Raw genomic sequence first — 115,343 nt, 5'->3', positions numbered from 1 at the left:
TCGGGCGCTGGGCGAGGAGGGCGTGGTTGCTCCTGCGTTGCTCAAGGCTGACCGCAGTCAACCGCTGCCGTTGTCCTATGCCCAGGAGCGCCAATGGTTTCTCTGGCAACTGGACCCGCAAAGCACGGCGTATCACATCCCCAGCGCATTACGTTTGAAAGGGCTGCTCGACCTGCCTGCTCTGCAATGCAGTTTTGACACCTTGCTGGCACGCCATGAAAGTCTGCGCACCCATGTGCACCAGGACGCTGGCGGCGCGGTGCAGGTGATTGAAGACTCGGGCCTGATTGAGATCAGCCTGCTCGGCACCGAGGAAGATGGCCTCAAGGCGCGGGTCGCAGAAGTGGTTGCGCAGCCATTCGACCTGCTGCGCGGGCCACTACTGCGGGCCAAGTTGCTGCGTCTGGCTGTTGATGACCACGTACTGGTGCTGGTGCAGCACCATATCGTCTCCGATGGCTGGTCGATGCAATTGATGGTCGAGGAACTGGTCCATTTGTACGCTACCTTCAACCAGGGGCGGATGCCCGACTTGCCCGCCTTGCCGATCCAATACGTCGATTACGCCCTGTGGCAGCGCAACTGGATGGAGGCCGGTGAGAAGGCTCGTCAACTGGCGTACTGGCAGGCCCAGCTGGGTGGCGTACAGCCGGTGCTGGAGCTGCCTTTCGACTACTTGCGCCCGGCGGTACAGAGCCAGCGTGGCGCACGCCTGGGCATCGAGCTGCACCCTGAGCTTCTGAGCGGCCTGCGTCAGTTGGCGCAGAACGCCGAGATCACCTTGCCGATGGTATTGCTGGCATCCTACCAGGCGTTGTTGCACCGCTACAGCGGCCAGGAAGACGTGCGCGTGGGCGTGCCGATAGCCAACCGCAATCGCCTGGAAACCGAAGGGCTGATCGGCTTTTTCGTCAACACCCAGGTGCTCAAGGCCGATATCCATGGGCAGATGAGCGTTGTGCAACTGTTGCAGCAAGTGCGCCAGCGTTCCCTGGAGGCCCAGGCCCATCAGGACTTGCCGTTCGAGCAATTGGTGGAAGCCTTGCAGCCTGAGCGCAGCATGAGCCTGAGCCCGCTGTTCCAGGTGCTGTTCAACCATCGTGTGACGTCAGCCAATAACCACCTGCAGCGCCTCACCGAACTGGATGTCGAGGTGCTGAGCTGGGATGAAGGCGTGGCGCAATTCGACCTGGCGCTGGATGTGGAGGAAAGCCAGGCGACGCTGCGTGCCTCCCTGAGCTACGCCACAGACCTGTTTGCCCCTGCCACGATTGAACGCATGGCCGGCCACTGGCAGAACCTCTTGCAGGCAATGGTTGCCGATCAACAGCAACCCATCAGCCAACTCAACCTGCTGGGCGAGGATGAGCAACAACACATCCTTCGGTTGTGGAACCAGACTGACGCCGGCTTCTCGGCCGAGCGGCTGGTGCACGAATTGGTAGCCGACCGCGCCCGGGAAACCCCGGATGCAGTCGCGGTGAAATTCGACACGCAAACCCTGAGCTACGGTGAATTGGACCGCCAGGCTAACCGCCTGGCCCATGCGCTGATCGCCCGTGGTGTCGGCCCGGAAGTGCGCGTGGCAATTGCCATGCCGCGCAGTGCCGAGATCATGGTGGCGTTCCTCGCGGTGATGAAAGCCGGTGGCGTGTACGTGCCGCTGGATATCGAATACCCGCGTGACCGCCTGCTGTACATGATGCAGGACAGCCGTGCCCGGTTGCTGCTGACCCACACCAGCGCCTTGCAGCAACTGCCGATTCCCGAGGGGCTGGACAGCCTGGCGATTGATCGCACCGAGGAGTGGGCGGGGTTCAGCGACACTGACCCTCAAGTGAAGCTGGATGGCGACAACCTGGCCTATGTGATCTACACCTCCGGCTCCACCGGCATGCCCAAGGGCGTGGCGGTGTCCCACGGTCCACTGGTAGCCCATATCATTGCCACCGGCGAGCGCTATGAAACCTCGCCCGCCGATTGCGAACTGCACTTCATGTCGTTCGCCTTCGACGGCTCCCACGAAGGCTGGATGCACCCGCTGATCAACGGCGCCAGTGTGTTGATCCGCGATGACAGCCTGTGGCTGCCGGAATACACCTACCAGCAAATGCACCGTCACAACGTGACCATGGCGGTGTTCCCGCCGGTGTACCTGCAACAGTTGGCCGAGCATGCCGAGCGTGACGGCAACCCACCGAAGGTGCGCGTGTACTGCTTCGGGGGTGATGCCGTTGCCCAAGCCAGCTACGACCTGGCCTGGCGCGCGCTCAAACCCTCTTACCTGTTCAACGGCTACGGCCCGACGGAAACCGTGGTCACGCCCTTGCTGTGGAAAGCCCGCCGTGATGACCCATGCGGTGCCGTCTACGCACCGATCGGTACATTGCTGGGTAACCGCAGCGGCTATGTGCTGGACGCACACCTCAACCTGCAACCTATCGGCGTGGCCGGCGAGCTGTACCTGGGCGGCGAGGGCGTAGCGCGGGGTTATCTGGAGCGACCGGCGTTAACGGCTGAGCGCTTCGTGCCGGACCCATTCGGCAAGCCGGGCAGCCGTGTGTACCGCAGCGGTGACCTGACCCGTGGGCGTCCGGATGGCGTGGTGGACTACCTCGGCCGCGTCGACCATCAGGTGAAAATCCGTGGCTTCCGTATTGAACTGGGCGAAATCGAAGCGCGCCTGCGTGAGCAGGACAATGTCGGTGAAACGGTAGTGGTCGCCCAGGACGGCCCGACCGGCAAACACCTGGTGGCTTATGTGGTGCCGGCAGACGGCAACCTGGCCAACGAAACCGAGTTGCGCGACGTCCTGCGCCGCGCCCTGAAAACCCGTCTGCCGGACTACATGGTGCCGACGCATTTCATGTTCCTGGTGCAAATGCCGTTGACCCCCAACGGCAAGCTCGACCGCAAGGGCCTGCCCGAGCCGGATGCGAGCCTGTTGCAACAGGCCTATGTGGCCCCCGAAACCGAGCTGGAACAACAGATCGCCGCGATCTGGGCCGATGTCCTGCGCCTGCCGCAAGTGGGCCTGAACGACAACTTCTTCGAGGTGGGCGGCCATTCCCTGCTGGCGATTCAGATCACCTCGCGGGTCCAGGCCGAACTGGGCCTGGAAGTGCCCCTGGTAGAAGTGTTCCAGACCGAAACCCTGCGTGCCTACGTGCAGGCCGCTGCCACCTTCCGTGCCGGCAGCGCGGAAGACTTTGATGATCTTCGTGACTTTTTGAGCGAACTAGAGGCGATTTGACCCATGCTTTCCAACCCTAACATCGATCTGGTTTCGCGCTTTCTTCGCCTGCCTCTGGAACAGCGCCAGCAGTTTTACCAGCGCCTGCAAAGCCGCGGCATGAGCTTCGCCCAACTGCCGATTGCCTCGATCCGCGAGGACGGCCAACACCTGCCGCTGTCCTACGCCCAGGAACGCCAGTGGTTTCTCTGGCAACTGGACCCGGACAGCGCCACTTATCATATTCCCGGCGCACTACGTCTGCAGGGCCGACTGGACCTGGCGGCCCTGCACCGCGCGTTCGACAGCCTGCTGGCCCGCCATGAAAGCCTGCGCACACGCCTGGTACAGGACGGCGAGCGCCTGCTGCAAAACGTAGTGCCCGAGGCGCGCATCGAGATACAGCAGGACGTTGCCGACGAACACCAATTGATGGCGCGCATCGAAGCCGAGATAGCCCGGCCTTTCGATTTGCAGGCGGGGCCGTTGTTGCGCGTGACCTTGCTGCAACTGGCCGAAGACGAGCATGTGCTGGTGATGGTGCAGCACCACATTATTTCCGATGGCTGGTCGATGCAGGTCATGGTCGAGGAACTGGTGCAGTTCTACGCCGCGCACAGCCAAGGCCAGGATGTGCAATTGCCGGGCTTGCCGATCCACTACGCCGACTACGCGCTGTGGCAGCGCAGCTGGATGGAAGCCGGGGAGAAGGCCCGTCAATTGGCCTACTGGCAGGACCTGCTGGGCGGTGAGCAACCGGTGCTGGAATTACCCCTCGACCATCCGCGCCCGGCGCAGCAAAGCCATCGCGGCGCCAGCTTGCAGGTGCATCTGCCGGCGGACCTGGTGTCCGGTATCAAGCGCCTGGCCCAGCAAGAAGGCGTGACCCCGTTCATGCTGTTGCTGGCCTCGTTCCAGACCCTGCTGTTTCGCTACAGCAGCCAGTCGGACATCCGCATCGGCGTGCCGAATGCCAACCGCAACCGCGTGGAAACCGAGCGGCTGATCGGCTTTTTCGTCAACACCCAAGTGCTCAAGGCCGACCTTGACGGGCAGATGAGCTTCGCCGAACTGCTGCAACAGGCCAAGCGCCGCGCCCTGGAAGCCCAGGCGCACCAGGACTTGCCGTTTGAACAATTGGTGGTGGCGCTGCAACCTGAACGCAGCCTGAGCCGTAACCCGCTGTTCCAAGTGATGTTCAACCACCAGACCGACGCCCAGGGCGGGCGCGATGGCCAGCAATTGCCTGGCCTGCGGGTGGCGGAACTGGATTGGGAGAGCCAGACCACGCATTTCGACCTGAGCCTGGACACCCATGAGTCCGCCGAAGGCCTCTGGGCGGCGCTGACCTACGCCACCGACCTGTTCGAAAGCGCAACCATCGAACGCTTGGCGCAGCATTGGCAGAACCTGCTCCAGGCGGCAGTGAGTGCACCACGCAGCCGTCTTTGCGCGCTGTCGATGCTCGATGCACCCGAACAACAGCGGATGCTCAAGGACTGGAATGCCCCCGCCACCGTCGCCGCACCGCATGCCGTGCACCAGTTGTTCGAGGCGCAGGCCCGCGAACATCCGGCGCGCCAGGCACTGGCCTTGGATGAGCAAACGCTCAGCTACGGTGAACTGAACCGCCAGGCCAATCGCCTGGCGCACTACCTGATCGCCCAGGGCGTAGGCCCGGAAGTTCTGGTGGGGATCGCGGTCGAGCGCTCCTTTGCCATGGTGGTCAGCCTGTTGGCCGTGCTCAAGGCGGGTGGCGCCTACGTGCCGCTTGACCCTGAATACCCGCGTGAACGCCTGGTGCATATGCTCGATGACAGTGGTGTGCGACTGGTGTTGACCCAATCCCACCTGCGCGACCGCTTGCCATTGCTGCCCGATCTGACGGCGCTGGACATCGACCTGGCCGACGCGCAGTTGGCGCAGTGTGCCGAGCACAACCCGCCTGCCGTGTTCGAGCCCCGCAGCCTGGCGTATGTCATCTACACCTCCGGCTCCACCGGCAAGCCAAAAGGCGTTGCCATCAGCCATGCGGCATTGAGCGAATTCGCCGGTATCGCGGCCGAGTATTCGCGCCTGGTCGCGGACGACCGCGTACTGCAGTTCGCGACCCTGAACTTCGATGGTTTTGTCGAGCAGCTGTACCCGGCCCTGACCCTGGGCGCGACGGTCGTGTTGCGCGGGCCGCAGTTGTGGGACGGCGCTGACCTGTACCGGCAGATTATCGACCAAGGCATCACCCTGGCCGACTTGCCCACCGCCTATTGGAAACTGTTCCTGCAGGATTGCCTGGCAGCGGGGCCACGGCCCTATGGCGCATTGCGCCAGGTGCATATCGGCGGCGAAGCGATGCCGCTGGATGGCCCGGTGCTGTGGCGGCGCGCGGGGCTGGGGCATGTACGGCTGCTCAATACGTACGGGCCGACCGAGGCCACGGTGGTGTCCAGCGTGCTCGATTGCAGCGATGACAACGCCGTGATTGGCGCCACTGCCAGCCCGATTGGCCGCGCGTTGCCGGGGCGTGGCCTGTATGTGTTGGACCGTGACCTTAACCTGTTGCCGGTTGGCGCCGTGGGTGAGCTGTACATTGCCAGTGCCAGTGGCTTGGCCCGTGATTACCTGCAACGCCCGAGCCTGACCGCCGAGCGTTTTGTCGCCGACCCGTTCAGCACCCTGGGCGAGCGTCTTTACCGCACCGGTGACCTGGCGCGTTATCGTGCCGACGGGGTGATCGAATACGTCGGTCGCGTCGACCATCAGGTCAAAATCCGCGGTTTCCGAATCGAGTTGGGTGAGATCGAAGCGCTGCTGTTGGCCCAGGAGGCCGTGCGCGAAGCCTTCCTGCTGGCGGCCGACAACCAGTTGGTGGCTTACCTTGTGCCAGCCCAGCCGTTGTCCGCCGCCGAGCATGCGGCGGCGGGCGAAACGCTCAAGGCCACCTTGCGTGAGCAACTGCCCGATTATATGGTGCCTGCGCACCTAATCTTCCTCGACCGCATGCCGTTGAACCCCAACGGCAAGCTTGACCGCCAGGCGCTGCCCAAACCCGATGGCAGTGCGGTGCAACAGGCCTGGCAGGCACCGATTACGCCACTGCAACAGCAGGTTGCGGCGATCTGGGCCGATATTCTTGGCGTCGAGCGTGTGGGCCTGACCCACCACTTCTTCGAACTGGGCGGGCATTCGCTGCTGGCCATGCAGGTGGTCTCGCGCATTCGCCAGGCATTGCAGCGCGAAGTGCCGCTCAAATTGCTGTTCGAGCAGCCGCGCCTGGAGGGGTTTGTCGCCGCACTGACCACCCAGGCCCCAGGCGCGCCGACCGCGCCCGCGCTGTTGCCGGTAGGACGGGACCAGCCGTTACCGCTGTCCTACGCCCAGGAGCGCCAGTGGTTTTTATGGCAACTGGAGCCGCAAAGCGCCGCGTACCACATCCCCAGCGCCTTGCGTTTGAAAGGGCAGCTTGACCTGGGTGCACTGCAACGCAGTTTCGATACCTTGCTGGCCCGGCATGAAAGCCTGCGCACTCATTTGCGCCAGGAGCGCGACCGCGCGGTTCAAATCATTTCACCGCAGCTGTCGTTGCAGATAGCGCACGCCGAGGTGCAGGAAGCACAGCTCAAGGCGCGGGTCGAGGCCGAAATAGCCCAACCCTTCAATCTGGAACAAGGGCCTTTGCTGCGGGTTTCGTTGCTGCGCATCGCCGCTGATGAACATGTATTGGTATTGGTGCAGCATCACATCGTGTCCGATGGCTGGTCGATGCAGCTGATGGTTGAAGAACTGGTGCAACTGTATGCGGCCTACAGCCAGGGACAGGTGTTGCAATGGCCGGCGCTGCCGATTCAGTACGCCGACTACGCCGTATGGCAGCGCAACTGGATGGAGGCGGGCGAGAAGGCCCGTCAACTGGCGTATTGGCGCGACATGCTAGGCGCTGAGCAGAGCGTGTTGGCGTTGCCGTTCGACCACCCACGTCCGGCTGTGCAAAGCCATCGTGGCGCGCGCCTGGCATTCGAACTGCCCGGTGCGTTGACCCAAAGCCTCAAGGCCCTGGCCAAGCAGCAGGACGTGACCTTGTTCATGCTGCTATTGGCCTCGTTCCAGACGTTGCTGCATCGCTACAGTGGCCAGGAAGAGATCCGTGTCGGGGTGCCGATCGCCAACCGCAATCGCAGCGAGACCGAGCGTCTGATCGGCTTCTTCGTCAACACCCAGGTGCTCAAGGCCGATCTCCACGGCCAGATGAGCGTCGAGCAACTGTTGCAACAGGCCCGGCAACGGGCACTGGACGCCCAGGCCCACCAGGACCTGCCCTTCGAGCAACTGGTGGAAGCGCTGCAACCCGAGCGCAGCCTGAGCCACAACCCGTTGTTCCAAGTGATGTTCAACCACCAGACCGACGTGCGCCAGGCTCAGGTTCAGCAGCAACTGCCGAATCTTTCGGTAGAAGGGCTGGAATGGGAAAGCAAGACGGCGCATTTCGACTTGGACCTGGATATCCAGGAATCCACCGAAGGTATCTGGGCGACGCTCGGCTATGCCCAGGACCTGTTTGAGGCCAGTACCGTGCAACGCATGGCGCGACACTGGCAGAACCTGTTGCAAGGCATGGTTGCCGATCCACGGCAGAATATCAGCCAATTAAACCTGCTGGACAACGCCGAACGGCAACAGATTCTTCAACTGTGGAACCAGAGCGACGCCGGCTTCTCGGCCAAGCGCCTGGTCCACGAGTTGGTGGCCGACCGTGCCGGGGAAACCCCTGAGGCGGTGGCGGTGAAATTTGGCGAGCAACAGCTGACTTACGGCGAGCTGGACCGCCAGGCCAACCGCCTGGCCCATGCGCTGATCGCCCGTGGTGTCGGCCCGGAAGTGCGCGTGGCGATTGCCATGCCGCGCAGCGCCGAGATCATGGTGGCGTTCCTCGCGGTGATGAAAGCCGGTGGTGTCTACGTGCCACTGGACATCGAATACCCGCGTGATCGCCTGTTGTACATGATGCAGGACAGTCGCGCCCGATTGCTGTTGACCCATTCGGCAGTGCAACAGCGCTTACCGACTCCAGACGGCCTGGAAGCCCTTGCCGTGGACCAGACGCAAGCCTGGTCCACTGACGACGACACCGCACCCGAGGTGGCGCTGGATGGCGACAACCTGGCCTACGTGATCTACACCTCCGGCTCCACCGGTATGCCCAAAGGCGTGGCGGTGTCCCACGGTCCACTGGTAGCCCATATCATTGCCACCGGCGAGCGCTATGAAACCTCGCCCGCCGATTGCGAACTGCACTTCATGTCGTTCGCCTTCGACGGCTCCCACGAAGGCTGGATGCACCCGCTGATCAACGGCGCCAGTGTGTTGATCCGCGATGACAGCCTGTGGCTGCCGGAATACACCTACCAGCAAATGCACCGTCACAACGTGACCATGGCGGTGTTCCCGCCGGTGTACCTGCAACAGTTGGCCGAGCATGCCGAGCGTGACGGCAACCCACCGAAGGTGCGCGTGTACTGCTTTGGCGGTGATGCCGTGGCCCAGGCCAGCTACGACCTGGCCTGGCGCGCGCTCAAGCCGACTTACCTGTTCAACGGCTACGGCCCGACCGAAACCGTGGTCACGCCGTTGCTGTGGAAAGCGCGCAAGGGCGATCCCTGCGGTGCCGTCTACGCACCGATCGGTACAATGCTGGGCAATCGCAGCGGCTACGTGCTGGACGCACACCTCAACCTGCAACCCATCGGCGTAGCCGGTGAGTTGTACCTGGGCGGCGAGGGCGTAGCCCGGGGTTACCTGGAGCGTCCGGCCCTGACCGCCGAGCGCTTCGTACCGGACCCGTTCGGCAAGCCCGGCAGCCGTGTGTATCGCAGCGGCGACCTGACCCGTGGCCGCCCGGATGGCGTGGTGGATTACCTCGGCCGCGTCGACCATCAGGTGAAAATCCGTGGCTTCCGTATTGAACTGGGCGAGATCGAAGCGCGCCTGCGCGAGCAGGACAGTGTCGGCGAAACCGTGGTGGTGGCCCAGGAAGGGCCGAGCGGCAAGCAACTGGTCGCCTATGTGGTGCCGCTGGCCCCCTTGCTCGTCAACGACGCAGTGGCGCAGTCGACCTGCCGCGAAGCCTTGCGTCGCGCCCTGAAAACCCGTTTGCCGGACTATATGGTGCCCACGCACCTGATGTTCCTTGAGCGCATGCCGCTGACGCCGAACGGCAAGCTCGACCGCAAGGGGCTGCCGCGCCCGGATGTCAGCCAGATGCAGCAGGTGTACGTGGCGCCACAGAGTGAGCTGGAGCAGAAGATCGCGGCGATCTGGTCCGACGTGCTGCGTCTGCCACGTGTCGGTTTGCACGATAACTTTTTCGAATTGGGTGGTGACTCGATCATCTCTATCCAGGTGGTCAGCCGTGCCCGCCAGGCCGGTGTGCGCTTCACGCCCAAGGATCTGTTCCAGCACCAGACGGTCCAGAGCCTGGCGGCCGTGGCCCAGGAAGGCGAGGGCGAGGTGGTGATGGATCAGTCGGCATTGACCGGCGAGTTGTTGTTGCTACCCGTCCAGCAGGCGTTTTTTGGCGATGACGTCCCCCAGCGTCACCACTGGAACCAGTCGGTGGTGCTAAAGCCACACCAGGCGTTGCAGGCGCCGCTGCTGGTGACGGCGCTGCAGGCCTTGATCGTGCATCACGACGCCCTGCGCATCGGATTCGTCCAGGGCGCGGCAGGCTGGAGCGCGGCGTATCGCGGGCCGCAGCAGCATCAGGCCGAGCAGGTCCTGTGGCAGACCACCTTGAATGCGGTCGAAGAGTTGGAGGCCCTGGGTGAGGAAGCCCAGCGCAGCCTCGACCTGAGCGAAGGGCCGCTGCTGCGTGCAGTGCTCGTCGACCTGGCCGACGGCTCCCAGCGCTTGCTGCTGGTGATTCATCACTTGGTGGTGGACGGTGTGTCCTGGCGCATCCTGCTGGAAGACCTGCAAACGGCTTACCGTCAGCTTGCCCAAGGTGCCACGGTCGTGTTGCCCGCCAAGACCAGCGCGACCCGTGCCTGGGCCGAGCGTCTGCAAACCTATGCACGCAGCGCCGCACTGGCGCAGGAACTGGCCTGGTGGCAGACGCAGTTGCAAGGCAGCCCCACCGGCCTGCCGGGGGCCGATCCAAAGGCCAGCTTGAGCAACCGGCATGCGCTGAGTGTGACCACCCATCTGGATCAGGCCTTCACGCGGCGTCTGTTGCAGGACGCCCCCAGTGCTTACCGCACCCAGATCAATGACCTGTTGCTGACCGCGCTGGCGCGCGTCGTTGTGCGCTGGACCGGTGACGCGTCGATGTTGATTCGCCTGGAAGGCCATGGCCGTGAAGACCTGTTCGGCGAGATCGACCTGACCCGTACCGTCGGCTGGTTCACCAGCCTCTACCCGGTGAAGCTGATGCCGACCGATTCGTTGGCCGGCTCCCTCAAGCAGATCAAGGAGCAACTGCGCGCGATTCCCGACAAGGGCCTGGGCTTTGGTGCCCTGCGTTACCTGGGGAATGCCGAGGCTCAACAGGCCCTGAGTGAACTGCCGCGCCCACGCATCACCTTCAACTACCTGGGGCAATTCGACGGCAGTTTTGACGGCGGCGAACAAGAAGGCTTGTTCGTCCCCTCCGGTGATGGCAGTGGTTCCGAGCAGAGTGCCGGGGCACCGCTGGGTAACTGGTTGGAAATCAACGGCCAGGTCTACGCCGGCGAATTGAAGTTGAACTGGAGCTTCAGCCAGCAGATGTTCGATGAAGCGACCGTACAGCGCCTGGCGGATGACTACGCGGCGGAACTCAAGGCGTTGATCGAGCACTGTGGTGTCAACCGGGGTGTCACGCCCTCGGACTTCCCGTTGGCGCGCGTGTCCCAGGCGCAACTGGACAGCTTGCCGGTGACGGTGGCTGATATCGAAGACGTCTACCCGCTGTCGCCGATGCAGCAAGGCATGTTGTTCCAATCGCTTTACGGCGAAGGCTCGGGTGACTACATCAACCAGATGCGCATCGATGTCGAGGGCCTGGATGTACCGCGCTTCCGCCAGGCCTGGCAGGCGGCGGTCGACCGCCATGAGATCCTGCGCAGCGGTTTTCTCTGGCAGACCGAGCTTGAGCAGCCTTTGCAGGTGGTCTACAAGCAGATGCACATGCCGTTCGCCGAGCAGGACTGGCAAGGTCGTCCTGACAGCAGTGTGGCACTCGATAGCCTGGCCGAGTCGGCGCGGGCCCAGGGGTTTGTGCTGGAACAGGCGCCGTTGCTGAGCCTGACGGTGGTCCGTACGGGGGCGTCCCGTTATCACTTGATCTACACCAACCACCACATCTTGATGGACGGCTGGAGTGGTTCGCAGTTGTTTGGCGAGGTGTTGCAACATTATGCCGGTGAACCGCTGCGTGTGCCCATCGGGCGTTACCGCGATTACATCGCCTGGCTGCAGGCACAGGACAAGTCGGTCAGCGAGGCATTCTGGAAAGAGCAACTGCTTAACCTGCAAGAGCCAACCCGCCTGGCCCGTGGCCTACAAGCTGCGCAAAGCGAGGCGCTGGCGGTCAACGGCGAGCATCGTCTGAACCTGGACGCCAGCCAGACCGCTCAGCTCAAGGCCTTCGCCCAGCGCAGTAAAGTCACCCTCAATACGTTGGTGCAAAGCGCCTGGCTGCTGCTTTTGCAGCATCACACCGGGCAGTCCACCGTGGCGTTCGGCGCCACTATGGCAGGCCGTCCGGCGCAATTGCGCGGTATCGAACAACAAGTCGGTCTGTTCATCAACACCTTGCCCGTGGTGGCCACGCCGGATGCACAGATGACGGTCAGCCAGTGGCTGCAGCAGATCCAGGCGCAGAACGTGCGCTTGCGTGAGCAGGAGCATACGCCGCTGTTCGAGATCCAGCGTTGGGCCGGGCTAGGTGGCGAGGCGCTGTTCGACAGCATTCTGGTGTTTGAGAACTACCCAGTGTCCGAAGCGCTGGAGCAGGGCGCACCTTCGGGGCTCACGTTTGGCGCCGTCCACAGCCTGGAGCAAACTCATTACCCGTTGACCGTCCTGCTGGGCATCGGTGAAACCCTTGGCCTGGAGTTCAATTACGACCGCCAGGCATTCAGCGCGGCGCATATCCAACGGTTGGCCGAGCACTTCCAGCAGGTGTTGCAGGCATTGGCATTGGCAGTGGACGGTGACCAGCGTCTGGCAACGTTGCCTTCGCTGGCCAGTTCCGAGCGCGAAACGGTCCTGTATGCCTGGAACGACACGTCCACGGACTACCCGCTGCACCTCGCGGTGCATCAGTTGATCGAAGCCCAGGTGGTGCGCACGCCGGACGCACCGGCGCTGGTATTTGCCGGGCAGGTGTTGAGTTACTCCGCGCTTAACCGCCGGGCAAACCGCCTGGCGCATCGCCTGATGGCGGCCGGCGTGGGGCCGGATGTCCTCGTGGGGCTGGCGGTTGAGCGTTCGATTGAAATGGTCGTTGGCCTGCTGGCTGTACTCAAGGCAGGTGGCGCTTATGTGCCGCTGGACCCGGAATACCCCCGCGATCGATTGGCCTACATGCTGCAAGACAGCGACGTGAAGCTCTTGTTGACCCAGGCGCATTTGCTGGAGCAACTGCCGATTCCAACGGGCTTGCACAGCCTGGTGCTGGAGCAGGGCGATGAGGGGTTGCAGGCCTACGCCGAGCGGAATCCGCAGGTCGTCGTCGATGGCGAAAACCTCGCCTATGTGATCTACACCTCGGGCTCCACCGGCCAACCCAAGGGTGCGGGTAACCGCCATTCGGCGCTGACCAACCGGCTGTGCTGGATGCAGCAGGCGTATGGCCTGGACGGCAGTGATACGGTCTTGCAGAAGACGCCGTTCAGTTTCGATGTGTCGGTGTGGGAGTTCTTCTGGCCGCTGATGACCGGTGCGCGCCTGGTGGTGGCAGCGCCGGGCGACCATCGTGACCCGGCCAGGCTGGTGAGTCTGATCAACGCCGAGCAAGTCACTACGTTGCACTTTGTGCCGTCCATGCTCCAGGCCTTCTTGCAGGATGCTGGCGTCGGCGCGTGTCAAAGCCTGCAGCGCATTGTGTGCAGCGGTGAAGCGTTGCCGGTGGATGCCCAGCAACAGGTGTTCGCCAAGCTGCCACGTGCCGGTTTGTACAACCTGTATGGGCCGACCGAAGCGGCAATCGACGTGACCCACTGGACCTGCGTCGACGAAGGGGGTGACGCCGTGCCGATTGGTCGGCCGATTGCCAACCTGGGCTGCTACGTGTTGGACGGCAACCTGGAACCGGCACCCGTTGGCGTGTTGGGTGAACTCTATCTCGGCGGCGTCGGCCTGGCGCGTGGTTATCACCGTCGGCCGGGGCTGACCGCCGAACGCTTTGTGACCGATCCGTTCGGCAGTGGCACCCGTTTGTATCGCACCGGGGACCTGGCGCGTTATCGCGACGATGGGGTGATCGAGTACGCCGGGCGCATCGATCACCAGGTCAAGCTGCGTGGCTTGCGCATCGAGTTGGGTGAAATCGAGGCCCGCCTGCTGGAGCATGCGTGTGTGCGTGAAGCGGCGGTGCTCGCCGTGGACGGCACGCACCTGGTGGGCTACCTGGTGCTGCAGGCGCCGAGCGAGGATTGGAAAGCACAGGTGGCGATGCACCTGGCTGCGCAGTTGCCGGATTACATGGTGCCGGCGCAGTGGGTGGTGTTGACACAGATGCCGCTGAGCCCCAATGGCAAGCTGGATCGCAAGGCGTTGCCTAAACCGGAGGCGCAAGGCGCGGACGCTTATCAGGCCCCGCAAAGCGCCATCGAGCAGCAAGTCGCGGCGATCTGGCGTGATGTCCTCGGTGTCGAGCGCGTAGGGCTGAACGACAACTTCTTCGAGTTGGGCGGTCACTCCTTGCTGGTGCTGATGCTCAAGGAGCGTATCCGTAAAGTCAGCGGTGTCGGCTTGTCCGTCAGCCAGTTGATGCTTAACCCGACCGTACGCGGCCAGGTCAACTGCCTGCAGGGCGACGCGCGCAGCTCGTTGATAGTCAAGCTCAACAGCCAGACAGAAGGCACACCGTTGTTCATGTTCCACCCAAGCTTCGGTTCGGTGCATTGCTACACCGCGATTGCCCTCGCGCTCCGGGAGCAGCGTCCGGTGTTCGGGGTGATTTGCCGTGCATTGGCCGAAGACGGTGCAGCAGTACCCGAATGGCAAGCCATGGTCGAGGATTATGCCGAGCAACTCCTGTTGGCCCAGCCCCAAGGCGCCTTCCGCCTGGCAGGCTGGTCGTTGGGTGGCAACCTGGCGATGGAAGTCGCCTATGTGCTGGAGCAAGCGGGACGCGACGTCGAATTTGTCGGCTGGATCGACTCCGCGCCGCCGCAGTGGCTCACGCCTTATTGGCAGGCGGTCGTCACCGAGGATGACCGTGAAGTCTCGGCGAACGAGCGGCGTGCGGCCTTGTTAGGCGTGATGTTCCCGGCGTTTGCCGAGCGGATTCAGGCGGCCTGGCAGCAATGTCAGCGCGATGCCCAAGACGAAGCCGGGCAATGGCAAGGGTTTATCGCCTGGGCCGAGCAGGCCCTGGGCGAGGCCTTTACCGGTATCAAGGACGAGTTGCTGCGTGGCAATGAGGCGCAGATTTCCTGGGAGGTCGACCGCGCGCTCAGTGAGCGTCTGTCGGCGGCGGACTTCAAGCCGATCAAGGCCCCGGTCAGTTGCTGGTGGGCGTCCATGAGCCGCGCCGGGCAGTTCAAGGAACTGATCGAGCAGCACATGGCAAGCACCCTTGTTCAGGGGCGGGTCGAGCGTTCAGTGGTGATCGAGACTGATCACGATGGGATCATCGACAGTGCCGAGTTCATCCGTAGCCTGGTGGCCGCCATGGAATAACACCTCAAGTGATGAACACTGAACCTGTGGCGAGGGGCTAGCTCACTCGCCACAGGGGAGGGCGGGATACAAAAAAGCCCGATGAAAGCAGCGCTTCCATCGGGCTTTTGGTTGATCGCCGCCAGGGCGATCAAGGCATCACATCAGAAGTCCCAGCGGGTGCTGAACATCACGTTGCGCGGCTCGCCGTAAGCGGCCGAGTTATAGAAGCCCACGTTGGTGTAGTAGGACTTGTCGAAGATGTTGTTGAAGTTGACAGTCGCCGAGAGGTTCTTGGTGACCTGGTAGCGGGTCATCAAGTCCACCAGCCAATAGGACTCCTGGGTGATGTCCTGGTTGGTGTTGAGCTGCGAGTTGTAGATTTCATTCCAACCCTTGCTCTGCCAGCGCAGGCCGCCACCGATGGTGAACTTGTCGAGATCGCCCTTGAGTTTGTAAGTGGTGTTCAGGTTGACCTGGTGCTCAGGTTCGAAGGTGGAGATCTTCTTGTCGTCTGCGTCCCGCACGATCTTGTGGGTGTAACCGCCTTGTACTTGCCAGCCGGGCGCCAGCTCACCTGAGATTTCTGCTTCGTAACCCTTGGTGACGGCCTTGGAGCTCTTGAACGCATAGTTTTGCGGGGAAGGAGTCTGGTTGTTATAGGCATCGTCCGGGATGGCACGGTTGTCTTCATGCACTTCGAAGTAGGCAATGCTGGTGTTCAAGCGACCGTCGAGAAACTCGCCCTTCAGGCCCAGCTCGTAGTTTTGGCCTTCGTCCGGTTCCAGCAACGTCTGGTTGCGGTCTTTGTACGTGCTTTCCTGGGGTTGGAAGATATCGGTGTAGCTGGTGTAGACCGAGAGATTGTCGTTCAGGTCGTAGATCACGCCGGCATACGGCACGAACCGGCCGGTTTCCTTGTAGGAAGGGTTGATACCGGTGACGTGGTAGTTGGCGACGCGACCACCGAGGATCACGTGCAGGTCATCCATCACGTTCAAGCGTGTGGTCATGTAGTAGCCGGTCTGGCGGATGGTATCGTCAATGTATTGCTGGACAGGGCCGTAGATCGGCTTGGCGATATGGCCATTCCAGTTGTAGAAATCGACTTTGTTGCCGCCTGGCCATTCCGGCGACCAGTACCCCTTGCCTTGCCAGCGCGACGTGCCGATCGAGCCGCCCACCACCAGTTCATGTTCGCGGCCAAACAGGCTGAAAGGCCCGGTGGCGTAGAGGTCGGCGGAGGTGCTTTTGGTTTCGCCGGTGTATTTCTGACCGTTGACCTCGGCGGTGCCATCGGCTGCCGGCTGGACAAACTGGATCGAACCAAGGTCAGCATGGTAGCTGTTGATCTTGTGGTCGAGCTGGAATTTGGTGACCCAGCCGTCACCCATATCATGCTCAAGCATGGCAAAGGCGGTGCGGGTGTTCTGTTCCCAGGAGCTCCAGGTGGCGCCGTTGTTGTAGGAGCGTGGCATCTTGTTGATGCTGCCGTTGGAGTTGACCAACGGGAACGAACCGGACCAGCTGGAGCCTTTCGGAATGTTGTCCTGATAGTCGAAGCCGACGGTCAACATGGTGTCGGGGGACAGGTCAAACTCGGTAATGCCGTAGTAGGTTTCGGTCTTGCGCGAGTAATGGTCCATGAAGGATTTTTTGTCCTGGTACGCCGCCACTGCACGGCCCCGGACATTGCCGCTATCGGTCAACGGACCGCTCACATCCACTTCGCTGCGATAGTTGTCCCAGGAGCCGGCGCCCAATTGCACATGGCCCTTGAATTCCGACGTCGGCTTCTTGCGGATCAAGTTGATGGTCGCGCCCAGGGAGCCGGCGCCGTTGAGCAGGCCTGTGGCACCCTTGAGCACTTCGACGCGGTCGTAGATCGCCATGTCGCTGAGGGTGTTCCCCGCCGAGTAGCCGACGTTGCGCACGGTGGACGGAATACCGTCGTACTGGAAACTGTTGACCGGGAACCCACGCGAGTAATAGTTGGTACGGTCGGTGTCATAGGCCGATACGGTGATGCCAGGCGTGTGGCGCATGACGTCATCGACGTTGTTGAGACCGAAGTCCTCGATATGTTGGCGGGTAATCACCGTGATCGACTGCGGGGTTTCCCGCGGGGTCAGGGTCAGCCGCGTGGCCGTGGCAATGGTGCCCGGCGTGTAGGAGCCGGAGCCCTCGGTGATGTTGCCCAGCACGTTGCCGGTCACTTGGGTCGGACTCAATTCCAGCCCGGCGGACGCGCCGGCGGCGGTAACGGTCAGCGCGTTGCCACTGAGGCTATGGGTGGTCGAAGTGCCTGCCAGCATGGTGTTGATCGCCTGCTGCGGATCCAATTTGCCTTTGATCGCCGTGCTGTTTTTTCCCGCCACGTCGGTCGGGCTGTACAGCACCTGCAGGTTGGCCTGGCGACCGAATTCCTGCAGTGCACTCCCCAGTGCCTGTGCTGGAATATCCAACTCGATCTCCTGTGCCTGCACATAGCCGGCAACCGGCAGCGATACCGCTAGGGCAAGCGCGCTCGGCAGGAGGTTGATGTTCAGGGCCCTGGTTAGCGCTTTGCTCAGTGGGCTGAGACCGAGTCGTGCTGACATGGATGGTTTCTCTTCTATATTTTAAGTGGGCAGATTTTAATGTTTGTTGAGGTTAGTTCTCATTACCACTAGTGAGACGTTCCTACTTCGGAAAACCGGAAAAGAAAATTTCATGCAGGCTCCATTTCATGCACTACCTGGCCGGCGCGCAGCCGTACCAGCTGATCGGCGATGTCGAAATAGCGGTCGTCATGGCTGATCACAATGATGGTTTTGCCCAGGCGCTTGAGGTCCGGCAGCAGCTCGGTATAGAAAATCCGGCGGAAGGCCGGGTCCTGGTCGGCGGCCCATTCGTCGAACACCAGCACTGGGCGTTCTTCCAGCCAGGCGTTGACCAGTGCCAGACGCTTGCGCTGGCCGGTGGACAGGTCGGTGGTGCTGAACACGCCATCCTTGACGCTGACCTTGTGCGCGATCTCCAGGCGTTCCAGATATTTAGTGGCGCTGTCCAGTGACTGGGTGGCACTGCCCTGGACCAGGTCGTCGAACAGGTAGTAGTCGGCGAATACCGTGGTGAACAATTGGCGATAGTCATCGCGCTCGGGGTCGGTCACGGCCTTGCCGTTGAGCAGGATTTCGCCGGACTGCGGCGGGTAGAGCCCCAGCAGCAATTTGATCAGCGTGGTCTTGCCGCTGCCGTTTTCGCCGACGATAAATACGATGTCGCCTTGGGCAATGCTCAGGTTGATCGGCCCCAGGTGAAACGGTTCGCTGCCTTCCACGGCCGGAGGGCTGTAGCTCACGTTTCGCAGTTCAAGGCTGTTGACGATCGGTGTCGGCGCCTCGCTGTCATCCATCAGCAGGTGCGGTTCAGGAGAGGAGAAGCGCTCCGACAACTCGCTGATACGCCCGAAGGCAATCTTCGCCTTGCCCACCACGGGCAGGTAACCCAGCAGGTGTTCCAGCGGGCCTTTCATGTACAACAGCACCAGCACGAAGCCGGTGATCACGGCCGGGTCCGGGTTCGGGTTATAGGCCTGCATCGCCAGGGCCAGGCCGATGACCACGAAGAACAGCATCGAGCCGAAGGTCTTGGCGAGGATGTAGATGTTGACCGAACGCACCTGGATATCGCTGATGCGATCCGCCGTTTCCTGGATACGGTGGGTGTTCATGCGAAAGCGCCGTGGCCGATGCATGCGCAGTTCCTTGGCGCCGGACGCGATGGCGTTGTAATAACGCTGCAATTCGTCTTCATGGCGGCGTGCAAGGTCGAAGCCTTGGATACCCTTGCCGCCGGCGATGAACTGCACGGCGCTGCCAATCACGATGGCAACGACCATCATCAGGAACATCGGCACCGACAGGTACGCCAGGTAGCCCAGGCAGCCCAGCGTCACCGTGGCGGCAATGGCCAAGGGCGTGAACGCGAAGGAGAAGTCGCTGATGGTGTCGACATCGTGGGTCAGCACCGGGATCAGACGGTGGGAGCGATACTGTTCGATCTGCTCGATGGGCGCCGACAGCACCTTTTCACCCAGGTCCTTGCGCAGGGCGGCGATGATCCGCTGGCCCACATAGTTGGTACCGATATCGGAGACGATCGAACTGGTGAGCGCCAGCACACACAACGCCGCAAACGTCAGAATCACCCCCTGCGTCATCCCGGTGGACGAGTGCAGTGCATTATTGATAGTCGCCAGCAACAGCGTGATGGCCAGGCCGCCGGCCATGCCCAGGGCGACGGAGACGCTGACGATGGTGCGAAAGGGCCTGAGCAATGCGAGCAAACCGTTGAAGGCGCCGCGCTTGGGGTCGGTCATAAATACTTCCCGGAAAGTGAACAAGAGGGGGCTGGGCACACAGACCCTTACCCATGACAAACGAAGGATTGGCGCGACTATTTAGCTCGGTGCGCTCAGTGGTGGCGGTGGCGGATAAATTGCGCGGCGGCTGGTTCGTTCTTGTGGTGTAGGCGCACGCGCATTGGCGCGTGCCTGATCTATCCAGCGAGAGCGAAGCAATGACGAAAAAGAATCTGGTGTACGTGTGGTCCCTGCGCAATGCCGCGGCTGACAAGGCCGGGCAGCCGGTGGCCTACAAAGACCACGAACGCTACATGATGTCGGTGTTGGAATCCCTGGTGGGGGCGCTGAACGACACGCCGCTGGGTGAGGCTTACCATTTGGTGGGGGTGGTGTACGACGATGACGAGCAGAACCCGCGTGACCAGCAACTGGTCAGCGACTACGGCTTTGCCTACCAGCCGGGCCGCCAATGGCTGTACCCGGCCGACCTGCGCGTGCAGGGCCGGCTGGTCAATGACTTGCTGCTGAGCGTGCCGTCCACCTACCGGCGCCTGCCACGCGGCAGCGCAGAACACATCGCCGGCAAGCAGGATTTCGAACGCCGCCTGCACGACACGCTGGTGGAATTGAAAGCGGACATCGTGGTGCTCGACGGCCTGCTGGTGATTCTCGATGAACTGGTGCGTCCGGGCGCGCCGTTTGCCCGTCGCATCATGAACATCCACCCCGGCATTACCCGCATCGAATCGCCGTACGAGCGCCGTGGCGCCTATGCCACCTGGAACGCACTGTACGGTGCGCGGGGGCAAACGGTGGTGGATTGGGCGACCAAGGAAACCCGGCCCTCGGAGCCGCTGTACCTCACCGGCGCTTCGTTCCACTACGTGGACAATGGCATTGACTCGGGCGAAGTGTTCCACGACGTGCTCAAGACTGAGATCGCGCCGGATGACACCATCCTTGAGTTGCGCTGGAACAACTTCAACAACAGCCTGTTCCCGGCGCTGCATGAAGGGTTGGCGTTGTTGGCGCAGAAGGGCTGACCGCAATTTTCCTGAGGCATGCGGTCCAAATGTGGGAGCAGGCAAGCCAGCTCCCACATTGAAGGGTGTCCGTGTTACAGGTCGCGCACTACCCGAAACCCGATCCAATCTCCGCGCGTCTGCGGGTAGATGGTGTTGCGGTTTCCCGAGCGCGAAAACACTGGCGCTTCGCCCCAGTCATTGCCTCGAATCATGTAACCCTCGCAGTTCGGCTCCACCCACGCACTGCCATCGGTAGGCGCGCCGATGTAGTTGGGATGTTCGCAGTCAGCCACGCGCTCGTAGACGTTGCCATGCATGTCGTACATGCCGAAGGCATTCGGCGGGTAGCTGCCCACGGGTGAGGAATAGCTGTAGCCATCGGCCGGGCCATAGGTGTTGGCGTGCTGGGCGATGCTGTAGCCCTTGCCCTCATCGAACGGGAAGGGGAACGGCCCGGTGGAGCCGGCGCGCGCGGCGTATTCGCGTTGGGCTTCACTGACCATGTGGTACTGCTGGCCGGTTTTCTTCGACAGCCAGGCCACGTACTGCTTGATGTCGTCCATGTCCATGCACACCGCCGGCTGGCGTGGGCCCTGGGGGTAGCGCGGCTTGCTGGCGATGCATTCGCGGCCGGGGCGGGTGTCGCCATCGGCGATGTTCACGCCGGCCTGGCGGACATAGCTGTCCCATTCTCCGGCGGTGATGTGAAAGCGGCTCATGGCGAACGGCTTGGCGAAGGTCACTTCATGCAACGGGCCTTCGTCCGGCTCGCGGCCGACTTCGCCCTCGGGGGTGCCCATGGTGAAGGTGCCGGCGGGGAGTACCACCATCTCCGGGCAGTCCTTGCAGTCCTTGAACACTTTGCCGGGTTGCGGCGTGGCGGCCTGGGCCAGGTTGGGCAGCAAGGCGCCGCACAGGGCGGTGAGTGCCAATGCCGTGAGGGGTTTGAGTCGGGATGGATTCATATGGGCATCTCGTTCAAAGAAAAAAGGGTGAGCGTCACACCTGCTGGCGAAGCAAGGTCATGAAACGCTGGATTTCATCGGAGGAATTGAGCAGGCCAGGGGCGGTGCGGATTACCGGGCCGACATCACGGTTCACCGCGTCGATCACCACACGGCGTTTCATCATGTTGGCCGCGACGGCATCACAGTCCCTTCCCTTGACGCGGAAGAAGGTGAAGCCGGCCGACAGTTCGGGGCTGCACGGCGTGACCAGTTCGATCTGCGGCTGTGCCAACAGCTGCTCCTTGAGTTCGGTATTCAACTCACGAATGCGTGCCTGCACCTGCGCCTTGCCCAGTTGCAAGTGCAGCTTGAACGCCTCATCCGCCGCCCAGCGATGCTCGAAGGCGTGGTAGCCGCCCGGCGTCATGCGGGTGGCGAAGTCTTTGTCTTCGGAGAAGGTTGGCACCATCGGTGTCACGTATCGGTTGTCCGCCTTGCGGGCGCAGACCAGCCCGGTGCCGCGTGGGCCGAACATCCACTTGTGGGTGCCGGCGATAAAGAAGTCGCAATGCATGTCCGGGAAGTCGAGGTTTTCCACGCCGAAACCATGCACGCCATCCACCACATAGAGGATGCGGTCCTGGTCATCGCGGTTGCGGTTGTGTTCGTCCACCAGCTTGCCGATTTCGCCAATGGGCAGTTTCACGCCACTGCCGGACTGCACCCAGGTCATGCCGAGCACGCGGGTGTTGGGGCGGATATGGCGCTGGATGTTGCCCAGCACCTCGTCGGCGGACACGCGGTGGGCGCTTTCGAATAACGTGATCCGGCGCACCTGGGTGCCTTCTTTGAGTGCGCGATAGTCCAGCACATGTTGAGTGGCGTAGTGCTCGTGGACGGTCGTAAGGATTTCCTGATCGGGCCGTACCTTGATCCCGCCGTAGATCATCGCCAACCCTTCCGAAGTGCTGCCGGTGAGGGCGATCTGTGCAGGGGTGGCCTGCAAATAGCGGCCGGCCCACTCACGTACCTGGCCTTCGCGCTTCCAGGTTTCCTGCAGGTCCCAGTCCATCGCCAGCCCTGGGTTGCGGTCGATCTGCGCCCGGTAACGCTCGATGGCCTCGCGTACTGGCTTGGGGTGCGAAGCCACCAGGAAGTTGGAGAAGTGCAGGTAATCCGGATCCTGGTTGAACAGTTGCTTGAGGCCCGTCCATGGGGCATCTGTGGTGTTGGCGGCGATTGCTTGCGGGAGCAGCGCGGCGCCCAGTGGCAGGCTGGCGGCAAATACACCCGCCTGCTTGAGGAACGTACGGCGGTCGGTCATGGACGTGCTTCTAAGTGATTAGCGGTTGGCCAATGGCTTGGCGGCTTTTTGTACCTGGTCCCACACGCGCAGGAAGTTGCCTCCCCACAGTTTGGCGATATCGGCTTCGGAGTAGCCGCGCTGGATCAGTTCGGCGGTCACGTTGCGTATCTCGCCGACGTTGTCCCAGCCCTGGATGCCGCCGCCGTCGTTGAAGTCCGAGGCGATGCCGACATGATCAATCCCGATCTTGCGCACCGTGTAGTCGACGGCGTCGCCCCAATCCTTGAGCGTGGCCTTGGGCTCCTCTTCAAGAATGCCGTACAGGCCTTGGGCATATTGGCCGAACTTCTGCTCGGGCCAGGCGGCAATGATCGCGTCGCCCGGCATCAAGGCCATGGCCAGGTTGGGCAGGGGAGGCAGGTCGAAACGTGCGCGCAGGGCATTGAGTTTGTCCTGGGTCGGCTGGCTCAAGGGGCGTAGATACGCGGGGAACCCCACGACCTGAACCACGCCGCCGCTGTTCTTGATCAGTTGCAGTTCCTTGTCACTGAGGTTGCGCGGGATATCCACCGACGCGCGTGGCGCTGAATGGGAGGCCACCATCGGCGTGCGGCTCAGCTGCGCCACTTGCTCGAGGGCCTTGGTCGACATCTGCGACACATCGATGATCACGCCCAGGTCGTTGAGGCGGTGCACGGCTTGCTGGCCAATCGGCGACAAACCTTCGAGTGCGTCGGCGGAGTCATTGAAAAATGGCAGTGGGCGCGAAGAATCGGACCAGGCGTTATTGCCGATATAGCTGAACCCGAACATGCGCATGCCGCGTGCGGCCCACAGGTCCAACTGGTTCAAGTCGTTGCCCAAGGGGTAGGCATTGAGCATGCTGATAAAGATCGCGAACTTGCCTTCGCCATGCAGGCGCCGGAAGTCGTCCGGGGTGTAGGCAATGCCCACTTGGTTGGGAAAGTCGCGGACCATGCCGGAGATGATCTTGAAACGCACCTCTTGCTCATGGCGGGCCTCTTCGACAAAACCTTCGGTGGGCTTGTGCGGGGCGTTGGGGCCGTTCCAGATTTCAGGCCAGCCGAAAATCGTCAGGGCCGCGCCGGACAAGCGCCCGCGCGCCGCCTTGGCCAGGTCGAACTGGCCGTTGCCATCTTTGTCGGCCTCGTTATCGATGCCGCCGAAATCCAGGGGCACGGTGATATGGCTGTCGAATGACAACAGGCGATCCTGCATTTCATTGGCCTGCTTGATCACCTCCAGCGGGTAGCCGGCATTGCCCCTGAACCAGTGATCCCAGGCCAGGAAGCCGGCCCCGGCGCCAATGGCGAGTGCCAGCGGCAAGCCGATATACAACGCCTTTTTCGAACGTGGTTTTGTCATTGCCATCTCAGTCAGTTGAGGCCTTTGCTATCAGGGAAGAACGAGTGATGGGCGGGGAAATTTAGGCGGCGAGGGCGCGCCGGTAAATTTCCCCGGCGTGCAAACGTTCTAGCTCTGATAAAGCCGTTTCCTAAGGTAGACAATGACCATCTCTCGACGTGGGTTCATCGCAGGCCTGGCGCTGACAGGCGCTGCGGTGCCAGCAGCCTTCTATGCCCATCGCGAGCTGACGCGCGAAGAAGAATTCCCCATCACCCCCGGCGAAGCCACGGTGGACCTGGCCGACACCGCCGGCCAGCACCTGGCGAACACCCTGCGAGGGGTCTGGAACCTACGACTGGAAGGTCGCGACGCGGGCCTCAAGCGCTTACCGTTGCAAGGCCTGATGTTGCTGCTCGACATTGCCCCCCGTGGGCGCGGCCTGCGCGGCTACCTGGACACTGCCGCCAACCTGCGCGCCGAGGGTGAGCCTCGTTACCGGGTGCTCGGGGACCTGCTGACGGGGGAGGGTGCCGTGCTGTATTGGCGGTTGATCGACCGCGACTCGGCCGACGGCATACCCGCCTACGAATTCAAGATGACCCTTGATGAAGTCTGGGCCAACTTCGCCAATGCCGGCAGCGGCACCCTCAGCGGGCAGATTCTTGAGCTGGACCGGCCGCTCGCGCTGGTTGAGCGCGACAATCATTTTATCGCCCACAAGCAAGCGTTTCCTGAAGCGCGCGAACGCATCGGCCTCAACCCGGCCCTGTTGGCCTGGCTGATTGCTCCCGAGCACCGCTTGTTCCACCAACTGTGGCACGCCACCCGCGACCAATGGCACAAACTCTCCGAAGAAAAACGCGACGCTCTGCGCGGCATCGGCTGGCAACCCGGCCCGCGAGGCCAGGAGCGCGACGCCCGGGGCAAGCGCAAAGACCGCAACGGCTCGGGCATCGACTTCTTCTTCATGCACCGGCACATGCTCGGCACCGCGCGCGCCCTGCAGGATTTGCCCTCGTGGCCGCAATTACCCGAACCGCAGCCGGCGCTGGAGCGTGATCGACTGGGCTTCCTGCGTTACTTCGACAACCACGACGGCTTCGCGCTGCCGCCCACGTGGTCGGCGCCGGATGACAGCGCCTACACCCAGTGGGTCAGCGACATCAAGGCCGCCGAGACCTATCACAGCAACTTTCAGGTGTGGGAGTCGCAGTACCGCGACCCCCGTTATTTGTCCAAACTGACACTCGGGCAGTTGGGTTCAGAGATGGAACTGGGCCTGCACGACTGGCTGCACATGCGCTGGGCCTCGGTGCCGCGTGACCCCTCCAACGGTGCGCCGGTGCCGTTCGCCCGTGACCCGTCCGACTTCGCCCCACGCTGGTACACGGCGCAGAACGACTTTCTCGGCGACCCATTTTCCTCCCACGTGAACCCGGTGTTCTGGCACTTTCACGGCTGGATCGACGACCGTATCGAAGACTGGTTTCGCGCCCATGAGCGCTTCAATCCGGGTGAAGTCCGCCGCATGCAAGTCAACGGCGTGGCCTGGTTCGCGCCGGGCCGCTGGGTCGAGGTGGGAGACCCGTGGCTGGGCCCGGACACGCATGGCTGCAGTACGACGCCGGGGTTGCAGAGGGGGCGGTCGATGGAAATGGACCCGGAGACCATGAAGCTGGCGCTGCGGATCACCTTTGGCGAAGACGACGGCATGTTGCAGGGGCTATTCAAGCGAGTGCCAAAGCGGCCCTGGTATGCGCGGCACCTGAAGCTGAAGCCGCGCGAGGTTTGAGTGCCCGGCTGCGCCCCGACAAGCCAGCGTCCTAGGGGCAGCGGTGCTTCATGGATGTGCAGCCGCGTCATCCGCCGTCGAATACAGCCACCGCAACAACGAATGCCGCCCACTGATCCCCAGCTTGATCGCTGCGCGTTTCAAGTAACTCTCAATGGTATTGACCTTCAATGCCAACTGCTCTGCCAGCTCCGGCGCCGTGCGCCCGGCCAGCAGCCCCAGGCACACCTCAAGCTCACGGTTGGACAACGTTAACCCCGACTGTACCAACCGCTCTTCAATGCGCCGGCGCAGGATTTCGATACCCTGGTTTTGCGGCATCACCGGGTCGCGGTCCTGACGGCACGGGTGGATTGCCGCGATGTGCTTTTCCACCAAGGGCAACAGCAGCGTGGAGAAGTCCTGCAGCAGGCTGCGTTCCTGCGGCGAGAAACTGTCTGACGGGTGTGAGCGATACACCGACAGCACGTAGCGTACGTCGTCCTTCTGGCGGGTGAGGTGCAATTGCGCGGCGTGCGGTTTCCCGTTCAGGGTTGCCACCGAGTCGGTATAGACCGGGCTGATCTTGCGGCGGGGGTGCCCGTCGGTGCTGACCTGCAATTGGGTGATATGGGTGGCGTCCACTGCCAGTTGGGTGAGGATGAGGTCATGCAGCATGCGTGGGAAATGGCGACTGCCGGTGCTGGCGATGACCTTGCCAATATGAGGGAACAAGTGTGCGTTCATCAATTCGTCCATGAGGCGTGCAGGTACTCGGCTTTATAGCGGCGGGGATTGAGAGGCTAGCCAATGCGAACAACCTGCCGTGATAGTCCTTCCCGCCGGGACCTATGCTAGTACAGCGTGGCGGCGGGAAGGGGATCCAATCTGAAAAGATCGGCTCAAGCACTCACAAATTGAGTACGACGCGGCGCGGCGCGCGCGCACTTGGCCAGTGCCTGCTGCACATCCGCCAGCAAGTCCGCAACGTCCTCAAGCCCCACCGACAGACGCACCAGCCCTTCGCTGATCCCGTGCCGGGCGCGTTCCTCCGGGGTGTAGGTGGAATGGGTCATGCTCGCCGGGTGCTGCGCGAGTGACTCTGCGTCGCCCAGGCTGACCGCGCGGGTAAACAGCTTGAGTGCATTCATGAAACGACGTCCCGTCTCGAGGCCGCCCTTGAGTTCAAAGGCAATCATGCCCCCGGGCATTTTCATCTGGCGCGTCGCCAGTTCGTATTGTGGGAAGGCGCGCAGCCCTGGATACGTCACCCGCTCCACGGCCGGGTGCGCCTGCAGGGCTTCGGCCACCGCCTGAGCGTTGCTGCAATGGCGCTCCATGCGCAGGGCCAGGGTCTTGAGGCCGCGCATCAACAGCGAGGCGTCCTGGGGCGACATCACTGCGCCGGTCAGATCCTTGAGACCTTGCAGGCGAATACGCTGAGCCAGGGTCTGGTTGCTCACCGCAATGCCCGCGGTGATATCGCCGTGGCCGCTGAGGTATTTGGTCGCCGAATGCACCACTACATCGGCACCCAGGTCGAGGGGGCGCTGCAGGTAGGGCGTGCAGTAGGTGTTGTCGACCACTACGGTCACGTTGGGCTGCTGGTGGGCGAGAGCCGCCACGGCGGCGATATCCACCAGTTGCAGGTTGGGGTTGGCCGGGGTTTCGCAGTAGATCATGCGGGTGGCGGGGCAGAGTGCGGCTTGCAGGGCGGCCAGGTCAGTCAGGTCGACGTGCCGCACCTTGATCCCGAATTCGCCGATGCCATGGTGCAGCAGGGCGAAGGTGCAGCCGTAGAGGGTCTGGCTGACGATCACTTCATCGCCGGGCCGCAGCAGGGTCCAGAACGTCGCCGCAATCGCGCCCATGCCGGAGCTGAATGCCACCGCCGCCTCACCGTTTTCCAGGGTCGCCATGCGCGATTCCAACAACGCCAGGGTCGGGTTGGAAATGCGTGTGTAGAAGTGGCCACTGGCTTCACCGGCAAAACAGGCGGCGCCATATTCGGCGGTAGGGAAAGCGAAGGTGGCTGACAGGTAAATCGGTGGCACGAGCGCGCCGTGGTGGTCCTTGGGGTCATAGCCATGGTGGATGGCGCGGGTAGAAAAGCCGAGTGCATTGTGTTTATTGTTCATGTCGGGCGCTCCCTATTTCCTACAATGCTATGCTCATAACCAGAGATGAACGTTGCATTATTTGCTGCTAATTCCTGCATTTTGGGATGAAATTCCTATAAAAATAACGAACAGAGGCACATTATGCCCGTCAGTCTGGATCGTACCGACAAGGCTCTTTTAAACGCGTTGCAAGGCAATGCCCGGCTCACAGTGGCCGAATTGGCCGAACGCGTATCCCTGACCACCTCGCCGTGCTGGCGGCGGGTGCGAAACCTGGAAGAGAGCGGGGTGATCAGCGGGTATCAGGCGATTCTTTCGCCCAAGGCGCTGGGGTATGGGGTGACGGCATTTGTCAGCATCATGATGGAGAGTCATACCCAGGAAATTGCCCGGGCGTTTGAGCAAAGGTTGTTGGAGATTCCGGAGATTGTGGCGTGTCACAACGTGTCGGGGCGGTATGATTTTTTGCTTGAAGTGGTGGCGAAGGATCTGGAGTCGTTTGGCGAGTTTGCGCGTGAGGTGTTGCAGACGTTGCCTTGTGTTAAGGAGATTTACTCCAGTTTTTCTTATAAGTCGGTGCGGGCGTTGCGGGTGATTCCGTTGCCGGGGTGATGGGGGTATATCCGTTATTTAGGTCACGGCCACCTACGGTTCCGCTCTTACAGCGGGTCACTTTTTGAAGAGCGCAAAAAGTAACCAAAAACGCTTGGCCCCAACACTCGGCACCTCGCTTAGGCTCGGTGTGCCCGAACGCAGGCTTGAATCCGTGGGCCGCCGCGCTGGGCCATCCTTGGCCCAGCGCGGCTAACCCGGCGTCCTGCCGGGTTACCCACGTATTCAAGCCTGCGTTCGGCCAGCGTGTTTAACGGGGCGCCCCAGATCAAAAACAAAGCGCGGCGGCCTTAGCGCCGACCGGTTTTTTGAAGCCGATCTCGGTCAACTGTGGGAGCTGACTTGCCTGCGATGGCATCACCCTGGTTTATCTGATGTACCGAGTTGCCTGCATCGCAGGCAAGCCAGCTCACACAATTTGGATCCCCATTCATCAGGCAGATATCAACCTGCTCTTGATCTGGCTTGTGATCTTGATCTTAGGCGGCCCCCCAAATCCATGTCGGATTACGGGCACTCCGAGCCTAAGCGAGGTGCCGAGTGTTGGGGCAAGAGCGCTTTGGTTACTTTCGCGCTTTTCGAAAGTGACCCGCCGTAAGGGCGGAACCCATATCAGCCGTTACCCAAATAATGGATATGTACCCCACCCAACCCAATCCCCCCCAAACAGCACGTACATCCAATTTTCCCCACCCCACCCCCTGCAAACTAGCCTCATCGCTGAAACATCAAGGCAGAGGGGCACCCCATGGACCCAGCACCAAAACCAGGCTCCGACGAAGTCGTCACCCTGGTGGTCAAACACCTGATCAAACAAGGCCGTGAAGCCGATTACGAAGCCTGGCTGCGCCGCATCGTGCGCATCGCCGGCGACCGTCCTGGCCATTTGGGCGTCGATGTGGTGCGCGGCAAGCAAGGCAAGCTGGCGATGTTCACCTGCATATTGCGCTACCGCTCCACCGACGACCTGGAAACCTGGCTCCACTCGTCCGAGCGCAATACCCTGATTGCCGAAGCCGCCCCGATGCTCGCCGACGGCGACAAAACCGAAATCGGCGCGGTCAACGAATTCTGGTTCAACCCCGAAACTGAAAACATCCCCAAGCCGCCACGCTGGAAGCAAGCCGTGGTCACGCTGTTTGTAATCCTGCCGCTGACCCTGCTGGTGCCGATCATCTGGGGACCGGTACTGCGCCTGCACCCGTTCCTCTCCAATTATGTAGTCGCCACCTTCCTGGTCACCGTGACGATCGTTGTGCTGGTGGTGTACCTGCTGATGCCGGCGGCTACCCGCCTGTTCGCTCCCTGGCTTGAAACCTCTGTTAAGGAAACCCTATGAACGCCGATCTGATTCTGTTCAATGGCCAGTTCCACACCGTGGACCGTGAAAACCCACGTGCAACCGCCGTCGCCATCAGCCAGGGGCGATTTGTTGCCGTAGGCACCGACGGTGAAGCCATGGCGCTACGCGGCAGCGGCACGAAAGTCATCGACCTCAAGGGCCGCACCGTCATCCCTGGCCTCAACGACTCGCACCTGCACCTTATCCGTGGGGGCCTGAACTACAACCTTGAACTGCGCTGGGAAGGTGTGCCGTCCCTGGCCGATGCCTTGCGCATGCTCAAAGACCAGGCTGATCGAACCCCTACGCCGCAATGGGTGCGTGTGGTCGGTGGCTGGAACGAATTCCAGTTCGCTGAAAAGCGCATGCCAACCCTGGAAGAACTCAACCAGGCCGCGCCGGATACTCCGGTGTTCGTGCTGCACCTCTACGACCGCGCCTTGCTCAACCGTGCCGCGCTGCGCGTGGCCGGCTACACCAAGGACACGCCAAACCCGCCGGGTGGCGAGATCGTGCGTGACAGCAACGGCAACCCCACCGGCATGCTGGTAGCGCGGCCTAACGCGATGATCCTGTATTCGACCCTGGCCAAGGGCCCGAAACTGCCGCTGGAATACCAGGTCAACTCGACCCGCCAGTTCATGCGCGAGCTCAATCGCCTGGGGCTCACCAGCGCCATTGATGCCGGCGGTGGTTTCCAGAACTATCCCGATGACTACGCGGTGATCGAGCAACTGGCCAAGGACGAACAGTTGACGGTGCGCATCGCCTACAACCTGTTCACCCAAAAGCCCAAGGAAGAACTCAGCGACTTCAAAAACTGGACTGGCAGCGTCACCCTGCACCAGGGCGATGACTACCTGCGCCACAACGGCGCGGGCGAGATGCTGGTGTTCTCGGCGGCGGACTTCGAAGACTTCCTTGAGCCGCGCCCCGACTTGCCGCTGACCATGGAACAGGAGCTGGAGCCGGTGGTGCGCCATCTGGTGGAGCAGCGCTGGCCGTTCCGTCTGCACGCAACTTATGACGAATCCATCTCGCGCATGCTCGACGTGTTCGAGAAGGTCAACCGCGATATCCCGTTCAACGGTTTGCCGTGGTTCTTCGATCACGCCGAAACCATCACCCCGAAAAACATCGAGCGCGTGCGTGCCCTCGGCGGCGGGATTGCGATCCAGGACCGCATGGCGTTCCAGGGCGAGTACTTCGTCGAGCGTTATGGGGCCAAAGCTGCCGAAGCCACGCCGCCGATAAAGCGCATGTTGGCCGAAGGCGTACCGGTAGGGGCCGGCACTGACGCCACGCGGGTGTCGAGCTACAACCCATGGACCTCGTTGTACTGGATGGTCAGCGGCCGCACCGTCGGCGGCCTGGAGCTGCACGCCGAAGGCCTGCCGCGCCTCACCGCGCTGGAACTGTTCACCCATGGCAGCGCCTGGTTCTCGTCTGAACAGGGCAAGAAGGGCCAGATCAAGGTTGGGCAATTGGCGGATGTGGCGGCACTGTCGGCGGACTTTTTCAGTGTCGATGAAGAAGCCATCAAGTGGATCGAATCGGTACTGACCGTGGTCGGCGGCAAGGTGGTCTACGGCGCCGGCGATTTCGAAGATTACGCACCGCCACGGGTTCCGGTGCTGCCGGACTGGTCGCCGGTGGTCAAGGTGCCGGGTCACTGGCGTCCAAGCTCGACTTTGCAAGCTCAAGTTCACCAATGCAGCGGCCCGTGCGGCGTGCATGCCCACAGCCATGAAAAGGCGCGTCTTTCCAGCGTGCCGGTCAGCGACTTCCAGGGTTTCTGGGGTGCGTTTGGCTGCTCGTGCTTTGCTTTCTGAATCCCCTACATCCCACAGGAGTTACCCCATGACTTACAAGCGCTTGAACAAAGATGACGCCGTTGTCCTGTTGGTCGATCACCAGACCGGCCTGATCTCGCTGGTACAGGACTTCTCTCCGAACGAATTCAAGAACAACGTACTGGCCCTGGCCGACGTCGCTAAGTTCTTCAATCTGCCGACCATCCTCACCACCAGTTTTGAAAGCGGCCCTAACGGTCCACTGGTCCCAGAGCTCAAAGCCCTGTTCCCGGACGCGCCTTACATCCCGCGCCCTGGCCAGATCAACGCCTGGGACAACGAAGATTTCGTCAAGGCCGTCAAGGCGACCGGCCGCAAGCAGATCATCATCGCCGGCGTAGTGACTGACGTCTGCGTGGCGTTCCCAACCCTGTGCGCCCTGGATGAAGGCTTCGAAGTGTTCGTGGTCACCGACGCTTCCGGCACCTTCAACGAAACCGTGCAACAAGCGGCCTGGGCGCGCATGACCGCCGCCGGTGCCCAACTGGTGAACTGGTTCTCCGTGGCTTGCGAGCTGCAAGTTGACTGGCGCAACGACATGGAAGGCCTGGCCAACCTGCTGTCGCCGCGCATCCCTAACTACCGCAACCTGATGAACAGCTACTCGGCGTTTACGGCCAAGTAAGCTGCGCCACAGAACACCGCTGAACCCTGTGGGAGCCGGGCTTGCCCGCGATGGCGGTGTGTCAGCTGACAGCAATGTTGGCTGACACACCGCTATCGCAGGCAAGCCAGCTCCCACACTTGATTTGTGGTGTGGCGACATACCCGCTATAAAAACCACAAATGTCCACCGAGAAGCGACAATGAACCCCTTTGAAGACATGCGCCTGTTCTGCCAGGTCATGGAGTCCGGCAGTTTTACCGCCGCCGCCGAACAGCTGGGCCTGTCCAAGCAGTTCGTCAGCCGCCGCCTGATCCAGCTGGAAGATCGCCTGGGCGTGCGCCTGCTCAACCGTTCCACACGCCGCCTGGATGTCACGCCACTCGGCCAGACTTATTACGAATCCGCATTGCGCCTGCTCAGTGACGTCGAGCAAGTGGAGCAGGGCATTGCCGGGCAGAACAGCGAGCCACGCGGCACCCTTCGCCTCAGCGCGCCGTTGTCGTTTGCCATGGCCCATTTGGGCTGCCTGTTGCCGCAGTTTTTGCAGCGCCATCCGCAGGTGTCGGTGGAAGTCGACTTAAGCGATCGCCCCGTGGACCTGATCGGCGAGGGCTACGATCTGGTGCTGCGCATTGGCACCCTGGAAGATTCCACCCTGATCGCCCGCCGTATTGCCAGCATCCCACGGGTGTACTGCGCCAGCCCCGGGTACCTGGCCCTGCGCGGTACGCCGTTGCAGCCCGAGGACCTGGCCCTACACGATTGCCTGCCTTATGGCCATGGCCGCCAGGTGCAATGGCGCTTCAAGGGCAAGGTGCAGGCGCTGAATGTCAGCGGGCGCATGCGCGTCAATAACGGCGATCTGCTGCGCGATACCGCCATCGCCGGGCTGGGCGTGACGTACCTGCCGACGTTTATCGTCGGCGATGCGTTAAAGGACGGCCGCCTGGTCAGCGTATTGGATGACTTTGCCCCCGAAGCCCTGACGCTTTCGGCCGTTTACCCGCAACACCGGCAGAGTTCGCGACCGGTGCAGGCGCTGGTGGAGTTTCTGCGTGAATGCCTGGCTAGCGGCTGTTGAACAACTGCCGGATCAAGTTTGGCGTACTGCCGGTCCAGCGCTTGAATGAGCGGCGGAAGTTCGCCGCATCGTTGAAGTTCAGGTACGCCGCCACTTCGTCATTGCTGTAGCCCTTGACCTGGTACAGGTGCAGCGCCACCTGCTTGCGCACGCGGTCCACCTGCTGCTGAAATCCGGTGTCGTGTTTGTACAGCTTGCGCTTGAGGGTCGCCGGGCTCATGGCGAAGGCGTGCGCGGCCTGTTCCAGGCTGGGAGGCTGGCGCACCTGCTCGCGCAGGTAGTCGTTGAGGCAGTCGAGAAAGCTGCCGGCAAAGCCCAACTGTTCGATCTGCTCGCGGGCTTGTCGGCGCGCCACCTGGCCGGCCGTGGCCGAGGCGCCGGGCCACGTGCGGGTGAGGTATTCGCGGGGGATGCTCATCATGTCCAGCGGCCGTTCGAAGCGCGTTTCTTCGCCCAGATGCACCCAGTACTGCTCAACATAACGCGGCTCGGCATGGCTGAAACTGCACGCCCACGGCAGACGCTCGCCGCTCAGCCATTGGCTCATGGCAACCAGCGAGGTCGTGCTGGCTTCGAGCAAAAAGCGCCAGTGCTCGCCGGCGCCGCAACTGTCCAGCCAGTAAAGGTAGGCATGGTGCTCATCCAGTTCCAGTTGCAGCGTGACCAACGGGCTGAGCAGCACCTGTTGCTGGATCAGGATTTCCAGGGCCTGATGCAAGTTCTGCGCATGGCCCAGGGCATGGCTGGCCGCGCCGTAATAGCCGGGCAGCAAGCGTTGGCCGAACAGGAAGCTGCTGTCGTCGGCGTCCAGCAACTTGCGGCTGTTGCCGATCAACCCGAGAAACTGTTGTGGGCTCAGTCGCGCGTTGCCGGCCAGGATATCCTCGTGGAACAGCCCGGTGCCGCGCAGCAGGCGATGGCTGTCGATGTCCCGGGACAACGCCAGGTCGATCAGCGTGGCGGGTTGATAGTGCCCGGGTATGAAGCGGCTGTCGGCTTCATACCAGTTGGTCTTAACGGCCATCTCAGGCACTTTTCGCCAGGGGCTGCTTGGCATGGGCCAGCGCCAGGTTAAGGCGCTTGAGCAAGTCGTGGGGCGGCTCGTTCAGTGCCATCACCACCGCGGTGGTCGCCGCCAGTTGCAGGCGTTCGCCTTGTTGCCGGGTCTTGTGCGCCAGGCCGCGCACTGCTTGCTGCAACTCCAGCGCAAGCTCCTTGGCCTGGCGCTCGCCGGTATTGGGCAGCAGTACCACAAAACGATCGCCGGCCAGGCGGCACAGCAGGTCCTGGCGACGCAGGTTGAGCAACAGCAAATGGCTGAGGGCCTGCAACACTGCATCACCCTCGGCATGCCCGTAGGCCTGGTTGATCGCGGCAAAGTTGTCCAGGTCCAGGGCCAGCAAGGACAGCGGTTGTTGCTGGTCGAGGCTATCTTGCAGGCTGTCGGCCAGCTGGCGCTTGAGATAGTCGGCGCCGGCCAGCGGCGTGAGTTTGTCGAACAACCGATGCTCGCGGAACAGCCGCTCGCGCTTTTCCATCTGCGCGCTGATCGCCAGTTGTTCGCGATGCCAGTGGTAGATACCGATGGTCAGCAGGATCATGCCCACCGGCATCGGCCCGGATTCGAGCCAGTGGTCCCAGGTGATGCTGTCAGGCAGGCGGATGAATTCGTCGAGGCTGTCGATCCACCACGAGAAGAAGATGCACGACAGGCCCAGCGCCAGGTAGTTGGTGACGCGCCCGGCCGGGCGGCTTTTCAACACCAGGCCCAGCCAGACCAATGCCAACAGCGCGGATCCGCCTTCGCCGAAGATGTCCAGCCACACCCACTCGCTGAAGCTTTTCAACTCGCCGCAGGCCAGGTGCAGGATCAGCCCGAGGTTGGCGGCGATCAGCAGCAGCGAGAGTTTCCAGCGGTGGGGTTTGAGCACGGAAAACATGGCCGCGAGTCCTCTGATGATTCAGTCGTGGGCGCCAGCACAGCAGATGGATGTGACGGTTGCGTGACGGTGGGGAGGGGTCGAATCAGCTCACGGCATAAACACAATCCACAGGCAAACACCGTTCAAATGTGGGAGCGAGCAAGCCCGCACAGTTTGACCGAGGTCATTTCAGCTCATTTGTATGCTCGAACTCGCGCTAAACCCCGGTTTACGGGCCTTCGCGCCAACCCCTGTCACAGAACCGTCATCCCCCACCCCTAGCGTGCCCTCCCAGTTGCCGGGCCTCTTGCCTGGCGCCAACGGATTCTTGGGGAGGATTGCATGTACAAGCGCACCGGGCTCGTCAGCTTCACGCTTACTGCCTTGACCCTGGCGATGGCCAGCGAGCGGCTGAACGCAGCCGAGGCCACCACCACCGAGCACGTCGAAGTGATCGGCCAGGCTGCTGCCATTGACCAGGCGCTCAAGGAACAGCGCAGTGCCGACAGCATCAAGAGCGTGGTGCATGCTGACGGCGTGGCACAGTTGCCTGATGAAAACGTCGCCGAAGCGGCGCAGCGTCTGCCCGGTATCAGCGTCGAGCGCGACCAGGGCGAAGGGCGCTTCGTCAGCGTGCGTGGCCTGGGCCCGGACCTCAATAGCGTCACCATCAACGGCACCCTGGTGCCCGCCCCGGAAAGTGCTCGCCGTGCCGTGGCCCTGGATGTGTTGCCGTCGGAGTTGGTGCAGTCGCTGTCGGTGATCAAGACCCTCACCCCGGACATGGACGCCAACTCCCTTGGCGGAACCGTTGACGTGCAAAGCCTCTCGGCCTTTGATCACAAAGGCCTGTTCTACACCGGCAGCACCGAAGCCAGCTACGACAAGAATACAAGCCAGACCAGCCCGAAATTCTCTGGCGCCGCCAGCAACCGTTTCAGCCTCGGCGACGGCATCGACAACTTCGGCGTGGCCGCAGCGCTGAGCTGGCAGAAGCGTGACTTCGGCTCGGACAACGTCGAAACCGGCGGCGCCTGGGACTTCACCAACGGCGCCAAGCTCAATGAATTCGAACAACGCGACTACGACATCAGCCGCGAACGCGCGGGCGGCGGCCTGAACTTCGACTACAAACCCGATGACCTCAGCAGCTACTACCTGCGCACTCTGTACAGCCGCTACAAAGACACCGAGACCCGCAACTCCACCAGCCTCGAATTTTCCGCCCCCCAAGCGCCCGGCGAGCTGGGCGATGCCGAGGCCAAGCGCAAGCTGAAAAACCGTGAAGAAACCCAGGAAATCCAGTCCTACGTGTTCGGCGGCGAACGCATGCTTGGCCTGTGGACCCTGAGCGGCCAGGCCGGCTACAGCCAGTCCAGCGAAGACAGCCCGGCGCACATCGCCGGCGCCACGTTCGACGGCGGCGACGTTGCCAACAGCGGCTTCTACGACAAGGACAAGCCACGCCCGATCATCGGCAGCGGCTTCTACGACGCCAGTAACTTCACCCTCGACAAAGTCGATTGGGAAAAACAGAACACCAAGGACACCGAGAAAAACCTGCGCCTGGACCTGGCCCGCGACTACGACCTGAGCAGCTATGCGTCCCAGGTCAAATTCGGCGGCAAGGTCAGCCGCCGCAATAAGGACAACGACCTGGAGGCCTGGGTCTACGAAGACTTCGACACCCTCGGCTTTACGGCCGACTCGCTCAACCTCTCCCAGTTCCAGAAGGGCAACGTCGACTACCGCCTCGGCAACTACGGCCCCGGCATCAGCGCCAGCGGCATCAAGCAACTGATCGGCAGCCTCAACGCTGCGGATTTCTATGACGAGACCGAATCGCGGGTCAACGACTACACCATCAGCGAAGACATCAACGCCGGCTACCTGATGAACACCGTCGACATTGATGACTGGCGCTTCATCGCCGGCCTGCGCTACGAGGGTACCGAGTTCGAAGCCAAGGGCACCGGTGCCACCGACGGCGTGTTCACTGCCACCGAAACCAAGCGGCGCTATCACCACTGGCTGCCGGGCCTGCATGCGCGTTACCGGATCGACAAGAACACGCAAGTACGTGCGGCCTGGACCAAATCCGTGGTGCGCCCAACCTTTGGCCAATTGGCTCCGGGTTTTGTGATCGACGATGACGAAGCCACCTTTGGCAACCCGGACCTCAAGCCCCTGGAGTCGAGCAACCTGGACCTTGGCATTGAGCACTTCATGGGGCGCGCGGGCACCGTCTCGGCGTTCGTGTTCTACAAAGACATCAAGAATTTCGTCTATAACACCGACGTAGCGGGTACCGGCGGCTGGACCAACTTCGCCGAGGCGCACACCTACGCCAATGGCGACAGCGCCAAGCTGTACGGCCTGGAACTGGCCTACTCACAGAAGTTCGACTGGCTGCCCGCGCCCTGGAATGGCCTGCTGATCGGCGCCAACAGCACCTTCAGCCGCTCCAGTGCGGATATCGAAGGCTTTGATGCCGCCAGCGGTTCTAACCGCAAACGCAACATCAGCCTGCCCAACCAGTCCGACACCGTGGGCAACCTGATGCTCGGCTGGGAGGACGACACGCTCAGCCTGCGCCTGTCGGCCAACTACAAATCGGCTTACCTCTACGAGCTGGCCTCGATCAACGACAAGGCCCATGACTTGCACGTTGATGCGCAGACCTTTGTCGACTTCAGCGCGCGCTACTCGCTGACCAAGAACCTGCAAGTCAGCTTCGAGGCCCAGAACCTCACCGATGAGTCGTACTTCGTCTACACGGGCCACCGCAGCTACAACGGCCAGTACGAGGAGTACGGCCCCACCTACAAAGTGGGCCTGACCTTTACCCATTTCTAATAAGTACTGCATTTCAAAATGTGGGCGCTGGCTTGCCTGCGATTTCATCGACGGGGTCTGCCTGACACAACAAGGTGTCTGCATCGCAGGCAAGCCAGCTCCCACCGTTGATCTTCACTGTATTCGAAGGATTTGTTTGTTCATGAGAATTTCCAAGCTGTATTTGCTGATGGCCCTGGCCTCCTGCGGCCACGTAGTCGCCGCCGATCTGGCCCTGGCCCCTTGGGCACCAAGCCTCAACGCCGAAGCGATTGCCTTCCTGCCCAAAGCCACCGAACGCCTCGCTGCCAGCACCCGCGACGGCCTGCAATTGCTCGATAGCAAAGGCGTGGAACTGGCTCGCTTCAAAGGCAATTTCACCGGCCTCGACACCCGCGCCGCCGGCGCCCAGGTGCTGGTCGCCAGCCTCGACAACGACCGCCAGCAAGCGCTGCTGGTCAGCCTTGATCCTTCCCGCAAAAGCTTTGGTAAACCGCTGTACCTGCCCACCCGCGACTACGCGGTGAACGGCCTGTGCCTGTACCGCGACGCGGCGGCCAACCTGTTTGTGTTTCTGGTAGGCGAGGAGGGCAAGGGCGAGCAATGGCTGGTGGGTAACGGTTCGACGCTGATGAGCGAGCCACAACGCGTACGCGGTGTGCCGCTGCCGCCCTCGGCGCAGTTCTGCCAGGTGGATGATGCCACCCAACAATTGGTCGTCAATGAAGAAAACGTCGGCTGGTGGGCTTACCCGGCGCACCCTGAGGCTGAGGTAAAACGCACGCCCGTGGCGCTGTTCGACAATCCCAAGCGCGAAGCCGGCGCTATGGCGTTGGTGCCGGGCGCAGTGGTCGCGCTTGATCCGAAGACCGCCCAACTGCACCTGTTCCAACACAACGGTGAGCGTTGGATCGAACACGCCAGCCTGACGCTGCCGGGCCTCAAAGAACCGGAGCAACTGACCATCAATGGCCAGCAAGTGCTGGTGCGTGATGACGACACTGGCAAGCTTTACCAAGGCACAGTCAACTGGCAGGCCAAGCCGGTGACGGTGGAGCCAGTGCTGCCTGAAGTCGCTGCTGTGCGCCAAACCGATCCGGTCGGCCGCCAGGGCGATGCGGCGGATGACCCGGCAATCTGGATTCACCCCGAGCAACCCGAGAGAAGCCGCGTGCTCGGCACCAACAAGAAGCAGGGCCTGCTGGCCTATGACCTCGACGGCAAGCTGTTGCAGGAACTGGCGGTCGGTCGGCTGAACAACGTCGATGTCCGTCCCAACTTCAAGCTCGGCGCTCAAACGGTCGACCTCGCCGTGGCGAGCAACCGCGATCACAACAGCCTGAGCCTGTTCAGCATCGACCGCACAACCGGAGAGCTGCGCGAAGCCGGTGAAGTGCCCACGCCGCTCAAGGAAATCTACGGCATCTGCCTGTTCCAGCCCGCCAGCGGTGAGATCTACGCGATCGCCAACGGCAAGGACGGCACCTTCCTGCAATACCGCCTGAGCGCTCCGGACGGTCGGGTGCAGGGCAAGCTGGTGCGCCAGTTCAAAGTCGACAGTCAACCCGAAGGCTGCGTGGCTGACGACCAGCGCCAGCGTCTTTTCCTGGGAGAGGAAGACGTGGGTGTGTGGGCGGTGGATGCCCGCGGCGACCAACCCGCCACGCTCACCAGCGTGATCAAGGTCGGCCCGCAACTGCATGCGGATGTCGAGGGGCTGGCGCTGTACCAGAGTAATGAGCGTGACTACCTGGTGATTTCCAGTCAGGGCAATGACAGCTACCTGGTGGTGGATGCCGAACCGCCGTTTGCCATGCACGGTGCATTCCGCGTCGGCCTGAATGCGGCTGCCGGGATCGACGGCGCCTCGGAAACCGATGGCCTGGAAGTCACCGCCATCAACCTCGGCGGGCCGTGGAGCAAAGGCATGCTGGTGGTGCAGGACGGGCGCAAGCGCATGCCCGAGCAGACCCAGAACTTCAAGTTTGTGCCGTGGGCCGATGTCACTCGCGCGCTGAAATTGCCGTGAAGCGTCATCCACCCGTCATCACTTTTTAATCGAATAGGAGTTCACCAATGCACGCGACGATGGAACATATGACGATATGGGGTTTGATCAGCGACGCCAGCCTGCTGGTCAAGGCGGTGATGGTCACTTTGCTGCTGGCGTCCTTACTCAGTTGGTACTTGATTATTCAGCGCGCCAGTGTGCTGCGGCGCCTGGAGCGCCAGTTGAAAGGCTTTGTGCCGCGCTTTCGTGCTGCGCCTGACCTGCAACCGCTGTACCGCGAAACTGTGCAGGCGGGCGAGGGTGGTATTGCGCCGATTTTCATCGCTGGGGTACAGGAATACCAGCATCTGCACGCTCATGATCCGGCCGTGCTGGAAGGTGTCGAACGCGCCTTGCAGGTGGCGATCACCGAGCAGGAAATCGAGCTTGAAAAAGGCCTGCAATTCCTGGCGACCGTGGGCTCGGTGAGCCCCTACATCGGCTTGTTCGGCACCGTGTGGGGCATCATGAACTCCTTTATCGGCTTGTCCCAGGTGCAGCAGGCCACATTGTCGACGGTGGCGCCGGGTATCGCCGAGGCGCTGATTGCCACGGCCATTGGTCTGTTTACGGCCATCCCGGCGGTGATCGCCTACAACCGCTTCGCGGCGCGTGGCCAGACCTTGCTCACCCGCTACTACGCCTTCGGCAATGAACTGCAAGTGCGCCTGCACCGCACCTTGCGCGGTACGCCGATCAACCTGGCCGTGGCCGCCTGAACAAGGAGCAAGCCGATGTTAACCAGGCCGCAACGCAAGCACGGGCCCAAGGCCGAGATGAACGTGGTGCCCTATATCGACGTGATGCTGGTGCTGCTAGTCATCTTCATGGTCACCGCGCCGATGCTCACCCAGGGCGTAAAGATTGAACTGCCCAAGGTCGCCGCCGAGGCACTGGCCACCGACACCCGCCAGCAAATCCTCACGCTGTCGGTCAAGGCCGATGGCAGCTACTACTGGAACCTTGGGGGCGAACTCGACACCCAGCACCAGACCGACAGTGCCGTGAGCCTGGATGAAATGGGCGCCAAGATCTCGCAGGTGGTGGCGGCGCGCAGCGACACTCAGGTGTACATCCGCGCTGACGATAACGCCGGCTACGGACGTGTGGTATCGGCCATGGCGGTGTTGCAGAAGGGTGGTGTCAGCAACCTGGGGCTGGTGACCGAGGCCCCGCAATGACGGCGATGATCATGCACAGTCCAACATTGACGGTGGCACCCCGGGAGGCTTCCGGGTTCTGGAGAAACAGCTTCGCGGCAGGCCTGGCGGTGGCCCTGCATGTTGGCGTGGTGGCGGCGCTGATGCTGGGTTGGTCGGCCGAGAAGCCGGTGGCGGAGGCGCCGAGGGTGATGCATACGCAATTGGTGATGATGCCGCCGGCACCGGCTCCCGTGCCTGAACCGGTGGTCGTTGCAGCTCCACCAACGCCGGAGCCCGTCGTCGTGCCTGTGCCGGTGAAGCCTGCGGTTGACCCTCAGATCCAGGCGCAGACACTTGAGAAAGCCGCTTTGGCGCGCAAACGGGTCGAGGAAAAGAAGGTCGCGCAGCAACAGGAACGTTTAGCCACCGAGCAGCGCAACCGCGAGCAGGAACAACAACGCCTGACCCAGGAGCGCCTCGCCGCTGAACGCGCACGCCCCGCACCCCCGGCGCCCGCGCCCGCGTTTGACAGCCGCCAATACCAGCCCTTGAGCAAGGAAGCGCCGGACTACCCCGAGCGTGCCCTGGACAAGAACATCGAAGGCGACTGCTCGGTGGAATACACCGTCAACATTCAGGGCCGTGTGGAAAACCCCAAGGTGTTGCAGGGCTGCCACCCTCTGTTCATGCGACCGTCATTGGCGGCGGCAAATACCTTCCGCTACCAGCCAAGGATTGTCGATGGAAAACCCGTGCCCGTGCCGGCAGTGCGCAACACCTTCCACTACCGCATCAAATGATTGCTCAGAGACACCTCAATCAATGTGGGAGCTTCCTCACCGGCAACGCCATCACGGTGGTGCTCGGTGTGCTGTTCTCGGTGGTGTTTATTGCTGTGATGTTCTACTACAGCGCGTGGCTGACCTTGATTGTCCTGTTGTCGCTGCCCTTGTATTTCTTGGTATCGCTGATAGTTACACCCGTCCTGCGTGCGCGTTTGCAGGATAGCTTTGCACGCGGTGCGGAAAACCAGGCATTTCTGGTCGAGACCGTGAATGGCATCGATACGGTGAAATCCATGGCGGTTGAACCTCAGGTCGTCCGCAAATGGGAAGACCAGATTGCAGGCTACGTCGCCGCAGGTTTCAAGACCCAAAACCTTTCGGCGATTGCCAACGAGAGCGTGTCCTTTATTGGGAAACTGGTCACGGTGGCGACGCTTTGGATGGGCGCACGACTGGTGATTGACGGTCAATTGACGGTGGGCGCACTGATAGCGTTCAACATGATGGCCGGCAGGGTCTCCCAACCGATTATGCGTCTGGCGCAGCTCTGGACCAGCTTTCAGCAGACCGGCGTTTCTGTGCAGCGCCTGGGGGATATTCTGAACTCGCGCACGGAAATGGCTCAGGCGGCGCGCAGTGCGCTACCACCGTTGAAAGGTCATATTGAATTTGACCAAGTGCATTTCCGGTATCGGGTGGATGGCTCTGAAGTCTTGCGCGGTATCAGCGTGCAGATCGAGGCTGGGCAAGTCATTGGCGTGGTGGGGCGTTCGGGCTCTGGAAAGAGCACGCTGACGCGTTTACTCCCGCGCTTGTATGTTCCGGAACGTGGGCGAGTACTGGTCGACGGCATGGATTTGGCGTTGGCCGATGTGTCGTCGTTGCGCAGGCAGATTGGTGTGGTGCTCCAGGACAACATGCTGTTCAACCGCAGCATTCGCGAAAATATTGCACTCACAGACCCCGGTATCGCGTTGGAGTCGGTCATGCAGGCCGCACAAATGAGCCGGCTCAATGCTCATGGTCTGTCCTTGTCGAGTAGGGATCAACACCTCCGCCGGGTAGGGGTCGGTCATGCTCGTCCAAGGTAGGGGCAGTGGCAGCCGGTGTAAAATGCCGTCTGGTTCTATCCTAATTATTAAAATAAAGAATCATATTTTGTATTTTTGATTAGTAAATTGCATTTTATGCAGGGTGCGCAGTGTAAGGCTGACCGTTGATAACGTTGTATTTCCCCTTGGGCTGAGGTCTGATGGGCGCCGAATAGGGCACGTCAACGGTAGGAGATTTATGCGGGCAGAACTTGCGCAATATGGCGGCATCACCGTCATGGTTCCGGCCGCGATAATCATTGCTGTATGGCTCTGGTATTCCAATCCTCGGGCACTTCGGACCTGGGTACTGACAGTCGGTGCCACTTACTTACTGGTTGCACTCAGCAAGGTGTTGTTCAAGGGGTGGGGCTTATCGTTTCAACACTTGGACATCGCCGTATTAAGCGGCCATGCAATGAACACGTGCCTGATGGTCACGGCGGGCGCGAGTCTGGTGGCGCGTCAGTTCAACCCGGCTTTGCGCTGGCCGGCGGCGCTGGTGGGGTTATTGGCAAGTCTGTGGTTCAGTGCCTATTGCGTCGCGCCTTATATCCATCCGTTGAATGAAGCCTTGGCTGGCGCGGTGCTGGGTGTGGGCGCGGCGCTCGTGTTTCTTTGGCGGATTGAAGCCACCCCTGTCAAGGTCTCCCCCTCGTTTATCGGTGGCGGGTTGGTGGTCTTGTTGGCCTGTGCCCTGTTGCCCAAGTACAACGCCGAGTTGCTGCTCAATCGTGTCGCAATCACGCTGTCGGGGGCCGAGCAAGCCCATCAAGAACCTTCATGGCGCTCGGATGCTGCGCACAGGAAGGCCGAGTAAGTCACCAGGTCCAAGGCCCGGTTGCTTTCCACCATCAGCTCCAGCAACACCGTCTGTGCGTTGAAGCGCCGCACATCGCCGCGCCGCCGCGCCTCTTTCATCTGCTTGAACAGCGTATGGGTGACTTCCTGCGGGGAACTGCCGTGCAGTTGTTCAAGCCAGCGCCCGATGGCCTGGGTATTGCGCCGATACTGCGCGCCCACCGCCGGCTCGGCAAAGCCTTCGAACATCCCCGTGAGTTTCCTCAGCGCATAGCGGCGGATCACATCATCTAGCAGGCTCATGGCCGTTCCTCGGTGCCGGAGATGTTCGCCAGCAGCTCGGCGGTCTTGACCTGCATGAGCTGGCTGTCGCCGCGGCTTTCCACGCACAAGCATACCGACAATGCGTCACTGACCTGCAACTTGAAGCGCCAATCGGCAAAGACCATGGACAACCCGGTACAGGACTCATCGCTGTCCAGCGAGTTGTCGCCATATAACAGCTGCATGCGCTCGACGACGCGCGTTGAGTTATTCACGTCAACATGAATATTTCCCGAAGAAGGAAATAGGCCAATGCGCTCTACCAATAACTTTGAAGTGTTCATGGCCGTCCCTTCGCTGTTGCAGTCAGGCGGCACTTTATTATGTAGAGGGGGAAAAGTACTGGAATGTTATTTTTCGTCGGTTAATACAACTGTTGTTATTTTTTGTCTTGCGCGATAGATGGTCGCCCTTTATCAGCTGTGGTCATAATTACTCGGAAATTAGTTGTTGGTTGTTTAATAAGGTCGTCCCTTTTGCCGAAAAATAAGCATGCGGTGCGTGGGAGGTTGCCTTGTTCAAAAAGATATTAATCGTGTGCATCGGCAACATCTGCCGAAGCCCCACAGCGGAACACTTGCTGGGCGTCGCGCTTGCACCTTCCGGCATCCGGGTGAGCTCGGCCGGCCTGGCGGCACTGCGTGATCACCCACTGGAGCCGCTGGCGGGGCAAGTGTTGCAGGAGCATGGGCATGTGCCCCTGGTGCACAAGGCGCGGCAACTCAGTGTGGAAGCGGTGAGCGAAGCCGACCTGATCCTTGTGATGGAGCAACGGCACATCGACGGTGTGCTCAACCTGGCCCCTGAAGCACGGGGCAAGGTGTTCCTGCTGGGCAAATGGCAGCACGACCGCGAGATCACCGACCCCTATCGCCAGGGCAAGCCTGCCTTTGTGCAGGCCTATGCATTGATCGAACAGGCTGCGCAGGCCTGGGCCCAGCGCTTGGCGCGCTGATGCTCCCTCTTTAAATGATTGCAAGGACGAAGACGCGATTTATGTACTCACCCCAGAACGCCTCCCCGGACACCCCCCACCGTGACGAGATCGATGTGCTCGGCATGCTTGGCACCCTGATCGATCATAAGTGGCTGATCGCGGGGATTACTGGCACGTGCATGCTGATCGGCGCGGCCTACGCCATCTTGGCGGCGCCGGTGTTCCAGGCGAATGCGTTGATCCAGGTGGAACCGAAGAAAAACGACATGCTCGGTTTCTCCGATGTCAGCAGCCTGCTGGGGAAAGAGTCGCCGGCGGTGACTGAGATCGAGCTGATCAAGTCGCGCACCATCATCGGTAAGACCGTGGACACCTTGGCGCTGGATATCACCATCAACGCGCAGTATTTTCCGTTGATTGGCGGCTTCCTGGCACGACGTTACGCACCGGAGCATAAAGGCGATATTGCTCCGCCGCTGTTTGGGTTCAGCCGCTACTCGGCCGGTGGCGAGCAACTGTTGCTGACCACGTTGAAGCTGCCTGCCGGGCTGCTGGGCACCCAGTTGATACTGGTCGCCGGCGCTGACCAGGCCTACACGCTGTTTGATGAGGACGGCAATCAGATCGCCGCAGGCCGCGCCGGTGTGCCATTTGCAGCCGACGGTGTTGAGGTCCTGATCAAGGAGCTACGCGCCAACCCCGGTACGCACTTCAAAATTGTGCGCAAGCCACGGCTGGATACCGTGGCCGACTACCAAGACCTGCTCACAGTGGTCGAGCGCGGCAAGGAGTCTGGGATCATCAGCCTGTCCCTGGAGAGTAGGCGTCCGGCGTTGGCGATTCGTACGTTGAATGAAATCTCTAATCTCTATGTGAAGCAAAACGTCGACCGCACCTCGGCCGAAGCGGCGCAAAGCTTATCATTCCTCAACGACCAACTGCCCCAGGTGCGCCGCGACTTGGAAAAGGCTGAAAACGCCTTGAACCGCTTTCAGACCCGGAGCAAATCCATCGACATCAGTCTCGAAGCCAAAGCCGTGCTGGACCAAGTGGTGGCCCTGGACACTGGCATCTCCGAACTCAAGCTGCAACAGGCCGAGATGGACCGCAAGTTCACTCCGCATCATCCGGCTTATCGCGCGTTGATCGCCAAGCTCGCTGAACTCAACGCCAAGCAAGCGCAGATGACCAAGCGTGTCGAAGGCTTGCCCAGCACCCAGCAAGAACTGCTCAGCCTGACCCGAGATGTGCAGGTGGGTACCGAGATCTACACCCAGTTGCTCAACCGGTCCCAAGAGCTGGACGTGATGCGTGCCGGGACTGTGGGCAACGTGCGTTTGATCGACAGCGCCGACGCTAACCTTGCCAAGCCCGTAGAACCGCGAAAAGCCATCGTGGTGCTGCTCACCATGGTGTTGGGCGGCATGTTGTCGGTCGGGCTGGTACTGGTGCGCAGCCTGCTCAACCGACGCCTGGAAAGCCCGGATGACATCGAGAAACTCGGGCTACCGGTGTACGCCTCGATTCCTTTCAGCCTGTTGCAGAAGGCCGAGGAAACCAACGCAGCCAAGGGCCGCTCGGCCGCACCGTCGTTGCTGGCGCTCAATCACCCTCACGACTTGGTGATGGAGGCCATGCGCAGCCTTCGCACCAGCCTGCACTTCGCCATGCTCGAGGCCAAGAACAACCGATTGATGATCACCAGTCCCAGCCCCGAAGTGGGCAAGACATTTGTCTCGGCCAACTTGGCGGCGATTGTCGCGCAGTCGGGCCAGCGCGTACTGCTGATCGACGCCGATATGCGCAAGGGTTACTTGCATAAGATGCTTGGCAAGAAAGTGGAAGAGGGTTTGTCCGACCTGCTGGCCAAACGTTGCGATTTGCAGCAGGCGATTCATCCGACGGCTGTCGAGCGTTTTGATTTTATCGGACGTGGGCAGATTCCGCCGAACCCGTCCGAGCTACTGATGCACCCCAATTTTGCCGCTCTGCTGGCTGAGGTCAGCGAACACTATGACTTGGTGATCATCGACACGCCGCCACTGCTGGCCGTAACCGACGCCGCGATTGTCGGACGCCTGGCGGGCACCAGCCTGTTGGTGACCCGATTTGGAGTGAGCTCGGCGAAGGAAATTGAGCTAACCCTGCGGCGCTTCCACCAGAACGGCATTGAGCTCAAAGGGGCGATCTTCAATGGCGTGGAAAAACGTCGTTCCGCCAGCTATGGCTACGGCGACTACGGCTATTACAGCTATGCCTATCAGTCCGACAAGGTCTGATGAGCCATGAACAAAGTGCTTGAAATGCCCCGTTCGTTGTCGCGTCGTTTTCGCCTCAACGTGCTGAGTTATGGCTACACCCAATTGGTGACGTTGGCGGCGCAACTGGTGCTGGTACCGTTTTTCTTGCATGCCTGGGGCACGGGGCGCTATGCCGACTGGCTGGTGCTCACCGGTATCCCGTCGATGCTCAGCCTGCTCGACTTGGGGGTGGCACAGGCCTCGGCCACAAGCGCCACCTTGCGCGCCAGCCAAGGCGATGTGCCCGGTGCGCGGCGCAGTGTGCAGACCGCATTGGCGTTTACCCTGGTGGTGGTCGCGTGGGTGCTGATGTTCGCCCTGACCGTGGGGCAGTGGGTCGACTGGGTGGGGCTGCTCAAGCTTAAGACCCTGGCCCCCGAACAGGCCAGTCTGGTGGTGCTGTTCATGTCCGGCTACCTGTGCACGCGTCTGCTGGGTGGGCCGATTGACGCCTGGTTCCGGACCATCGACAAGACTGTCGGCGGGGTCTTTATCATGGCCAACCGTAGGACCTTGGATATTGTGCTGTCCATCGTTGTACTGCTGCTCGGCGGCTCGGAGCTGCAACTGGCACAGGGCATGTTTTTCAGCCAAGTGCTGTTCCTAGTGTTGGTGACCCTGTTTGTTCGGCGTATTTCACCTTGGCCGCTATTGGGCCTGGCGTCGGCATCCTGGGCCGAGTTTCGGGGAATCTGGAAACCGGCGCTGGGTAGCGCGGCGATCCCGCTGGCCCAGGCGATCACCCTGCAAGGCGGTCTGCAAGTGCTCAACCAGATCGCCGGCCCGGCCGTGGTTGTGGGTTACACCATGGCACGCACCCTGATGCGCCTGATCATTCAGCTCGGCATCACCTGCAGCAATGCCCTTACACCGGAAATCTCGCGGCTGGCCGGGCGCGGTCAGTTTGAGCAGGCGCGGCGTTTCACCCAGCGCGCCAGTTCATTGGTGCTGGGTCTGTGCATGCTGGTGTATGCCGCTGGTATATGGGCCGGGCCGCAGATCATCCTGCTGTGGAGCCATGGCCTGGTGCAGGTCGACCGCGTGTCCCTGGCGCTGATCGGCTCCCACACGATCTTGAATGTGGCGTGGTTCATCCTCGCGGCCATGCTCATTTCGACCAATCGTCACACCCGCACTTCGCTGATCTATGCGGTGAGCAGCGCGGTGGCCTTGCTGCTGTGGCTGGCGTGCAAGGAGCGCATTGAGCCGCTGCTGGGCGCCTCTTTGCTGCTCTCTCTGCCGGAACTGGTGGTGCTGGTTTACCTGCGGGTGCTGCGTGCTGGGGAGGTAGGGACATGATGCTATCCCAGGCGCGCCTGACCCTCTACCTACCGCTGACGTTTTTCGCTTTGCCGTTGGCGCTCAGTAACAACCTGTCGCAGCCCTTGGCGCTGCTGCTGTTACTGCCGTTCGTAGTGTATGCGGCGCGTGGTTTTACCCGTGCGTTGCCGTTAATGGCACTGGTGATTGGTTCAAGCGTGTTGCAGGTATTGGTCAGCAGCGGCGCGAAAATTTCCCTGTATCAGTTCCTGCGTTCGGGCATTCCGTTTTTCTATTTTGTACTGCTATTGGCCGGTTACAGCTATGTGTTGGCCAATGTGGAAAAAATTGCCCGGGCTCATCGTTCCAACTACCGCCAGATCATCGAGCGGGTCATCTATATCTTTGCTCTCGGCCAGTTGCTGCAGGTCAGCCTGTACGGGGTTGGCATTGACCTGACCAACGCCGCCTCTAAGTCCAGCGATGAGGTGGGCCGCATCATGCTGTTCCCCACCAGCTCGGCGGTGTTGCTGTTTTTCTATGCCTGCTGCCAGCGCAAGATCGGCTTGATGCTGATCCTTGCCGTCACGCTGCTGGCCGCTGGATCCAAGACAATCCTCGCGGCGATGGCGGTGATGATCCTGCTGTCGGCCATTACCCAACGCAAGCTCAAATCCCTCGCGGTGCTGGTGGTCGCCATCGGCGCTCTGGGCACCTTGACGTTCTATGCCAGCCCCCTGGCGGTGTCACGCTTTGCCACTTACCTGTTTGAAGAAAAGGGTGAGGACGTGACCCGCGCGTTCGAGATCGCCCATGCCAAGGAGTCGTTCCTGGAAAACCCGGCCACGGTGTTTCTCGGTAATGGCCTGGCCAAGCAGTTGACGCCAGGGGTGCCCACCAACGATGAACGCTGGTTCGAGAACTCCAAGTTCGACATCGAGAACGGTTATTGGGGGTTGATCGCCAAGCTCGGGGTGGTCGGTGTGGCGTTGTTCTGCCTGCTGTTCCGCACCCTGCCGCGCAACCCAGTGTCGCTGGCGGTGGTCGCGATCCTGCTGATTTTTTCGTTCAAGACCAGCTACCAGTTCTTCACCACCTTTGATGGCAGCTATTTGCTGGTGTGGTCGATGTTCATCGGTTTGCTCAACAAAGCCACGCCTGCGCGCCAGGCCTTTGTCCCGCCGGGACCCCCTACACATTCCTTATTAAGACAGGCTGGATTATGAGCGCATCTGCACGCCCCATTAGGGCCGGGATACTGACCTACCATTTCAGCGAGAACTTCGGCGCCGTGCTGCAAGCCTATGCCTTGCAGCGCTGGCTGCAGCAACAGGGCCTGCAGGTGAGCCTGATCAACTACCACCCGGCCTATGTCGAGGATGGCAGCGAGATTCGGCAGCTGTTCAACCCGCGCCAGCTCAAAGCCAATCTCAAGGCGGTTTACCTCAAGGCCCTGGCCTTGAAAGCCCAGGTGCTGGGGCCGAATGCCCAGTCCCGCCAATTCCAGGCATTCAAAGCGCGTTTCCTGAATATCCATGAGCCGCGCTACGCCCACGCCGACCAGCTCAACCAGGCCGTCGCCGGTCAGCAGTTGCTGGTGGCGGGCAGTGACCAGATCTGGAACCCCTCGGGCCAGACTGGTCTGGATCCGGCGTACTTCCTGGCGTTCGATTGCGACAAGACGATTCGGCGCATCTCCTACGCCGCCAGTTTCGGTAAGGAATACCTGGAGCCCGAGTACCACGCCCGGGCCGAAGGCCTGCTCAAACAACTGTCGGCGATCAGCGTGCGCGAAGAGAGCGGGGTGGGCATTGTGCAACAGGTCAGCGGGCTCACCGCCCAATGCGTACCCGACCCGACGTTGCTGCACCGTGATTATTCAGCGCTGCTCGCCACAGCCACTCAGACCCGTACTGGCCACGTGTTCTGCTACGCCCTGCGCACGGGCGTGGGCGTGCGCGAAGTGGCCCTGTCGCTGTCCCAGCATGTAGCCGGGCCGATCGTTTCGCCGTACAACGCACACCGCCGTTGGCGGCAGATCGGCGAGACAGTGCAGGTCGGCCCCCAGGACTGGCTCAAGTTGCTCAAGGAGTCGGCCTACGTGGTGACCAATTCCTTTCATGCGACGGTGTTCTCGATCATTTTCGAGAAGCCCTTTATCGCTGTGGGGTTGCCGGGTAACAAAGCCTCGCTGAATGCCCGGGTGCGTAACTTGCTGGAGAAGCTGGAACTGTCGCAACGCTTTCTAGCGGCGGACAACGTCGACCAGGTTCAGGCCCTGATCACGGTGCCGATTGATTGGATGGCGGTGCGTGCACGGCGCCAGGCCTTACAGCAAGTGGGCGAGCGCTACCTGTTGGAACAACTGGCGGCGCTGCGCTCATGAGCGATTTTGCCCAACTCAAGTATGTCGACACCTTGCCCCGTAGCAACAAGGCCCGACGCCTGTTGTGGGGCATCGTCTACCAACTGCTGTTTCGGCCGACACCGCGCTGGATGCTGCACGGCTGGCGCAGTTGGTTGCTGCGTCGCTTTGGCGCCAAGGTCGGCGTGGGTTGCCGGATTGCGCCTACGTGCAGCATCTGGGCCCCGTGGAATCTGGAGATCGGCGATTACACCGCCATTGCTGACGGCGTGGATGTGTACGCCATGGCCAGGATCACCCTGGGTTCGAAGGTCGCCATCAGCCAGCGCAGCTTCCTGTGCACAGGCACCCACGATACGCGCAGCCTGCTGCGGCCCTTGCTGACGCGAGAAATCCTGATCAAGGACCACGTGTGGGTGGCTGCCGAATCCTTTATCCATCCCGGCTGCGTGCTGGAGGAGGGCTGCGTGGTGGGCGCGCGATCAGTAGTCATCGCCAACCTGCCGGCCTGGATGATTTGCGTCGGTGCGCCGTGCCGACCCATCAAACCGAGAGACATCACACTATGAAACAGTTGAAACGCATGATGGATAAGGCGTGGAAGTTGATGTTTTTCATCAGCGAATTCTATCGCGACATGCTCATGTTTATTCGCTACAACGGTTATTCGCCGCTGGAGGGCAGCAACAAGAAGCTGTTCTACAAGATCTTGATCGAAACCCACACAGTGGAAAAAGGCTTGTCCCTCAAGGAGCCCAAACCGCTGTTCGGTAAGGACAAGATCAACGGCATCATCCATATGCTCAACGATTACGATCGCACCTATTCGGCGTTGCCATTGGAGATGGCCCTGGGCGCTTTCCAGGGCTACCTCGACTTGCACCGCACGCTAGGCGTGAGCGACGAATTCTTGTTTTACCTGGACGCCTATGTAGAGCACCTCAAGCGCGACGGTACCCCCGGTACGGGCGGCATCAAGCGCGCCGCGCCGTGGCCGGGCAGTGGTGGGCTTGATGCCAAGGCATTCCTGCAATCACGCTCCAGTTGTCGCATGTTCCAGGCCGGCAAGATCGACAGCCACTTGCTGACTTCGCTGGTGGAGCTGGCGCAGTCATCACCCTCGCAGTGCAATCGCCAATCATCGCGAGTTCATGTGTACCAAGACCGTGAAGTGATCGCGCAATTGCTTGAGCTGCAAGGTGGATCGCGCGGCTTTGCCCAGTCGGTGGACAACCTGTTTGTGGTCACTTCGGAAGTCACCGCCTGGGGCGGTGCCGGCCAACGCAACCAGCTTTACGTCGACGGAGCCTTATTTTCTATGGGGCTTTTGTTGGCGTGCCACGCCAACGGTCTGGGTGCGTGTCCGCTGAACCTGGCGATCCTCAATTCGGTGGAAAAGAAAATCCGCAGCATCGGCGCCATTCCTGCCAGCGAGCGGCTGATCATGATGATCGCCGTGGGCCTACCCCTGGAGAGCCATTTCCGCGCTGCGCGTTCACCACGCAGGCTGACCACCGAAGTCCTGCAACTGCACGGAGGTTGATATGAAGCGCGAAACCGTCAGCGTGATCATCCTCACCTATAACGAAAGCCTGCACATTGCCCGGGCCATCGATTCGGTGCGGGCCTTCAGTGATGAAGTGCTGGTGGTGGATTCGTTCTCCACCGACGACACCTGTGACATTGCGCGTCGCCACGGCGCGCGGGTGGTGCAGCACCCTTTCGTCAACCAGGCCAAGCAGTTCCAGTGGGCGCTGGACCATTTGCCCATAACCGGTAATTGGACCCTGCGCCTGGACGCCGATGAAATCATTGAGGCTGACCTTGCCGCCGAGATCAATACGCGGCTGCCGACGTTGGCCAGTGATATCACCGGCATCAACTTCAAGCGCAAGCATATTTTCATGGGCCGCTGGGTGCGCCATGGCGGGCGTTACCCGTTGAAGATGCTGCGGTTGTGGCGCACCGGGCTCGGGCGCATGGAAGACCGCTGGATGGACGAGCACATGTCGGTGGCCGAGGGCCGCACGATCACCCTGGAGGGTGGGTTTGCCGACCATAACCTGCATGACTTGACGTTCTTCACCCACAAGCACAACGGCTATGCCACCCGTGAAGCGATTGAAGTGCTTAACGCACGGCTCGGGTTGTTCGCGATCCGCGATGAGCTGCATACGGGGCAGAGTTCGTTCCAGGCCAAGGCCAAGCGCCTGGTCAAGAACCGTGTGTATAACCGCGTGCCGTTCACCCTGAGTTCGACGGCGTATTTCTTGTGGCGCTACATCATCCAACTGGGGTTTCTCGATGGTCGCAGCGGCTTGGTCTATCACTTGCTGCAGGGCTATTGGTACCGCTTCCTGGTGGGCGCCAAGGTGCTCGAACTGGAAACCGCGATTGCTCATTTAAACGATAAGGACGCCATTGTCCGGGAACTTTCAAAGTTGACCGGACATAACTTGAACCTGCCCACACCGAAGTAACTGACCGTTTTTAACAAACACCCAAGTTTGGGTGTCGGCCTTCGCTCGCCTATCAATTGGGAGACAGACATGAATAAAGTCGCGCTTATTACCGGAATTACCGGTCAGGATGGCTCGTACCTGGCGGAACTGCTGCTGGAAAAAGGCTATACCGTGCACGGCCTCAAGCGACGTTCTTCGTCGTTCAATACTCAGCGTATCGATCACATTTACCAGGACCCTCAGGCCCTGCATAAAAACCTCATCCTGCACTATGGCGACCTGGCGGATTCGTCGAACCTGACGCGCATCATCCAGCAGATCCAGCCCGATGAGATCTATAACCTCGGCGCGCAATCCCACGTAGCGGTGAGCTTTGATTCGCCGGAATACACCGCCGATGTGGATGCCCTGGGCACCTTGCGCATTCTCGAAGCAATACGCCTGTTGGGCCTGGAAAAGAAGACCCGTTTCTACCAGGCCTCGACCTCCGAATTATACGGTCTGGTGCAGGAGACCCCGCAGAAGGAAACCACGCCGTTCTACCCGCGTTCGCCGTATGCCGTGGCCAAGCTGTACGCCTACTGGATCACCGTGAATTTCCGCGAGGCCTATGGGCTGTATGCGTGCAACGGGATCCTGTTCAACCATGAGTCGCCGCGTCGCGGTGAAACCTTCGTGACACGCAAGATCACCCGCGCCCTGGCCAACATCGCCCTGGGCCTGGAGCCGTGCCTGTACATGGGCAACATGGATGCCCTGCGCGATTGGGGGCATGCCAAGGATTACGTGCGCATGCAGTGGATGATGCTGCAACAGGACAGCCCCGAGGACTTTGTGATCGCCACCGGCGTGCAGTATTCGGTGCGTGATTTCATCCGCTGGTCGGCGGCGGAACTAGGACTGGGCTTGCGCTTTGTCGGTAAGGGTGTGGAGGAGGTGGCGGTGGTCGAGCGCATCGACGGCGACCTGGCGCCGGGCATCCTGGTGGGCGATGTGATTGTGCGCGTCGACCCGCGTTACTTCCGCCCGGCAGAAGTCGAGACGCTGCTCGGTGACCCGTCCAAGGCCAAACGCTCGCTCGGTTGGGTGCCAGAGATCACAGCGCAGGAAATGTGCGCGGAGATGGTCCGCGAAGACCTGAAGATCGCCCGGCGCCACGCCCTGTTGCGCCTGCACGGGCATGACGCACCGATTGCCGTGGAGAACTGAGCATGGCACGTGATCTTGATGCGCGGATCTTTGTCGCCGGCCATCGTGGCATGGTCGGCTCGGCCATCGTGCGCCGGCTGTGGGCGCTGGGGTATACGCAGATCCTCACCGCCGGCCGCGATGAGCTGGACCTGCTTGACCCGGCGGCGGTGCAGGCGTATTTCGCCAGGCAGCGCGTGGACCAGGTGTACCTGGCGGCGGCCAAGGTGGGCGGGATTCATGCCAACGCGACTTACCCGGCGGACTTCATCTACCAGAACCTGATGATCCAGGCCAACGTGATCCATGCCGCCCACAGCCATGGCGTGCAGCACCTGTTGTTCCTCGGTTCGTCGTGCATCTACCCGGTGCATGCGCCGCAACCGATGATCGAGGCGGTGTTGCTGGATGGCGCGCTGGAACCCACCAACGAGCCTTATGCGGTGGCCAAGATTGCCGGGATCAAGCTGTGCGAAAGCTACAACCGCCAGCACGGCCGCGATTACCGCAGTGTGATGCCGACCAACCTGTACGGGCCGGGCGATAACTATCACCCGGAAAACAGCCATGTCATCGCAGCCTTGTTGCGGCGCTTCCATGAGGCGACCCAGCGCGGTGATGAGGAAGTGGTGATCTGGGGCAGTGGCCGGCCGCGCCGTGAGTTTTTACATGTGGATGACATGGCGGCGGCCAGCGTGCATGTCATGGAACTCGACGCCGAGCGTTACCGCGAGCAGACCCAGCCGATGTGCTCGCACCTGAACGTCGGCACCGGAATGGATTGCACCATCGCCGAGCTGGCCCAGGCCCTGGTACGCGTGACCGGCTTCCAGGGTCGTTTGCGCTTCGACGCCAGCAAGCCCGATGGCGCGCCACGCAAGTTGCTGGATGTGAGCCGTATCAATGCCCTTGGCTGGGAGGCCTACGTGCCCCTGGAGGAGGGCTTGCGCGACGCCTACAACGCTTATCTCGCGGCCCTCGAACAGCCTCGGGGCCAGTGATGAAAATCCTTCTGTATGGCATCAATTACAGCCCGGAGCTCACCGGTATCGGCAAGTACTCCGGTGAACATGCACGCTGGCTGGCCGAGCAGGGGCATGAAGTGCGGGTGGTGACGGCGCCACCGTATTACCCACAGTGGCAGGTGGGCGAAGGGTATTCGCCGTGGCGCTTTCGCACCGAGCAGGACGCGGGCGTGACGGTGATTCGCTGCCCACTGTATGTGCCGCGCCAGCCCACCGCGTTGACCCGCTTGCTGCACCTGCTGAGTTTTTCCGCCAGCTCGTTCCTGGCGGTGCTGGGGCAACTGCGCTGGAAACCCGACCTGGTGATGCTGGTAGTGCCCACGCTGTTGTGCGCGCCCCAAGCGTTACTGCTGGCCAAGCTCAGCGGTGCGCGTTCGGTGTTGCATATCCAGGATTATGAAGTGGATGCGATGTTCGGCCTGGGCATCGGCGGCGGTTCCTTGTTGCGGCGCCTGGCGTTTGGGATCGAGCGCTGGTTGCTGCGACGTTTTGATCGGGTCTCGACGATTTCCAGCGGCATGCTTGACAAGGCCCGTGGCAAAGGCGTGCTCAGCAAGCGCCTGCTGTTCTTTCCCAACTGGTCGGAAACCTCGCGTTTTCGCCAAGTAACGCACAGCCACGCTTTGCTTGAGCGCCTGGGTGTGCCGCCGGGAGCACGGGTGTTGTTGTACTCCGGCAACATCGGTGAGAAGCAGGGCTTGGAGCTGATCCTTGACGCCGCCCAGGCCCATGCCGATCGCCCGGAGCTGGTATTCCTGGTCGTCGGCCAGGGCACCGGCAAGGCGCGCTTGCTCGAACGGGTGCAGCGCGATGGCCTGCGCAATGTGCTGTTCGCGCCGTTGCAGGCCTACGAGGATTTACCGGCGCTGCTGGCCTCGGCCGATGCGCACCTAGTGATCCAGAAGCGCGGAGTGGCGGACGCGGTGTTGCCGTCCAAGCTCACCAACATCCTGGCGGTGGGCGGCAATGCAATTATCACCGCCGACCCCGACACCACACTCGGCCGCCTGTGCGAGGAACACACCGGCATTGCGGTGTTGATCGAGCCGGAATCCGTCGCGGCGCTGAACGCAGGGATCGAGCGGGTGCTGGCATTGCCCGCGCGCAATGAGGTGGCGTTGAACTACGCCAAGGAGTTCCTCGACAAGGAACGCATTCTGCAACGCTTTATGGCACAGGTTTGATGGTATGTGGCTTGATTTGTCGACCTTCCAAACGGTCGTGTCATCGACGCCTTTGGTGGCGATCGACCTGGTGGTGAGAAACCGCCGTGGCGATGTTTTTCTCGGCCTGCGCGTCAATCGGCCGGCCTATGGTTTCTGGTTCGTGCCCGGTGGGCGCATCCAGAAAAACGAAAGCCTGGACAGCGCTTTCCGGCGCATCACCCTGGAGGAGTTGGGGCGCACTTTCGAGCGCGCCAGTGCACGGCTGCTGGGGGTGTTCGAGCACTTTTACGATGACAGTGTCTTCGCCAACGCCGGGGACGGGCCGGACACCCACTACGTGGTGCTCAGCTATTGCCTAGAGCTGGACGACGACCCAACGCTGCAGCCACCTGTCGAGCAACACCAGCAGTACCGTTGGTGGCCGCAGGATGAGCTGCTCTTCAGTTCGCGGGTGCATAAACACACCCGTGCCTACTTCTGAATCTCTGTCCCAAGGATGCTCTCATGCTAATACCCGTGATCATGGCTGGCGGTTCGGGGTCGCGCCTGTGGCCGCTCTCGCGGCAACTGAACCCCAAGCAGTTCCTGCGCCTGACCGACGCGCACCTCTCGATGCTGCAGCAGACCATCACGCGGCTTGCAGGTGCCAACGTGGCGTTGCCCCAGCTGATCTGCAACGAACAACACCGCTTCCTGGTGGCCGAGCAATTGCGCCAGTTGGGCATGGAACAGGCGAGCATCCTGCTCGAGCCCGTGGGGCGTAACACGGCGCCAGCCATCGCGCTGGCGGCGTGCAAGGCCGTTGCCGAGGCCGATGACCCGATCCTGCTCGTGTTGGCGGCGGACCACTTGATCGAAGACATCCCGGCGTTTCATGCCAGCCTGGAAGTGGCACTGCCGCTGGCCAGGGACGGCAAGCTGGTGACCTTCGGCATCACGCCCACCAGCGCGCATACCGGCTACGGCTATATCGAGCAAGGTGGTGCGGTGGGCGAGGGCGGTTATCGGGTCAAGCGCTTCGTCGAGAAGCCGGACGCGGCCACGGCGGCGCAGTATGTGGCCGGCGGTGAGCATTACTGGAACAGCGGCATGTTCATGTTCCGCGCCAGCCGCTACCTGGAGGAGCTAGAACGCTTCCAGCCGGCGATTCTTGAAGCCTGCCGCGTAGCACTGGAGGGCGGAAGCCAGGACCTGCCGTTTACCCGGGTGCATGCCGCGACCTTTGCCACGTGCCCGGACGACTCCATCGACTACGCCGTCATGGAAAAAACCAGTGACGCGGTGATGGTGCCGCTGCAGGCGGGCTGGAGCGATATCGGCTCGTGGTCGGCGCTGTGGGAGGCCAGTGCAAAAGACGCCTGCGGCAATGTGTTGCGCGGCGATGGGTTGCTGCTGGATAGCCACAACACCTATGTCCATGCCGACAGCCGATTGGTCGCCACGGTTGGCGTGCAGGACCTGATCATCGTCGAGACCAAGGACGCTGTGCTGGTGGCCCACAAGGACCAGGTGCAGCAGGTCAAGGGCATCGTCGACCAGCTCAAGCAAGCCGGGCGGCATGAACACCTCAACCACCGTGAGGTGTATCGGCCCTGGGGCATGTATGACTCGGTGGATAACGGCCAGCGTTACCAGGTCAAGCGCATCACCGTGAAGCCGGGGGCCAAGCTGTCGGTGCAGATGCATCACCACCGCGCCGAGCACTGGATCGTGGTCAGCGGCACGGCCCGGGTGACCAATGGCGAGCAGACTTACCTGGTCTCGGAAAACCAGTCGACCTATATCCCCATTGGCCAAGTGCACGCGCTGGAGAATCCGGGGGTGATCCCGTTGGAGTTGATCGAAGTGCAGTCGGGTTCCTACCTGGGTGAAGACGACATTGTGCGTTTTGAAGACAAGTACGGACGGGCCTGAAGTTTCCGACAATTAATAACGTTTTATATAACTTCAATCGCACGCAATGCAGTGACGGCCGGGCGCTTCGCCGGGAAAACGTTATTTTCAAATAATAACGTTAAATCTTACTTGTCTGGCGTGCTGTTTAGTTGGGTGGCACTATCGGCCTGACTACTCACTGACGATAAGGAGTCTGTTATGAGGACATCACTGGCTATTATTATGCTCAGTGTCTTGAGTACGTCCGCGTTGGCTGCCGAGTTGCCGTTGGGGCTCGACACCGCCGTGGTGGGGTCTGTGACGGTCGGGGAAACCCTGCTGGTCGCCAGCGCCCTTGTTGCCGGCGTTGCCGCGGCATCTAGCAGCGGCGGTAGCTCCAACGGCGGCACCACCACAGGTACCACTGGCACGACCGGCACCACAGGTACCGGCAACTAGTTGTAAACCTTCCGCTTTTGGACCGCTTGGATTCCCCGCCCAAGTGGTCTTTTTTTCTTGTCGTTTATCGCGAGTGTCCTAGCACTATGATGCGTATTTTTTCTGTTGCGGCCGTGGCCGCTGCATTGTTGCAAGGCTGCATGTTTGCCCCGGGTCAATATATGGATACCGCGGCGTTGACCGAGGGCGGCAGGGCTGAAAACAGTCGGGTGGATTTAATTCCGATCACGCCAAAGTTGCTCGCCATGGACGCGGCAACCCAAGTGCCTTATTCCATACCGGCGGAACTATTAAGTTATAAACCTGGCCCGTATTTGATCGGCGCCAATGACGCGCTGTATATCACCGTGTGGGATCACCCTGAACTCACCGCACCTTCCGGCGCACAGCAACAGATCGACGCCAACGGGCGCCTGGTCAGCCCCGAGGGCAACCTGTTTTACCCCTACGTGGGCGAACTGGTCGCCAAGGGGCGTTCGATTGAAGCGCTGCGCAGTGAGATCACTGACAAGTTGCGCCAATACATCGACAGCCCACAGGTAGACGTCAGCGTGCTGCGTTTTGCCAGCCAACGCGTGGTGGTGACCGGCGCAGTAGCCAAAGCGGGGCCGCTGCCGATCACCACCATCCCGATGAGTGTGATGGAGGCTGTCTCCACGGCGGGGATCGACCCGCTGAATGCCGACCTGTCGAACCTGACGCTCACCCGTGGCGGCAAGCGCTACACCCTGGACCTCGACACGCTCAACCTGGCGCAGTCACGCTTGAACGACATTTACCTCAAGGACGGCGACCAGCTGTACCTGGCCTACAACGACCGCAAGCGCATCTATGTGATGGGCGAGGTCATGCAGCCGCGTGCGCTGAGCTTCAAGACCCGCAGCATGAACCTTTCCGACGTGCTCGGCTCGGTGGGAGGGGTCAACCAGAACACCTCCAATGCCGACGCCATCTATGTGATCCGAGGCGCGCAGAATATTGCGGCAGAGCCGGCCAAGGTATTCCAGCTGGAAGCGGCTTCCCCTTCGGCCATGGCCCTGGCCACGCGCTTTGAGGTGCAGCCCCAGGATGTCGTGTTTGTCGGCCCCGCCAATATCACGCGCTGGAACCGCTTTATCAGTCAGTTGATCCCTTCCGCCACGATCGTCGGCATCGGCGCGTCCACTCAGAACAACTTGAGCGAAGCCAGCAACCGATAGGGTGGAACCTGCGTGAACACTCTTAAAATCGTTACTTACATGGGGTTGGCGTGGCTGCTGGGTGGCTGCAATCCGCTGATGACGGCCTCCCTCGACACGTTCAGGGCGGCCGTTGCCGGGCCCGCGCCGCTGGTGTTGACCCAGGCGCAGGTGGACGCAGTGCCGTTCCCGCAGATCAAGGTCACCACAGTATCCAGCGAAGGGGTGATGGCGCTGATTCGCCAGCGCGGCGACCTGCAATTCTGGGTGGCATCGGGCAAGCAGGTGCTGCTGATGCGTGATGGCCTGGTGGTGCGCACGGTTGGCCTCGGTGCCGAGCTGGATGGCACGCACTGGCAGGGGCAATCACCGTTCCAGCTGGGATTGCACCGCGTGCCGGACGGCTATCGCAGTACGCGGCAAATCGATTGGGTGGGTGGTTATCGCATGGGTATCCCACTGACCAGCCGCATGACGCGCAAGGGCATCGAAACCATCGAGATTCTCGACAAATCCTATGCCTTGTTGCGGATCGACGAAGACGTTGAAGGCGCTGGTTTTCAGGCGCGCAACCGTTACTGGGTCGACCCCGCCGACGGCTTTATTGTGCAGAGTGAACAACACCTTTCGCCCAGCCTGACCCTGACCATCACCCAGTTGCAACCCTCCCGTAAGGACGCCCGATGACCCGTCGAAAACTCACGGCGCTGGTCCTGTCGTGCAGCTGTGCCAGTGTGAGCCAGGCTGCGATGACGGTCAGCGGCGAGGTACGCAACCCAGGCCCCATCGCGCTGCAAACCGGGGCACGCTTGTTGGAGGTGATCACGGCGGCGCAACCGGATGCCCAAGGCTATTGGCTGGGCGCTGCCTGGCTGCATCAACCGTTGCTCGAACGTCAGGCGCGGCTCAAGGCCGGCGTGTTGTTTGACCTGCAAACCCTGCACCAGGCCGCGTTGGCGGCTGGTCGTGCAGGTCGTGCCGCTGTTGCCGCGCAGGTGTATCAACAGGTGCAGGCCTTACCGGTGACCGGCCGCCAGTTGGCGGTGCTGGACCCGGTAGCGGTGGAGGTCGGTTTTGCGCCCAACCTGCCGGTCAGCGAGGGCGACCGCCTGGTGTACCCGTCGAGGCCTGACAGCGTGCGTGTGCTGGGCGCGGTCGCCGCGGCGTGCACCTTGGTATTTCAGCCGCAGCAGCAGGCGCGCGACTACCTCGCGGCGTGCCCGCCATCCGTGGAAGCGGACGCCGATTACCTGTGGCTGATCCAGCCCGACGGGCAGGTCACTCGCCTGGGCATTGCCCCCTGGAACCGTGAAGACGGCGCAGCTCCTGCGCCCGGCAGCACGCTGCTGGTGCCGATTCGCAGCGATGACCTGGGCCCGCCCACCCCTGAACTGAATCAGCAATTGGCCGAGTTTCTCGCCACCCAACCTCTGGCCGAGGTCACGCCTTGAAATTATGTATTGCGGCCGTGCTGCTGGTGCCGTGTGGCGTCGCGCATGGCGATCCCCGTTATACCCAAAGCGATTTTGGCGGGGTGGGGTTGCTGCAAACCCCCACCGCACGCATGGCGCCCGCCGGCGAGCTGAGCATCAACGCCAACCGCACCGAGCCCTACAGCCGCTACAGTTTTTCGGCGCAGCCGCTCGACTGGCTGGAAGGCACCTTTCGCTACACCGCGATCACCAACCGCCTGTATGGCGCCGAGTCGTTCAGCGGCGGCCAAAGCTACAAGGACAAGGCCGTCGACGCCAAAGTGCGCCTGTATCAGGAAAGCCATTGGCTGCCGGAAGTGGCACTGGGGTTCACGGACCTGGGCGGCACCAGCTTGTTTTCCAGCGAGTACCTAGTGGCCAACAAGCGTTATGGCGATTTGGATTTCAGCGCCGGCATCGCCTGGGGTTACATGGGCAGTCGCGGTGATTTCGGCAACCCATTGGGCGTGTTGGATGATCGTTACAACAGGCGGCCCACCGCCGAAGGTTCCGGCAGCTTTTCCAACGGCTATTTCCGCGGCCGGCCCGCGCTGTTTGGCGGGATCGCTTACCAGACGCCCTGGGCGCCGTTGAGCCTCAAGCTCGAGGTTGAAGGTAACGATTACAAGCACGAACCTCGGGACAATGCGTTTCGCCAGGACTCGCCGGTCAACCTGGGCCTGGTCTACAAGCTCGCCGACTCCATCGACGTGAGTGCCGCCTGGGAACGTGGCAACACCGCGATGTTCGGCATCACTCTGCACACCAATTTTGCCAGCCGCAAGGCACCGGTAAAAACCTACGACCCACCGGCCCCCCCATTGCCGGCCAAGGCCCCGAGCACACCGCCCGACCAGGTGGACTGGGCGGCAGTCTCCCAGCGCCTGCATGACAATGCCGGCTACAACGTGCAGCGCATCACCCAACGCGGGCCGGAGCTGGTGGTCTATGGCGAACAGCAGCGCTATTTCTACAGCGCCAAGGCGGTAGGGCGCGCCAGTCGTATCCTGGACAACAGCGTGAACGACCAGATTGATTGGTTCACGTTGGTCAGCGAACGTTATGCCATGCCGATCGAGGAAACCAGCGTGCCCCGCGGGACCTTCCGCGAAGTGGTCAACAACCGCGAAGACTTGCAGGACCTGCACCGTCAGGTCGAGGTCAATCGCGCCAGTGAGCGCACGCAGACGCTGCTCTATACCCAACGGCCCATGCCCTTCAGCTATGGCGTCGGCCTTGGCTATAAGCAGAACGTCGGCGGGCCGGATGGTTTGCTCTACCAGGTTTCTGCCGATCTCGACGCCGAATACCGCTTTACCCGCAACACGTGGTGGAGCGGTTTGCTGAGCGTGAACCTGTTGAACAACTACGATGGTTTTACCTATGACGCGCCCACGGGGTTGCCTCGGGTACGCACCGACCTTCGCAAGTACATGACCAGTGCTGACGTCACCCTGCCGACCTTTCAGCTCAACCATGCGCAGCGTCTGGATCAGGACCTGTACGGCATGGTTTACGGTGGTTTGCTCGAGTCGATGTACGCCGGTGTCGGCAGCGAAGTGTTGTACCGGCCGATGGGCCAGGGCTGGTCAGTCGGGGCTGACCTGAACTACGTGCGCCAACGCGGCTTCGAGCAGGATTTCAGCCTGCGCGATTACCGCACGGTGACCGGGCATATCACCGGCTACACGGACCTGCCGTTCAACCTGCAGGGCGCCTTGAGCGTCGGTCGCTACCTGGCCAGGGACTGGGGCGCGACGCTGGATCTTTCGCGGGAATTCAACAATGGCGTGCGCATCGGTGCGTGGATCACCCGTACCAACGTGTCCAAGGAAGAGTTTGGCGAAGGCAGCTTCGACAAAGGTCTCTATCTGTCCATTCCGTTCGACGAGTTGATGAGCCTGTCGACCATGCGCCGCGCCAACCTGGTGTGGGCACCGCTGACGCGTGACGGCGGCGCGCGGCTGAATCGCGCCTATTCATTGCATTCGATGACGGATGGTCGGGACAGTAAATTGTTCTACAAGAACATCGACAAGATGACGGAGTGAGGCGGGGAGGGGGACTGAGTGTCCCCCTTTTTTTCAGTAAATATCCTTGGACAGCAGCGTAAATGGCGTCTTCACCAGGATCTTGATATCCAGCCACAGCGACCAGGTATTGATGTAGAGCAGGTCGATATCGACGCGTTTTTGCATCTTCTCCAGTGTCTCGGTCTCACCCCGACAACCATTGATCTGCGCCAGCCCCGTGATACCGGGCTTGATGCGATGGCGCGCCATGTACGCGTGAATCTTCCCCGAGTAATAGTCGTTATGCGCAACGGCATGGGGCCGCGGTCCGACCAGGGCCATGTGCCCTTGCAGCACGTTGAACAGCTGTGGCAATTCATCGATGGAGGTACGCCGGATAAACCGGCCGACCGGGGTGATGCGCGAGTCGTTGCGGCTGGCCTGGCGTACCTCGTGGTCGTCGTGCATACGCATCGAGCGGAACTTCCATACCTTGATCACCTCGCCATTCCAGCCATGGCGGTCCTGTTTGAAAATCACCGGGCCGGGAGACGTGAGCTTGATCAGCAGGGCGAACACCAACAACACCGGGCTTAGCACCAGGATCGCGAGCAAGGCCAGGCTCTTGTCCAGCAACGACTTGCTCAGGGCGGCGGTGGGGCGGCTGGTCAGCGGGCTTTCGTTGAGGAAGATCGCCGGCAGCCCATCCACTTCGGCCACGCAATGATTGAGAAGCAGCATGTTGTTGAGGTCGGGCACCCAGATTACATCCACACTGATTTCCAGCAAGTTGAGGTACAGCGCCTCGATGTGGGTGGCATCCTGCAACGAGTGAGTGATGTAGAGCCGGCGAATGCCGTGCTGCCGGATCAATTGCGGTAATTGCGGCAGTTCGCCGAGTATCTGCGATTGCGCCTCCGACGCCGCATTGGCGTGGCTGCCGACCAGTCCAACCAAAGGTGAACGCTTCTGGCGCGACAGCGTTTTGGCCAAGTCGACCGCCAGTTTGCCGGTGCCCACGATCAATGACTTGTGCCGCTGGTGAAGTTGGCGATGGTAATACCTAGACAGGCTGTGCAACGGGATATAACACAGTGCCAACAGTGGGTAGCTGACTGCCGCCCACAACATTAAAATTTCCAGAGGAAACAATGAACTTGCATTACAAGCAATGCCCACGGCAAACAATATACCTATGGTCAGCAACCAACCCATGAATAGTCGACCTAGGCCCACGCCATAATCGTCTTTCTTACTATATACATCACACAGGCTATACGCAGGCAGCGACGCCAGTATGGTAAAAGCGGCTAAGACACGATAGTTATACTCAAGTTGCCCGGTTTTCAAGAGCACCAACATAAACAACAGTGTCACGACCAAACCCGATGCGAGCGTCCACTGGCCCCAGAACGTCAAACCCTTGGGCGTCAGGTTGCGATGCATTCTAGTGTTATTCAGCATAGTTCTGCTCCCGGTGGTGACCACGTGCGTCGTGGCAGGGTTTAATCACGCGGTGCAATACCGCATTAAAACGACAGGCACGCGCAAGCGCGTACCCGTGGATAGTAATGAACGGCAGGGCGCATTGGCTGACGACTTATAACAAGGCCAGCGGAATTTTATTAGAGGGTGTTATAAAAAGGCAGGTATCAATAGGCAGGGTGAGTGACAACGTGTCGCTGTTTTTATAGTTAACGGCGTGACTGATTCAGCTCGAGCGGTTTTTTGATTTTTTGGGTGAGGCAATAACCACGGTTTCTGACTGCACGAAACAGGCGTTCGCCGTCGTTGGCCCGCTTAAACTTTTCTTGCAGTCGACTCAGGCACATTTCCAATCCGCGATATAACTCGGGCTCGCGCCCGATATTACGGATCAACTCTTCCTTGCTCACGACGCGCTCTTCATGATGCAACATTTTTTTAATCAGTGCGGATTCAATGGTGGTCAAGGAGATGCGCAAGCCGCCCTTGACCAGGGTTCGGTCATGCTGGGTCAGCAGCCAGAAATCCTGAGCGTACAGTTGAGTTCGCTCAGGGTTTATTTCCGGAGGACGCGTATGGTTTTTCGGCGTGCTGTCATGATCCTTTGGCATGGGCATTCTGGATTCTTGTCGCACAGCGGTAGAAGAATGTGAGGGTAGCGTTATTGTATGGGTCATGACATAGGCGTTAAGCCATGGGTGTTCACTGGGGCTGGAATGTCGATGGCTGACTTCGCGTTTTTTGTCGGCGATCTCCGTGGTTGCTGGTGCGCCAATATCATAATGAAACAGCTCTGCATTGGGCGTGAAGTCCTGCAGTGCGATAGCCGGAACTGTCGATGTAAAGGCGTATTTCTTGAGAGAGCTCATGGCGTTCACCGGTATCAGGAAAGATGCTGTTGTTATAAGCGGTCAGCAGGAGAGTAATAACCGCCCTGAAAGTATTCGAAAGGCAGGTTTTTAGCCAGAAGGGCGCTATCGGCAAATTCAACCGTGTCAGCAATGAAACATACCCCGGTCGCACTGATCAGCTCTAGCATGCGGTCGTAGAGCCGATCGAACAGATCGGAGCGTGTGTTGAGACTCAGCCGGAGTGCGGAATCCGGGAACGGCATTTTTATATAGTCGTAGAGCTTGAGATCGATCAGCAGGTCTGCCGGCTTTGTATCGAGTCTGTAATTATGGTAGGCAAGTGTGAGGCTGCATTGGTCTTTTAGTTTATATAACTGGCGCACCATCGCCCTGCGTTCAACCGGACCGGGGAGGGCATCCAACGGGTTATCGATACTGAGGGTGAAGGGAAGTGTGTGCTTTTCCAGTGACTGGGCAGTCTGAATAATGCGCTTGTGAAAGTCTTCGTTCATCAAGACGGCTTGATTAATCCGCAGGAACCTGTGGCTTACCGTTGGGTTCAAGGCATTGCGCCGTGCGCTGATACGCTGCAGTGCCTCGCTGTAGGCACGTTGAGGTAATGCCTGAGTGTCCTCGGACGTCAGGCTGATTTCATTGCCCCAGAGTGTATGGTTGCGGTCAACAATGGCCTGCCTGAAAAGGTTGAAGTCCACACTGTGCGCAGGGGATATTCTCTTGCTATTCACGATTCGACCTCTCTTGGGCGGCTTGCAAATGGCTGGCGCAAATAAGACCCCGGCTTAGTTTGTATCCATAACCGCGGATATTCTGAATGATATTGTCACCGTAGTACGCCTTGATTTTACTGCGCAATCGGCTGATGGATTTTTCCAGCGCGCGGGAGTCATAGTATTTGGTATTAAGTCCCATGACGGCGGCGATCTCGTTGTGACTGAGTAGTCGACGCTGGATAAGCGCTTCCAATACTTTCATTTCAACAAAGGAAATCTCCAGTTTTTTGCCGTCACCGTGAATGCACATGCGGTCCTGATCGAGCACCAGTGTGCAACGATTCAGTCGTGCAGTTTCGCTGAGTAAGTCTTCAAACAGGCTCGGTTTTTTTTCAGATGATGTGTCTATCACTTTGATGCAGTAGTCCGCGCCGGCCAGATAATATTTAGTTTTACTCAAGGTCGAGGCAAAAGTGATAACAACGAATATCGTGCAGCCAGGGTTTTTAGCTCGGGTTCTTCTTATTATATCCAGGGTTTGGTTGCTGGCCGAGGGTGTGTCGATTTCTATAATGATGGCGCGGTAATTTCCCTGGCTTTCCTGGGGGTCAACTAGTTGTTCGTAGTAACGTGTATCGACTTTTAAATCATCCGTTACCGTGCGTACTATGAGCGCTCGAAAGTTCTCCGATTTAGATTGAGTCCGTGCAATAGCGAGGACATTGGAAAAATGCATCACCTACTCCCTTTTCCGGCATGCAAGGCCGTCAGTTCAATCGATGCTAGCGTTTAGATACTAATCGAATTGAATACGGCAAAACGTGACAAATTTTAACATTCGCCACTTTGTTTTTCAGAGAGGGAGGGGGTGTTGCGCGGCTATTGCGAGGGTGTTTGTACGAACGTACACATATGCTAGTGCAAATTCTTAATGCTCGATAAGTATTTTAGACCAAACGTTTTTTTGGTGGAATCGGGTAAACCCTTGCATCGCAAGTGGGAGGGGTTGGGGTTGGATTAAGCCAGCGACGCTTCGGCGAACTCATCGGTTGCGGGGCTCCGCGGTCATGCCGGCACGTTAGCCGGCAACGTCGGCCAGTTGTTGGTGCAGATGGCCCGGCACTTGGGCGCTACAGTGTTCGCCACCGGCAGCACCGTTGAAAAATGCGCGATTGCGCGTGAACGTGGCGCCCACCAGGCGTGGCAGTGCGACAACGGCCGATTCGCCGACCATGTGTTGCGGGCAACAGACGGGAAGGGCGTTGATGTGGTCTTCGATTCCCTCGGCAAAAGCACCTTGCGCGACAGTTTTCGCGCCTGCCGCACACGTGGCTTGATCGTCAACTACGGCAATGTTTCGGGCTCGCTGACGGACCTGGACCCGATTGAACTGGGCGAGGCCGGGTCTTTATTTTTGACGCGGCCACGGCTGGCCGACCACATGGCCGATGGCGCCACCGTGCAACGACGTGCCAATGCGGTCTTTGCGGCGATGCTCAAAGGGGCTTTGACGGTGGATATCGAGGGGCATTACACGCTGGAGACCTTGCAGCAGGTGCACGAACGCATCGAAGCGCGGCAACAGGTCGGCAAGGCGGTGCTGTGGGTGGACCGTGAGTTGCATTAATAGCGGGCGAAAAAAAACCGGCTGATCAGGCCGGTTTGGGGTTCCCGCAAGCAGCGGGAGGTTAAGCGTTGTTGCCTTGCAGACGATCAGCACCGCCTTCAGCCAGACCGCGTTCTTGCAGACGATCAGCACCGCCTTCAGCCAGACCGCGTTCTTGCAGACGATCAGCACCGCCTTCAGCCAGACCGCGCTCTTGCAGACGATCAGCACCGCCTTCAGCCAGACCGCGTTCTTGCAAGCGATCAGCACCGCCTTCGGCGACACGGCGTTCCAGCAGGCGGTCCGAACCACCCTCTGCAACACGACTTTCGATCAGGCGATCCGAACCGCCTTCAGCCACCACGGGGTGAGCAAATGCGTTTGCAGCAAGTACCGAGAAAGCGAGGCTAAGCAAGATTTGGCGTTTCATGATGGTGTGCTCCGAGTGTTTTAGTTTGGGTGTTGCCTGGTATGGGTTTGATGGTACGCGTTGCATTTTTTAAGAGAACTTCATTGGGCTGATGGTGACTATCGACGCCAGCGATGGCTCGTGTTGGCGGGCCATCGCGGGGCCGGTCATGGCATCTGCGGCAATTCCTGGGGGCGCAGGTCGAACACCAGCACCTCGGCGTCTTCACCCTGGCTCAGGCGCAGCTGCCGCTCATCCCGTACCCGAGCGCCATCGCCTTCCTGCAAGCGCTGGCCGTTCACTTCAACGCTGCCCCGGGCCACATGGATGTACACGTGGCGATCCGGCGGCAGGTCCAGAGTTGCGGCTTCGTCACCGTTGAACAGCCCGGCATACACCCGTGCGTCCTGGCGCACGCTGAGGGAGCCGTCGTTGCCCTCTGGCGAGATGATCAGTTGCAGACGCCCACGTTTCTGCGCCTCGCTGAAGTGCTCCTGCTGGTAGCGCGGCTCGGCACCGGCCACGGCGGGCACGATCCAGATTTGCAGGAAGTGCACGCCACGGCTTTGGCTGTGGTTGAACTCGCTGTGGGCCACGCCGCTGCCGGCGCTCATCAGTTGCACATCGCCAGGGCGGATCACCGAGCCGGTGCCCAGAGTGTCCTTGTGTTCCAGGGCGCCCTCGAGCACGTAGGAGAAAATCTCCATGTCGCGGTGTGGGTGCTGGCCGAAGCCTTTGCCAGCGGCGACGCGGTCATCGTTGATCACCAGCAGGTCGGAAAACCCTTGTTCATTCGGGTTCCAGTAGCTGGCGAACGAGAAGGTGTGGAACGACTTCAACCAACCGTGATTGGCGGCGCCGCGTTCGGAAGCTTTGCGAAGGGTCAGCATGGTCTTGTCCTCAAGTGGGAGCGGGCTGCGACATGCAGGGCTCCGTCGTTGAGAAAGAGATTAATGGTTACTAGCTGATTGATTAAGAAGGTGAATTCTGAATAACTGTCTCTTATCAGTTGACAGTTGCAGGCATGGCATAATGTCCGCCGTTTCCTTTTTGATGGATCTTTTCCCAAATGAAAACCGTGGCCATGGCGCTGTTTCCGGACTTTCTCCTGCTCGACATGGCCGGACCGCTCGAAGTGTTCTCCATTGCCAACCGCTACCTGCCGGTAGCGGCGCACTACCAGATCCTCACCATCGGCACCGAGCCCGGCCCGCTGCGTGCTTCCAACGGCGTGATGGTGCAGACCGATCTGCTGCTGGATCAGGCCCAGGATGCCTACGATCTGCTGCTGGTGCCCGGCGGGCCCGGTGCCTATAACGAATGCCACCCCGCGCTGTTGCGGTGGCTCAAGGCAGCTGCCCCGAGGGCGCGGCGCTTCGGCTCGATATGCACCGGGGCGTTCGTGCTGGGGCATGCAGGCCTGCTTGACGAGCACCGTGTGACGACCCATTGGCACTACACCGAACGGCTGATCAGGGCGTTCCCCAAGGCGATTGTCGAGACGGATCGAATCTACTTGCAGGACGGGCGCTTGATGACCTCGGGTGGCGTCACGGCCGGTATCGACTTGGCGCTGTCGGTGGTCGCCCAGGACCATGGCAAGCAAGTCGCGGTGGACGTGGCCAAGGTGCTGCTGGTGGTAATGAAGCGCCAGGGCGGCCAAGCACAGTTCAGCCCGATGACAGCAGCGGTTGCGCCCCAGGAAACTGCGATTACCCGCGTGCAGAACCATGTCCTGGAGCATTTGGAGCAACCCTTCACCATCGAGTCCATGGCCGAGCTGGCCGGCATGAGCGCACGCCATTTTGCGCGGGTGTTTGCCAAGGATGTGCAGATGACGCCCATGGCGTTCCTGCAAGGTGCACGCATCGACCGCGCCCGGCAGTTGCTGGAATCCACCGATCTGCCGCTCAAGACCGTGGCTTTCCACGCAGGCTTTGGCAGCGTGCGGCATATGCGCTTTTTGTTCAGTGAGAAACTGGGCCTCAACCCGACCCAATACCGACAGCAGTTCAGTTAACGGCAGAATGTCCGTCTCGCGCACTCGATTGTCCGTGTCGCTCCCCGTTCCAGCATTGTCCTGTCATCGCCAACTGGCAAGATAGCGTCAAGCCCATGGAAAAGGATGCGCAAACGCCCAAGGCCGGGTGTTTCAGCGCGATTACCCACATGAATAATCCTCTGGCGATTGACGCTGATGGCACGGTCCGCTTCGGCGCCTATGTCTTTCACCGGCAACAGCGGTTGGTCAGCAAGGCTGGCTGGCCGGTGCCTCTGGGCGGACGCGCGCTGGATATCCTCACGGCGCTGCTCGAGGCGCCGGGGCAGTACATCAGCAAGGCCACCCTGATCGAGCGGGTCTGGCCGAAGAGCGTGGTGGAAGAAAACAACTTGCGCGTGCACATCGCCGCACTGCGTCGCGCCCTCGATGGGCAACGCTTCATTCTCAACGACCCGCAGCGCGGCTACTGTTTCGCAGCACCTGTACAGGGCGCGGTACACGCCGTGCTGCCCCGGCACAATCTGGCGGCACGGCTCAGCCCTGTGATTGGCTGCGATGAACTGTTGGGTGTGCTGGTGCGGCGCCTGTCGGGGCAGCGCCTGATGACCCTCACCGGGTGCGCCGGCGTAGGCAAGAGCACCGTGGCCCTGGCGCTGGCCGGACGTGTATTGCCGCGCTATCGGGACGGTGTGTGGTGGGTCGATCTGGCCACTGTGGAAGCGCCGATGAGTATGCTGCGCCACCTGGCCACCGCGCTGAACCTTGAAACGGGCGCCAGCGCTACCGAGTTGAGCCGTCAATTGACCTCCCGCCAGTTGTTGCTGGTGCTCGACGGCGCCGACCTTTTGCTCGGCGCGTGCCGTCACCTGGTGCGGGTGCTACGCGAAACAGCGCCTCAAGTCAGTGTGCTGGTGAGTAGCCGTGAGGCCCTGCAAGTTCACGGCGAATGGGTGCAACGCGTGCCCCGGTTGGCGGTGCCTGCACCGTCGGCACTGAGCAGTGTTGAACAGGCGATGGCCTACCCGGCCGTGCAGTTGTTCGTCGCCCGCGGGCGTGCCAGTCAACAGGGCTTTGTGTTGCGGCCCCAGGACCTGGTGCCGCTGCGGGATATCTGCCGACGCCTGGATGGCATTCCCCTGGCCCTGGAACTGGCAGCCGCTCAAGTGGACGCCCTGGGTGTGCGCGGTCTGCAGCAGCAACTGTGCAGGGGCTTGCAAGTGCTGACCCGCGGCCGCCGTACGGCAGTGGAACGTCACCAATCCCTGACCGCCGCCCTCGACTGGACCTGCGAGCGCCTCAGCCTGCCGGAGCGCTGGCTGTTCCTGCAATTGGGGTTGTTCAAGATGGCGGTGACCTTGCCCACCTTGAGTGAACTGGTCGCCGGCACCGAGCTGGAACACGCCGATCTGTCCTACCTGCTGGGGCGTCTTGTCGGCATGTCGTTGCTGACCCTCGAACCCGGCCCCGGCAAGTCGCGTTACCGTCTGCTCAATTGCGTGGGCAGCTATGCCTTGGCACAACTGCGCGATCCGGAGCAGGTGACGCGTTTGCAGCAGGGTTATGGACATTACCTGGGACCGTTTTCAGGCCGGCCGTTTGTCCTCAAGCTCGTCGAGCAGGCTGCGTACGCGAACTAGGTCCTGGGTGGCGAAGCCTTCGGTGAATCGCGCGTAGATTGAACTCAACAGGTCGCGCGCAGCTTGCTCGCGACCTTGGGGCAGCCACAGCTGCGCCAATGATGTCGCGCAACGCAGCTCCCAGGCGAGCGCGCCTTGCTGGTGCGCCATCGCCAGAGCATCGTGCAGCAGTGCTTCGGCCGCGTGGGTATCCGCCATGCTGTCGGCGCGTACTCGCAGAATTTCCGGCGCGCACCAGCCCGCGCTGCCTGTGCGTGCACGTTCGAAGGCAGGCTCATCGACCGAGTGTGCACCCAGCGTGATCAGGATGTCCTCGATCAGCCCCAAGCCTTGCCATTCTTTATGCCCGAGGATGCCGGCGTAGTGCCCCGCCCAAGTCTGGAACAGTTGCACCGAATGCTTGTGCGCGTGTTCCTGCAACAGTGCCTGCAGCGTCTGGGCGTTGTCCTCTTCACCGTTGTAGCGGGCGATCATCACGCCTGCCAGGGCCAGGGTGTAGCAGATGGAGGTGCCATGATTGATTTGCAGCGCCAGTTCCAACGCTTGGCTGGCGGTACGCCAGGCTTGCTCGGGGAAACCTTGCAACCAGAGGATTCGCGCTAATACAGTCAGGGAGGCAACGTTTTGCTCGTATTGCACGCCAATCGCGTGGGCGAACCGGTTGAGGTGGCCGCTGTGCGCCATGCGTTGGATCAATTGTTCGGCGTTATGCCGGGCGAGTGCCTGATTGCCGTTGTAGTGCTGCGCCAGTACCCGCAGGCGTTGGGCGCTCAAGCCCAGCAGCGGGTCGGTGCGTGGGTCGAGGCGATCAAATTGCATGCTCTGCGCCAGCGCCTGGCGATAGCGGCCTGCGCACAGGTTCACCGCCATTTGCCCGGAGATGGCGCGCATTTGGCCAGCGACATCCTGGCGCTCCTCAGCCAGGCGTTGAGCCCCGACAAAGGCCGCGATGGTCTGGGGAGCAGCCCCCATGGCGTGGTAAGACAGGCTGCCCAGCGCCAATTGCAGTTGCATCTTCAACTGAGTGCAGGGTGTACGGACCTGCTCAATCAATGCCAGCGCCTTGCCCACATACAAACCGTGTTCCCGGAGCAACGATAACTCTTGCCAGAGCGGCATTGCGCTGACCGTCAAGCGGATAGCCAGCAGGTTTTCACCGTCCGGTGCGAGCCCCCAGTCGAGCGCGGCGCGGACGTCTTCGCGCAGCGGCGCATAGCGGTCGATCCAGGGCTGGGTCGCGATCAGCTCCCAATCGCCGCGCGCCTGTTCCATCAGTGCCAGGCAGCGCGCTGCATGGCGCTCGCGCGTGGCGTCGAGCTCATGGGCAACGCTGAGTTTTTCCAGGGCGTAGGTGCGCGTGATGTCCAGCAGGCGATAGCCCATCTCGTCATCACCGGCCTCCACATTGAGCAAGGATTTGGCCACCAATTGCGTGATCGAGCCCAGCACCTCAGCCGGCGCCACCTGTTCCCCGGCAATCACCGCCGCGGCGCTCGCCAGGCTGAACCCACCCCGGAACACTGCCAGGCGCCGCAGGCAGACTTGCTCGCAGGCGGTCAGCAGGTCAAAGCTCCAGTCCAGCGTGGCGCGCAGGGTCTGATGCCGCGGCAGCGCACTGCGTCGGCCACGGGTGAGCAGGCGGAAGTTGTCTTCCATCTGCACCAGTAGCCCGGGCAGGCCGAAGCGTTCGATTTGCGCCGCCACCAGTTCGATCGCCAGGGGGATGCCGTCCAGACGCTGACAGATATCAATCGCCAGCGGCAGTTCGGTTTCACTCAGTTCAAAACTGTCCTGATGGGACATGGCCCGCTCGATCAACAATTGCAGGGCCGGGTAGCCCAGCGCCTGGGCGCGGTTACCGGTGGCAGGCGGGCAGGCCAGGGGTTCCAGACGCTGCACGTACTCGCCCTCGGCGCGCAATGCCTCGCGGCTGGTGGCCAGGATGTTCAGCCTGGGCGCGTGGCGCAGCAAGGTTTCGCTGATCAGGGCGATGTCATCGAGCAGGTGTTCGCAGTTGTCGATCACCAGCAGCAACTGGCGCTCCTGCAAACTGCGGGCGAACGTGGCCAATGGTTCGTGCTCGACGTGGGTCAGGTCGAGCAGGACGGCGAGATTGGGCAGGATCATCGACGGCGCGCTCAGCGGCGCCAGGTCGAGCAAGCGAATACCATCGCGGTAATGTCCGATCAGCAATTCCGCCACGCGCAAGGCGACAGTGGTCTTGCCGATACCGCCGGTGCCGGTCAGGGTGATGAAGCGTTGTTCGGGCAGTTGTTGCACCAGGCTGTCGATCAGGGCATGGCGGCCGATCATCCGGGTGCGGCGCAAGGGCAGGTTGTGGCACGGGCTTTGGGGAGCGCCGTCGGTGGGTAGCGTCATCGGTTCGATGCTCAGTGGCGCAACAAAACTGTAGCCGCGCTGGGCCACAGTGACGATATAGCGCTGCCCGGCCTGGCCGTCGCCCAAGGCCTTGCGCAACGCCGCCATGTGCACGCGCAGGTTGCCGTCCTCCACCACGCTTTTCGGCCAGACCCGGGCGATCAGTTCCTGCTTGCTCACCACATTGCCGGCCTGCTCCAGCAGGATCAGCAGGATATCCACTGCCCGCCGTCCCAGGCGCAACGGGCGACCCGCCTCCAGCACCAGGCGTTGGCGCGGGTGGATGCGGTAAGGGCCGAAATGCACGGCCTGATCGCTGAGGTCACTCATCGGTGGCCATGCTCGGGAGGGGGAGCGGCCAGCATATTCCAGGTCCGTACAGACCACTAGGCCGCGATCACTTGAGGCTTGGGGCGCGAGTGGTGATTTCGCCAGGTCATCGGGTTGACGCCCTCGCTGCGGGTGAACATATGGCAGAAGTGCGCCTGGTCGCAAAACCCGCACTCCAGGCTGATTTGCGTGAGGCTCAAGGAGGAACTGGTGATCAATTCCTTGGCTCTCTGGATGCGCTGTTGGCGGATCCACTCCTGCGGCGACAGCCCGGTGGTGCACTTGAAGGCGCGGGAGAAATGGCTGCGCGACAACGCACAGGCCTGGGCCAGGTCGGCAATGGCCAGGCTTTCGCCGAGATTGGCCAGGATCAACTGCTTGGCGATACGCTCGCGCCGGGGGCATAAGCCACCGGTGGCGGATAAACGAGGGACATATTGCTCGAGTCGGGCCATGACAAATATCCGCAGTCGATGGGAGCGTTCCCGTTGAATGGATGCAGTGTAGACGCCGTTAATCTTGTTGCCGGGCCGCCCGGCTGACGAGTTAATCGTTGTTAATTTCGTCAGGTATCGGCCTGGAAAAGACAGCACAGCCATGCAATCCCAATAGCGCTTCGTGTGTTTATCTGTAGGCTTTCCAATCGTTTGGATACCACCATGAACCGCAACGACCTGCGCCGCGTCGACATGAACCTGCTGGTGATTTTCGAAGCGCTGATGTTCGAGAAGAACCTGACCCGGGTCGCCGAAAAACTCTTCATGGGCCAACCCGCGGTCAGCGCGGCGCTGGGGCGCCTGCGCGATTTGTTCGACGACCCGTTGCTGCTGCGCAACGGGCGGGGCATGGAGCCCACGCCACGTGCGCTGGCGATACTCAAGGAGTTGCAACCGGCCATGGACACCATTTCCGGCGCGGTCAGCCGTGCCAAGGATTTTGATCCTTCCACCAGCTGTGCGGTGTTCCGCATCGGCCTTTCCGACGACGCCGAGTTCGGCCTGTTCCCGCCACTGCTCAGCCAACTGCGCGAAGAGGCCCCAGGCATCATCGTGGTGGTGCGCCGGGCTAATTACCTGCTGATGTCATCGTTGCTGGCCAGTGGTGAGATATCCGTTGGCGTGAGCTACACCACCGAACTGCCGGCGAATGCCAAGCGCAAGAAACTGCGAGACATCCCGTGCAAGGTCCTGCGTGGGGACGACGGCGCCGAGCCGCTGACCCTGGATGACTACTGTGACCGGCCCCATGCGATGGTGTCTTTTTCCGGGGACTTGAGCGGCAATATCGACCTGGACCTAGCGCGCATTGGCAGGGCGCGGCGGGTGGTGCTCGCGGTGCCACAGTTCAGCGGGTTGCGCGCGTTGCTGGCGGGCACGCAGATTATCGCGACGGTGCCTGATTATGCGGCGTGTGCGTTGACCGAGGGCACGGCGTTACGGGCGGAGGATCCGCCGTTTGCGATCGAGGCGGCGGAGTTGTCGATGGTGTGGAGCGGGGTGCATGACAATGACCCGGCGGAGCGGTGGTTGAGGGGGAGGATTGGGGAGCATATGGCTCGGGTGGTTTGACCTTCTGGGTACATATCCGTTATTTGCGTAACGGCCTCCTATGGTTCCGCCCTTACGGCGGGTCACTTTTGGAAGGACCCAAAAGTAACCAAAAGGTCCTCGCCCCAACACTCGGCACCTCGCTTAGGCTCGGTGTGCCCTCACTCCGGCTTTGGAGCGTGGGCCGCCGCGATGGGCCATCCATGGCCCAGCGCGGCTAACCCGGCGTCCTGCCGGGTTACCCACGCTCCAAAGCCTGCGTTCGGCCAGCGTGTTTGACGGGGCGCCTCAGATCAAAAGCCAAATCAAAAGCGCGGCGGCCTGAAAGCCGACCGGGGTTTTGAGGCCGGCCTCGGTCACCTGTGGGAGCCGGCTTGCCTGCGAAGGCATCGACCCGGTGTGTCTTATGTACCGAGGTGACTGCATCGCAGGCAAGCCAGCTCCCACAAAAAAGCAGACCTAGGAGTACCCCAAAACTGCTTTTGATCTGCTCTGCTTTTGATCTGGCTTGTGATCTTGATCTGAGGCGCCCCGTTAACCACGCTGGCCGAACGCAGGCTTGAATCCGGGGGTAACCCGGCAGGACGCCGGGTTAGCCGCGCTGGGCCAAGGATGGCCCATCGCGGCGGCCCACGGATTCAAGCCGGAGTGAGGGCATGCCGAGCCTAGGCGAGGCACCGAGTGGTGGGGCAAGAGCCCTTTTGGTTACTTTTGGGGCTCTTTTCCAAAAGTGACCCGCCGTAAGGGCGGAACCCATAACAGCCGCTACTCAAATAACGGATATGTACTCATATCCCAAAGAAAATTGGTCACCCATTCTTCCCCAAAATTGGATATTCCTCCCCAACCCCCCGGTGACTAACCTAGCCACCAACCCCACCGTTGCGGAGCAATACCATGCAAACCCGCACCGATTTCTACACCGCCTCGCCAGACGCGATGAAAGCCATGCTCGCCCTGGAAGGCGCCGTCGGCACTCGGTCCATCGAGCTGCCATTGCTGGAGCTGATCCGCCTGCGTGTTTCGCAGATCAACGGCTGTGCCTTCTGCCTCGACATGCACACCGCTGATGCGCGCAAAGGGGGCGAGACCGAGCGTCTCCTGTACACCGTGTCGGCCTGGCGTGAAACACCGTTCTTCACCCCGCGTGAGCGCGCCGCGCTGGCCTGGGCCGAGAGCTTGACCCTGCTGAGCCAGACCCACGCCCCGGATGAAGACTTCAACGCGTTGGCCGCCCAATTCAGCGCCCAGGAGCAAGTCGACCTGAGCGTGGCCATCGCCACCATCAACAGCTGGAGCCGCCTGGCAGTAGGTTTGCGCAAGATGCCGAAGTAACCCGTCAGAAATTGACCGAGGCACTCAGGCGCGCCGTCAATGGCGCGCCTTGGAACAGGTAGTCATCGCCCATGTACTCGCCCGCGTCGCGCCAGTAGCGCTTGTCGAACAGGTTGTCGACGCTCAGGCGGAACACCGTCTCATAGCCGTCCACCTTAGTGGTGTAGCGGCTACCCACATTCACCACCGCGTAATCGCCCACTTCCACCTTGCCGGTGCGGTTGGCGGACTTCTTGGCGCTATATTGCACGCCACCCAGCACTGCGAGGCCGTTCACCCACGGCAGGGCATAGTCGGCATACACGCTGGCACGCAGCTTGGGCACGTTGATCGCCTGGTGACCTTCGTACTCCGGCGTGCCACTGCCGGTGACCCGCGCACGAATCGCCGCCACGCTGGTTGCAATCTGTAGGCGGTCGGTGGCCCAGCCGTTGGCCGACAACTCCAGCCCGGTGTTCTTCTGCTCGCCTTGCTGCACATAGGTGAAGTTGCCTGCCCCGTCCGGCTGGGCGTACTGGTAGGCCTGGCGGGTCTGGAACACGGCGGCGGCGAAGCTGATGCGGCGCCAGTCGTACTTCACCCCGGCTTCGATTTGCCGTGAGGTGGTCGGGGCTAGGGTTTCATTGGCGTTGCTGGCGTACCAGGGGGCGGTGCCGCCCAGGGACAGGCCCTTGCTGTAGCGGGTGTAAAGCGAGAGGTTGTCCACCGGCTTGAAGATCACCGATGCCTGTGGCAGGAACACATACCGTTGAGTGTGGCGGGCTTCATTGCCGTTATCGTCAAAGGCGCGCTCATCCAGGCGCACTTCTCGGCCGCCGAGAAGGGTTTGCCAGTGCTCGTTGAAGCGAATGCGGTCGCTGACAAACAGGCCGTATTGGCGGCTGTCGAGGTTGCGATGGCTGTCGTTCAATGGGACGTCAGTCGGTGTAAAGGTCGGCGCGTCGGCGTTGATGTTGCCGCTGCCGATCCACGCGTTGACTGGCGTGCGCTTGTCGATCACGCGGCGAAAAGCGCTGGTGCCAACGGTCAGTTCTTGGCCCAGGCCGGCGGTGTCGAACAGCCCGGTCATTGCCGCCTGTACTTCATCGTCGCGACGGGTGTCGTCCGGGCTGCGGTAGTCGTAGATGTCGTAGTTGCCTTCGGGCGTAAAGGTGTTGCCTACGCCGCGGGTGGCGCCACCCCAGGCAAACGAACTGTAGTCATCGATCACCACTTTGCTGCGGGCGGCACTGACACTGCCTTTCCACTGGTCGCTGAAACGGTATTCAAACTTGCCGTTGAGGTTCAGTGATTCAATGCCCACCTGCCTGGACCCGCTTTGGTGCCCCAGCAGTTTTTTCGGCGAGGCGTCGTGTGGAACCTCAGTGCCGCCCAACAACTGGTAACCCGGCACCGAGCGCTGTTGCTTGTCCTGGTATTCGGCATCCAGTTGCAGCACCGCATCGGGACTGATGTTCCAGTCGAAGGCCAAGGAAACGAAATCGCGCTGGCCGTTGGCGTGTTCGACATAGGCATTGAGGTCTTCATGGGCCACGTTGGCGCGCAGGCCGAACTGCTGCTCGCTGCCAAACCAACCGCCGACGTCGGTGGCGATGTAGCCGCTGCCGCAATCGTCGGTGGAGACGGTCACCGAGCGCACATCTTCCGGGCGCTTGGTCACGTAGTTGATCACGCCGCTCGGCTCGGATATCCCGCTTTGCAGACCCGCCAGGCCTTTGAGCACTTCCACCTGCTGCTTGTTTTCCAGGGCGACGTTCTGCTCGCCGGTGATGGTACGACCGTTGATCTTGTAGCTGCTGGCTGCGTTCAGCGAGAAGCCGCGCACCACGAAGTTTTCGTAATAACCAATGGGCGCATAGCTGTCGCCCACCGAGGCGTCGTTGCGCAGCACTTCACTGAGCAGGCGCGCTTGCTGGTCCTTGATCAGGGCGGCGTTGATCACGCTGATCGACGCCGGAGTGTCCAGCAGCGGCGCGTTATCGACGCCACCCACCGAGGCGGTTTCACTGCGGTAGCCGGATTCATCCTGGCCCTGAACCTTCACCGCCGGCAGTTCAATTTCAGCCGCCAGGTTGTTACCGATGCCGCCGCTGAGTAGCAAACCGAGGGCGAAACGTGAGGTGACGACGGGACGAAAACGCAAAACCATGGGGGCAAGGCCTTAAAGCGCAGGGCGGGGGGGCGCATAAACTAGGCATAACCGCGCACTTTTACAAGTTTTCGAGAATGGTTCGCGGCTTGAGACAACCCGTCTCAACCTCCCCGCTGAACCTTCTGCGCCTCGACAGGCCAAGGTGCACCTGCGATAGACAAGGCTTCCCTCATCATTTGCAGGAGATAGCCATGAGTATCGCTGGAAAAGTTGCGTTGGTAACCGGCGCCGGGCAGGGCATTGGCCGGGCCATCGCCCTGCGCCTGGCACAGGACGGTGCCGACATCGCCCTGGTGGACATCAATGGCGCCAAGCTCGAAGCGGTGGCTGCCGACATCGTGGCGTTGGGACGCAAGGCCTCGGTGTTTGTCGCCGACGTGTCCAAGCGTGAGCAAGTCGTGGCGGCGGTGGAACACGCGCACCAGACCCTGGGCGGCTTCGACATCATCGTCAACAACGCCGGAGTCGCGCAGATCGATTCACTGTTGGATGTCAGCCCGGAACAGGTCGAACGCACCCTGGGCATCAACGTGCAGGGGGTGCTCTGGGGTATCCAGGCTGCCGGCAAGAAATTCAAGGCGCTGGGGCAGAAGGGCAAGATCATCAATGCCTGCTCCATCGCAGGCCATGAAGGCTTTGCGCTGCTCGGCGTGTACTCGGCGACCAAATTTGCCGTGCGCGCCTTGACCCAGGCGGCGGCCAAGGAACTGGCCAGCGCCGGGATCACGGTGAATGCCTACTGCCCGGGTGTGGTGGGTACCGATATGTGGGTCGAGATCGACAAGCGCATGGCCGAGATTACCGGGGCTGAAGTGGGGGCGACGTACAAAAAGTATGTGGATGGGATTGCTCTGGGCCGCGCAGAAACGCCGGAGGATGTGGCGGGGTTGGTGTCTTATCTGGCAGGGCCGGACTCGGACTATATGACCGGGCAAGCTCCGCTGATTGACGGCGGCCTGGTCTACCGCTGAGATCCAATGTGGGAGCGGGCTTGCTCGCGAAAGCGGTGGTTCAGTCGACTCTTCTGTGACTGATGTACCGCATTCGCGAGCAAGCCCGCTCCCACATTTTGTTCGCGTTACGTCAGTGCTTTTCCGGGCATGTCGATACCTAGCTGGTTAACTCGGCGATACAGCGTTGCCCTTGAAATGCCCAGCGCCTGCGCCGCTGGCAACGGCTTCCAACGATGCCGAATCAACGCATCCAGCACCACCTGCCGCTCCGGGCTCACTTTATCTTCCACCCGCGCCTCAACCTGATCCCCTCGCACTTCCACCGGCAGATCCGCCACCTGCAACGTCCCGCCTTCACACACCGCACAGGCATACGCCAGCACATGCCGCAATTGCCGCACGTTGCCCGGCCAGGCGTAACCCAGCAGCAATTCCAGCGCTGCCTGACCGATGCCCACCGCGACGCCGCTGTTGCGCGCTTCCTGCTCCAGCAAACGATTGATCAAGGCCAGTTTGTCGGTACGCTCGCGCAGGGGCGGCAGGCAGAAACGCGCGCAGCCGAGGCGAAAGTACAGGTCTTCACGAAAACTGCCCTCAGTGACCAACACCGATAGATCGCGGTGGCTGGCGCAGATCACCTGGATATCCACCGCGCGGGTTTTCGCCGCGCCCAGCGGGGCCACTTCCCCCTCAGCCATCACGCGCAGCAGGCGCGTCTGCAAGGTCAGGGGCATGTCGCCGATTTCATCCAGGAACAGCGTGCCGCCATCGGCCTGTACCAACAGACCCGGCATGCCTTTGCTGGAGGCGCCGGTGAACGCGCCGGCGACGTAGCCGAACAACTCGCTTTCAATCAGGTTCTCTGGAATCGCCGCACAGTTCACCGCCACAAACGGCCCATCGCGACGGGCACTGCGCGCATGCAGTTGGCGGGCGAAGACTTCCTTGCCGGCACCGGTTTCACCTTGCACCAGCACGGGCAGGTTGCGGTCTTTGACCCGCACGGCCAGGCGCAAGTGCTCTTCCACGCGCGCGTCGACCAGCGGGATCAGCGCCGCACGCGCCGGTTTGCGTCGCGGTGCATTGACGCGTACATGCAGGGCGCCAGGCTCGCCAATCCAGTGCAGTTGCTGGGCCGATTGGTCGGTCACTGCGCGCAGTGCATCCAGGTCGAACACTTCACCGATGTGCTCCGGCACCTGGCCAAAGCGCAGGCGCAGGGCCTGGCGGGCTTTGCTGTTGAGGGCATGCAAGCGACCGTCTCGGTCCCAGGCCAGCAGCAGGTCGGGTTGGCTGTCCACATAGCCGGGCGTGCTGTGGGCTTGCAGCACCCAATGCTCGCGGGCGCTGTGCATGAAAAACGCGTTTTCGATGGCCTCGGCACTCTGCGCCACCATCTGCCGCACCAGGTGCTGGCTGCGGCGGTCATCCGGGGATTTGAGCGCGGAGGCGTCCATCACCCCGAGCAGGTTGCCCTGAGGGTCGAAGATCGGTGCGGCGGAGCAGGTGAGGCCGATAAATGCCGCACGGAAGTGGTCGCGCTTGTGCACCGTCACCGCGGACTTGCTGGTGAGCACCGTGGCCACGCCGCACGTGCCTTCTTCAGCTTCCGACCAGCACGTGCCCAGGTACAGGCCGGCCTTACGGCAGTCGGTGCGTATCGAGGTGTCCACGCGGTGGTCGATGGTCTGGCCCTGGGCGTCGGTGAGCATCACGCAGTAGTCGGCCTGGCGCACGCGGTGGTGCAGTTGCCCGACTTCTTCGCTGGCGATGCGCATGAACAGTTCGGCGCGCTCGCGGCATTCCTTGAGCAAGGGTTCGCTGAGGATGCGCGGGCCCTGCAGGGAACCGGGGTCCAGGTGGTGTTGCTCCATGGACCGCCGCCACGAATCGAAAATCAGCGACGGCACCGGCGCCTGGGGCAGGCGATCGGCATTGCGGACCACGCGACTGACGCAGTCGACGTGCTCCCTGGAGTTCGCGGCGAGCATAAGGCCTCCGGTTCTCGGTCTTTGTTGTTATGCCCGCCATTAAGCGCGCATGCGTCGGGTGGGACAAGCAGGGACTGACCAACTGCCAGGGATGAGACGCAGCGTCTCAAACGGCCTGAGACACGGCGTTCACTGTGCAATGCGCCGTCTCATTCTGCGCTGGCAAGTCGCACCCGCACAACGCCAACGCACTGCTCTGGATCAATGCTTTGCGAGATTTTACGGGGGCTTGGCACAGCCTGTGCTGAATGCCCTTGTAGCTGGCCGCAGCCAGCCTTTTGTGTGTCGAGACAACCTGGAGAACAACAAGATGTCCACTCACCTGTCCACCGATCAACTGCTGCATGCCTACACCGTGATGCGCACCATCCGTGATTTCGAAGAACGCCTGCACGTGGAATTCGCCACCGGCGAGATCCCCGGGTTCGTGCACCTCTACGCCGGCCAGGAAGCCAGCGCCGCCGGGGTCATGGCCCACCTCAACGATGAAGACTGCATCGCCTCCAACCACCGTGGCCACGGCCATTGCATCGCTAAGGGCGTGGATGTGTTCGGCATGATGGCCGAGATCTATGGCAAGAAAACCGGCGTGTGCGGTGGCAAAGGCGGCTCCATGCACATCGCCGACCAGGAGAAGGGCATGCTCGGCGCCAATGGCATTGTCGGTGCCGGTGCGCCGTTGGCCGCGGGTGCGGCGCTGGCCTCCAAACTCAAGGGCAGCCAGGGCGTGGCCGTGGCGTTTTTTGGCGACGGTGGTTCCAACGAGGGCGCGGTGTTCGAAGCGATGAACCTGGCCTCGATCATGAAACTGCCGTGCCTGTTCGTCGCCGAAAACAATGGCTATGCCGAGGCCACCGGTTCCGGCTGGTCGGTGGCGTGCAAGGACATTGCCGAACGCGCCGTGGGGTTTGGCATGCCGGGCGTGATCGTCGATGGCAATGATTTCTTCGCCGTGCATGAGGCGCTGGGCGTCGCGGTGGAGCGAGCGCGCAAAGGCGATGGGCCGACGCTGGTTGAAGTGAAATTAAGCCGCTTCTACGGCCACTTCGAAGGTGATGCGCAAACCTATCGCGGCCCGGATGAGGTGAAAAAACTGCGGGAAAGTGCGGATTGCCTGGCGCTGTTCCGCCAACGCTGCAGCGCCGAAGGCTGGCTGGATGCCGCGCAATTCGAACGCATTGACGGTGAGGTTGCACAGTTGATCGAGGACGCCGTTCGACTGGCCAAGTCCGATCCCAAGCCGCAGGCCGCCGACCTGCTCAGCGATGTCTACGTCGCCTACCGCTAATAACAACAACCACGTGGAGAGAACTTTATGGCTCGCAAAATCAGCTATCAGCAGGCGATCAACGAAGCCCTGGCCCAGGAAATGCGCCGTGATCAGAGCGTGTTCATCATCGGCCAGGACGTGTCCGGCGGCACCGGTTCCCCTGGCGAACAGGATGCCTGGGGCGGTGTACTCGGCGTGACCAAAGGCCTGTACCCGGAGTTTCCCGACCGTGTACTCGACGCGCCACTGTCCGAAGTCGGTTACGTCGGCATGGCGGTCGGCGCCGCCACTCGAGGTATGCGCCCGGTGTGCGAATTGATGTTCGTCGACTTTATCGGCTGCTGCCTTGACCAATTGCTCAACCAGGCCGCCAAGTTCCGCTACATGTTCGGCGGCAAGACCACTACGCCGCTGGTGGTCCGCGCGATGTACGGCGCCGGCCTGCGTGCGGCGGCCCAGCATTCACAGATGCTCACTTCGATGTGGACCCACATCCCAGGCCTCAAGGTGGTGTGCCCGGCCACGCCCTATGACGCCAAGGGCATGTTGATCCAGGCGATCCGCGACAATGACCCGGTGATCTTCCTCGAGCACAAGATGCTTTACAGCCTGCAAGGTGAGGTGCCGGAGGAGCTGTATACGGTGCCCTTCGGCGAAGCCAACTTCGTGCGCGAAGGCAAAGACGTGACGCTGGTGACCTACGGGCGCATGGTGCATATCGCCCTGGAAGCCGCCGCCAACCTGGCCCGCCAGGGCATCGACTGCGAAGTGCTGGACCTGCGCACTACCAGCCCGCTCGATGAAGACAGCATCCTCGAAAGCGTGGAAAAAACCGGGCGCCTGGTGGTGATCGACGAGTCCAACCCTCGCTGTTCCATTGCTACCGATATCAGTGCCTTGGTCGCCCAGCGGGCGTTTGCATCCCTGCGCGCGCCGATTGAGATGATCACCGCGCCGCACACGCCGGTGCCGTTTTCCGACGCGCTGGAAGACTTGTACATCCCCAACGCCGCGAAGATCGAGGCCGCTGTGCTGAAGATCGCTGACAAGAGGAATGCCGCATGATCCATACCCTGACCATGCCCAAGTGGGGGCTGTCGATGACCGAGGGCCGCATCGACGTCTGGCTCAAGCAGCCCGGTGACCGAGTGGAGAAGGGCGAGGAAGTGCTGGACGTGGAGACCGACAAGATCTCCAGCAGTGTCGAAGCACCTTTCAGTGGTGTGTTGCGCAGGGTGCTGGCGCTGAGCGATGAGACCTTGCCGGTAGGCGCATTGCTGGGGATTGTGGTGGAAGGCGAGGCCACCGAGGCCCAGATCGATGCGGTGATCGAAAGCTTCAACGCCGGGTTTGTCTCAAGCAGCGCCGAGGCCGAAGCAGCCGGGCCGAGTGCGCAAAAGGTCGAAATAGGCGGGCGCTTGCTGCGCTATCTCGACCTGGGCGAAGGCGGCACACCCTTGGTACTGGTGCATGGGTTTGGCGGTGACTTGAACAACTGGCTGTTCAACCAACCGGCATTGGCCGCCGAGCGCCGCGTGATCGCCCTGGACCTGCCGGGGCACGGCGAGTCGGGCAAACACCTGCAAAACGGCGATGCGCAGGAGTTGAGCCAGGCGGTGTTGGACCTGCTTGACCACCTCGATCTCGACCGCGTGCACCTGGCCGGGCATTCCATGGGTGGGCTGGTTTCACTGACGCTTGCCAGCCAGGCACCCGAGCGCGTCGCTTCGCTGACCCTGATCGCCAGCGCCGGCCTGGGTCCGGATATCAACGGCGATTACCTGCAAGGGTTTGCCGAGGCCAATAATCGAAATGCGCTCAAGCCACAGTTGACCCAACTGTTCAGCGACCCGGCGTTGGTGACGCGGCAGATGCTGGAGGACATGCTCAAGTTCAAGCGGTTGGAAGGTGTGGACCAGGCATTGCGGCAGCTCAATCAAAAGCTGTTTGAGGGCGGGCGGCAGATGATTGATGTGCGCAACGTGGTGGGCCGGCAGCCGAGTTTGGTGATCTGGGGCAGTGAGGATGCAATCATCCCGGCCAGGCATGCCGAGGGATTGGAAGCCCAGGTTGAGATAGTGCCGGGGCAGGGGCATATGGTGCAGTTGGAGGCGGCAGAGCGGGTTAACCAACTAATGGCAACCTTCTTAAAAGCCCAAACCGGATAAAGATCCAAATGTGGGGGGCTTGCTCCCACATTTCGAACTCCATCAGCCCTTGGGTTCGGTGAGTACTTTGCGAAAGGTTTCCACCAATGGCCGCAGGTTGATCCGATGCCACGCCGCCCATAACGGGGTGGTGTAGGTCAACCATGGCAATTCCCGCAGCACCACGCCGGGCGGTGCATTGCGGCTCAGGCCTTTTTGCACCATCGCCACGCCCAGCCCTGAGGCAACCAAACCCAATGCGGTAAACGGCTCGCTGGCTTCCATGGGGATCTGCGGCGTACGCCTGGCGCGACATTATGTGCCGGGCATGGTCGGGCAGGGCTGGGGGCGGGTGATCTTCCTGTCGTCGGAGTCCGATGGCTTGGCCAAGCGCCTCGCGGGCACCGGTGTGACGGTCAACGCTGTGCTGCCGGGCCCGACCTTCACCGACGGCCTGGAGCAGATGCTCAAGGACGCGACGCAAAAGTCCGGGCGCAGTGCGCGGGACGAGGCGGACGTATTTGTGCGTAACGCGCGGCCGACCTCGATCATCCAGCGTGCGGCGAATGTGGATGAAGTCGCCAACCTGGTGGCGTACATTGCTTCACCCCTGTCGTCTGCCACCACGGGTGCCGCGTTGCGGGTCGATGGGGGTGTGGTCGACAGCATGGCGATCTGATTTTTTCATTTCTGGAGTATTTATTGTGGCAACAGCCTCTTCTGTAATTGAAATCCCGGTATCGGCCGATCAGGTCTGGCAATTGATTGGCGGCTTCAACAGCCTGCCGGACTGGCTGGCGCTTATCGTCAAGAGCGAGCCGAGCGAGGGCGGCCGCGTGCGTCACCTTCAAACCGCTGACGGTGGCCAGATTGTGGAGCGTTTGCAGGCGTTTGATAACGTCGGGCGTACGTACAGCTACACCATTGAGCAATCGCCGTTTCCGGTGAGTGCGTACCTGGCGACGTTGCAGGTTGAGGCGCTGAGCGAGTCGTCGGCGAAAGTGACCTGGTCCGGGGTGTTTACGCCGGCGGCAGGCACCACGGATGCGGCGGTGGAAGAACTGTTCGCGGGTGTTTACAGCGGCGGGCTTGAGGCATTGCGAGCCAACTTCCCGGCCTGATCTGCCAAGCACTGCACATCGAATGTGGGAGCGAGCGAGCCCGCTCCCACATTTTTGATCGGTGTGAACCTCAGGCTTTGGGCATGAGCTGCTGGCGGCATTCCAGCACCAATCTGGCACCGCCTTGTTCGCTTGTACCCACGTCCAACTTGAACCCATGCAAGTTGATGATCGCCGCCACAATCGACAAACCCAACCCGAACCCGCCTTGTTGGTCACTTTCATCCACGCGATAGAAGCGTTGGAATACCGATGCACGTTCTGCCAGTGGTATACCGGGCCCGGAGTCGTGGACTTCGATGCGTGTGCTGCCGGCGTCATTTACCGCGCGCAAGATCACTGCGCCGCCCGGCGGGGAGAACTTGATCGAATTGCTCAGCAAGTTGGACAGGGCTTCGAACAGCAGCGCCCGGTCGCCGGTGATCCAGGGCAGGGACTCTGGGGTGTCGAGCACCAACTGCAATTCGCCTTCCTCGGCCAGGGGCAGGTAGAAGTCGTGCAGTTCACGCAGCAGTGGCAGTGGGTCCATCACCAGAAAGCCGGAGCGGCGCTGGTGGTCTTCCAGCTCCGAGATGCGCAACAGCCCGCGAAAGCGCGCCATCAGCGTGTCGGTTTCGGCAATCGCGTCGTCGAGTTTCACTGCGTAGCCCGACTCTGCTTCAGCCTCCTGCTTGATGCGGTACAGCTGCGCGCGCAGGCGCGTCAGCGGTGTGCGCAGGTCGTGGGCGATGTTGTCGCACACGCCTTTGACCTCGTTCATCAACTTCTCGATGCGGTCGAGCATGGCGTTGACGATGGCCGCGAGCATGTCCAGCTCGTCGCGCCGGTTGGACAGCGGCAGGCGGTGTGTGAGGTCACCGGCGACGATGGCTTCGGCGCTGGCCTGGATCCCGCGAATCCGCCGCAACGGGCGCCGGCGCAGCAAGTGCCAGCCAGCCGCGCCTGGGATAATGGTCAACGACAGGGCCCAGAGCAGGGCATGCCAGATGATCCGGGTCACGCCAAACAGCGAGCCGTTGGCGCGCACCAGCACCAGCCAACGGCCGTCTTCGGTGTGGGTGGCCACCGCGTCGCAGCTGTCCTTGGGCAGTTTGGGGTCGTCGGAGTCGACGCAATTGACCAGGGCGTGGATCTTGCCGTCCAAGGGCAGGTCCGGCGGCACTGCGCGGATCGGTCCACTGAGCGGGCGGAATTGCTCATCGAACAGGCCATAGGCATCCACGCCCTTCATGTCGAAGGTCATGCTGGTGGTCAGGGCTTCCACCAGTTCTTCGCCGTCGAAGCGCTGGAATAAGTGTTGGCGCTGCATCAGGGAGTGGCGCGACAGGTCGCTCAGGTAACCCGACACCTCGTAATACAGCACCCCCATCAGGATGCAGCTCCAGGCCACGAACAACGAACTGTACAGCGCCAGCAAGCGGCTGCTGGAGGAGCGCCAGCCCTTAGATGGGTTCAGCAATGACATAACCGGAACCTCGTACCGTGCGGATCAGCGGCGTGAGGCCCGGTGGGTCGATCTTTTTGCGCAGGCGGCCGATGTGCACGTCGATCAGGTTGGTGCCCGGGTCGAAGTGATAGCCCCAGACTTCTTCAAAGATCATCATCCGCGACAGGATCTGCCCGGTGTTGCGCATCAGGAATTCGAGCAGTTTGTATTCGGTGGGCAGCAAGCTCAGCGGCTGGTCGGCGCGGCTGGCTTCGCGGCTGATCAGGTTCAGTTCCAGGTCGGCCACGCGCAGGGCGGTTTCGAATTCCTTGACCGTGCTTTTGCGCCGCAGCAGCACTTCGACGCGCGCCGCCATTTCGTCGGAAGCGAACGGCTTGGTCAGGTAGTCGTCACCCCCGGCGCGCAGGCCGCGCACACGCTCATCGACATCGGAGAGGGCGCTGATCATCAGGATCGGTGTCGACACCCCGATAGTGCGCAGGGTGGTGACGATGGCCAGGCCATCGAGTTCCGGCAGCATGCGGTCGAGGGTGATCAGGTCGTAATCCCCACTCACGGCACGGACCAGGCCTTCGCGGCCGTTGTCCACCCAATCTACATCCAGTCCATGGCTACTCAGCTCGGCGACGATCTCGCGGGCTGTTACGGCGTCATCCTCGATGGTCAAAATACGGGTCATAGGATTACCTGGTGAGCGATTCACACTAGAAGTGTGGGCATTTTGCCAAGAAATGGCTGAACGCTTACTAAATAAAAAGTCATCTTGGCAAAACTGACACAGATTTTATGGCCGCGAACGATGGAATGCATAACGCCCGCCTCAAACGATCAATTCTTGCAACTTGCATGATTTTCGTAAGTTCAAATTACTTAAGCTACTGATTTACAAAGATATTAAATTCGATGTCGACTGGCACGCTGCCTGCACTGTCCCTTTTGAGACTTGTAACACCATTTTTCCTGCCGGGAGCAAAAAAACAATGATTACATCCTCATCCACGCTACAAGAGTCGAGCACGCTCTCCGGGGTTTCCTGGGGGGCGATTTTTGCTGGGGCGGCGGCGGCGGCTGCACTGTCGCTGATCCTGGTACTGCTGGGCTTCGGCCTGGGCTTTTCGGCAGTGTCGCCGTGGGCTGACAGCGGCATCAGCGCCAAGGGCCTTGGCGTTTCCACGATTATCTGGTTGGCCTTTACCCAGCTCGTCGCATCCGGGCTAGGCGGCTACATCGCCGGCCGGTTGCGTGTGAAGTGGGCGAATATGCACGGCGATGAGGTGTACTTTCGCGACACCGCCCATGGCTTCCTGGCCTGGGCAGTTGCCACGCTGATTACCGCAGTACTGGTGGTCGGCTCGGTCGGCAGTGTGGTGAGCGGTGGCGTGAAAGCCGGTGCCAGCGTTGCAGCCGGCGCGGCCAGTGGCATGACCCAGGCCGCCGGCAGTGCAGCCAAGGGTGTCAGCGGCGGTGATTTCGACTACTACGTCGACAGCCTGTTTCGCGATGATCGCCCGGTGGCCGTCGGTGACGACGCTGCACATGGCGTGGTCGCCCGCATCTTCACCCGCACCCTGAGCAACGACGGCCAACTGGCCGCTGAAGACCGTGCTTACCTGGCCCAGTTGATCAGCCAGCGCACCAACCTCAGCCAGGCTGATGCCGAGGCGCGTATCGACAAGGTCTACGGCGACGCCCGTAAAGCCGTTGAAGACGCCAAGCTCAAAGCCAAGCAAGCCGCCGATACCGCTGCGAAAGTCGCTGCCTATACGTCGCTGTGGACCTTCATTGCCCTGCTGATCGGTGCCTTTTTCGCCAGTTTCGCTGCAACTTATGGTGGTCGTCGTCGCGATGCCGTGGTGTATGTCGAAACCGAACACTTCGCCCGTTAATTAATTCAAGGAGAACATCATGCGCTCATTACTTCTGTGGTTCCTCGGCATTCCCATCCCGATCATTATCCTGATTGCGATCTTCATGTAATTTTGCTATCGCCTTATCCAAGCCGCGCCTGACCAACAGGCGCGGCTTTTTGCTGTAATGCCAGCCATCACGCGCAGCGTGGCCGAGCGCGCGCAGATCCCGTCGCGCAGGTGGCGTAAGCGCGGTCAGTCGTCAAACCCAACCTGCTCGTGTATCTCGTCCACCTTCAACTCCAAACGATACGCCACCGCAATAAACAACGCCTGGCACAGGCACAACGTGGCGCTTAACGAACGAAACGCAAACGACGAGCCCTCATTTACCAGCAACACCGCGTTCGCCCGTTTGGCCAGGGGCGACAAGTTACTGTCGGTGATAATCAACGTTTTGGCCTGATGAAGCTGGGCAATCCGCAGGCAATGCTGGGTCTCTTTGCCGTAGGGCGTAAAGCTGATTGCAATCACCAGGTCATTGGCGCGCACGCTGCGCATCTGCTCGCGGTAGCTGCCGCCCAGGCCCGAGATAAGGTGGATGCGTTTGTTGGTGTGCTGCAGGTTGTAGACCAGGTAATCGGCCACCGCAAACGAGCGGCGCACGCCGACCACGTAGATGTTGTCGGCGTTGACCACCAGGTCCACGGCCTTGTCGAACGCCACGTCATCGAGTTCCAGCCCCAGGCGCTCGATGCCCGACAGGGTCGCGTTGACGCACTCACGCGCCAGGTCGCCGCCGCTGGCCTTCTGCGACTTGTTGGCGATCATGCTGCGGATGCGCTGCTGGTAGTTCTGCACCGGGGTGGTCTTGTGGGTGTAGGCCTCGCGAAACAGCGCCTGCATCTCACTGAACCCGCTGAAACCGAAACGCTGGGAAAACCGCACGATGGCCGACGGGTGCACTTCGCACTCGCGAGCGATATCGCTGATACGGTCGACCATGATCCGGTCGCTTTGCTGGCTCATGTAGCTGGCGATGCGTTTGAGTTGGCGTGGCAGGCTTTCGTATTCGTCGGTGATCAGCTGCAACAGGCGTTCGGCATTGATCGGAGGGCTGGCGGGAGTTTCTTCCAGGGCGGGCTCGTGATCGGTGCGGGACATGGGCAATCCTTCTAACGGTTCTTCTGATGCGCTGATGAGTGGCGCAAGTCTACAGGGTAGGCGCAAAAAAATACCTGCGCATCACGGCAGCCGTGGCCTGCTGAAACGATGCAGTCTCGCTGGGCTGCCCCTGCGCAAGCCTAATGGAAAAAATATTCCAAAGAAAAAATATCTAGAATAAATATTGATTGGCGTCGACGGACGTTCTAGTCTGCTCCCACCAAGAGCGTTTGCCGCCACCACGACGGCACAGCGCAGGCTGATAAAAATAACAGGAGCCAGCATGGGCCAGACTCGTTTTGCCAGTGGGCGTCAATTGGATCTGATTTGCCTCGGGCGCCTGGGCGTCGACCTCTATGCACAGCAAGTCGGTGCGCGGCTTGAGGATGTGTCCAGCTTTGCCAAATACCTCGGCGGTTCTTCTGCCAATATCGCCTTTGGCACCGCACGGTTGGGCCTCAAGTCGGCGATGCTGAGCCGGGTGGGTGATGACCACATGGGCCGTTTCCTACTGGAATCCCTGGCCCGCGAAGGTTGCGATGTCAGCGCCATCAAGGTCGACCCTGAGCGCCTGACCGCTTTGGTGCTGCTCGGCCTCAAGGACCGCGAAACCTTCCCCCTGGTGTTCTACCGCGAAAACTGCGCCGACATGGCCCTGCGCGCCGAAGACATCAGTGAATCTTTTATTGCCTCCAGCAAGGCGCTGCTGATCACCGGCACGCATTTCTCCACCGATGGCGTGTACAAGGCCAGTATCCAGGCCCTGGACTACGCGGCCAAGCACAACGTCAAGCGCGTGCTGGATATCGACTACCGCCCAGTGCTGTGGGGCCTGGCGGGCAAGGCGGATGGCGAGACGCGGTTTGTCGCCGACCAGAACGTCAGCCAGCATGTGCAGAAAATCCTGCCGCGCTTCGACTTGATCGTCGGTACCGAAGAAGAATTCCTCATCGCGGGTGGCAGTGAAGATTTGCTCACCGCACTGCGTAAAGTCCGCGAGCTGACCCCGGCGACCCTGGTGGTCAAGCTCGGCCCGCAGGGTTGCACGGTGATTCACGGCGCCATCCCCGTGCGACTGGAAGACGGCGCCATCTACCCCGGTGTGCGCGTTGAAGTGCTCAACGTGCTCGGTGCTGGCGATGCCTTTATGTCGGGCTTCCTCAGTGGCTGGATCAATGACGCCAGCGATGAGCGTTGCAGCCAGTTGGCCAATGCCTGCGGCGGTCTTGTGGTATCGCGTCACGCCTGCGCGCCGGCCATGCCCACGCCCGCCGAGCTTGAGTACCTGTTCAACAGCCCGGTGCCGATCACCCGGCCGGATCAAGACGTGACCCTGCAACGCCTGCACCGCGTCTCGGTGCCGCGCAAGGCCTGGAAGCAACTGTTTGTGTTTGCTTTCGACCACCGTTGGCAGTTGGTGGACCTGGCGCAAAAAGGTGGCCAGGACCCAACGCGCATCAGCGATATCAAGCAGCTGTTTATCCAGGCCATCGAACGCGTCGAGAACAAGCTCGCCGAGCAAGGCATAAATGCCGATGTGGGCCTGCTGGCCGACCAACGCTTCGGCCAGGACGCTCTTAATACGGCCAGCGGCCGTGGCTGGTGGATCGCGCGTCCGGTGGAAGTGCAGAACTCGCGTCCACTGGCGTTCGAGCACGGCCGCTCGATTGGCAGCAACCTGATCGCCTGGCCCCAGGAGCAAATCATCAAATGCCTGGTGCAATTTCACCCCGACGACGAGCCGTTGCTGCGCCTGGAACAGGAAGCGCAACTCAAGGCGGTGTACGAAGCTTCACTGGTCAGTGGCCATGAACTGCTGCTGGAAGTCATCCCGCCGAAGGATCACCCGTCCACTTACCCGGATGTGCTCTATCGCAGCCTCAAGCGCTTGTACAACCTGGGTATCTATCCGGCGTGGTGGAAGATTGAGGCGCAGTCGGCCGAGGACTGGAAGAAACTCGACGAACTGATCCAGGACCGCGACCCGTACTGCCGTGGCGTGGTGCTGCTGGGCCTGAATGCCTCGGCTGAGTGCCTCGCCGATGGCTTCCAGCAAGCCAGCCAGAGTACGACGTGCCGAGGCTTTGCCGTGGGCCGCACAATCTTCCAGGAGCCGAGCCGGGCGTGGATGGCGGGGGAGATTGATGATGAAACCCTGATCCAGCAAGCCCAGGCCACGTTCGAACAGCTGATCAATGCCTGGCGAAGTGCCCGAACCTAAACCCGTTTTCCAACTTGAAATGCAATCAAATGTGGGAGCTGGCTTGCCTGCGATGCTGGCAACTCGGCCTATCAGGTACACCGAGTTGATGCCATCTCAGGCAAGCCAGCTCCCACATAAAGCAGATCTCATGCAACTTTGAAGAACAATAAAAGGTGCAGCCATGCCCGCAATCCGAATTGGCATCAACCCGATTTCCTGGAGCAACGACGACCTCCCCGCCCTGGGCGGCGAAACGCCCCTGAGCACCGCCTTGAGCGAAGGCCAGGAAATCGGTTACGAAGGCTTCGAACTCAACGGAAAGTTCCCCAAAGACGCCAAAGGCGTCGGCGATGTGCTGCGCCCTTATGACCTGGCACTGGTCTCCGGCTGGTACTCCAGCCGGCTGGCCCGGCGTTCAGTGGCCGAAGAAATCGAGGCCATCGCCGGCCATGTCGAGTTGCTCAAGCAAAACGGCGCCAATGTATTGGTCTACGGCGAAGTCGCCGATTCGATCCAGGGCTCGCGCATCCGCTTGATCGAGCGCCCGCGCTTTCACAGCGAACAGGCCTGGCAGGATTACGCCGACAAGCTCACCGAACTGGCGCGTTTCACCCTGTCCCAAGGCGTGCGCCTGGCGTACCACCACCATATGGGCGCCTACGTCGAATCCGCGGAAGACATCGACCAGTTGATGAAACGAACAGGCCCGGAAGTCGGCCTGCTGTTCGATTCGGGCCACTGCTACATGGGCGGCGGCGAACCACTGGAGGTACTGCGTAAACACATCGACCGCATCTGCCACGTGCATTTCAAGGACGTGCGCAAGCCTGTGGTGCAACTGGCGCGTAACCAGATGTGGAGTTTTCCCGACTGCATCGTCAACGGCACCTTCACCGTGCCCGGCGACGGTGATATCGACTTCGCCGAATTGCTCGATGAGTTGCTGGCCGCGAACTATGAAGGCTGGCTGGTCGTGGAAGCCGAGCAGGACCCGGCTGTGGCGCCCAGCTATATCTATGCGAAGAAAGGTTACGACACCCTACGTACTCTGCTGAATGATGCCCTGCTGAATGAGAGGACTGCAAAATGAGCTTGTTGGTCAAGAGCAGCAAACACGGACAAACCCTGGTCGCGCTGGAAGCAGGGCGCCTGGAGTACGTAGGCTTTTCCGCTTACCGGCTGAGCCTGGGCGAAACCCTGCCGGTCAGCGCCGGTGATAAGGAATTGTGCCTGGTGCTGCTCAGCGGTCACGTGAACATTGAAGGCGAAGGGTTCAACTGGCAGAACCTGGGTGATCGCCAATCCGTGTTTGAAGACAAATCGCCGTTCGCCGCTTACCTGCCACCGGGCACCGATGCCCAGGTCACCGCCTTGAGCGATGTACAGATTGCCGTCTGCGCCGCGCCGGGTGCGGACGGCTACGAACCTCGCCTGATCCGCCCGGAGAACTGCAAACGCAGCGTGCGCGGCAAAGGCGCCAACACCCGCTACGTGTGCGACATCCTGCCCGACAGCGAGCCGGCCCATTCGCTGCTGGTGGTGGAGGTACGCACGCCGTCCGGGCATTCGTCGAGCTACCCGCCGCACAAACACGACACCGACGACCTGCCGCACCAGAGCTTTCTTGAAGAGACCTACTACCACCAGATCAACCCGCCCCAGGGCTTTGTGTTCCAGCGCGTCTACACCGACGATCGCAGCATTGACCAGGCCATGGCCGTGGAAAACAGCGACCTGGTGGTGGTGCCCAAGGGCTATCACCCGGTCAGCGTGCCGTATGGCTATGAATCGTATTACCTGAACGTGATGGCCGGCCCCAAGCGCGCCTGGCATTTCCATAACGATCCGCAGCACAGTTGGCTGCTGGACCTCTAAGCGGTTTTGGACGGAGAACAACAACAATGAAGTCGCCTTTACGTTTTGCCCTTAACCGCATGGTCGCCCCCACCCTGTCCCTGCCGGACTTCATCCAGTTGGCCGCAGCGCTCAAGTGCGATGCCATCGAGATCCGCAATGACCTTGCGGACAAGCAAATCGAATTCGGCACCCCGGCCAGCCGCGTGCGCGAGTTGTGCGTAGCGCAGGGCATCCAGGTGCTGTCGATCAACGCGCTGTACCCCTTTGACGTGTGGAACGAGGAGCGTCGCGCCCAAGCGATCCAGCTCGCCACCTATGCCCGCGAGTGCGGCGCCCAGGGCCTGGTGATGTGCCCGTTCAACGAGCGAGGCGATACGCGCAACGAAGCGCAGCGTGCCGCCGGCTTGCGCACGGCCTTGAGCGAGCTGGCGCCGATTCTGCGCGAATACGCGATTCTCGGTTTTATCGAACCCCTGGGCTTTGAGGAATGTGCCCTGCGCCGCAAGTGCGTGGCGGTGGATGCGATCCAGTCCATTGGCGGCCTGGACGTGTTTCGCCTGGTGCACGATACCTTCCATCATCACTTGGCCAGCGAACATGAGTTCTTTCCGGAATTGACCGGGCTGGTGCATATCTCGGGTGTGGAAGATGCCGAGGCGCCGCTCGATTCGATTCGTGACGGCCACCGCGTGTTGGTGGGCGAGGGTGACATCCTTGGCAACGCGGCGCAGATCGATACGCTGCTCAGTACTGGATACAGCGGCTATTTGTCGTTCGAGCCATTTGCCGAGAGCGTGCATGCGTTGGTGGATATCCAGCAGGCGTTGGGCGCGAGCATCGCCCATTTGAACCAATCTCTGGTTCAACGCTGAACCCAATGTGGGAGCTGGCTTGTCGGGTCGCCGCATCGCTGCGATAGCGGTTTATCAGATACAGATTCATTGCCTGACACACCGCATTCGCGAGCAAGCCCGCTCCCACATGGGATCACTGTTGATCGACAGATTTGCATTCATTCAAGGTGCGAACATGACCACAACAAGATTGACCATGGCCCAGGCCCTGGTGAAGTTCCTGGATAACCAGTACATCGAAGTCGATGGCGTGCAGAGCAAGTTCGTCGCCGGGGTATTCACGATTTTCGGCCACGGCAACGTGTTGGGCCTGGGCCAGGCCCTGGAGCAAGGCAGCGGTGACCTGGTGGTGCATCAGGGCCGCAACGAACAGGGCATGGCCCACGCCGCCATCGGTTTTGCCAAGCAGCACCTGCGCCGCAAGATCTACGCGTGCACAGCTTCTGTGGGCCCCGGCGCTGCCAACATGCTCACCGCCGCCGCGACGGCGACCGCCAACCGTATCCCGTTGTTGCTGTTGCCTGGAGATGTGTATGCCAGTCGCCAGCCCGACCCGGTGTTGCAACAGATCGAGCAGTTCCATGACCTGAGTATCAGCACCAACGATGCCTTCCGCTCCGTGAGCAAATACTGGGACCGCATCAACCGCCCCGAGCAGTTGATGACTGCTGCAATCCACGCCATGCGCGTGCTTACCGATCCGGCTGAAACCGGTGCCGTGACCCTGGCGTTGCCCCAGGACGTGCAGGCCGAGGCCTGGGACTATCCAGATTATTTCCTGCAAAAACGCGTGCACCGTATCGAACGTCGTCCGGCCACCGCCGCGATGATCGCTGATGCGCTGGCGGCTTTTCGCGGCAAGCGCAAGCCGCTGATCATCTGCGGTGGCGGCGTGAAGTATTCCGGTGCCAATGCCGCACTGCAGGCCTTTGCCGAACGGTTTGATATCCCCTTCGCCGAAACCCAGGCGGGCAAGAGCGCTGTGGTCTCCAGCCATCCGCTGAACGTCGGCGGGATCGGTGAAACCGGCTGTCTGGCGGCGAACCTGCTGGCGCCCGAAGCAGACCTGATCATCGGTGTCGGCACGCGCTATACCGACTTCACCACCTCGTCCAAATCACTGTTCAAGCACGCCGAGGTGAAGTTTCTCAACCTCAATATCAGCCCCTGCGACGCCTTGAAACTGGACGGCGTGCAGGTGTTGGCTGACGCGCAAGTCGCCCTTGAAGCATTGGCCGTTGCCCTGGGCGATTATCGTTCGGGCTGGGACGAGCAGATCCGCGACGCCAAGGCGCAGTTGGACGCCGAAGTGGACCGTGTGCATCAGGTGGAATATGACGGTGACGGCTTCGTGCCTGAGGTCGACGACCACCTGGACCGCGCGGTGCTGCGTGAATTTATCGAGCTGACCGGCTCGTGCCTGACCCAAAGCCGCGTACTCGGCGTGCTCAACGAAACCCTGGCCGACGACGCCATTATCGTCGCCGCCGCCGGCAGCCTGCCCGGTGACCTGCAGCGCGCCTGGCGCAGCAAGGGCGTCAACACCTATCACGTTGAGTACGGTTATTCGTGCATGGGCTATGAGATCAACGCTGCTCTCGGTGTAAAGCTCGCCGAGCCAACAAAAGAGGTCTACGCCCTCGTCGGCGATGGCTCCTACATGATGCTGCATTCGGAACTGGCCACCTCGATCCAGGAGCGCCGCAAGATCAACGTGGTGCTGCTCGACAACATGGCTTTCGGCTGCATCAACAACCTGCAGATCGGCAATGGCATGGACAGCTTCGGCACCGAGTTCCGCTACCGCAACCCCGAGAGCGGCAAGCTCGACGGCGGCCTGGTGCCGGTGGATTTCGCCATGAGCGCGGCGGCCTATGGCTGCAAGACCTACAAGGTCAGCACCATGGAGCAGCTCGAAGCGGCGCTGGCCGATGCACGCACTCAAACGGTTTCTACGCTGATCGATATCAAGGTGCTGCCCAAGACCATGATCCACGGTTACCTGTCGTGGTGGCGGGTGGGTGTGGCGCAGGTCTCCACCAGCGAGCGCACAAATGCCGCCGCAAAAAAACTCAATGAATACCTGGCGAAGGCCCGGCAGTACTAATAACAAGAGGAGTTGTGTATGTCTTTGAAGCTTGGAGTCATCGGTACTGGCGCTATCGGCCGTGACCATATTCGTCGTTGCAGCCAGACCTTGCTCAACAGCCAGGTAGTGGCGGTAACCGACATCAATCTTGAGCAAGCCGCCAAGGTTGTCGCAGAGTTGAAGCTGGATGCCGAGGTGTACGCCGACGGCCATGCGCTGATCAATTCACCACAGGTCGAGGCCATTCTGGTCACTTCCTGGGGGCCGAGCCACGAAGCGTTCGTGCTCGCCGCCATCGCCGCCGGCAAACCGGTGTTCTGCGAAAAACCCTTGGCCGTGACGGCTGAAGGCTGCCGCAAGATCGTCGACGCCGAGGTGGCCTTCGGCAAGCGCCTGGTGCAAGTGGGCTTCATGCGCCCCTACGACGAGGGTTATCGCGCATTGAAAGCCGTGATCGACAGCGGCCAGATCGGCGAACCCCTGATGCTGCACTGCGCGCACCGCAACCCGACGGTGGGCGAGAACTACAAGACCGACATGGCGATCACCGACACCTTGATCCACGAACTGGATGTGTTGCGTTGGCTGCTCAACGACGACTACGTCTCGGTGCAAGTGGTGTTCCCACGCAAATCCAGCAAGGCCCTGGCCCACCTGCGCGACCCGCAGATCGTGCTGCTGGAAACCGCCAGGGGCACGCGTATCGATGTCGAAGTGTTCGTGAACTGCCAGTACGGGTATGACATCCAGTGCGAAGTGGTGGGGGAGACCGGTATCGCCAAGCTGCCGGAGCCGTCCCAGGTGCAAATGCGCAGTGGCGCGAAGTTGTCCAATGCGATTCTGATGGACTGGAAGGATCGGTTTATTGGTGCCTATGACGTGGAGTTGCAGGCGTTTATCGACAGCGTACGCGCCGGGCAGGTCGGCGGGCCGTCGGCGTGGGATGGTTTTGCGGCGGCGGTGGCGGCGGATGCGTGTATTGAAGCGCAGAATAGCGAGCAGATTGTGAAGGTGAGCTTGCCGCAGCGTCCGCACTTCTACGGCTGACCGCGATCCCACAGATGGAATGCAGTCAGTGTGGGAGCGAGCAAGCCCGCTCCCACATTTGAATTGGGTTTCCACTTCAAGTAAGGAGTGTATGCATGCGAATCGGTCTAGTCGGCTACGGCCATGGAGGGCGCTTCTTTCATGCGCCGCTGATTGCAACCCTGCCAGGCGCGACGTTCGTCGGCGTGGTGACTCGCTCACCCGAACGCCGCCAGCAACTGGCAACCGACCACCCTGGTGTCAGGGCTTTTGACAACATCGGCCAAATCGTCGAAGCCGGCGTCGACGCCTTGGTCATCTCCACCACCCTTAAAGGCCGCCCAGCCCTGGTGCTGGAAGCCATCGAACACGGTGTAACCGTGGTCAGCGACAAGCCCTTCGCCGCCAACGCCGAACAGGCCCAGGCGCTGATCACCGCGGCCGAACGCCAAGGCTCGCTGCTCAGCGTCTACCAGAACCGGCGCTGGGACTCGGATTACCTGACCCTGCGCAAACTCATCGACGGCGGCGCCTTGGGCAAGATCACTCGTTTCGAATCCCGCGTGGAACGCTACAGCCCGCAAGCCGTAGGTAACGCCAGCGGCGGTGGTTGGCTGCGCGACCTGGGCAGCCACGTGGTCGACCAGGCCCTGCAACTGTTCGGCCCGGTAGATCGGGTGTTCGCGCAACTGCAATACACCGCCGAACACCCTACTGTGGACCACGGTTTTTTTGTGTCCCTGACCCACGCCAACGGTGTGATTTCACATCTGTGGGGCAATGCCCTGCAAAACAGCCAGGCGCCGCGCTTTCGCGTCAGTGGCACCTCTGGCTGCTACACCGTCGAAGGCTTGGACGGCCAGGAAGAAGCGCTGATGGCCGGCAAGTCGCCGAAGACCGAAGGTGAGCATTGGGGCGCTGAAGAACACCGCCGCTGGGGCTGGTTCGAACAAGGCCCGGACCGCGAGCGGGTGCCGTCGGAAAAGGGCTGTTGGATGCAGTTCTATCGACAGTTGCAATTGGCCGTGCAAGGGCAGGGGCCGCTGCCGGTGGATGCCTATGATGCGCTGGAAACCACCCGTATATTGGACGCTGCACGCCTGAGCGCCGAGCGCCAGCAGGTGGTCTCAACAAAAATAGAATAAAATTCTAAAACAGGTTGATATGGAAAATTTTTTCCAATAAAGTCTTTTCCAGGTTGCAAATAGTACGTTCGGACTCGATCTGCACGACTCAACAAAAACAAGATCAAAAACAACCAGGTACCGTCAGATGAAAATCTTCAACGCTGTACTGCGAGTTTTACGCCCTGTCCTAGCGCCACGCGGTCTGCCCCGCGGCCGGCCGTTCTACTTCTCCTTCCTTAATGTGCTCTGCGTCGAAAACAAGGGCGCGCTGGTCTGCTGCATTCCAGGCGCACCGCTGGTTCGACTGCCCCATTCGCAAGCCCCGCTCTGATCAACGTAACGTCCAACAAAACCAACAATAATGTGGAGACAGACCGTTCATGAAGACCCCGATCCGTTTTACCGCGCTGGCCTTGTCCATGATGCTGGCGAGTGGTTTTGCCAGTGCCGCCGATATCAAGGTGGGCGTGAGCATGTCCGCCTTCGATGACACCTTCCTGACCTACCTGCGCGAGGACATGGACAAGCAAGCCAAGTCCTACCCCGAGGGTGACGGCGTGCAATTACAGTTCGAAGACGCGCGTGCCGACGTGGTCAAGCAGTTGAGCCAGATCGAGAATTTTATCAGCCAGAAAGTCGATGCCATCATCGTCAACCCGGTGGATACCGCTTCGACCAAGAACATCATCAATGCCGCCACCAAGGCGGGCATTCCGCTGGTGTTCGTCAACCGCCGTCCTGACCAGAAAGATTTGCCCAAGGGTGTCGCCGTGGTGGTCTCCGATGACACCGAGGCCGGCCGCCTGCAAATGCAATACATCGCTGAAAAGCTCGGCGGCAAAGGCAAGATTGTGATCTTGCTGGGTGACCTGGCGAACAACGCCACCACCAACCGCACCAAGGGCGTGAAGGAAGTCCTGGCCAAGTACCCGGACATCAAGATCGAGCAGGAACAGACCGGCATCTGGCTGCGCGACAAGGGCATGACCCTGGTCAACGACTGGCTGACCCAAGGCCGCGAATTCAACGCGGTGCTGGCCAACAACGATGAGATGGCGATTGGCGCGTCCATGGCCCTGAAGTCGGCGGGTATCAAGCCGGGCAGCGTGTTGATCGCGGGTGTCGACGGTACGCCGGACGGTTTGAACGCGATCACCAAGGGTGATATGGCGGCATCGGCGTTCCAGGACGCCAAGGGTCAGGCGGTGGGCTCGGTGGAAGCGGCGCGCAAGATGGTCAAGAAGGAGCCGGTCGAGCAGAACGTGATCATCCCGTTCCAACTGATCACGCCGGACAACGTCGCCCAGTTCAAGTAGCCCTGACATAACAACAATAAGCCGGCAGGGCGGTCGTGCCCGCCTTGCCGATGGAGTACCTTTCTATGCTCGCTCAAGCCGTTGTCTCGCAGCCTCCCGGTATCCAACCCCAGCTGTTGGAAGAACCCTACCTGCTGGAAATCGTGAATATCAGCAAAGGCTTTCCCGGTGTCGTGGCCCTGGCCGATGTACAGCTGCGCGTGCGCCCCGGTACCGTACTGGCGCTGATGGGCGAGAACGGAGCAGGCAAGTCGACGTTGATGAAAATCATCGCTGGCATCTACCAGCCCGACGCCGGAGAAATTCGCCTGCGCGGCAAACCGATCGTGTTTGAAACACCCCTGGCGGCTCAGAAGGCCGGGATCGCGATGATCCACCAGGAACTCAACCTGATGCCGCACATGAGCATCGCCGAGAATATCTGGATCGGCCGCGAGCAGCTCAACAGCCTGCACATGGTCAACCACCGCGAAATGCACCGTTGCACCGCCGAGTTGCTGGCGCGCTTGCGCATCAACCTCGACCCCGAGGAACAGGTGGGCAACCTGAGCATCGCCGAGCGACAGATGGTCGAGATTGCCAAGGCCGTGTCCTACGACTCCGACATCCTGATCATGGATGAACCGACATCGGCCATTACCGACAAGGAAGTGGCCCACTTGTTTTCGATCATTGCCGACCTCAAGTCCCAGGGCAAAGGCATCGTCTACATCACCCATAAAATGAATGAAGTATTCGCCATCGCCGATGAAGTGGCGGTGTTCCGCGACGGCCAGTACGTAGGCCTGCAACGCGCCGACAGCATGAACAGCGACAGCCTGATTTCGATGATGGTCGGCCGTGAGCTGAGCCAGCTGTTTCCGGTGCGCGAGACGCCCATCGGTGACCTGTTGCTGTCGGTGCGCAACTTGACGCTGGACGGCGTATTCAAGGACGTTTCGTTTGACCTGCACGCCGGCGAGATCCTCGGCATTGCCGGGTTGATGGGCTCGGGCCGCACCAACGTGGCAGAAACCATTTTTGGCATCACCCCTAGCAGCAGCGGCCAGATCAGTCTGGACGGCAAGGCGGTGCGCATTACCGATCCGCACATGGCCATTGAGAAGGGCTTTGCTCTGTTGACCGAAGACCGCAAGCTCAGTGGCCTGTTCCCCTGCCTTTCCGTGTTGGAAAACATGGAAATGGCCGTGCTGCCGCACTACTCGGGCAACGGTTTTATCCAGCAGAAGGCCCTGCGTGCGCTGTGCGAAGACATGTGCAAGAAGCTGCGGGTGAAAACCCCGTCCCTTGAGCAATGCATCGACACCTTGTCCGGCGGCAACCAGCAGAAGGCCTTGCTGGCGCGCTGGCTGATGACCAACCCGCGCCTGCTGATCCTTGATGAACCGACGCGGGGCATTGATGTGGGCGCCAAGGCGGAGATCTATCGGTTGATCTCCTTCCTCGCCAGCGAAGGCATGGCGGTGATCATGATTTCTTCCGAGCTGCCTGAAGTCCTGGGCATGAGCGACCGGGTCATGGTGATGCACGAAGGTGATTTGATGGGCACCTTGGACCGCAGCGAAGCGACCCAGGAAAAAGTCATGCAGTTGGCCTCCGGGATGACGGTAGTCCACTGACGTACAGAATAAAAAGGTGATGGGCTATGAATGCAATAACGGATAACAAACCCTCGACGGTGCCAACCAAAAGTCGTCGACGCGTGCCCACCGAGCTGAGCATCTTCCTGGTGCTGATCGGCATCGGCCTGGTGTTTGAAGTGTTCGGCTGGATCGTGCGTGACCAGAGCTTCCTGATGAACTCCCAGCGCCTGGTGCTGATGATCCTGCAAGTGTCGATCATCGGCCTGCTCGCCATCGGTGTGACCCAGGTGATCATCACCACCGGTATCGACCTGTCCTCGGGCTCAGTATTGGCATTGTCGGCGATGATCGCTGCCAGTTTGGCGCAAACCTCTGATTTTTCAAGGGCGGTATTTCCCAGTCTGACCGATTTGCCGGTGTGGATTCCGGTGGCGATGGGGCTTGGCGTCGGGCTGCTGGCAGGGGCGATCAACGGCAGTATCATTGCCGTTACCGGTATCCCGCCCTTTATTGCCACCCTCGGCATGATGGTCTCTGCCCGTGGCGTGGCGCGTTACTACACCGAAGGCCAACCGGTGAGCATGCTCTCGGACTCGTACACGGCCATCGGCCATGGCGCGATGCCAGTGATCATCTTCCTGGTGGTGGCTGTGATCTTCCATATCGCCCTGCGCTACACCAAGTACGGCAAGTACACCTACGCCATCGGCGGCAACATGCAGGCGGCGCGTACGTCGGGGATCAACGTCAAGCGCCACTTGATCATCGTCTACAGCATCGCCGGGCTCCTGGCGGGCCTGGCCGGTGTGGTGGCCTCGGCACGGGCTGCGACCGGCCAGGCCGGTATGGGCATGTCCTACGAGCTGGATGCGATTGCCGCCGCGGTGATCGGCGGCACCAGCCTGGCGGGCGGAGTAGGGCGCATCACGGGGACCGTGATCGGCGCACTGATTCTGGGGGTGATGGCCAGCGGGTTTACGTTTGTCGGGGTGGATGCGTACATCCAGGACATCATCAAGGGCCTGATCATTGTGGTGGCGGTGGTGATCGACCAATACCGCAATAAGAAGCAGCGTAAGCGTTGAGCTGCAAGCTGCAAGCTGCAAGTTTGATTAGCTTTACAGCTTGTCGCTTGCAGCTTGCAGCTTATAGCTGTTCCACGAACTTTCCTGCTATAAACGCACTCCGATAACCATTCGCCGAGCCCGTCCTGGTGCTTTTGGGGGTTATCTCGGAAAAATTGCCTGTCTTTTCAGTTGCTGTGCCCTCAAGTCGGCCTTAGACTGCCGCCCCTCGTAAATTGAGTGCCGGGTGGCGCTTGAAATGGACAGCGCCTTTCCGAGACCTGCAGAGGTCGGCCGGAACGCTCCCTTATTCGCCTTAATGCACGTATTTTTTATAGAGAAATCAATGACAAAGGAAAAGTTGCTGGCCATGCCGGCGGATGACTACATGAATGCCGAACAGCACGCTTTTTTCGAGAAGTTGCTGCAAGACATGAAAGTGGAGCACCACGAGCGCATCGAACAGAACCGTATCGCCATTGAAAGCCTGGACACCCCGGCCGACCCTGCCGACGCCGCTTCCGTTGAAGAAGAGCGCACCTGGCTGGTGAACGCCATCGACCGCGACCAGCGCATGCTGCCGCAGCTTGAGCGTGCACTGGAACGCATCAAGGAAGATTCCTTTGGCTGGTGCGATGACAGCGGCGAGCCTATTGGCCTCAAGAGGTTGCTGATCAGCCCTACCACCAAGTACTGCATCGAAGCGCAAGAGCGCCACGAGCAGATCGATAAGCACCAGCGCCAAGCCTGATGCGGTGAAGCTGGGGGGCGCTAAGCGGTCCCCCAGGGAAAGACTCGTTACACCCCCGTGTATTGATCTGTTGCAAGCTACCCCACTAAAGGCCCATGGATAATGGCCCGATAGTGGCGTTTAATGCAGCGACAATAACGATAAGCAGTGGGGTGACGAAGATGGCTGGGGATGGATCTCTGACGGGCGCAGCAGTGGCGCCGCAATCGGTAGTGCGCGGGTTGGCCGCCTGGTTGACGCAGCTTACGCAGAGCATCGCCCTGGTGCTGATACTGTTGGGACTGGCATTTGCCAGCCTTCCGCTGTACGTCTGCCTGCCACTGGCCGTGCTGGTCATCTGGCTGCCTCGCCTGACACGTCGCACACCCGTTGTTACGTCTTGCGAGGCTGTCGATGCGATGGGTGAGTTGACTCGCGACCTGTCCTATACCACCAGCCATAACGCACTCTCCGCTGCCGGCGTGGCCTATTCGGTCAAGCAACTGGCGGCTCGCTTGCAGTCTCAGTTGAGTGCAGCCAAGCAGATTGTCAGCAGTGCCGAGGTGATGATTGGCACCGAAAAGGTCACCTCCCAGCTCAGCCGCGAGGCCCTCGGGGCCGCCAGCCAGGCCCATCAACGCAGCACCGAAGGCCACGAAGTGCTGGCCCAGTCGATCACCCGCATGCACCAGCTCAGCCAGCGCGCCAATGCCAGTCGTGAACTGATCGAAGCCTTGAGCCAGCGCAGTGAGGAAATCCAGCGGGTGACCTTGGTGATCCAGTCCATCGCCAGCCAGACTAACCTGTTGGCGCTCAATGCAGCGATTGAGGCGGCGCGAGCCGGTGAGCATGGTCGGGGGTTTGCAGTCGTGGCGGATGAGGTGCGCGGGCTGGCAGGTCGTACGGCTACAGCCACTGATGAGGTTGGGGTGATGGTGGCCGATATCCAGCAACGCACGGCTCAGGTGGTGGAGCAGATTCGCCAGCTCTCGGCAGACTTGCACACGGGTGTGGAGCAAGTGGAGCGCGCCGGTGAGCAACTGCATAGCATCGCCAGCCTGGCGGCGGATGTCGAAGGCCAGGTGAATGAAATCGCCGAGGGCGCCGACACCAACCGCACCCAGCTCGACAGCCTGTTCCATGCCGTGGAACAAATGCGCAGCGACCTGGCGGTCAGCGATCAGCAAACCCGCCAACTGGCCGACGCCGCCGTGCAAATGGAAGGCCAAGCCGAAACCATCAGTGAACGCTTGGCGCAAGTCGGCCTGGATGACTATCACCAGCGTATCTACGACTTGGCCCGTGAAGGCGCCAGCCGAATTGCCGCGCAATTCGAGGCCGACGTGCTACAGAACCGCATCAGCCTGGATGACCTATTCGACCGCAGCTACACGCCGATTGCCAATACCAGCCCAAGCAAGTACCACACCCGGTTTGACGGTTATACCGATCAGGTGTTGCCGGCGATCCAGGAAGATCTGCTGCCGAGGCATGAAGGGTTGGTGTTCGCCATTGCCTGCACGCCCCAGGGCTACGTGCCGACGCACAACAAGGCGTTTTCCCAGGCATTGACCGGCGATGTGCAGGTGGATGCAGTGCAGAACCGCACCAAGCGCAAGTTTGAAGACCGCACCGGGATCCGCTGTGGCAGCCATCAACAGGCGGTTTTGTTGCAGACTTACACCCGCGATACCGGTGAGCTGATGCACGACCTATCGGTGCCGATCGTCGTCAAGGGCAGGCATTGGGGTGGTCTGCGCCTTGGCTATAGACCCGAGGCTGTGAAGCGTTAACGTGACGTGGGTTTTTCCGGAATGGGCATAGGCATCGACACATCGTTGTAATGAGCGGGACAAGCCCGCTCATTACAGGGGAATTTTCAGCCTTTGAACGTGAGTAGATATCTACCGTCAGTGCGGTTGATGCAGGCGTTGGTTCAGTTCGTCCACCGCGATCGCCCATTCGGCGTCTTCGCGCAGCTCTTCCTTGAGAAAACTTGCTTGTTGTGCGGACCAGAAAGGCGCATCGACCAATTTCACGTCGTCAGGCAAAGGGTGCGCGGCGATAAAGGCGTCGATAGCGTCTGGGGCTGAATCCAGGCCCAATTGGTCAAACAGGGTTTCAAGGGTAGGGATTGGCGCGTCCATATCGTTCTCCATGCAGGGTGGTCGTTATGCATGGGAGGGTTGTGACGCAGTAGAGTTCTATCGGATTGTCAGGAATTCAGGGCACCAGAATCTACGGCGGTTTTTAACGCTTTGGCGGCGTCCTTTGCTGCGATGGCGGCGGCGTCGACGGTTTTGAACCAGCGGTCTTTTTCGACCTGGTGGGTGGTGACAGTGGTCAGCGGTGGCTTGGCCCGCATGATGATCACTGCTTGAAACTCACCGTCTACTTCCCTTACGTCGCCATGGATGAAAAATTCGCCGATATCAAATTCCGTCACGTAGAGCCTTCCCTTGGAGATAACTGCACTGGAGAAACCTGGCCCGGGTGGGCACAAACTTCAGTGGACGGGCCAGTATGGCAGTTGTTGCGGGTCGGCGGCGCAGTTAAGTTAGCGGGCTGACGAAACGATTGCTCCGTGGGTGCGCTTACAACATGGCTTCAAGTTTCTTGGCCAGCTCACAGGCCTTGACATGGTCGCTGTGAAAGCCTTTGATTCGACCGCTGAGCACTTCGCGGATGTGGAAGAAGTTTCTGCCGGCGGGTACGACTTGGTAAAGAATTGAATCCGAGTACCCTTCAAAGCCGTTCAAGCGGTAGTATTGAGCCTCGTCCTGAGAGTATGAACGGGGGGGCGAAGACATCGCGTTGTAGGTTGATCGTTGCATGGCCTGCTCCTTTCGATCGATCCGGACGACTTGATTGCAGCGTTGTAGGTGGTTTTCATCGGTGTTGCTGTTTTAGTATTGTCGTAGGCGACCAGCGCCCGGTTCCATGGCAGTGTGTTTATTTGAGTTTGCGTGTCGGAAAACTGCATTTTTAATTGGGTTATTCTCTGAAGTTGGTCGGCCCGTATTCTCGGGCCGTTGAACCTGTGATCTCCTGTGGTGCCTGATGACCTTGCACAAGGTCCATCACGTGCGTCTGTACTAGTCTTGTGACGTGACAGCGGGATCTTCTTCAGTTTTTTTCAAAGACTGAGTGATGTGGTCGTGCCGTGAAGGCCGTTTTTTTGTGCTGTCCGCTCTGGCGGACAGCGCTCTTTTCGATGTGGGGGCGTTTCCTTGGCAGTCAGTAATCTGGATATGCACGCGTTGTTCGTGCTGGGTGATTTGCGCGCAAAGTTGGTCAAACAGTTTCAATCCCGTTTCGTTTACATCACCGAGCAGACGCCGGAAGGTATCTACATCGCCGAAATCGACACTGAGGCGGCGATGGTGGTGGACGACAAACCTCGCCTGGAACTCAAAGTCGGCGATCACTTCCGTGCGGCGGTATTGCCCAGTCGTGAGGGTGGCAAGTTCGAATTGAAGTTCCGCGACATCAAGCTGACCGTCTATGGCTTGGGCGACTACGCCTTCGTGTCCTCGGCCGAAGGCCAGGGCATCGTGTTCAAGGAAGGCCACAGCGTGATGCTAGTGTTTGCCGCCAATGAGCAACTGCAGGAAGGCCTGACCAAAACCCTCAAGGCCGTGACCGGCAAGGCTGCCAAATGGCGCAAGGGTGAGCTGGTCACGTTCAAGGCCAGTGAATAATCAGCAAAAAAGCGCGAACACCCGTTATCTCCCGGAACCTCTACTACAGTTGAGTTGACTTACTTGTTCAGAGGCTTCGCGCATACGCAGCAAAGCCTTCCGCTATTGGCTGCGATATCGCGAGGTGCTGAGGCATGAAAGGATTGAGAACGCTGTTGGCTGCGTCCCTGACGACCCTAGGGCTGTCAATGGCCACATTGCCGGTGCGCGCCGCTGAGGCGCCGATACATTTTGCCGACCTGAACTGGGAAAGCGGCAGCCTGATCACCGAAGTGCTGCGGGTAATTGTCGAGAAGGGTTACGACTTACCCACCGACACCTTGCCCGGCACTACCATCACCCTGGAAACCGCCCTGGCCAAGAACGACATCCAGGTGATCGGCGAAGAGTGGGCCGGCCGCAGCCCTGTGTGGGTCAAGGCGGAGGCCGAAGGCAAGGTGGTTGGTCTCGGGGACACGGTCAAAGGCGCAACCGAAGGCTGGTGGGTGCCGGAATACGTGGTCAAGGGTGATCCCGCCAAAGGCATCAAGCCACTGGCGCCGGACCTCAAGAGCGTAAAGGACCTGGCGCGCTACAAGGATGTGTTCAAGGACCCGGAATCCCCAGGCAAGGGCCGCTTTCTCAACAGCCCTATCGGCTGGACCTCGGAAGTGGTCAACAAACAGAAGCTCAAGGCCTACGGTCTGGATGACAGCTACGTGAACTTCCGCAGCGGCTCAGGCGCGGCACTGGATGCCGAGATTGCCTCGTCAATCCGCCGGGGCAAGCCAGTGTTGTTCTACTACTGGTCGCCGACGCCGTTGATGGGGCGCTACAAGTTGATCCAACTGGAGGAACCGCCCTTCGATGCCGAGGCCTGGAAGACCCTGACGGATGCGGATAATCCTGATCCGAAGCCCACGCGCTCGTTGGCGTCCAAGTTGAGTATCGGGGTGTCTGCGCCGTTCCAGAAGGCCCATCCGCAGATTGCGCAGTTCTTTGAGAAAGTTGAGTTTCCGATCGAGCCGCTGAATAAAGCCTTGGCGACCATGAGTGAAAATCACACAGCGCCACGAGAGGTGGCCCAGGCATTTCTCAAGGAGCATCCGCAAGTGTGGAAGGCTTGGTTGACGGAGGATGTGGCGCAGAAGGTTGAGGCGAGCCTGAAGTAACCTCGATCTCGCTGGCGAATGGAGATCAAAATGTGGGAGCGAGCAAGCCCGTTCCCACATTCGATTGCATTGCAGGTTTAGAACCTGGTTTGTACTGCCAGCTCGAAGGTTCTCGGCGCCCCAGATAATACGCCGGCGACACATGGGCAAACTCGGCATACATCTCATTCGTTAAGTTGCGCACCCGGCCCGTCACTGAGGTATGCGTGTCGACCTTATAGCGCAGGAAAGTCCCGAACAGCGTATAGGCCGGCACCGTTTGCGTATTGGTATTATCCGCATACACCTCAGCCACATACGGCGCATCCACAGCCCCTTGCCAATCCTCGGCAAAATCATAAGTCAGCCACAGGTTACCTAAGCGCGTGGGGACGTTGGTCGGTGTGTTGCCCTTGCGCGAGACCACCGCGCCACTGGCAATTTTCTCGTTGAACTCCTCGTACTCGGCATCGACCCAGGCGAAGTTGCCCTCCGCCAGCAGGCTTGGCGTGATGCGCAAGGAACTGGCCAGCTCGATGCCCCTGGATGACTGCGCGCCGACCGGGATGTTGCGGGTGGGATCCTGCGGATCGGTCACGGCAAAGTCGTTGCGCTCGATCTTGTGGGCGGCCATGGTGGCCGAGCCACGGCCGTCCAGATAGTCGAACTTGCTGCCCACTTCCCACTGCTTACCTGTCGAGACATCAAACACTTGTGTGGGGGTGCTTGGCTGCTCGGCGGCGGTGCTGTATTGCACGTACACGTTGGCCGATGGGATGAATTGATAGGTCAGGCCTGCGCGGCCGGTCACCGGTTCCCAGTTGCGTTTGAAGTGCCGAGGGTTCGCGGGATGTCGTAGAGGTCTCCAGGTTGCGGTAATCGCGTTGGCTGTCCAAGTCGTACAGGGTGTTTTTCAGGGTGGTGTTGTCGTTGATGCGGTAGTCGATGATCGAGCGCGCCCAGATCGTGCGCTGCTCGTAGCGGCCGTCGGCGACGTTGATCCCGTTGAACAGCGGGCAGGGTGTCAGCAGCCAGGACGATAGCTGGCGGTGGCGCATGGTGCTGTGGCAACACCGCCACATTCAGGTTGGAACTCCCCGCCGGGCCCATACCGCCAGTGGAACACAGCGGACAGCCAAACGCCTTGGACAGCGTGGGCAGGTTCTCCTCAGTGGAGTTGGACGGCTTGGGCGCCTGGGTGCGCGGGTCCACTGTACAGAACTGGCCGCCGATGCCATTGAGCTGCATCCCGACCATCTGCCCATGACCGATACTGCAGGCGAACACATTGAACAGGACGCAGCAATAGAACGTTCAGGCGATGATCGAACGGTCGGCACGGGTAAGTTTCATGGGGCGGCACTTTACCGTCAGCCGCCGACGAAATGCCTGCAGAAAATCTCAGGGGGGCTATCCTGATTCGGACCTTGTCAGGGAGAGCCAGTCATGAGCTTCGTAGTCGCACGATGGATTGTCGGCGTTTTTACATTCATCAGCATGGTGCATCTGTACTGGGCTGCCGGCGGCAAACTCGGCTTCTTAGCCGCCATCCCCCAACTGCCCGGAGAATTCGCCAGCGGACCCAAGCCTGCGTTCAAGCCCTCGGCGCTCGCCACGTTTCTGGTCGCCATGGGATTGGTGGCGATTGCGCTGATGGTGTGCCTGCGGGCGGGGTTGTACTTTTCGGCGGTATCCCATGGGGCGTTGCAGTGGGGGATCAGTGCGATTGCCTTGGTAATGTTTGCCAGGGCGATTGGGGATTCGGAATTGGTGGGGTTTTTCAAGAAAGTCGGCGGGTCGAGGTTTGCGAGGTTGGATACGTATTTTTATTCGCCGTTGTGTTTGGTGTTGGGGGTGGGGTTGTTGGTGGTGGCGTGGGGGTGACAGGGACTAATGCAGATTTTTTAATAAGCTAGAAGAAGAAAAAGAGACCAGTTCGGTTTTTGATCGCAAGGATGTTTAGATCGATTAATTTTCTTGTCGTAGGTGAGTTTTCGAGCGTCAGATATTTCTTGAGGATCGATAAGGTTTTGGTGAGGTCCTCAATGTTGTGGATGGCTTCGTCTCCGTAGTCGTCAATTATTTTTCCAAGCGTGGTGTTTATCGCTTCTAGTGCGCCTGACTCAAGAATTTGTTCGTGCTCTTCGCGGGTAAGAGCGACGCATTCGAGTAAAGAGTCCGGGCAGTCGTCAACATTTAATAAATACCTGCCCTCCAAGGTGAGCGGTGTGCAGATTAATTTCATTTTTTATGTGCCTTTTTATTAACGTGGTTGGTTTCATTGTATTTGCTTGCGTTTTGCCGATTTGTCCCGGACTTTGGGGGCTGTTCCGTCCCATACGGCAATGTAATTGCCGTTTGTTGAACAGGATTTTACTAATGATTTATTCTGGTCGCACGTAGTTGGTTTATTTGTTTATGGCAGTCTAGCGAGATCTAAGTCTCCTTCAAATGACATGCATGCAATCCACGCCAATGATTTCGACACAATGTAGGTATGTTGAGGGATTTCGGAAAAAACTCTGAGTGCCTTCTCTATGTGAATTAGATTTATGGAATAAGCCTCGTCACAAGCAGAGTCGCCAATGAAAATTGGATTATCGCTAGTGAGTTTTTGAATTTCTTTAGCTAGGTTTGATATCGATAAATCTGATGAGGCGAAGCCAAAGTTAAAGCTGGTTTCTAAGTTATTCCAAGCAACTTTGCTCCCCGAGAACGGTACATTTTCGTTGATCTTACTGACTAATGATGCGTGATCCTCCTCAAGGAGGATGTCAAATTTTATGTTGAACGCTTTCAAGTCGGCCACGACTTCTTCGTCAAAATAGTTCATTTTGTTGCAAACCTTTTAGTAATTTGAAATACGGTTTTTGAACTAGCATCAAAAAGGTAGTGCGGTCCCTTTTTCTTGGCAGACCAAACATTTATGTGGGCACCACTTCTTTCGTCATGTTCAACGCGATAACCGGTTTTTCCATCAATTGTCTGCATTCCTACTGGCTCTCCTATACGCGGAGGGAATTTTCCGATTGTTGGTTTCTCTGCTCGGAAGCCATTCTCAAGTAACCATTCCAACGCTTTGTTTGATGCTTGCTCGTATGTCGATGACCGGTAAGAGCCGCTGGCCTCTGGAGGCCTTTTTTCATGACTTTTATCTAGTGCTCTATCTCTTTGTCCTGGGCAATTCCCAGGGACGCACGCCAACCCTAGTGGGTCTATCCACCCCGTAGGATTGGGCACGTACTTGTACGCATTGATCCCACCCGCCAATTTCACCGGATCGGGTGTCAGGTAACGACCTAGATCCGGATTGTAGTAGCGATGGCGGTTGTAATGCAGCCCACTTTCCTGGTCAAAGTACTGGCCTTGGAAGCGCAGCGGGTTGTCGATTTTATTGATGTCGAGTCGGGTGATTTCACCGTAGGCGCGGTAATTCGCGGACCAGACAATTTCGCCATCCGGGGCGGTGAGCTCCTGTGGCGTGCCGAGCTGGTCGAGTTGGTAGTGGTAGGGCTTGGTGTCTTTTGGGCCGAAGCCTTCCAGCAGCGCCAACGGACGGAAGCTGTCGGGTTCGTAGAGGTAACTGCGGTGGCGGTCCGCGTGGTGTTCGGCGATGAGTTTGTCGCCTTGCCAGAAAAACTCGGTGGTGATGCCGTCTACGGTTTTGCTGATGCGGCGGCCGAAGGGGTCGTAGCGGTAGCTGGCGGTTTGCCCGTTGGGTTGGGTGAGGCCGATGAGGCGGTGTTGGCAGTCGTAGCGGTATTCGGTGACTAGCTGGTGGCCTTTGCCGCGACGCTCGCGGATCAGGTTGCCGAAGGCGTCGTAGTCGTAGTGGCGGTCGCCTTGGATCATTAGGCGGTTGCCGGCGACGATGTCCGGGCCGGGGCGGTCTTGCATGAGCAGGTTGCCGGCGGAGTCGTGGCCGAAACGTTCCTGCTCGCCTTGGGCGTGGTCGGCGCGGGTGAGGCGGCTTAGCGGGTCGTAGTGGTAGTGGTGTTCGCCTTTGCGGGTATCGAGGAGGCGGGTGAGGTTGCCGGATTTGTCGTAGTCGTAGTGGCGGCGGTAAACAGTGCCTTCGGCATCGGCGATGCCTTGGTTGAACAGGCGCCCTTGGTCGTCGTGTTGGTAACTGCTGAGCA

At 60.7% G+C, this 115,343-nt stretch carries 90 protein-coding genes and 6 pseudogenes (1 of these 96 running past the window's edge); 63 read left to right on the top strand and 33 right to left on the bottom strand.

The genetic code is table 11. The annotated features are described in order from the left end of the window. Both AACY08_RS00480 and AACY08_RS00475 read left to right on the top strand, forming a co-directional pair. Positions 1 to 3,253: the end of a non-ribosomal peptide synthase/polyketide synthase gene (locus AACY08_RS00480; RefSeq protein ID WP_339467299.1), read on the top strand. The gene continues 10,784 nt to the left of window position 1, outside the view; only the last 3,253 of its 14,037 coding nucleotides appear in the window; the start codon falls outside the window, past its left edge; it ends in the stop codon at positions 3,251 to 3,253. Between the two features lie 3 nt (positions 3,254 to 3,256). Continuing rightward, the gene (locus tag AACY08_RS00475) at positions 3,257 to 15,112 is read left to right on the top strand and encodes a non-ribosomal peptide synthase/polyketide synthase (protein WP_339467297.1); all 11,856 of its coding nucleotides are present in this window, start codon (positions 3,257 to 3,259) and stop codon (positions 15,110 to 15,112) included. A 143-nt stretch (positions 15,113 to 15,255) separates the two neighbouring features. Here the strand turns inward: AACY08_RS00475 and AACY08_RS00470 are convergent, their stop codons facing one another. Then, positions 15,256 to 17,691, bottom strand: a complete 2,436-nt coding sequence (locus tag AACY08_RS00470; protein WP_339467296.1) for a TonB-dependent siderophore receptor — start codon at positions 17,689 to 17,691, stop codon at positions 15,256 to 15,258. 110 nt (positions 17,692 to 17,801) lie between these two features. Next, complete coding sequence (locus AACY08_RS00465) at positions 17,802 to 19,454, bottom strand: cyclic peptide export ABC transporter (protein WP_339467294.1); 1,653 nt, start codon at positions 19,452 to 19,454, stop codon at positions 17,802 to 17,804. Between the two features lie 200 nt (positions 19,455 to 19,654). Here AACY08_RS00465 and AACY08_RS00460 point away from each other — a divergent pair, with 200 nt between their 5' ends. Beyond that, positions 19,655 to 20,482: a N(5)-hydroxyornithine transformylase PvdF gene (locus AACY08_RS00460; RefSeq protein ID WP_339439477.1), complete on the top strand. Its 828-nt coding sequence runs from the start codon at positions 19,655 to 19,657 to the stop codon at positions 20,480 to 20,482. Between the two features lie 74 nt (positions 20,483 to 20,556). Here the strand turns inward: AACY08_RS00460 and pvdO are convergent, their stop codons facing one another. From pvdO to pvdM, 3 genes are read right to left on the bottom strand one after another with little or no spacing between them, the layout of a single operon-like run. Beyond that, on the bottom strand, positions 20,557 to 21,429 hold the full coding sequence (gene pvdO, locus AACY08_RS00455; RefSeq protein ID WP_339467293.1) for a dihydropyoverdine dehydrogenase: 873 nt from the start codon (positions 21,427 to 21,429) through the stop codon (positions 20,557 to 20,559). 34 nt (positions 21,430 to 21,463) lie between these two features. Then, positions 21,464 to 22,735, bottom strand: coding sequence for a pyoverdine-tailoring periplasmic protein PvdN (gene pvdN / locus AACY08_RS00450; protein ID WP_339467292.1), 1,272 nt, complete (start codon positions 22,733 to 22,735; stop codon positions 21,464 to 21,466). 18 nt (positions 22,736 to 22,753) lie between these two features. Next, positions 22,754 to 24,103 (bottom strand): pyoverdine-tailoring dipeptidase-like protein PvdM, encoded by a 1,350-nt coding sequence (pvdM, locus tag AACY08_RS00445; protein WP_339467291.1) that lies wholly within the window; start codon positions 24,101 to 24,103, stop codon positions 22,754 to 22,756. Positions 24,104 to 24,245: 142 nt separating this feature from the next. Here pvdM and pvdP point away from each other — a divergent pair, with 142 nt between their 5' ends. After that, positions 24,246 to 25,877, top strand: coding sequence for a pyoverdine maturation tyrosinase PvdP (gene pvdP / locus AACY08_RS00440; protein WP_339467289.1), 1,632 nt, complete (start codon positions 24,246 to 24,248; stop codon positions 25,875 to 25,877). Between the two features lie 48 nt (positions 25,878 to 25,925). Here the strand turns inward: pvdP and AACY08_RS00435 are convergent, their stop codons facing one another. Both AACY08_RS00435 and AACY08_RS00430 read right to left on the bottom strand, forming a co-directional pair. Beyond that, positions 25,926 to 26,603: a response regulator transcription factor gene (locus tag AACY08_RS00435; protein WP_339467287.1), complete on the bottom strand. Its 678-nt coding sequence runs from the start codon at positions 26,601 to 26,603 to the stop codon at positions 25,926 to 25,928. Positions 26,604 to 26,758: 155 nt separating this feature from the next. Continuing rightward, the gene (locus AACY08_RS00430) at positions 26,759 to 27,994 is read right to left on the bottom strand and encodes a methionine gamma-lyase (RefSeq protein WP_339439468.1); all 1,236 of its coding nucleotides are present in this window, start codon (positions 27,992 to 27,994) and stop codon (positions 26,759 to 26,761) included. Positions 27,995 to 28,117: 123 nt separating this feature from the next. On the opposite strand from AACY08_RS00430, the gene AACY08_RS00425 reads away from it, so the two are divergent. The 5 genes from AACY08_RS00425 to AACY08_RS00405 all read left to right on the top strand — a co-directional run bounded on the left by AACY08_RS00425 (position 28,118) and on the right by AACY08_RS00405 (position 33,471). Further along, on the top strand, positions 28,118 to 28,588 hold the full coding sequence (locus AACY08_RS00425; RefSeq protein WP_339467285.1) for an Lrp/AsnC family transcriptional regulator: 471 nt from the start codon (positions 28,118 to 28,120) through the stop codon (positions 28,586 to 28,588). Between the two features lie 748 nt (positions 28,589 to 29,336). Then, positions 29,337 to 29,927 carry an antibiotic biosynthesis monooxygenase gene (locus tag AACY08_RS00420; RefSeq protein WP_339467283.1) on the top strand — a complete coding sequence of 197 codons (591 nt, stop codon included), beginning with the start codon at positions 29,337 to 29,339 and terminating at the stop codon, positions 29,925 to 29,927. Then, positions 29,924 to 31,762: an amidohydrolase gene (locus AACY08_RS00415; RefSeq protein WP_339467282.1), complete on the top strand. Its 1,839-nt coding sequence runs from the start codon at positions 29,924 to 29,926 to the stop codon at positions 31,760 to 31,762. Before AACY08_RS00420 ends, AACY08_RS00415 begins: the two co-directional genes overlap by 4 nt. A gap of 28 nt (positions 31,763 to 31,790) precedes the next feature. Then, positions 31,791 to 32,408 carry an isochorismate family cysteine hydrolase YcaC gene (gene ycaC, locus AACY08_RS00410; protein ID WP_049712843.1) on the top strand — a complete coding sequence of 206 codons (618 nt, stop codon included), beginning with the start codon at positions 31,791 to 31,793 and terminating at the stop codon, positions 32,406 to 32,408. A gap of 181 nt (positions 32,409 to 32,589) precedes the next feature. Next, positions 32,590 to 33,471, top strand: coding sequence for a LysR family transcriptional regulator (locus AACY08_RS00405; RefSeq protein WP_339467281.1), 882 nt, complete (start codon positions 32,590 to 32,592; stop codon positions 33,469 to 33,471). On the opposite strand, the gene AACY08_RS00400 is transcribed toward AACY08_RS00405, so the two are convergent. Both AACY08_RS00400 and AACY08_RS00395 read right to left on the bottom strand, forming a co-directional pair. Beyond that, the gene (locus tag AACY08_RS00400; protein WP_339467280.1) at positions 33,458 to 34,495 is read right to left on the bottom strand and encodes an AraC family transcriptional regulator; all 1,038 of its coding nucleotides are present in this window, start codon (positions 34,493 to 34,495) and stop codon (positions 33,458 to 33,460) included. The genes AACY08_RS00405 and AACY08_RS00400 overlap by 14 nt on opposite strands. 1 nt (position 34,496) lies before the next feature. Then, positions 34,497 to 35,411, bottom strand: coding sequence for a GGDEF domain-containing protein (locus AACY08_RS00395; RefSeq protein WP_339420409.1), 915 nt, complete (start codon positions 35,409 to 35,411; stop codon positions 34,497 to 34,499). A gap of 324 nt (positions 35,412 to 35,735) precedes the next feature. Between AACY08_RS00395 and AACY08_RS00390 the strand changes: the two genes are divergently transcribed. From AACY08_RS00390 to AACY08_RS00360, 7 genes and pseudogenes are all read left to right on the top strand, one after another. Beyond that, a complete protein-coding gene (locus AACY08_RS00390; protein ID WP_339467278.1) occupies positions 35,736 to 38,249 on the top strand; it encodes a TonB-dependent receptor in 2,514 nt (837 codons plus the stop codon). A gap of 142 nt (positions 38,250 to 38,391) precedes the next feature. Then, positions 38,392 to 40,257, top strand: a complete 1,866-nt coding sequence (locus tag AACY08_RS00385) for a phytase (protein ID WP_339467277.1) — start codon at positions 38,392 to 38,394, stop codon at positions 40,255 to 40,257. Between the two features lie 47 nt (positions 40,258 to 40,304). Then, on the top strand, positions 40,305 to 40,997 hold the full coding sequence (gene tolQ, locus AACY08_RS00380; RefSeq protein ID WP_339467275.1) for a protein TolQ: 693 nt from the start codon (positions 40,305 to 40,307) through the stop codon (positions 40,995 to 40,997). Positions 40,998 to 41,012: 15 nt separating this feature from the next. Further along, the gene (tolR, locus tag AACY08_RS00375) at positions 41,013 to 41,459 is read left to right on the top strand and encodes a protein TolR (RefSeq protein WP_339420414.1); all 447 of its coding nucleotides are present in this window, start codon (positions 41,013 to 41,015) and stop codon (positions 41,457 to 41,459) included. Beyond that, entirely contained in the window at positions 41,456 to 42,220 is a 765-nt protein-coding gene (locus AACY08_RS00370) for an energy transducer TonB (protein WP_339467273.1), read from the top strand. The genes tolR and AACY08_RS00370 overlap by 4 nt, the downstream gene beginning before the upstream one ends. A 23-nt stretch (positions 42,221 to 42,243) precedes the next feature. Further along, positions 42,244 to 43,204 (top strand): annotated as a pseudogene (locus AACY08_RS00365) (ABC transporter transmembrane domain-containing protein); the annotation flags it as partial. Between the two features lie 291 nt (positions 43,205 to 43,495). Beyond that, positions 43,496 to 44,116 carry a hypothetical protein gene (locus AACY08_RS00360; RefSeq protein WP_339467271.1) on the top strand — a complete coding sequence of 207 codons (621 nt, stop codon included), beginning with the start codon at positions 43,496 to 43,498 and terminating at the stop codon, positions 44,114 to 44,116. Here the strand turns inward: AACY08_RS00360 and AACY08_RS00355 are convergent. Together AACY08_RS00355 and AACY08_RS00350 are read right to left on the bottom strand one after the other, a co-directional pair. Continuing rightward, positions 44,068 to 44,400: a hypothetical protein gene (locus AACY08_RS00355; protein ID WP_339467270.1), complete on the bottom strand. Its 333-nt coding sequence runs from the start codon at positions 44,398 to 44,400 to the stop codon at positions 44,068 to 44,070. The genes AACY08_RS00360 and AACY08_RS00355 overlap by 49 nt on opposite strands. Beyond that, positions 44,397 to 44,705, bottom strand: a complete 309-nt coding sequence (locus AACY08_RS00350) for a phosphomannomutase (RefSeq protein WP_339467268.1) — start codon at positions 44,703 to 44,705, stop codon at positions 44,397 to 44,399. The genes AACY08_RS00355 and AACY08_RS00350 overlap by 4 nt, the downstream gene beginning before the upstream one ends. A 230-nt stretch (positions 44,706 to 44,935) precedes the next feature. Here AACY08_RS00350 and AACY08_RS00345 point away from each other — a divergent pair, with 230 nt between their 5' ends. From AACY08_RS00345 to AACY08_RS00260, 18 genes are all read left to right on the top strand, one after another. After that, positions 44,936 to 45,376 (top strand): low molecular weight protein-tyrosine-phosphatase, encoded by a 441-nt coding sequence (locus tag AACY08_RS00345; RefSeq protein WP_065876044.1) that lies wholly within the window; start codon positions 44,936 to 44,938, stop codon positions 45,374 to 45,376. 41 nt (positions 45,377 to 45,417) lie between these two features. After that, positions 45,418 to 47,637: a polysaccharide biosynthesis tyrosine autokinase gene (locus AACY08_RS00340; RefSeq protein WP_339467267.1), complete on the top strand. Its 2,220-nt coding sequence runs from the start codon at positions 45,418 to 45,420 to the stop codon at positions 47,635 to 47,637. A 6-nt stretch (positions 47,638 to 47,643) separates the two neighbouring features. Beyond that, a complete protein-coding gene (locus AACY08_RS00335) occupies positions 47,644 to 48,957 on the top strand; it encodes a lipopolysaccharide biosynthesis protein (protein ID WP_339467266.1) in 1,314 nt (437 codons plus the stop codon). After that, on the top strand, positions 48,954 to 50,144 hold the full coding sequence (locus AACY08_RS00330) for an O-antigen ligase family protein (protein ID WP_339467265.1): 1,191 nt from the start codon (positions 48,954 to 48,956) through the stop codon (positions 50,142 to 50,144). The genes AACY08_RS00335 and AACY08_RS00330 overlap by 4 nt, the downstream gene beginning before the upstream one ends. Continuing rightward, on the top strand, positions 50,141 to 51,304 hold the full coding sequence (locus tag AACY08_RS00325; protein WP_339467264.1) for a polysaccharide pyruvyl transferase family protein: 1,164 nt from the start codon (positions 50,141 to 50,143) through the stop codon (positions 51,302 to 51,304). Before AACY08_RS00330 ends, AACY08_RS00325 begins: the two co-directional genes overlap by 4 nt. Further along, positions 51,301 to 51,852 carry a putative colanic acid biosynthesis acetyltransferase gene (locus AACY08_RS00320; RefSeq protein WP_339467262.1) on the top strand — a complete coding sequence of 184 codons (552 nt, stop codon included), beginning with the start codon at positions 51,301 to 51,303 and terminating at the stop codon, positions 51,850 to 51,852. Before AACY08_RS00325 ends, AACY08_RS00320 begins: the two co-directional genes overlap by 4 nt. Further along, entirely contained in the window at positions 51,849 to 52,826 is a 978-nt protein-coding gene (locus tag AACY08_RS00315; RefSeq protein ID WP_339467261.1) for a nitroreductase family protein, read from the top strand. Before AACY08_RS00320 ends, AACY08_RS00315 begins: the two co-directional genes overlap by 4 nt. A 1-nt stretch (position 52,827) precedes the next feature. After that, positions 52,828 to 53,763 carry a glycosyltransferase family 2 protein gene (locus AACY08_RS00310; RefSeq protein ID WP_339467260.1) on the top strand — a complete coding sequence of 312 codons (936 nt, stop codon included), beginning with the start codon at positions 52,828 to 52,830 and terminating at the stop codon, positions 53,761 to 53,763. 69 nt (positions 53,764 to 53,832) lie between these two features. After that, positions 53,833 to 54,954, top strand: coding sequence for a GDP-mannose 4,6-dehydratase (gene gmd / locus AACY08_RS00305; protein ID WP_339467259.1), 1,122 nt, complete (start codon positions 53,833 to 53,835; stop codon positions 54,952 to 54,954). A gap of 2 nt (positions 54,955 to 54,956) precedes the next feature. After that, on the top strand, positions 54,957 to 55,934 hold the full coding sequence (gene fcl, locus AACY08_RS00300; RefSeq protein ID WP_339467257.1) for a GDP-L-fucose synthase: 978 nt from the start codon (positions 54,957 to 54,959) through the stop codon (positions 55,932 to 55,934). Continuing rightward, positions 55,934 to 57,142 (top strand): glycosyltransferase WbuB, encoded by a 1,209-nt coding sequence (locus AACY08_RS00295; protein ID WP_339467255.1) that lies wholly within the window; start codon positions 55,934 to 55,936, stop codon positions 57,140 to 57,142. Before fcl ends, AACY08_RS00295 begins: the two co-directional genes overlap by 1 nt. Positions 57,143 to 57,146: 4 nt before the next feature. After that, positions 57,147 to 57,605: a GDP-mannose mannosyl hydrolase gene (locus tag AACY08_RS00290; protein WP_339467253.1), complete on the top strand. Its 459-nt coding sequence runs from the start codon at positions 57,147 to 57,149 to the stop codon at positions 57,603 to 57,605. Between the two features lie 23 nt (positions 57,606 to 57,628). Further along, a complete protein-coding gene (locus AACY08_RS00285) occupies positions 57,629 to 59,038 on the top strand; it encodes a mannose-1-phosphate guanylyltransferase/mannose-6-phosphate isomerase (RefSeq protein ID WP_339467252.1) in 1,410 nt (469 codons plus the stop codon). Between the two features lie 180 nt (positions 59,039 to 59,218). Next, positions 59,219 to 59,458: a hypothetical protein gene (locus tag AACY08_RS00280; protein WP_339467250.1), complete on the top strand. Its 240-nt coding sequence runs from the start codon at positions 59,219 to 59,221 to the stop codon at positions 59,456 to 59,458. A gap of 86 nt (positions 59,459 to 59,544) precedes the next feature. Further along, entirely contained in the window at positions 59,545 to 60,657 is a 1,113-nt protein-coding gene (locus AACY08_RS00275) for a polysaccharide biosynthesis/export family protein (protein ID WP_339467249.1), read from the top strand. Positions 60,658 to 60,669: 12 nt separating this feature from the next. Next, positions 60,670 to 61,323: a YjbF family lipoprotein gene (locus tag AACY08_RS00270; protein ID WP_445262013.1), complete on the top strand. Its 654-nt coding sequence runs from the start codon at positions 60,670 to 60,672 to the stop codon at positions 61,321 to 61,323. Further along, positions 61,320 to 62,087 carry a capsule biosynthesis GfcC family protein gene (locus AACY08_RS00265; protein WP_339467248.1) on the top strand — a complete coding sequence of 256 codons (768 nt, stop codon included), beginning with the start codon at positions 61,320 to 61,322 and terminating at the stop codon, positions 62,085 to 62,087. Before AACY08_RS00270 ends, AACY08_RS00265 begins: the two co-directional genes overlap by 4 nt. Beyond that, complete coding sequence (locus AACY08_RS00260; RefSeq protein WP_339467247.1) at positions 62,084 to 64,159, top strand: YjbH domain-containing protein; 2,076 nt, start codon at positions 62,084 to 62,086, stop codon at positions 64,157 to 64,159. Before AACY08_RS00265 ends, AACY08_RS00260 begins: the two co-directional genes overlap by 4 nt. A gap of 33 nt (positions 64,160 to 64,192) precedes the next feature. Here AACY08_RS00260 and AACY08_RS00255 read toward each other — a convergent pair whose 3' ends face one another. The 4 genes from AACY08_RS00255 to AACY08_RS00240 form a co-directional block, all read right to left on the bottom strand. Beyond that, positions 64,193 to 65,584, bottom strand: coding sequence for an undecaprenyl-phosphate glucose phosphotransferase (locus AACY08_RS00255; protein WP_339467246.1), 1,392 nt, complete (start codon positions 65,582 to 65,584; stop codon positions 64,193 to 64,195). A gap of 230 nt (positions 65,585 to 65,814) precedes the next feature. Next, positions 65,815 to 66,474, bottom strand: a complete 660-nt coding sequence (locus AACY08_RS00250) for a winged helix-turn-helix domain-containing protein (RefSeq protein ID WP_339467243.1) — start codon at positions 66,472 to 66,474, stop codon at positions 65,815 to 65,817. Between the two features lie 32 nt (positions 66,475 to 66,506). Then, positions 66,507 to 67,202, bottom strand: a complete 696-nt coding sequence (locus tag AACY08_RS00245) for a hypothetical protein (protein ID WP_339467242.1) — start codon at positions 67,200 to 67,202, stop codon at positions 66,507 to 66,509. Next, complete coding sequence (locus AACY08_RS00240) at positions 67,195 to 67,923, bottom strand: winged helix-turn-helix domain-containing protein (RefSeq protein WP_339467241.1); 729 nt, start codon at positions 67,921 to 67,923, stop codon at positions 67,195 to 67,197. Before AACY08_RS00240 ends, AACY08_RS00245 begins: the two co-directional genes overlap by 8 nt. A 345-nt stretch (positions 67,924 to 68,268) precedes the next feature. On the opposite strand from AACY08_RS00240, the pseudogene AACY08_RS00235 reads away from it, so the two are divergent. After that, positions 68,269 to 68,814: pseudogene (locus tag AACY08_RS00235) on the top strand (zinc-binding dehydrogenase); the annotation flags it as partial. 61 nt (positions 68,815 to 68,875) lie between these two features. On the opposite strand, the gene AACY08_RS00230 reads toward AACY08_RS00235, so the two are convergent. Beyond that, positions 68,876 to 69,223 (bottom strand): hypothetical protein, encoded by a 348-nt coding sequence (locus AACY08_RS00230; RefSeq protein ID WP_339467239.1) that lies wholly within the window; start codon positions 69,221 to 69,223, stop codon positions 68,876 to 68,878. A 146-nt stretch (positions 69,224 to 69,369) separates the two neighbouring features. Next, a complete protein-coding gene (locus AACY08_RS00225) occupies positions 69,370 to 70,092 on the bottom strand; it encodes a pirin family protein (RefSeq protein WP_339457391.1) in 723 nt (240 codons plus the stop codon). Between the two features lie 179 nt (positions 70,093 to 70,271). Here AACY08_RS00225 and AACY08_RS00220 point away from each other — a divergent pair, with 179 nt between their 5' ends. Next, positions 70,272 to 71,222: a GlxA family transcriptional regulator gene (locus tag AACY08_RS00220; RefSeq protein WP_339467238.1), complete on the top strand. Its 951-nt coding sequence runs from the start codon at positions 70,272 to 70,274 to the stop codon at positions 71,220 to 71,222. A gap of 95 nt (positions 71,223 to 71,317) precedes the next feature. After that, positions 71,318 to 72,841: a winged helix-turn-helix domain-containing protein gene (locus tag AACY08_RS00215; protein ID WP_339467236.1), complete on the top strand. Its 1,524-nt coding sequence runs from the start codon at positions 71,318 to 71,320 to the stop codon at positions 72,839 to 72,841. Here AACY08_RS00215 and AACY08_RS00210 read toward each other — a convergent pair. Then, positions 72,788 to 75,550 (bottom strand): ATP-binding protein, encoded by a 2,763-nt coding sequence (locus tag AACY08_RS00210; protein WP_339467235.1) that lies wholly within the window; start codon positions 75,548 to 75,550, stop codon positions 72,788 to 72,790. The two genes, AACY08_RS00215 and AACY08_RS00210, sit on opposite strands and share 54 nt — an antisense overlap. Positions 75,551 to 75,606: 56 nt before the next feature. After that, a complete protein-coding gene (locus AACY08_RS00205) occupies positions 75,607 to 76,005 on the bottom strand; it encodes an AraC family transcriptional regulator (protein ID WP_339467234.1) in 399 nt (132 codons plus the stop codon). A gap of 204 nt (positions 76,006 to 76,209) precedes the next feature. Here AACY08_RS00205 and AACY08_RS00200 point away from each other — a divergent pair, with 204 nt between their 5' ends. Together AACY08_RS00200 and AACY08_RS00195 are read left to right on the top strand one after the other, a co-directional pair. Beyond that, a complete protein-coding gene (locus tag AACY08_RS00200; protein WP_339420422.1) occupies positions 76,210 to 77,118 on the top strand; it encodes a LysR family transcriptional regulator in 909 nt (302 codons plus the stop codon). Positions 77,119 to 77,994: 876 nt separating this feature from the next. Next, on the top strand, positions 77,995 to 78,432 hold the full coding sequence (locus AACY08_RS00195; protein WP_339467232.1) for a carboxymuconolactone decarboxylase family protein: 438 nt from the start codon (positions 77,995 to 77,997) through the stop codon (positions 78,430 to 78,432). Positions 78,433 to 78,436: 4 nt separating this feature from the next. On the opposite strand, the gene AACY08_RS00190 is transcribed toward AACY08_RS00195, so the two are convergent. Then, complete coding sequence (locus tag AACY08_RS00190) at positions 78,437 to 80,581, bottom strand: TonB-dependent siderophore receptor (RefSeq protein ID WP_339467230.1); 2,145 nt, start codon at positions 80,579 to 80,581, stop codon at positions 78,437 to 78,439. Between the two features lie 194 nt (positions 80,582 to 80,775). Here AACY08_RS00190 and AACY08_RS00185 point away from each other — a divergent pair, with 194 nt between their 5' ends. After that, positions 80,776 to 81,555 carry an acetoin reductase gene (locus AACY08_RS00185; protein ID WP_339467229.1) on the top strand — a complete coding sequence of 260 codons (780 nt, stop codon included), beginning with the start codon at positions 80,776 to 80,778 and terminating at the stop codon, positions 81,553 to 81,555. A 107-nt stretch (positions 81,556 to 81,662) separates the two neighbouring features. Here the strand turns inward: AACY08_RS00185 and AACY08_RS00180 are convergent, their stop codons facing one another. Further along, a complete protein-coding gene (locus AACY08_RS00180; RefSeq protein WP_339467228.1) occupies positions 81,663 to 83,528 on the bottom strand; it encodes a sigma-54-dependent Fis family transcriptional regulator in 1,866 nt (621 codons plus the stop codon). 310 nt (positions 83,529 to 83,838) lie between these two features. Between AACY08_RS00180 and AACY08_RS00175 the strand changes: the two genes are divergently transcribed. From AACY08_RS00175 to AACY08_RS00165, 3 genes are read left to right on the top strand one after another with little or no spacing between them, the layout of a single operon-like run. Beyond that, a complete protein-coding gene (locus tag AACY08_RS00175; RefSeq protein WP_065909607.1) occupies positions 83,839 to 84,816 on the top strand; it encodes a thiamine pyrophosphate-dependent dehydrogenase E1 component subunit alpha in 978 nt (325 codons plus the stop codon). A 27-nt stretch (positions 84,817 to 84,843) separates the two neighbouring features. Continuing rightward, entirely contained in the window at positions 84,844 to 85,863 is a 1,020-nt protein-coding gene (locus AACY08_RS00170) for an alpha-ketoacid dehydrogenase subunit beta (RefSeq protein ID WP_339467223.1), read from the top strand. Beyond that, positions 85,860 to 86,966 carry an acetoin dehydrogenase dihydrolipoyllysine-residue acetyltransferase subunit gene (locus tag AACY08_RS00165; protein WP_339467222.1) on the top strand — a complete coding sequence of 369 codons (1,107 nt, stop codon included), beginning with the start codon at positions 85,860 to 85,862 and terminating at the stop codon, positions 86,964 to 86,966. Before AACY08_RS00170 ends, AACY08_RS00165 begins: the two co-directional genes overlap by 4 nt. A gap of 42 nt (positions 86,967 to 87,008) precedes the next feature. Here AACY08_RS00165 and AACY08_RS00160 read toward each other — a convergent pair. Further along, a pseudogene (locus AACY08_RS00160) lies at positions 87,009 to 87,257 on the bottom strand (LysR substrate-binding domain-containing protein); the annotation flags it as partial. Between AACY08_RS00160 and AACY08_RS00155 the strand changes: the two are divergent. Next, positions 87,235 to 87,624 (top strand): annotated as a pseudogene (locus AACY08_RS00155) (SDR family oxidoreductase); the annotation flags it as partial. The pseudogenes AACY08_RS00160 and AACY08_RS00155 sit on opposite strands and share 23 nt — an antisense overlap. A 25-nt stretch (positions 87,625 to 87,649) precedes the next feature. Further along, entirely contained in the window at positions 87,650 to 88,066 is a 417-nt protein-coding gene (locus tag AACY08_RS00150) for an SRPBCC family protein (RefSeq protein WP_339420429.1), read from the top strand. Between the two features lie 70 nt (positions 88,067 to 88,136). On the opposite strand, the gene AACY08_RS00145 is transcribed toward AACY08_RS00150, so the two are convergent. Both AACY08_RS00145 and AACY08_RS00140 read right to left on the bottom strand, forming a co-directional pair. After that, the gene (locus AACY08_RS00145; protein ID WP_339467220.1) at positions 88,137 to 89,531 is read right to left on the bottom strand and encodes a sensor histidine kinase; all 1,395 of its coding nucleotides are present in this window, start codon (positions 89,529 to 89,531) and stop codon (positions 88,137 to 88,139) included. Beyond that, positions 89,509 to 90,192 carry a response regulator transcription factor gene (locus AACY08_RS00140; RefSeq protein WP_065876088.1) on the bottom strand — a complete coding sequence of 228 codons (684 nt, stop codon included), beginning with the start codon at positions 90,190 to 90,192 and terminating at the stop codon, positions 89,509 to 89,511. Before AACY08_RS00140 ends, AACY08_RS00145 begins: the two co-directional genes overlap by 23 nt. A gap of 301 nt (positions 90,193 to 90,493) precedes the next feature. Between AACY08_RS00140 and AACY08_RS00135 the strand changes: the two genes are divergently transcribed. Beyond that, positions 90,494 to 91,399, top strand: coding sequence for a hypothetical protein (locus tag AACY08_RS00135; RefSeq protein WP_339467219.1), 906 nt, complete (start codon positions 90,494 to 90,496; stop codon positions 91,397 to 91,399). A gap of 216 nt (positions 91,400 to 91,615) precedes the next feature. Here the strand turns inward: AACY08_RS00135 and AACY08_RS00130 are convergent, their stop codons facing one another. Then, a complete protein-coding gene (locus AACY08_RS00130; RefSeq protein WP_339420432.1) occupies positions 91,616 to 92,524 on the bottom strand; it encodes a MurR/RpiR family transcriptional regulator in 909 nt (302 codons plus the stop codon). Between AACY08_RS00130 and AACY08_RS00125 the strand changes: the two genes are divergently transcribed. The 14 genes from AACY08_RS00125 to AACY08_RS00060 all read left to right on the top strand — a co-directional run bounded on the left by AACY08_RS00125 (position 92,523) and on the right by AACY08_RS00060 (position 108,166). Further along, positions 92,523 to 92,705, top strand: coding sequence for a hypothetical protein (locus AACY08_RS00125; protein WP_339467217.1), 183 nt, complete (start codon positions 92,523 to 92,525; stop codon positions 92,703 to 92,705). The genes AACY08_RS00130 and AACY08_RS00125 overlap by 2 nt on opposite strands. A 102-nt stretch (positions 92,706 to 92,807) precedes the next feature. After that, positions 92,808 to 94,745, top strand: a complete 1,938-nt coding sequence (locus tag AACY08_RS00120) for a bifunctional 5-dehydro-2-deoxygluconokinase/5-dehydro-2-deoxyphosphogluconate aldolase (protein WP_339467216.1) — start codon at positions 92,808 to 92,810, stop codon at positions 94,743 to 94,745. 163 nt (positions 94,746 to 94,908) lie between these two features. Then, entirely contained in the window at positions 94,909 to 95,817 is a 909-nt protein-coding gene (gene iolE, locus AACY08_RS00115; RefSeq protein ID WP_339420435.1) for a myo-inosose-2 dehydratase, read from the top strand. Then, positions 95,814 to 96,602 carry a 5-deoxy-glucuronate isomerase gene (iolB, locus tag AACY08_RS00110; RefSeq protein ID WP_339467213.1) on the top strand — a complete coding sequence of 263 codons (789 nt, stop codon included), beginning with the start codon at positions 95,814 to 95,816 and terminating at the stop codon, positions 96,600 to 96,602. The genes iolE and iolB overlap by 4 nt, the downstream gene beginning before the upstream one ends. A 26-nt stretch (positions 96,603 to 96,628) precedes the next feature. Continuing rightward, positions 96,629 to 97,456, top strand: coding sequence for a TIM barrel protein (locus AACY08_RS00105; RefSeq protein WP_339467211.1), 828 nt, complete (start codon positions 96,629 to 96,631; stop codon positions 97,454 to 97,456). A gap of 157 nt (positions 97,457 to 97,613) precedes the next feature. After that, positions 97,614 to 99,545, top strand: a complete 1,932-nt coding sequence (iolD, locus tag AACY08_RS00100) for a 3D-(3,5/4)-trihydroxycyclohexane-1,2-dione acylhydrolase (decyclizing) (RefSeq protein WP_339467210.1) — start codon at positions 97,614 to 97,616, stop codon at positions 99,543 to 99,545. 18 nt (positions 99,546 to 99,563) lie between these two features. Further along, positions 99,564 to 100,574: a Gfo/Idh/MocA family protein gene (locus AACY08_RS00095; RefSeq protein ID WP_339420439.1), complete on the top strand. Its 1,011-nt coding sequence runs from the start codon at positions 99,564 to 99,566 to the stop codon at positions 100,572 to 100,574. 95 nt (positions 100,575 to 100,669) lie between these two features. After that, positions 100,670 to 101,698 carry a Gfo/Idh/MocA family protein gene (locus AACY08_RS00090; protein WP_339467208.1) on the top strand — a complete coding sequence of 343 codons (1,029 nt, stop codon included), beginning with the start codon at positions 100,670 to 100,672 and terminating at the stop codon, positions 101,696 to 101,698. A gap of 127 nt (positions 101,699 to 101,825) precedes the next feature. Continuing rightward, positions 101,826 to 102,011, top strand: coding sequence for a hypothetical protein (locus tag AACY08_RS00085; protein WP_339467207.1), 186 nt, complete (start codon positions 101,826 to 101,828; stop codon positions 102,009 to 102,011). Positions 102,012 to 102,060: 49 nt separating this feature from the next. Further along, complete coding sequence (locus tag AACY08_RS00080; protein ID WP_339420442.1) at positions 102,061 to 102,996, top strand: sugar ABC transporter substrate-binding protein; 936 nt, start codon at positions 102,061 to 102,063, stop codon at positions 102,994 to 102,996. 65 nt (positions 102,997 to 103,061) lie between these two features. After that, positions 103,062 to 104,615 carry a sugar ABC transporter ATP-binding protein gene (locus AACY08_RS00075; protein ID WP_339467206.1) on the top strand — a complete coding sequence of 518 codons (1,554 nt, stop codon included), beginning with the start codon at positions 103,062 to 103,064 and terminating at the stop codon, positions 104,613 to 104,615. Positions 104,616 to 104,641: 26 nt separating this feature from the next. Next, entirely contained in the window at positions 104,642 to 105,664 is a 1,023-nt protein-coding gene (locus AACY08_RS00070; RefSeq protein ID WP_339467205.1) for an ABC transporter permease, read from the top strand. A gap of 325 nt (positions 105,665 to 105,989) precedes the next feature. Then, positions 105,990 to 106,394: a TraR/DksA family transcriptional regulator gene (locus tag AACY08_RS00065; protein WP_003191666.1), complete on the top strand. Its 405-nt coding sequence runs from the start codon at positions 105,990 to 105,992 to the stop codon at positions 106,392 to 106,394. 95 nt (positions 106,395 to 106,489) lie between these two features. Then, positions 106,490 to 108,166: a methyl-accepting chemotaxis protein gene (locus AACY08_RS00060; protein ID WP_445262012.1), complete on the top strand. Its 1,677-nt coding sequence runs from the start codon at positions 106,490 to 106,492 to the stop codon at positions 108,164 to 108,166. A gap of 117 nt (positions 108,167 to 108,283) precedes the next feature. Here the strand turns inward: AACY08_RS00060 and AACY08_RS00055 are convergent, their stop codons facing one another. The 3 genes from AACY08_RS00055 to AACY08_RS00045 form a co-directional block, all read right to left on the bottom strand. Further along, positions 108,284 to 108,520, bottom strand: a complete 237-nt coding sequence (locus tag AACY08_RS00055) for a DUF2789 domain-containing protein (RefSeq protein WP_339467202.1) — start codon at positions 108,518 to 108,520, stop codon at positions 108,284 to 108,286. 68 nt (positions 108,521 to 108,588) lie between these two features. Then, positions 108,589 to 108,819, bottom strand: coding sequence for a hypothetical protein (locus tag AACY08_RS00050; protein WP_159961506.1), 231 nt, complete (start codon positions 108,817 to 108,819; stop codon positions 108,589 to 108,591). Between the two features lie 148 nt (positions 108,820 to 108,967). After that, positions 108,968 to 109,207: a hypothetical protein gene (locus tag AACY08_RS00045; RefSeq protein WP_339467201.1), complete on the bottom strand. Its 240-nt coding sequence runs from the start codon at positions 109,205 to 109,207 to the stop codon at positions 108,968 to 108,970. Between the two features lie 417 nt (positions 109,208 to 109,624). On the opposite strand from AACY08_RS00045, the gene AACY08_RS00040 reads away from it, so the two are divergent. Next, positions 109,625 to 110,074 carry a hypothetical protein gene (locus AACY08_RS00040; protein ID WP_050554011.1) on the top strand — a complete coding sequence of 150 codons (450 nt, stop codon included), beginning with the start codon at positions 109,625 to 109,627 and terminating at the stop codon, positions 110,072 to 110,074. A 134-nt stretch (positions 110,075 to 110,208) separates the two neighbouring features. Beyond that, on the top strand, positions 110,209 to 111,225 hold the full coding sequence (locus tag AACY08_RS00035) for an ABC transporter substrate-binding protein (protein ID WP_339467200.1): 1,017 nt from the start codon (positions 110,209 to 110,211) through the stop codon (positions 111,223 to 111,225). 77 nt (positions 111,226 to 111,302) lie between these two features. Here AACY08_RS00035 and AACY08_RS00030 read toward each other — a convergent pair. Together AACY08_RS00030 and AACY08_RS00025 are read right to left on the bottom strand one after the other, a co-directional pair. Then, positions 111,303 to 112,048, bottom strand: a pseudogene (locus tag AACY08_RS00030) (TonB-dependent receptor); the annotation flags it as partial. Between the two features lie 69 nt (positions 112,049 to 112,117). Continuing rightward, positions 112,118 to 112,500, bottom strand: a pseudogene (locus tag AACY08_RS00025) (DUF2946 family protein). A gap of 150 nt (positions 112,501 to 112,650) precedes the next feature. Between AACY08_RS00025 and AACY08_RS00020 the strand changes: the two are divergent. Continuing rightward, entirely contained in the window at positions 112,651 to 113,088 is a 438-nt protein-coding gene (locus AACY08_RS00020) for a DUF3995 domain-containing protein (RefSeq protein ID WP_339420450.1), read from the top strand. Between the two features lie 28 nt (positions 113,089 to 113,116). Here the strand turns inward: AACY08_RS00020 and AACY08_RS00015 are convergent, their stop codons facing one another. From AACY08_RS00015 to AACY08_RS00005, 3 genes are all read right to left on the bottom strand, one after another. Next, positions 113,117 to 113,449 (bottom strand): hypothetical protein, encoded by a 333-nt coding sequence (locus AACY08_RS00015; protein ID WP_339467199.1) that lies wholly within the window; start codon positions 113,447 to 113,449, stop codon positions 113,117 to 113,119. Between the two features lie 171 nt (positions 113,450 to 113,620). Further along, positions 113,621 to 114,037, bottom strand: a complete 417-nt coding sequence (locus tag AACY08_RS00010) for a hypothetical protein (protein ID WP_339467198.1) — start codon at positions 114,035 to 114,037, stop codon at positions 113,621 to 113,623. After that, positions 114,034 to 115,343, bottom strand: a 1,310-nt coding sequence (locus AACY08_RS00005) for an RHS repeat-associated core domain-containing protein (protein WP_339467196.1), incomplete at its 5' end; no start/stop codon positions are given. The genes AACY08_RS00005 and AACY08_RS00010, both read right to left, overlap by 4 nt.

The organism is Pseudomonas sp. EL_65y_Pfl1_R83, assembly GCF_963970695.1.
Classification (GTDB): Bacteria; Pseudomonadota; Gammaproteobacteria; order Pseudomonadales; family Pseudomonadaceae; genus Aquipseudomonas; species Aquipseudomonas tritici.
Note: the sequence above shows the minus strand (reverse complement) of the source record. Positions and strands in the feature narration are given on the sequence as shown.

Excerpts from the sequence above, each read along its gene's own strand:
- AACY08_RS00475 (WP_339467297.1), top strand. The coding sequence starts at position 3,257 with ATGCTTTCCAACCCTAACATCGATCTGGTTTCGCGCTTTCTTCGCCTG.
- AACY08_RS00470 (WP_339467296.1), bottom strand. The coding sequence starts at position 17,691 with ATGTCAGCACGACTCGGTCTCAGCCCACTGAGCAAAGCGCTAACCAGG.
- AACY08_RS00465 (WP_339467294.1), bottom strand. The coding sequence starts at position 19,454 with ATGACCGACCCCAAGCGCGGCGCCTTCAACGGTTTGCTCGCATTGCTC.
- AACY08_RS00460 (WP_339439477.1), top strand. The coding sequence starts at position 19,655 with ATGACGAAAAAGAATCTGGTGTACGTGTGGTCCCTGCGCAATGCCGCG.
- pvdO (WP_339467293.1), bottom strand. The coding sequence starts at position 21,429 with ATGAATCCATCCCGACTCAAACCCCTCACGGCATTGGCACTCACCGCC.
- pvdN (WP_339467292.1), bottom strand. The coding sequence starts at position 22,735 with ATGACCGACCGCCGTACGTTCCTCAAGCAGGCGGGTGTATTTGCCGCC.
- pvdM (WP_339467291.1), bottom strand. The coding sequence starts at position 24,103 with ATGACAAAACCACGTTCGAAAAAGGCGTTGTATATCGGCTTGCCGCTG.
- pvdP (WP_339467289.1), top strand. The coding sequence starts at position 24,246 with ATGACCATCTCTCGACGTGGGTTCATCGCAGGCCTGGCGCTGACAGGC.
- AACY08_RS00435 (WP_339467287.1), bottom strand. The coding sequence starts at position 26,603 with ATGAACGCACACTTGTTCCCTCATATTGGCAAGGTCATCGCCAGCACC.
- AACY08_RS00430 (WP_339439468.1), bottom strand. The coding sequence starts at position 27,994 with ATGAACAATAAACACAATGCACTCGGCTTTTCTACCCGCGCCATCCAC.
- AACY08_RS00425 (WP_339467285.1), top strand. The coding sequence starts at position 28,118 with ATGCCCGTCAGTCTGGATCGTACCGACAAGGCTCTTTTAAACGCGTTG.
- AACY08_RS00420 (WP_339467283.1), top strand. The coding sequence starts at position 29,337 with ATGGACCCAGCACCAAAACCAGGCTCCGACGAAGTCGTCACCCTGGTG.
- AACY08_RS00415 (WP_339467282.1), top strand. The coding sequence starts at position 29,924 with ATGAACGCCGATCTGATTCTGTTCAATGGCCAGTTCCACACCGTGGAC.
- ycaC (WP_049712843.1), top strand. The coding sequence starts at position 31,791 with ATGACTTACAAGCGCTTGAACAAAGATGACGCCGTTGTCCTGTTGGTC.
- AACY08_RS00405 (WP_339467281.1), top strand. The coding sequence starts at position 32,590 with ATGAACCCCTTTGAAGACATGCGCCTGTTCTGCCAGGTCATGGAGTCC.
- AACY08_RS00400 (WP_339467280.1), bottom strand. The coding sequence starts at position 34,495 with ATGGCCGTTAAGACCAACTGGTATGAAGCCGACAGCCGCTTCATACCC.
- AACY08_RS00395 (WP_339420409.1), bottom strand. The coding sequence starts at position 35,411 with ATGTTTTCCGTGCTCAAACCCCACCGCTGGAAACTCTCGCTGCTGCTG.
- AACY08_RS00390 (WP_339467278.1), top strand. The coding sequence starts at position 35,736 with ATGTACAAGCGCACCGGGCTCGTCAGCTTCACGCTTACTGCCTTGACC.
- AACY08_RS00385 (WP_339467277.1), top strand. The coding sequence starts at position 38,392 with ATGAGAATTTCCAAGCTGTATTTGCTGATGGCCCTGGCCTCCTGCGGC.
- tolQ (WP_339467275.1), top strand. The coding sequence starts at position 40,305 with ATGCACGCGACGATGGAACATATGACGATATGGGGTTTGATCAGCGAC.
- tolR (WP_339420414.1), top strand. The coding sequence starts at position 41,013 with ATGTTAACCAGGCCGCAACGCAAGCACGGGCCCAAGGCCGAGATGAAC.
- AACY08_RS00370 (WP_339467273.1), top strand. The coding sequence starts at position 41,456 with ATGACGGCGATGATCATGCACAGTCCAACATTGACGGTGGCACCCCGG.
- AACY08_RS00360 (WP_339467271.1), top strand. The coding sequence starts at position 43,496 with ATGCGGGCAGAACTTGCGCAATATGGCGGCATCACCGTCATGGTTCCG.
- AACY08_RS00355 (WP_339467270.1), bottom strand. The coding sequence starts at position 44,400 with ATGAGCCTGCTAGATGATGTGATCCGCCGCTATGCGCTGAGGAAACTC.
- AACY08_RS00350 (WP_339467268.1), bottom strand. The coding sequence starts at position 44,705 with ATGAACACTTCAAAGTTATTGGTAGAGCGCATTGGCCTATTTCCTTCT.
- AACY08_RS00340 (WP_339467267.1), top strand. The coding sequence starts at position 45,418 with ATGTACTCACCCCAGAACGCCTCCCCGGACACCCCCCACCGTGACGAG.
- AACY08_RS00335 (WP_339467266.1), top strand. The coding sequence starts at position 47,644 with ATGAACAAAGTGCTTGAAATGCCCCGTTCGTTGTCGCGTCGTTTTCGC.
- AACY08_RS00330 (WP_339467265.1), top strand. The coding sequence starts at position 48,954 with ATGATGCTATCCCAGGCGCGCCTGACCCTCTACCTACCGCTGACGTTT.
- AACY08_RS00325 (WP_339467264.1), top strand. The coding sequence starts at position 50,141 with ATGAGCGCATCTGCACGCCCCATTAGGGCCGGGATACTGACCTACCAT.
- AACY08_RS00320 (WP_339467262.1), top strand. The coding sequence starts at position 51,301 with ATGAGCGATTTTGCCCAACTCAAGTATGTCGACACCTTGCCCCGTAGC.
- AACY08_RS00315 (WP_339467261.1), top strand. The coding sequence starts at position 51,849 with ATGAAACAGTTGAAACGCATGATGGATAAGGCGTGGAAGTTGATGTTT.
- AACY08_RS00310 (WP_339467260.1), top strand. The coding sequence starts at position 52,828 with ATGAAGCGCGAAACCGTCAGCGTGATCATCCTCACCTATAACGAAAGC.
- gmd (WP_339467259.1), top strand. The coding sequence starts at position 53,833 with ATGAATAAAGTCGCGCTTATTACCGGAATTACCGGTCAGGATGGCTCG.
- fcl (WP_339467257.1), top strand. The coding sequence starts at position 54,957 with ATGGCACGTGATCTTGATGCGCGGATCTTTGTCGCCGGCCATCGTGGC.
- AACY08_RS00295 (WP_339467255.1), top strand. The coding sequence starts at position 55,934 with ATGAAAATCCTTCTGTATGGCATCAATTACAGCCCGGAGCTCACCGGT.
- AACY08_RS00290 (WP_339467253.1), top strand. The coding sequence starts at position 57,147 with ATGTGGCTTGATTTGTCGACCTTCCAAACGGTCGTGTCATCGACGCCT.
- AACY08_RS00285 (WP_339467252.1), top strand. The coding sequence starts at position 57,629 with ATGCTAATACCCGTGATCATGGCTGGCGGTTCGGGGTCGCGCCTGTGG.
- AACY08_RS00280 (WP_339467250.1), top strand. The coding sequence starts at position 59,219 with ATGAGGACATCACTGGCTATTATTATGCTCAGTGTCTTGAGTACGTCC.
- AACY08_RS00275 (WP_339467249.1), top strand. The coding sequence starts at position 59,545 with ATGATGCGTATTTTTTCTGTTGCGGCCGTGGCCGCTGCATTGTTGCAA.
- AACY08_RS00265 (WP_339467248.1), top strand. The coding sequence starts at position 61,320 with ATGACCCGTCGAAAACTCACGGCGCTGGTCCTGTCGTGCAGCTGTGCC.
- AACY08_RS00255 (WP_339467246.1), bottom strand. The coding sequence starts at position 65,584 with ATGCTGAATAACACTAGAATGCATCGCAACCTGACGCCCAAGGGTTTG.
- AACY08_RS00250 (WP_339467243.1), bottom strand. The coding sequence starts at position 66,474 with ATGAGCTCTCTCAAGAAATACGCCTTTACATCGACAGTTCCGGCTATC.
- AACY08_RS00240 (WP_339467241.1), bottom strand. The coding sequence starts at position 67,923 with ATGCATTTTTCCAATGTCCTCGCTATTGCACGGACTCAATCTAAATCG.
- AACY08_RS00230 (WP_339467239.1), bottom strand. The coding sequence starts at position 69,223 with ATGAAACGCCAAATCTTGCTTAGCCTCGCTTTCTCGGTACTTGCTGCA.
- AACY08_RS00225 (WP_339457391.1), bottom strand. The coding sequence starts at position 70,092 with ATGCTGACCCTTCGCAAAGCTTCCGAACGCGGCGCCGCCAATCACGGT.
- AACY08_RS00220 (WP_339467238.1), top strand. The coding sequence starts at position 70,272 with ATGAAAACCGTGGCCATGGCGCTGTTTCCGGACTTTCTCCTGCTCGAC.
- AACY08_RS00215 (WP_339467236.1), top strand. The coding sequence starts at position 71,318 with ATGGAAAAGGATGCGCAAACGCCCAAGGCCGGGTGTTTCAGCGCGATT.
- AACY08_RS00210 (WP_339467235.1), bottom strand. The coding sequence starts at position 75,550 with ATGAGTGACCTCAGCGATCAGGCCGTGCATTTCGGCCCTTACCGCATC.
- AACY08_RS00205 (WP_339467234.1), bottom strand. The coding sequence starts at position 76,005 with ATGGCCCGACTCGAGCAATATGTCCCTCGTTTATCCGCCACCGGTGGC.
- AACY08_RS00200 (WP_339420422.1), top strand. The coding sequence starts at position 76,210 with ATGAACCGCAACGACCTGCGCCGCGTCGACATGAACCTGCTGGTGATT.
- AACY08_RS00195 (WP_339467232.1), top strand. The coding sequence starts at position 77,995 with ATGCAAACCCGCACCGATTTCTACACCGCCTCGCCAGACGCGATGAAA.
- AACY08_RS00190 (WP_339467230.1), bottom strand. The coding sequence starts at position 80,581 with ATGGTTTTGCGTTTTCGTCCCGTCGTCACCTCACGTTTCGCCCTCGGT.
- AACY08_RS00185 (WP_339467229.1), top strand. The coding sequence starts at position 80,776 with ATGAGTATCGCTGGAAAAGTTGCGTTGGTAACCGGCGCCGGGCAGGGC.
- AACY08_RS00180 (WP_339467228.1), bottom strand. The coding sequence starts at position 83,528 with ATGCTCGCCGCGAACTCCAGGGAGCACGTCGACTGCGTCAGTCGCGTG.
- AACY08_RS00175 (WP_065909607.1), top strand. The coding sequence starts at position 83,839 with ATGTCCACTCACCTGTCCACCGATCAACTGCTGCATGCCTACACCGTG.
- AACY08_RS00170 (WP_339467223.1), top strand. The coding sequence starts at position 84,844 with ATGGCTCGCAAAATCAGCTATCAGCAGGCGATCAACGAAGCCCTGGCC.
- AACY08_RS00165 (WP_339467222.1), top strand. The coding sequence starts at position 85,860 with ATGATCCATACCCTGACCATGCCCAAGTGGGGGCTGTCGATGACCGAG.
- AACY08_RS00145 (WP_339467220.1), bottom strand. The coding sequence starts at position 89,531 with ATGTCATTGCTGAACCCATCTAAGGGCTGGCGCTCCTCCAGCAGCCGC.
- AACY08_RS00140 (WP_065876088.1), bottom strand. The coding sequence starts at position 90,192 with ATGACCCGTATTTTGACCATCGAGGATGACGCCGTAACAGCCCGCGAG.
- AACY08_RS00135 (WP_339467219.1), top strand. The coding sequence starts at position 90,494 with ATGATTACATCCTCATCCACGCTACAAGAGTCGAGCACGCTCTCCGGG.
- AACY08_RS00125 (WP_339467217.1), top strand. The coding sequence starts at position 92,523 with ATGGGCAATCCTTCTAACGGTTCTTCTGATGCGCTGATGAGTGGCGCA.
- AACY08_RS00130 (WP_339420432.1), bottom strand. The coding sequence starts at position 92,524 with ATGTCCCGCACCGATCACGAGCCCGCCCTGGAAGAAACTCCCGCCAGC.
- AACY08_RS00120 (WP_339467216.1), top strand. The coding sequence starts at position 92,808 with ATGGGCCAGACTCGTTTTGCCAGTGGGCGTCAATTGGATCTGATTTGC.
- iolE (WP_339420435.1), top strand. The coding sequence starts at position 94,909 with ATGCCCGCAATCCGAATTGGCATCAACCCGATTTCCTGGAGCAACGAC.
- iolB (WP_339467213.1), top strand. The coding sequence starts at position 95,814 with ATGAGCTTGTTGGTCAAGAGCAGCAAACACGGACAAACCCTGGTCGCG.
- AACY08_RS00105 (WP_339467211.1), top strand. The coding sequence starts at position 96,629 with ATGAAGTCGCCTTTACGTTTTGCCCTTAACCGCATGGTCGCCCCCACC.
- iolD (WP_339467210.1), top strand. The coding sequence starts at position 97,614 with ATGACCACAACAAGATTGACCATGGCCCAGGCCCTGGTGAAGTTCCTG.
- AACY08_RS00095 (WP_339420439.1), top strand. The coding sequence starts at position 99,564 with ATGTCTTTGAAGCTTGGAGTCATCGGTACTGGCGCTATCGGCCGTGAC.
- AACY08_RS00090 (WP_339467208.1), top strand. The coding sequence starts at position 100,670 with ATGCGAATCGGTCTAGTCGGCTACGGCCATGGAGGGCGCTTCTTTCAT.
- AACY08_RS00085 (WP_339467207.1), top strand. The coding sequence starts at position 101,826 with ATGAAAATCTTCAACGCTGTACTGCGAGTTTTACGCCCTGTCCTAGCG.
- AACY08_RS00080 (WP_339420442.1), top strand. The coding sequence starts at position 102,061 with ATGAAGACCCCGATCCGTTTTACCGCGCTGGCCTTGTCCATGATGCTG.
- AACY08_RS00075 (WP_339467206.1), top strand. The coding sequence starts at position 103,062 with ATGCTCGCTCAAGCCGTTGTCTCGCAGCCTCCCGGTATCCAACCCCAG.
- AACY08_RS00070 (WP_339467205.1), top strand. The coding sequence starts at position 104,642 with ATGAATGCAATAACGGATAACAAACCCTCGACGGTGCCAACCAAAAGT.
- AACY08_RS00065 (WP_003191666.1), top strand. The coding sequence starts at position 105,990 with ATGACAAAGGAAAAGTTGCTGGCCATGCCGGCGGATGACTACATGAAT.
- AACY08_RS00060 (WP_445262012.1), top strand. The coding sequence starts at position 106,490 with ATGGATAATGGCCCGATAGTGGCGTTTAATGCAGCGACAATAACGATA.
- AACY08_RS00055 (WP_339467202.1), bottom strand. The coding sequence starts at position 108,520 with ATGGACGCGCCAATCCCTACCCTTGAAACCCTGTTTGACCAATTGGGC.
- AACY08_RS00045 (WP_339467201.1), bottom strand. The coding sequence starts at position 109,207 with ATGCAACGATCAACCTACAACGCGATGTCTTCGCCCCCCCGTTCATAC.
- AACY08_RS00040 (WP_050554011.1), top strand. The coding sequence starts at position 109,625 with ATGCACGCGTTGTTCGTGCTGGGTGATTTGCGCGCAAAGTTGGTCAAA.
- AACY08_RS00035 (WP_339467200.1), top strand. The coding sequence starts at position 110,209 with ATGAAAGGATTGAGAACGCTGTTGGCTGCGTCCCTGACGACCCTAGGG.
- AACY08_RS00020 (WP_339420450.1), top strand. The coding sequence starts at position 112,651 with ATGAGCTTCGTAGTCGCACGATGGATTGTCGGCGTTTTTACATTCATC.
- AACY08_RS00015 (WP_339467199.1), bottom strand. The coding sequence starts at position 113,449 with ATGAAATTAATCTGCACACCGCTCACCTTGGAGGGCAGGTATTTATTA.
- AACY08_RS00010 (WP_339467198.1), bottom strand. The coding sequence starts at position 114,037 with ATGAACTATTTTGACGAAGAAGTCGTGGCCGACTTGAAAGCGTTCAAC.